Here is a 115,343-nt window from a genome sequence, read left to right on the forward strand (position 1 = left end):
CGCCGCGTCGCCGCCGCCCGGTCGAGGCGACCGGGTGGGCCTTGACCGTCGTGGCGTCGAGCTGCACCTCGTCCAGGTCGGGGTCGCCGGTCGCGCGGGCGATGCGCTCCCACACGCCGGCGGCACACCAGCGGTCGAAGCGTTTGCGGACGGTGTCGTGCTTGCCGAACCGGCCGGGCAGGTCCGCCCAGGGGACGCCGGTCTTGAGCACGTAGACGACGGCGTTGACGAAAAGGCGGTTGTCGCCGGCCGTGCGGCCGGGGTCGGACTTCTTGCCGGGCAACAGCGGCTCGATCTTCGCCCACTGGGCGTCGGTCAACTCGTGGCGGTGGCGATGGGCCATCAGGTCCTCCTTGACGGAGGACATCATCGACGAAACGAGCCGAAAGCGCGAGGATGAATGTCCGTGCTACCTAGAGAGCGCGCCCGGCCGAGCGAATCGCCGACGTAGTACGACGCCGGGCGTGCGAACCACTGCTCCGGGTCGCTCACGATCTCGTGATGCTCCGGGTCGGCTGAGCGGATCGCCAGACCCGGGGGCGGTGCGAACGTGTATAGATAAGCGAACGAGCCGCACTCCAAGGCGACCGCGCCGTTGGACACGGTGACCGCGGCGCAGCGATGGTTCGTTCCGCCAGTGTAACGGGCGTAGGTGACCAAGTCTGTGCGGTGATAGCTACGGGCCCACAGTCCGCCGATACAGATCAGCAGGAGTAGCGACATCCCCATCCGAATGCCCGAATTTCGACGTGTCATACCGTAAACGCGAGCCCGCGGGGACGTCGTGCGACGGACGCGGGAGACCACGCCCGCCATCGTAGCGTCTCGGCCGGGAGGGGACAGGGGGAAATGAGCGCCGCGTTTCGACGCAGTGCTTGGGTAGCCTGCTGCCCGCCTAGTGGCGAGCGGCTGCACTCGCTCGGAGAAGCCGTGCCCCGACGACATGAATCCGGACGGTTCCCGGACGGGGCACCCGTGTAGAACCGCCGACGGTAGGCAAGGCTCTCGTCCCAACGGACGGGCGAGCGGGCCTTGGTCAGCCGCTCGACCAGCGTCCACGTCTCTTAACAGGAGGGCGGGATGAGCTTTGCGATGCAGCTGGAATGGGGACTCGGTGCCGCAGTGCAGGTGGTCCCGGCCCGCGCGAAACCAGTAGCCGCCGCGCGGTGCCAGCGCCTCGGCTCGAAGTTCTCACTTGTGAAAGCCATCGCAAATCTTATCAGTCCCTTCATCCTGCGAAACATTAGCACGCTACATTTCCGTTCGTCGGAAACCGAACGAAGGAATTATCGTGCGCAAAGCATCAAGAGACACTGGGAACGGCTTCACGCTTGTGGAGCTGCTGGTCGTCATCGGAATAATAGCGTTGTTGATCGGAATACTTCTACCTGCGAGACGGGCCCGGGAAGCCGCAAATCAGGTAAAGTGCGCGGCAAACATGCGGTCGGCCTTGCAGGCGCTACACCGGCCTCGCGGATCGTTTATGCATCGCCATCCTTTGCGCCCGATCGGAGGGCGCTATCGTTTTTCCTGGAGTTGTTTCAGCACGAGCCCCCAAGCCGCCAGCATCAACTCGTCGCGCGGCAATCTACCGCACGGCCCAGACGCGGGCAGCGGCGGTCACGGTAGCCTGGCGCAGGCAGGCTGAGCGTCGCAGGATCGGGCACCGCCGTGGCCGTCAGCGTGATGGGCGTGCCGGCCAACGGGCCGCCGTTGCTCGTGCCCGTGCGGACCGTGTTGTCCTCACGATAGAGCGCCCCCGCAGCGGCGTTGCGCGCACGATAGTTGATGTCGGTTGATCCCAAGGCACCTGTCACCTGGAACGTCAGTGTGGCAATTTGGAAGTTGGTTCCCGACTAGGCGCTCAGGCTGGCGAGAACAGCCCCGCGATCGCCAATTTGTATGCGCAGCGGAACCGCAACGCATATGTCGACCGGCCAGAGTACGCGTGGTCAGTCTTCGCCGACCAACAGAACGACACTCGGCTGTCGGTCACGACGCCGGACGCCAACGGCGCGTCGACAGCGAACGTGAACCTAGGTCGCGTGCTGCGCAACGCGCCTGTGCCGGTGGCGCAGAATGTAACGCTGACGAAGGCGGGCGTTGACGGCACTTACTACAGTGTGACGACCAGCGGCGCCGCGACCAGCAGCGTCACTGGACGGAACAACGCGTTCGCGATGGACGCAACTGGTACTCGTAACCTCACCGTTGGCTTGAGCACGTCGACCAGCACGGCTGGGCATAAATCTGGCACAGTAGTCGTCGACAACCTCGACGTCACAAATCAGGGCGGCGTTGGTCGCGGTGCCAATGACGGGAATGATGCGGTCAACATCAGCCTTGCCGTGCTGTCAGCATCCAACTCGAGCTTCTCGACATCCGAAAGCGACTCGCTCTCGCTCGACTTCGGCACGATTCCCCTTGGTGGGTCGGCTGATGCGCAGGGGTTCTCCATTGTCAATCTTGCGTCTTCGCTGGGCGTTGATCTGACAGCCGGACTGGACTTCGACTTGGTCGTGGGCACCGGCGATGTCGATGCGTTCTCGCTGGGCGACCTTGGCACCTTCGCGAATCTGAAGGCCGGCGGATCGAATGCTTATCTCGCACATTTTGATACCACGTCTGCCGGTGTGTTTGATGCCACTTACACGCTGCTGTTTTCCGACGAGAACCTTCCGGGCACGGTAGGTACAACGTCGCTCACCTTGAACCTGACCGGTGAGGTGGCAGCCGTCCCGGAACCTGCTGCGATTGGGATCGCTTCTTTGGCAGCCTTGGGCGCTTTGCGTCGTCGTCTGAACGATCATGTTATGCCGGTAAAGGGAGCAAAGTGAGCGGTCTCAAATGAGGACGGTCGCAAGGCAGACAATATCCATCGCGATCTTCTATACGTACGGCAAATTGGCGTCACAACTGCGCCGATCGAATCCGCCCTTCAACATTGTGGAGCGGACCGGTCCCGTATCTGGTCCACCGAGCGGCGCGGAACTTCACGCCTCGGTGGTGTTGATCGGTACGGACATTGCCTTCGGGTCGACGCTCCGTCTCTGCGAAGCATTCCGCTCGCGCTCCAAGACAACGCGCAGGCGAGTAGTGGTGTTGTTGTCTGACCCGACGACCGAGCATGTCGCTCTTGCGTACTCTGCAGGAGCGTCGGACGTACGCGAGGCGCCGCGAACGGCTCGCGGGCTGATCAACCTCATCGATGCGGTGCGCCAGCGGGCGGTCAACGGAACGGATGAACAACCGCAAGTCGTTCGTATCGGTGCCCTCACGATCGTCGCCGAAAGCTATGTCGTGAAGTTGGAAGGCACCACGGTCAGCCTAACCGCAGGTGAGTATCGGGCGTTGTGGCAGTTGGCGATATACGCCGGCAAAGCAGTACCGGCCGATCGTCTACTCACCGGTGAACTCTCCTCAGAGATCGGTAGTGGCGTTCAGTCCGTGCGGACGTTCATCTTCTCGCTAAGGCGAAAGCTCGGCCGCCACGCACGACAATTGCAAACCGTACGTAACGTCGGATACGCCTTGGTTGAATAAGTTTCAAGAATGACTCGTTGAGATGATGAGAAAGTGGCCTAACAAACTCTTCATCCCAATTGGCTGCAAAACTGATATTCGCACAATCTGCATCACGTAGAACTACGCCTAAGTTGACGGCACCGTTTGTCACAACATCGGCGCGCCGCCCCTCGGCGCACACGAACAAATCACCCCATTACTGGGGAGAAAGCAGAAGCATCATGGTCAAGTTACCTCTCCTACTCGCCGCCGCAGTGGTGATCGTTTCCGTAGGTGCCGCAGGCACCGCGACGGCCGCTTATACGATCAGCGCGACGGGCGTCCCAACAGTGGAGCAGTTCACCAACTTCGCAGGCACCTCGGCTCCAAGCAATTGGACGGTTGCAGGCACGGGGTCGTTTGCCTGGCGCGGCCAGAACGACGGAGCTGCCAACACGAACGGCGGCTACTCATATGGCGCCGCATCGTCCACCGATCGCTCGGTGGGCTTTCTGGCTAGCAGCTCGTCGACCACGAGCGCGACGGCCATCGCCACGTACGCGAACGGTACAGGTAAGACCGCCAACTCGATCGAGCTGAAGTACGATGCAGAATTATGGCGGGTCGGCGGTCGTGCGAGCACCTTTGACGTGGCTCGCGTTCGACAACGTCAGCGTTAAGTTGGATAGCAACGAGGTCGCAGTGCCAGTGCCTTCTGCCGTTGGCATCCTCGGCCTTGGGTGCATCGCTGCACTCCGTCGCTTACGGCGCGCGTAGTACTTGCCGTCTGAACACGGACCAAACCGACGTCGGCGGGATTTCACGTGCATGCGGCACGGAAATCCCGCCGTGTCGTCTTGTCCAAGTTGCATTTCAAGCATAGCAGGCGCCTTGGTGCGGCCCACGAGCATCCGGGCCGCACCGACCTCGGACGCGCGGCGTTGGCCGTCGTGGACTGGTGCTCAAGGTGCCTGCCCGTAGATGACCGGCGAGGCAGATTGCCTGTGACGGTCGTTCAAAATTGTGCGCCGCTCATGGCCTGCATGAATGCAAGCGGATTCCAGTATTCGCGGTATTTGACGATCAGTCCGTCCTTGAAGGTTACGAACGTGGCGTAGCTCATCTCGTATGCATTGCCGTTCGTCAGTACCTCGCCGGAGGCGCTCCATTCAGCGATGGCGACATTCGGGTCATCCGTCGAGTAGAGGCGAAGGTGGGGGATCGAACGAACATTGATGACGCTCGGGTAGTTGCGCAGATAGTTGTAAAGCGCCTCACGGCCTTCCAAGCGGCGTGGCGAGCCTTCGGGCGCAAACGGAAACTCTGCTACGACATCGTCGGCACAGAGCAGCGACCAACCGTTCATGTCCTTGGCAAGAAACGTATCGAGGCTGTGACGCAAGCGTTCGACTGCGAAAGGGAAGTTGCTCACTTGAAGCTCCTTATTTGCGGCCCCTCTTCTACCGGACCCGCACCTGCGCCCGTTCACCGGGCTCCGTGGTAGCCGCCGTAGTGTTTGATGGGTGACCAGGCGGGGAGGATGTCGGGTAAGGTCGGTGCGATGCCGCTGTAGTCGCCCGCTCCGAACACCACCTTTCCATCCATGACGGTCAGGACGGCGGAGATGGACTTGATCTCATCTTCCGGCACGGCGAAGTAGTCCCGGTCGAGCAGAGCGAGATCTGCCAGGTTGCCCGGGGCGATCATCCCCATCTCGGCTTCGGCATTTATGAACCACGCGGCCCCGCGTGTGAACAGCTTCAACGCCTCGACGCGGGTGAGCCGATTGTCGTCGGCGAGCACCTGAGACCCGGAGACGGAGCATCCGGAGACCGCCCAGTACATCGCGACCCAGGGGTTGTAGGTCGAGGCCCGGAAGGCGTCCGTCGTCAGGGCGAGCGGGATGCCGCTGTCGACGAGCTGGCGCAGGCGCGGCGTTACCAGCGCCTTCTCACGGCTGTAGGTCTTGATAAAGCCGTCTCCGTGCAAGGCCATCTTGGGGTCCAGCGCGATCCCGCCGCCGAGCGCCTTCACCCTCGCGATATTCTCCGGCGTGATGGTCTCGGCGTGCTCGATGCTCCACTTCAGGCCGTCGAGCGGCACCGTCCTGTTCATCTCCTCAAGAGCGTCGAGGAACGGCGTGATGTTCTCGTTGTAGCTGATGTGCATGCGGAAGGGGATCCGCCGTTTGACCAGCTTGGCGATGTCCTGCACGACGTGTCGCCGGATCCGTTTCGGATCGAGGATTACTGCGGGTCGGTCGAAGTTCTCGTGATCGTGTACTTCCGCCTCCAGCGCTTTGGCGCCTCGATACACGTGGCCATGGGCAACGGACGGGTGCAGGTTCTGCCCGGGGCTCATGAGCGACTTTCGCGTGATGGCGTCGAGTTCGGCATCCACCATGCTGGCGCTGCCGAACTGCATGTCCACGAAGGCGAGTCGCAGGTTGAAACGATTGTCGCGCATGAGGACCTGGGCGGTGACATGGGCGTCGGGATAGCCCCTGCTGCCACAATCGAAGACGGATGTGACGCCGAAACGGTTCAGGCCGTGGACGGTTTGGATTAACGAGCTTAGTTGCTCGTCGAAGGAGGGCTGTGGGACGAGCGTTTCCAGCGCGAGAAACCCGAACGTGTCGCCATAGACGACGCCCGTGCGATTGCCCTGGCCGTCCTTCTCGAACTCGATGACCTGCAAGTTGGGAAACCGATCCGTGCCCACGCCGAGCGAATCCATCGCCAGGCCATTCAGGAAGACGCGGTTGTAGGCGTATTGAACGTAAAGGGGGCGGTTGGGCACGGCACGGCGGAGATCGTCCATCGTCGGGAATCGATTCTCTTCGAACTGGTACGGCGACCAGCCGCCGATCACTTTGACCCAGTGCCCCTCGGGCGTCCGCTTGGCCTGCTCGCTCAGCATGGCGAGCGCCCGGCTCAGCGAGGGCACGCCGTCCCACCTGACGTTGTAGTTGTAGTTGGCCTCGTTGAGCAGGTGAATGTGTGCGTCGCTGATGCCCGGGATCAGTCGACGCCCCCCCGCGTCGATGATCCGGGTGCTGGCGTTCTTCAGGTCCAGGATCTCGTTGTCAGTACCCACCGCATAGATGCGGCCCTTCGTGACCGCCAAGGCGGACGCTTCGGGCTGCGCGAGATTGCCCGTGTAGATCCTGGCATTAAACACGATCAGGTCCGCGCCGGGCTGCTCCTGCGTGGACGGCTCAAACACCCCCGCGACCTCGTTTTGCACGCTCTTCATCGCGTTCTCCTTTGGAGCGCGGTACTTGGTTCGACACCGCGACCCCGCGTTGTCTGCGCGCAAAAGTAAATGATGAAACCCGACGGGTATCGGCGGTTCCTGCTTATTTTTCGGCGGTTCTTGCCGACTTCAGGCGAATCGGCTGGGGGTGACGCCGACGACCCGCTTGAAGTGCCGGGTGAGTTGGGTCTGATCGCTGAAGCCGACTTCGACCGCGACCTGGGCGAGCGAGAGCTGCCGCGCGGCGATGAGCCGCTTGGCGCGCTCGACGCGCTGGTGGATGACGAACTGGTGCGGCGGCAGACCAGTCGTTTGTTTGAACAGCCGGGCGAAGTGGAACTCGCTCAGTTGGGCGACGGCGGCGAGATCGGCCAGCGCGAAGTTCTGGTCGAGGTGGGCGTCGATGTACTCCTGCACCGCCCGCAGCGCGGGCCGCGCCAGGCGGCCGCCGGGCTTGCGGGCAAACTCCTTAGTGGAGGGCCCGTTCGCCATCTGCCGGATAAGATGCACGACCAGCACGTTCGCCAGCGACTCGGCACACAGCCGCCCGCCCTGCCCGCCGGTGAACAGCTCATTGCGAAGGGCCTTGAGGGTGTCGAGCACCGCGGGGCTGGATCGGTCGTAGTAACGGGCCGGAAAATGAACGCGGGCCGGGTCGAGATCGAACGCCTCTTCGGCCACCTTGGCGACCAAGGCCGGAGACAATTGAAATTGGTTCGATTCGAAGGCGCCCTGCCACCGCCATCGACTCGCGATTCGGGGCGGCATGAGCGTCACCGAATGCGGCAAGCCGTTCCCCTCATAGCGGGCATCGTCGCAACGGTGATCGACGCGTTCCGGCACCTTATCGACCTGCAGGGCGAGGAACAGACTTTCGAGGGGCGGGTGAACGAGCTCGCTTGCGGACACCTGCGGGTCGTGTTCGGCTCGCAGTCCACTCCAGCCGAGCGCCGCGCTCGAGTGCGAGAACCGGAAGGGGATGTGCCCCAGCCGGCCGTCGGGGGTCAGCGAAGGCCGAGGCTTCAGTGGACGGACCGTATGCGTCATAACGCACCATTCCTGGCGAACGCCTTATTCCGCATGATGATCTGACATTCACTGGCCGCGGCCCCGCCGACGGCTCTCGATCTACGATAGAGGCTCCCCGGCTGCGGTCCAGTGCAGCGGCGGGCGGGTTAGCCTGCCCCCGAGATCCGCCAGACTGAAAGCGCCACACAGACTAACGCCGCCAACAGGGCGAGAACAACCCGGACGAAATACAGTCCGCCGCAGACGGGTGACTCTGCGAGGGCAACAAACTGACCGTCCCGACGCGGGAACCGTCGGAGCCGGGTCACCTTCACCAAGTGCCCCGTACTGAAGCAGGTCGTGGCCCGGATCCGACGGGAGGGCCCGCTCATGTCGCGGGACTTCGACGACGACCCGTACGACCGCGAGCGGGGCGGCTGGTGGGACTGGAAGCCGGCCAAGGCCATCTTCGAACACCTGTGGCGCACCGGCACGCTCGCCGTGTCGGACCCGCGAGGGTACCGGAAGGTCTACGATTTGGCCGAGCGATCGATCCGCCTCCACGCGGCGCCGCCAATGGATCGAGACGCCTTCGTTGACTGGGCTTGTTCTACGGCCCTGGAACGGCTGGGGGTGGCGACGCCGGCCGAGCTCGCCGCCTTCTACCGGGTCGTCGACGTCGCGGACGCGCGGGCTTGGGTGCGGTCGCGTTTGCAGGCCGGGGCCGTGTTCCCGGTCGAGGTGGAGGGGCGCATTGCGATCGCACACAGCGACGTGCGACGGCGCCTGGGGCGGCTCGGCGAACCGCTACAGGAACGCGTGCGGTTCCTGGCGCCGTTAGACCCCCTAGTGCGTGACCGGGCGCGGGCGGAGCGGCTGTTTGGGTTCCACTATCGGTTCGAGGCGTTCGTGCCCGAGGCGAAGCGGGTTTACGGCTACTACGTGCTGCCCATCCTCGTTGGCGACCGGCTCGTCGGCCGGACCGACGCAAAGTTCGACCGCGCCGCGGACGTCCTGCGGCTGCGCGTCATGCCGTGGGAGCAGGGGTTCAGCGTCACGCCGGCGTTACGCGCGGCCTTCGAGGCTGCCGCCGACCGGCTGCGGCAGTTCGTCGGTGCGGCGCGAGTGGACGTGACCGGAAAAGCCGGTTCGCGCCACCCCTTCCGCCCGCCAACCCGATAGTTAACAGATGGATAGGGGACCTCGCGCCGTGCGAGCGTCCACTGACAATCTGTTGCCAGGCAACTCACCCGTCAAAAAGGGAAGGTCGTTGCGGGCATCGCCTCCACCCGGAGTACCGATGTCGTACCTCGACCCGACCGACCCGCGGAACATGACCGTGGAGGACCGTCTCGCCGAGATCGCCGCGATCCTCGCCCGCCGCGTGCTGCGCCTGCACCGCCGCCATGCGTTAGGCCGCGATAGCCACTCCGATCCCGGCCCGTCTTTCCGCTCGGGTTCCGACTTGATGTGTCGGCCCACCCATGGACACCACCCCTGAGCGTTTGAGCCGCTCGCAGAACTGGGAGTAGTTCGGAAGGCGATTGGAGCTGAACAGACTGTTGTAGTGCAGGGGGTCGAAGATCCGGGACAGCGGCCGGTCGTGCCAGACGCACCAGAAATAAAGCTTGACGACGACTGCGTCGCTCAAGCGAGTGCGGCGCGCTGCCGCGGGACAGCCCGAGAGGCCGACGCTGTGGCACGTCTGACCTGCGTCCCGATCAGTCGGACCATACTTGCTCCCTTGTGGTTGTCGCTTCAACGAACGCAAGTATGGATGGGTCAGCCAGTTGGCGCAATCGCAGATGGCCGTCGCGCGATATTCTTCGTGGAACGCGTCCTCGACAGAGCCATTGAAGCATCTGGAAGCACACGGATTTCAACATATGAGCGGCTGTGATGACCGCAGGCATTATCCTCCACATTCAACTGGCGGGGCGGCTCAGGCAGACTCATCCACGTTCCCGACTGAGGAGCGGCGTTTACCTTAGAGAAAGATCGAAGAGGGTTAGGCACGGGGGATTCAGAAATTCTTGTTTGAAGATGCGTTAGACTTATTCGCGGCGAACCCCTTTGACCGAGTTAGCGGGGTTCGCTCGTTTCCGGGCTGGTCTTACGCTGTTTTGGAGTTGGACGGGAGCGAGAGCGCCGTGGTTCTGACCACTCCGGGCCGTCTCGGCCTTCCGCACCTGAGAACTCTCGGTCTCTCCGCTTTATTCCCGGTCGCCAGTTGACGACCGTGTCGGGATCGGCATGCCGAATGTAATACTCTTTCAGAAGCGATGGCTGGGTAAACTACTCGGGGGCCCTCGCGGTGCCGCACTCGGTGCAGCGGGCGGGGGTGACGCGGAGGTTGTAGCCGTCATGTCCACGGCGGGAGCCGGTCGGCTTGGTCGGCGAACGGTGCCAACTGGCGATCGATGATCGATCGCATGCCGTCTTCGGTAATGTACCCCTCGTCGAGCGACTCGCCCTCGCACTCGACGACAACGCCCCAATAGCTCAGGTCGTGCCGTTTGAACTCGTCACGGTAAAGCTGCCATCCGATGCCGCGGACCCGGCCGATCGTGAGGTTGCCTTGTCGCCACTCGCGTAACACCAAGCCGTTGAGCAGGCGGAGTGACTGAGCCACATCAGGCTCGCCCGGCACCTCGCGCAGCGCAGCGCGGACCATCAGTGGATCGGTGGATCGGCCAAGGACAGGTCCATCATCCATGGGGGTAGTATCTCTAGGCCGGCGATCAATAGGTCCGCCCATGCGACGACCTTTGCCGGATCGAGCAGGTCGAATAGGACCGCGTTGCTCGCAAAGTCGGCGAGCACTCGAACCATCATCGGCTCCGTGCGCATAGCGCCACGCCGCCAGCCCCGCGCCGACCACACACGCCCGCCATCGTACCGTCTCGGCGGGAGGGGCTAGGGGTGACGGTCCGGCGCAGCGGCGGGTCGGCCGTCATCTGCCGGGCAGTCGCTGGAGCGCGGACAGTTCTGACCGCGTCATCATCACTGTCTCCACATTGCCATTCGCCACCACGACCGCGCCGAAGTGCTCGCCGTGGCTCGAGACGGAGTGATCCGTCAAGCCGAATCCCACCAGTTGCTTGATGTCGGCGGGCAGCGCGTGGAACACGGAGGTGCGGTTGATCAACTTCGGGCTTTGCGTCGAGCCGGCCGCGATCATCACCTTCTGCGCGTAGAAGCTCCGCTGTTCCCCCGTCACCGCGGTGGTCGTCTTCACCTCGTACCAGTCGTGGGGCACACTGTCCACGACTTCGACGAAGCTGTTCAGCTTGACTAACAGCTCGCTGCCGTTGAGGTCGAGTTCGGTGCTGGTCAGCTTGGTCTGGTTGATGAGAAGCTCGGCCGTGTTGAAGACGCCCGCGGGTTCGACGAAGAGCTTGCTCGCCGGCGTGCCGCCCGCCAGCAAAGTAACGCTGGTGCAGCGCTCGGGGCCTCTGGTCGATGTAGAGATCGTTAGCAATCGGGCTATTGCGGAAGTGGGTGACCAACTCGTGAGCCTTGCTGCCCAGCATCAACGACTCGTTCATCCGCTTGCCGGCGAGATCCAGGTACGTGCCTTTCAAGTCCGCCCGGGTCGCGTCGGGGACGAAGTTCAGTTCCCAGTCGGCTAGACCTCGGCCGCCATCCGCGCGCACAAGCTGTTCGCCCGCGACCTGTCGGACACCGGTTACGCCCGCGGTTTCGATCTGTTGGGGAAGGAGGCAAACCCGAAGTTCGTGCCGGCGGGGGCGATCGGCGAGTTCGCCTCGCACGCGCCTGTGGCCATCGGCGATGCGCCACCGGAGTCGTTGCGGCTGCCGATCAAGCGGGCACCCGAGCCGGACCTGTCCGATTCGACGGCCTGGGCCAACGCGGTGCAGTTCGGCGCCACGCCGCACAACACGGTGTCGAAGGTCGATCCGACCACCGACGACACCGACGGCATCCAGTGGGCGATCGACAGTGGGGCGGCGGTCGTCTACCTGCCCAACGGCACGTATCGTGTATCGCGCACGATCGTCGTGCGCGGCAACGTGAGGGCGATCATCGGCATGCAGAGCGCAATCGCCCCCGCCGAGGGCGCAACGGTCGACCCACTCGTCCGCTTCGCTGCCGACGAACCAACCTCCGCCTGCACGCTCGAACAGCTGTGGATCGAGGGCACGATCGAGCACGACTCGCCCGGCACGTTGGCGTCGAAGCGGCTCGACATGACGCGCGGCTACCGCAACACGCCTCGCGGTACCGGCGACGCCTTCTTCGAGGACACGATCGGTCGCCCGATCCGAATCCTGCACCCGCAGAACGCTTGGATGCGCCAGGTAAACTGCGAGTTCGGCAAAGATCCATTGATCGAGAATCATGGCGGCACATTGTGGGTGCTGGGGTACACAACCGAGGGCGAGTCACCGGTCATCCGCGCGGTTGGGGGGCAGACGGAAGTTCTCGGCTCACTCATCTACCCGCTGCATCAGGGCACGCCGGGCGTGCCGATGTTCAGCTTTGAGGATGCCGACTTCTCGTTGAACTACGCACCGAACGGGGGTCGGGTGCGATTTCTCGTCGACCTGATCGTGACGGAAGGCGCACGTCGGCACGAGATTCTGCCGGGCGATGTCCCGCATCGCGGCCCGGCACTTGTTAGCGGCCGCGGCCGAGATCAATGAACTTAGGATCGACCGATGATAAAACGTTCTGGATGTCACTCGTTCACGATCGGGTGCTTGGTGCTCACTGGCCTCTTCGCTGGCCGCACGTCCGCTGAGATCGCGTTGCCCGAAGCGTTCGCGCCGTCGGCGGCGCGGGTTGCCTTTCCAGTGGGGGCTGGAGTGATCGACGTGAAGGCGCAGTTCGGGACCAAAGGGGACGGCGTTTCCGACGACACGGCAGCCATTCAGGCGGCGATCAACTTTGCCCGTCATCGGATGTTCGTCCTCTACTTCCCGCACGGCACCTACCTCGTGCGCGACAAGCTGACGTTCGGCAGCGACGAGCAGAACACCAAAGCCATCCCGCTTCAAGGTGAGAGCCGCGATCGATCATCCGCCTGGCGGACCGATCGCCCGGTTACGGCGAGCGTGGCGCGCGAAAGCCTTTGTTAACCATGTTACGAGGGTCAGACGACGAGCAACGCCTTCCACAATCACCTGTTCAACCTCACCCTCGATGTTGGCGCCGGCAACCCCGGCGCCGTCGGCCTGCAGTGGACGAACAACAATCAGGAGGACGCGGTAGACGTGTTGATCCGATCGTCCGATCCTCAGGGCGCTGGCGCGGTCGGGCTCGACCTGACGCGCAAGTGGCCGGGGCCGGCGTCAATGAAGCGGATCGAGGTGCGCGGGTTCGACCACGGCATCGACGCCGACCACAGCACCTACTCGATCACCATGGAGCACGTCGCGCTCAACGACCAGCGCGTCGCGGGCCTGCGCAACACCAACAACGTACTGTCGATCCGCGGGCTGGTCAGCCGCAACGTGGTGCCGGTGATCCGCACCGAGGGGGACGGCGGGTTCATCACGCTGATCGACTCGCAGTTCACGGGCGGCGCAGCCGGCGCGGTGGCGATCGACAATAGTGGCAAGCTGTTCCTGCGCAACGTGCGGCACGGGGGGTACGACGCGCTAGTGCGCGACCGTGTGGGCCTCACCGGCGACGTGGGGGGCGACCGGATCGACGAGTACCACTCGCACGGTGGCCAGACCCTGTTTGCCACCGAATTGCGCTCGCTTGACCTGCCGATCGAGGATACGCCAGAGGTGCCGTGGGACCCGGTGGATCAATGGGAACCCGTCAAGCTCACGCCCGGTGGCGACACAACCGCCGACATCCAATCCGCCTTCGACCGTGCCGCCACCGCCGGCCGAACGACCGTCTACTTCCCCGGCGCGCAGAAGGAGAAGCCCTACCAGATTGCCCGCACGATCCGCGTCCACGGCAGCGTGCGGCGCGTCCTGGGGCTGCAGCAGAACCTGCTCGTCACCGAACCGCTCTGGTGAGCCGTGACGAGCCCGCCTTCCGCTTCGAAGACCTCACGAACGACGCGATCGTCTTCGAACGCTTCTGGTTTTTGCCGTGGAGCAACGACACGCGCGGGGCCAAATATCGCTGGTTTGAAAATCGCAACGGCCAAGTCGCTGGTCGTCAAGCATCTTCGGACCAACTCCGGCGAGCTGTACCGCACCGCGCCGCACGGGAGCGGAAAGCTCTTCGTTGAGGACGTGGTCGCGCGCAAGATCGCGCTGACCAGCCAGCAACAGCCGGTGTTCATGCGGCAGATCAACCCGGAGAGCCGGCAGTGGATATTGCGCAACCACGGCGCGTCGCTGTGGATCCTGGGGCTCAAGACCGAGGGGTACGGAACGATCGTCGAGACCACCAACGGGGGTCGGACGGAAGTGCTCGGCGGGCTGGTGTACCCGGCCTGGGCGCCACCGCCCGAGCACAACCAACCCGGCCCGCACGAGCCCGCCTTCATCAACGACGAATCCGACTTCTGCGCATTCTTCGCGACCGAAGCCTGGAAACGCCACTGGAACTACATGGAGCCGGTCCGAGAACGGCGCCGGGAGCATACGCGCGTCTTGACGCTCGAAGCGAGCGACGCCGGTGGTCGCGGCAACGGCCACACGTTGCCATTCTACCTGGGGCGGCGCGGCGCTGACGCCAGCGCGCCCAGCATCGCGGCGACCGCCAACCACAACGCAGATCGCGGTGATGGCTCCGCTAGGTCTGCCATTATCACCGTTGCGCGTCGTGGTGGTAGCGTCACCCAACCACTCGAAGTCGCGTACCGCCTGCGCGGCTCGGCGACGCCCGCCGCACATTACGCGAGACTTCCCACGCGGGTTACGATCCCTGCAGGTGCCGAGTCCGCAGACATCAGGATCGAGTTAACGCGAGGTGGTGTTCCCACGGGTGATCGCCAGCTCTTCTTAATGCTCGAACCGACGGCTGATTATGCTCTCGCTAGCACGGTGCTTTCGATCACGGTCGAGAAAGTCACCCAGCCTGACGATGCCGGGCACGTTGACGAAGCAACCAATTAATGGATTGGACGCTTCGGCGCGCCGTCGCGTGGCACAACAACTCCATCATTTTTTCTGCGGCTTGCCAGACGTTTCACGTCGACGATGTGGGAACATCGGGGGACCATGGTCAGGATCACGTTCTAATGGCATCGTGACGGGGGCGCCCACTGTGTGGCCGAGTGCCAACACCAACGTCAGCGGGCCCGCTTTGGCCAACGATCGGTATACCTGCCCAAGTGTTCGGCGGGGATAACGCGGCGCCACCGGCGAGTTCGCCAACGGCGCTCCACGTCGATCATCTCCTCATCCACCGTCTCGTCGGCCCCAATCGCCTAGAGCGACCGGTCCACTACGCGCTTGTACGCCGCGGTCCTCATCATGACGTACCGCCGTCCTGCGGGTCGAGGTAGCCCAGCTTGCAGGCCATCGTGAAGCCAACCTCGACCGCGGCGGAGTGCAACCGCACCTGATCGCCCACGTGCGTGCCGACCGGGTACTCTCTCAGTAGCCGCTCCTTCACGTGATCCTTCTCCGCGGGCACCAGGACCGTCAGGGCCGCAAGTTGGTCCGCTGGCGTCACCGCACGCGGTCGTGGGGCTGCGGGGCTGCGGGGCTGCGGGGGGCCGTGGCATGCGCCTTGCACGTCTCGGTGTCCGAGACCCAGTTCCACTTCTCCACGATTGCGCTCACGGGCCACGTGGCGGGATTGCGGGCCTCTGTGATTGCCCGACCGACCATGTCGTGGACCCAGCGTGCCGACCGCGGGTGTTGCCGCAACGTCCAGCGGGCGAGCCGCGGGGGACCTGAGCGAAAAGCAGGGAGTAACCGTACTCGTGGGTGTTCGCGTCGGCGGCGTGAAGATCGCGGCGAAGTTATCGATTTCACTGGGCGGCGTCTCGGCAACCGACGCCACGCGTGCTACCGTCGCCGAGGAACGCGCAGGTTCTGCTTTGACAGGGGACGTAGGTCTTACATCTTATCCTGTGCTCCGAGTTCTGCGCGCGCCGACGACAGGGGAACGCCGCTCCCTAGCCCGGTCCGACCAGGCCGTAGATCGTCGCCGAGATCAGGTCGCCCGCGCCGACGGGCCCGGGCAGTCCCTCGCCGCTCGGTCCGCGCCGCGCGCATGGGCGAACGTGCAAAGCAGCCCCAACGCCACCACCAACGGACGTACCTCCCACATGTCGCCTCCAGCTCATGAACTTCGGGAGCATTGATCGAGCGGCACGTAACTACCGTTATCTGGTTCGAGAACTAGATTGCAGAAAACGCTCCCCGCCTCGATCCCGTCAGCAAGAGCCTACCTGCCCGCCCGTGCGCCGGCCAATAGTTCCACCTTTCCAACCCCGTCGAACAGGTGCTGGTCCGCGAACTGGCCGCCGGCGACGTGGTGGTGATAGACAGATCTTCAAGTCACGAGCGCGACCACATTCGCGAATTGATCGAGTCGACCGGCGCTCGGCTGCTGCTCCTGCCGCCGTACAACCCGGATCTGAGCCCGATCGTACTGATCTTTCCCGAAGCCAAGCAACGGCTGCGTTCGCTGGTCTGCCGCAGGCGGGAGCCACTATGGGAATTCGTCCAATCGTGCTCGACCGGATCACCGCAGCTGACGCAATCGACTACTGCTTAACACGTTGCGGATATGTGATACGAATAGGTTAAGAACCCGCTAAACCGTTCTGTGCAGAATCGATGGAAGGTGCAGCAGTACCACTCTCAACATGAGTGGAAAGATTAATGGAACGACATGGTGACAATCGGCCACCATATCGCTGTATCCCTTCATAATTGATGGTAAAGATGAAATAAATTATGGAATTTTTCACTTTGACATTTCTGGATCACACAGCAAAATAGCGGTATGTCCTCGCCATTGACCGTTGCCGAGCTAGGTCGCCGAATAGGTTGTTCGCCTGCGACGGTCTCCCGTGCTTTGAGCGGAAGTGGGCCTGTGAGTCCGAAGATCCGTGAGGCCGTACTCCGCGCTTGCCGGGAGGCGGATGCAATGCCGTCGGCGGCGTCGAAGCGGGGGCGACTAACGCGGGTGCGTGAGCGAGCGGTCGACACGGGCCTCATCGAGGTCATATATCACCGACCGTCGGTGTACGAACATGTCGAGTTGGCGGGCGATTCACTAGCGATCGGCGGTTTTACGCATGCTGATGGCATTTCCGCGTTAGGGGACGCATCGCATCGGTTGTCGGATTCGTTCTGGCGGGGCATGGCGGACGCCGCCATCACCGAGGCTAGCCGTTGGCGGCGGCGGTCCGTCCTGCAACTGTGCGACGACCTCGGCAGCGAGGACCTGCTCGCCGAGCTGTCTCACCCGGACTGCAGTGGGGTGCTGGTCGTCGGTGAGCCAAGCGAATCAGTTGGGGAGTTGGTCGCACGGTGCCCGCACCCCCTGGTGCTGATGGACATCGACCACGTCGGCTGGCCCACCGTGGTCACGACCGACAACGCGTACGGAATCGCGCAGGCGTTCGATCACGTGTATCAGCTTGGCCATCGGCGGATTGGGTTCGTGGGGCGGTCCGACGACAACTTCGCTCACCGCGAGCGGTACGTTGCCCTCAAGATGAAGATGGCAGAGGCCGATTTGCCGGTGCGAAGCGATTGGGTGTACGGGGGGCTGAGCCACGTCGTCCATGCTGTCGAAGGGATGCGGAAAATGCTGTCGAGCCCCGATCGCCCGACCGCGGTCATCTGTGGAAACGATTGGCTCGCGATCGGCGCGTTGCGCGCAGCGCAGTCGCTGGGATTGCGCGTGCCGCAGGATCTGAGCATCGTCGGTTTCGATGGCACCGACGCGGCCCTGCTCGCCACGCCGGCGCTCACCACGGTGCACGCGCCCGTTCGCGAGATCGGCCGACAGGCGATTCGCCAATTGATGATTCAAATACTGGCGGGCGTGTCGGAGCGCTCGTCAGGGGTGCGAATTCGGCTGCAGCCAGAGTTGATCGTCCGAGGGTCGACAGCGCCGGTGGCAACGGCGAACGGGAACTGATGTTGCGCGGGTCATATCACCGCGATCATATCTAAACGGAGGAGAGACGATGTTTGATGCAACTAACGTGTCGCGAAAGCTTTATCTGCTGGCTGGGGCCACCTTGGTCGTGTTGGCCATGAACGATGCCAAGGCAGCACCGCTGTACTGGGATGCGAACGGTGATGGCACCGATTCGACCTACGGCGGCAATGGAACGTGGGACACGTCCAACGCATTCTGGAACAACTCGGCCACTATTGGCTCAGGCGTCCTCCAGACGTGGAACACGATCGATAATCCCGCCATCAGCACCTCGGCGGTGTTCCTCCGCAACACGTCCGGCGCCGTGACTGTCGGCGTGGGCGGCGTCATGGCGCAGAATCTCAGCTTCGGAACGTCGACCGGGTCGTTCACCACGGGCAGCGGCACGAACTACACGCTGTCCGGCGACGCGATCACGGTCACGCAGTCTGGCACCGGGACTGGTATTGGCTTGAACAATGGCGGCACGGTTGCGATCGGCAACGCCATCAACTTCTCGGGCACGATGAAGGTCGTTGCAACAGGTGGCACCAACTCGCTCACGCTCGCCGGTGGGTTGAATAATATGTCCGCCTCGAACCAGATCCTCTATTTCGAATTCAGCAGCGGTTCCAACACGACCGACGTCTCCGGGGCGATCACACGGTCAGGCAACGGCACGATCGGCCTCGTTTTCAATGGAACCAGCTCGACCGTCGTCAAGCTGAGCGGCAGCAACACCGGCCTGAACGGGAACGGGACGCTTCGGCTTGAGGGGGGCATTCTGGCGCTGGATAACAGCAACGCGCTGGGTTCCGCGTCGCTTCCGACATTGGCCCTAGGCGTCGCCAGCTCAACGTCCTCACGTGCGCAATCGGTCTTGATCGGCACGAGCGGCGTTTCGATTGGGAACGGGATTTCCCTTGCCTCCTTGGGCACCGGTGGTACCGCAACCCGCACGCTTGGCAGCGCGATCGCCAGCGGCACCGCGACGTTCACCGGCGGCGTAACGCTGGCATCCACAGGCGTCAGCCTTAGGTCCGATGGCGACGCTCTCACCACCTTCAGCGGGTTGATCAACGACGGCGGCCAGATTCAGGCCGTCACCAAGATCGGCACGGGCACCGTTGCCCTGACCCGCCCCGCAGGCAACACCTATGACGGTGGGACCACCGTGTCTGCAGGCACGCTGCTCGTCAACAACACCAGTGGCTCCGGAACGGGGACCGGTGGCGTGCTCGTCGGGGCAAGCGGCACGTTGGGTGGCAGTGGCTTCATTGATCCCGGCGCTGGAAGCACCGTCACCGTCAACGGCAAGATCGCGCCGGGCAACGGCGTCGGAACGTTGACCGTCGGCTTGATCGACAGCAAAAACGACGTCTTGTTCGGTGAGGACGCCTGGCTCGTGGCGCAGGTGGCTGGCGACACGGCCGATACACTGGCGGTGTTCGGCTCGATCGACTTGTCCAACTCAGGCGACGTTCTCGACGTCGCCTTCACTGGCACGCAAACGCTTTCGCGGTACGTGCTCGCCACGTACACCGACGGGCTGGCCGGCACGTTCTCGTCGCTCAACGTCACCGGTTCGAGCGAGCCATGGCAGATCGACTACAGCCAATCCGGCGAGATCGCTGTCGTCGTCGCCGTCCCCGAGCCTGGAATGCTCGGCTCGCTCGCGGCCGCCGGCCTGCTGCTGTGCCGTCGTCGGCGGCATTAATCGGGGGCGCAGACGACAGGAGCCCGAGACTGATGGAACGGCCGCGATTCGGAACGGTCTTACGCTCGTCGCGCATGTCGACGAACGTGATCGATCCGCTTGCAAGGGGGGGGGGCGCGGCCTCGTGCCCTGCGCGGCCGAACGCCACGATGACGGCGGGCGTATGGGTGGACTTGGACAAGTAGACGAACATCGACGGTACCGAAGCGAACGAGAAGCGTGAAGGAGTAAATTATGCTTCTGTGGAAGCGTGTGCTCGTTGTGTTTGTCATCATTGTCAGTTTCAGCAGTGAAACGTTTGCGGCCGTGGCGATGAAGGCGGGAGATAAGGGCATCGAGATCGACGCCGGGACGATCGGCACGATTACCGTCGAGTATCCGGTGCTGCTCGGCGCGGATCAGAAGCCCGCGGCCCAGCTCGTTCAGTCCGACGTCGCCGATTCGACGGTGACGCTGCGGTATGGCGGCGACGTCACCGTCGTCGGCACGATTGACGCGGATGGGTTCTCGTACCGCGTGAGCAATGCGGCGGCGGTGAAGTTCATCCGCACGCAGGCGATCCTCTCGTCCGTGGGGCTGACGGACGGCACCTGGAAGTTTGACGACAAGCCGGCGGAACCGTTCCCGGCCGAAAAGCCGGCCAAGCCTCATTTGTTCCAAGGCCAGGCCGCCAAGCTCACCATCACGGGTGCCGACGACACCAAGCTCGTGCTCGGCAGCCCGCGGGCGTACTCGTTCAATCAACTGACCGACAACCGCGAGTGGGGCTGGAACGTCTTCGCATGGCGGGTGGATACGGCGTTCGACAGCGCCAACCCAGTCTTCGCCTACACCGTCGGTGATGGCTCGGTCGCCGGCGCGTCGGCCGAGCCGAAGAAGCCGTCGGCGTACATCGACCCGTTCGGCCAAAGCATCAAGTCCGACTTTCCCGACAAGGTGCGGTCCGACGAGGAGCTGAAGGCCGACGTCGAATCGGAGAAGGCCTATTACGCCTCGCTGACCTCGCCCGCGCTCGACCGTTTTGGTGGGCTCGACGGCAGCGGCGAGACGCTCGCCCTAAAGGCGACCGGCTTCTTCCACGTCGTCGCGCGCGACGGGCGCTGGATGATGGTCAACCCGCTCGGGAACCTGTTCTACCCTGTCGGCGTATGCGTACACATGCCGGGCGACGACTACACCTACGTGGCCGGGCGCGAGGGTGCCTACGCGTGGCTGCCAGAGCGTGAGGGCGAGTTTGGGTCCACCTACCGCTCGGGCGAGCCGGCGATGTCGTTTCACCTGACCAATCAGATCCGCAAGTATGGCAAGCCGTACGACCATGCCGAATATCAGAGCCGGATGATCGACCGCCTGCGCGCATGGGGGTTCAACTGCGCCGGCCCATTCGCCAGTCTGAGCAAGGCGGTGCAGGAAGCGAACTTTCCGTACGTCGTCTCGCTGCACTATGGCGCCTGGCCCGGCATCCCCGACCTGCCGGGCGCGGCCCGCACGTGGGACCCCTTCGAGCCCGCCAACCGCGAGCGGGTCGAGCGCGAGTTCGCCAGGTCGCTCCCGCTGCGCGTCGATGATCCGTTATTGATCGGCTACTACCTGAACAACGAACCGCTGTTCGAGGACCTGCCGCGCGTCGTGGCGCGGCTGAACGGCTCGAAGCATGCCGCTAAGCGCGAGCTCGTGGCGATGCTGGCAAAGAAGTACGGGACGATCGACGCGTTCAACGCCGCGTGGGGCATGTCCGCCGGGGCGTTCACCGAGCTGGTCGACCCCGGCATTCCCGTCGCCACCGCAACGGCAGCGGCGGACATGCAGGACTTTGCCGACATCTTCTTCGAGTCCTACTACAAGCTGATCTACGACACATTCAAGAAGCACGACAAGAACCACCTGCTGCTCGGCAACCGGTTTCAATCCGGCACGATCAACAACGAGCGGCTTGTCCGCATCATGGCCAAGTACAACGACGTGGTGTCGTTCAACTACTACACCTACGCCATCGACACGTCGTTCCTGAAGCGCATTTACGCGTGGTCGGGCAAACCGATGATGATGACCGAGTGGTTTTACGCCTCCCCCCGCGACTCGGGGCTGGGCGGGGGTGGAAAGGAAGTGTCGAGCCAGGTCGAGCGTGGGCTCGCCTACCGGAACTACGTGGAGCAGACCGCGGCGCTGCCGTTCATGGTCGGCAGCACGTGGTTCACGCTCGTGGACCAATCGGTGACCGGTCGATGGTTCTCGAAGTACAACGGTGAGAACGGCAATTCCGGGCTGATTGCCGTCACCGACCGTCCGTGGAAGCAGATGCTTGCGCACGCGATGGAGACGAACTATTCGATCTACGATGTCGTGCTCGGCAAGCGTGAGCCGTTCGCGTGGGACGACCCGCGCTTCGTGATCGCCGCCGCCGCCGACAAGCGGATTTCGATTGCGCGTGCTACCGGTACGGTCGCGATGGACGGCACCGCCGCCGGATTCCCAGGGACGCCTGCCGAAACGGTCTCGGGTAGCCGTTTGGTTGTCGGTCTGCCCGCCGATGAATTTGAGGCAAGCTTCAAGCTCTGCTATGACGACCAGAACCTATACCTGCTGGCGGAGGTGATTGACGCCACTCCGCTTCAGAACGTCAACGCGATGAACTACCTCTGGTCCGGGGATGGCATCGAATTGTTTATCGGACATGAGAGGCTGGACGTGGGTGGGCAGCTTCTCTTCTCCGATCGCCAGGTCATCGTCGCCGCCAGTCCCGAGCCCAAGGCGGTCATCGCACGTCATCAATCGCAACCCATGATCCGCTCAACCGCGCAGCGTCGCGGTGACGGTAGGGGGTACGTGTTGCAGGCAGCCATTCCGTTCGAGTCGCTCGGTTTCACGCCGAAGGAAGGGGACATGATTCGATTCGACATCGGCGTCAACGACAGTGCCGACGGCAAGGATCGCCAGCGCCAACTAATGTGGAACGGCACCGCTCGCAACTCCGGTGACCGTACGGGTTGGGGCCGCGCGTCGTTCGCAAAGTAAAGTAGCGTGGACCAACGGCGGCAGGGGGCGTGGGGCGGAGCTTGAGGGGCGCACTGTGACGATCGAAGGGAGACGTGGGATGAGTGATGCGATTCGTTTTCTCGCGGGCTGTCCGGTCTGGCCTACCGGACGCGAACGTGCCATGAACGATTTCGTTGGCTTCCGAGCCGTCTTCGCGCGGCCGGAGGGGGGGCATGCACTTCTTCGCTTCACGACGCCGTACATCGCCCGGGTATTCCTTAACGGCAAGTTCCTCGCCTATGGACCCGCGAGAGCAGCGCATGGCTATTATCGGGTGGACGAGATCGACCTGACGCCACGACTGCAACCGGAACAGAACGTCCTGGCGGTCGAGGTTGCCGGGTACAACGTAAACTCTTACTACTTCCTGGACCAACCTTCGTTCTTCATGGCCGAGGTCGTTGCGGGGCCGCTCGTGGTTGCGGCAACCGGGCGCGATTTCGAAGTAATCGATCTTCCAGAGCGGGTCCGCAACGTCCAGCGCTTCAGCTTTCAGCGGCCGTTCTCGGAAGTGTATCACCTGACGCCAAACTGCCACGCGTGGCGCACCGAAATCGCTCCGCCGACGATCAAGTGCGCCTTTAACAGTTTCCCTCAGCCGCGACTGTTACCAAGGCGATGTGCATACCCCAACTTCGATACGCTGCACCAGCCGACGAGGGTTGAGTCGCGGGGCACGTTCACGCGCGGCGAGCTGCCGGCGCAGCCGTGGAAGGACCGATCGCTCACCACGATCGGGCCGCAACTTAAGGGATTCACCGAGAGCGAACTCGCGTGGATCCCCTCGCTGGAGTATCAGCGATTTCGATTTTCGCTGGAGCCGTGTGCACATCCGTATCGGCCGCAGGAGCCCATAACGTTACAGGCGCGGGATGCGATCACGCTTGGCCTTGGTGCCAATCGCACCGGCTTTCTGGGATTCACGATCGAGGTCCGTCGCACCACGCGACTCATCTTGGCGGTCGACGAGGTACTCGCCGACGACGGCAGCATCAACATCGGTCGGATCGACAGCACGTATGTGCCCTCCTGGGATCTGGAACCGGGCGAGTACGCGATCGAAACCTTCGAGCCTTACACGTTGCGGTACTTGCGACTGTGCGTGCCGGAAGGCGACTGCACAATTCGGGGAATTTACCTGCGCGACTATGCTGCCCCCCCGATGAGCTGCGCACGCTATGTCACATCCGATCCGACTATAAACGACGTCTTCCGAGCAGCGGTGGAGACGGCACGTCAGAATGCGGTAGATTTGTTCTTCGACGATCCCAGTCGCGAGCGGGCGGGCTGGCTGTGCGATGCTTTCTTCCAAGCGAGAGCCTTCTTTGACCTCACGGCCAGCACGGCCGTCGAGCACGCGTTTCTCGAGAACGTCCTATTGGCGCCGGAGCCGTTCCCAAATCTTCCCGAGGGCGAGATTCCCGCCGCTTACCCAGCGGACTTTTACGAGGGATTGCACATCCCGCAATGGCCATGTTGGCTGGTCATGCAGTTGGAGGAATACCTGCAGCGCTCGGGCGACGCGGAACTCGTTGCCGCGTTTGGCCCTAAGATCGAGAAGTTCTTGGCATTTCTTGGTCGCCATCGAAACTCCGATGGTCTGCTGGAGCGACTTCCCGGCTGGAACTTCCTCGAGTGGTCCTTCGCGAACGAGTGCACGCAGGACGTCAACTACCCCATCAACATGCTCTATGCCGCTACGCTCGATGCCGCCGCTCGGGTATGGCACCACCCGGAGTGGGCCCAAGGGGCCGAACATGTTCGCACGCAGGTTCGGTCGCAAAGCTGGGACGGGGAGTTCTTTGTCGACAACGCGGTCCGGTCTGATGGTCAATTGTGCCGCACACGCAATCGCACCGAGATGTGCCAGTACTTCGCTTTCTACTTCGGAACGGCTACGCCGGAGAGTCATCCGCGGCTCTGGTCGAACTTGATCGAGCACTTCGGTCCGACACGCGATGCGGGGACGGTTTTCCCGGAGATCCATCCTGCCAACGCGCTGATCGGTTACCTATTGCGCTTTGAATTGCTCGCCAACAGCGGCCGGACCGAGCAACTTCTACGAGAGCTGAAAGCGTACTACGGCCGCATGGCGCAGCGCACCGGCACGCTGTGGGAGCACAATGACCTGCGCGCGTCGGCGTGCCAGGGATTCGCATCGCACGTCGTCCGCTGGATGATAAGTTCAGTACTCGGCGTCGAGGCGATCGATCCCGTGGCTCGCCAGATCAGCCTGCGCTCGCGTCGAATTCCGTTGGATTGGATCGATGCCGAAGTACCGCTCGCCAGTGGATCACTAACGCTCCGCTGGCAGGCAAACATCGCTGAGCCAATTCAAGTGCTATCCGTTCCCGCAGGATGGAACATCGTTATCCAACAAGCCGAACCAGACGGCAGGCCCGAAAAACAACTGAGAGGAAAACCGTGAGCATCGCAACCGCCAACACCCCTTGGACCCCCAATGCCATCGTCGGCCTGTGCGATCACGCGATCTTGCACCCAGCGCTTACCGATGCAGACCTTCGCGACCAGTTGAAGGCCCTGCGAGCGTATCCCGTCGCAACCGTCTGCATCAAGCCCTACGCGGTGGCTACCGCGGTCGAGGTGCTCAGCGGCACCAACATTGGCGTGGGCACCGTGATCGGCTTCCCGCACGGCTCATCGGTGCCTGAGATCAAAGCCGAAGAAGCGGAACGCGCCTTCCGCGATGGCGCCCGAGACGTGGACATGGTCGTCAACGTCGGCAAGGCACTCTCGCACGACTGGGACTATATCCATCAAGACGTTCGGGCCGTTCTCGACGTCACGCGCAAGTACAACGGCGTCATCAAAGTCATCTTTGAAACTGATCTCATTACCGACGACACCGTAAAGATCGATCTCTGCAGGATCTGCAGTGAGTTGGCGGTGGATTTCATCAAGACCTCGACGGGCTTTGGCTTCGTCAAGCGAGCGGATGGAAACTATAACTACCAGGGTGCCACCGAGCATGACATCGCGCTGATGAAGCGACACTCGTCGCCGGGCATGGGCATCAAACCTTCCGGTGGGATTCGGTCGCTGGACGACGTACTGAAGTACGTAGCCTTGGGTGCCACACGTATCGGTACTGCGTCGACGTTTGCCATTCACGCGGAAGCCACCGCTCGCTTCGGCGGGGCCGCCAAATCATCGATTGACGTCAGCATTGCGTACTAGTATTGCCCACGTCCGACGCGCGTTCGGGAAGCCGATTATGAAACCTCGCATCACCGTCATTGGCAGCTCTAACGCGGACATGATTATGAAGCTGCCGCGCCTTCCGGGCCGTGGTGAAACTGTCACAGATGGACAGTTCGTCTCGACGTTTGGCGGCAAGGGGGCGAACCAAGCGGTGGCCGCCGCGCGGGCCGGGGCGGATGTGAAGTTCCTGACCTGCGTCGATACAGATGTGCTCGGGCAGGCGATGGTCGACAACTTTGTTCGTGATGGCATCGATACCCGGCACGTCCTTCGCACGTCCGACGCGCCGTCCGGTGCAGCCTTGGTCATGTTCGACTCCAACGGCGAGAACTACCTTGCCGTGGCACCCGGATCGAACTATTGCATTCGTCCTGCGCACATCGACGACGCGCGTGAGGCAATCGCCGGTTCCGATATGTTGGTCATGCAAATGGAGATTCCCGCCGACACGACGTTGCGCGCCTTAGAGGCTGCGGCCAAGGTGAACGTGCCCGTGCTCTTCAACTTTGCACCCGTGCGTACGCGCGACGTGCCGCTGAGCGCATTAATGACTGGCTTGGTGGTCAACGAAGTAGAGGCCCACGAGTTGTCCGGCATGCCGGTTCGCACGCCCGAAGACGCTCAGCGGGCAGCGCGGCACCTGTTGAACATGGGGCCGAAGTTCGTCGTGGTCACGCTCGGACGCGATGGCGCCTGTGCTGCTTCCGCGGAGGGCGCCTTTCGCGTTCGCTCAATCCCAGTGCAAGCGGTGGATACGACTGGCGCCGGCGACACTTTCTGCGGCGCACTTGCGGTCGCGCTAGCGGAGGGGCAACCCTTGCCTCTCGCGATGCGGTTCGCGACTGCGGCGGCTGCAGTTAGCGTGACCATAATGGGAGCGCAGCCCTCCATTCCACCCCGTAATAGCATCGAGTCAACACTAGCGCGCTTTGACTCAATTCGCAGCACATAGCCGCAGCGCCGGATACGCGTCCGATGATCGCGAGCGCACCTTCTGCGACGAGCAGGAGTATCGCAAGACGCACTGGGATTGTTGTGGCGGTGTGACGGCGGGCACGATCGTGGCGGGGGGCAGCGGGACCGTGCCGATGTACTAAGATTTCGCTATGTACGCGATCGACGACCTCAGGCAACAGCCGACCGCGGACCTTGTGCCAGAGTAGGCGCTCTAGACATTGCAATACCACGCTGTCCCGCCGACGGCCCAGGCGCTGCAGAAGCCGCCGGCGCTAAATGATCGAGACGGCCAGCCTTATTGCGGTGGTAAGGCGTCGACCAGCACGATCACCGGCCGCTCGGAAACGTTCAGCGTCAGGCCCCGGTTCTCCAGGTTCAGCGGCTGCTCCTTGCCGTTGATCTCGCCCTTGACGAACTCGACGAGCGTCGCCGTCGTGGCGGGGCCGAGGTTGGTGAGGGCGAAGTCGTCGACGGTGCGATCATCAGACGTGGGACACCACGCCACGTACGCGCCGCGGCCGTCGTCGGCGCGGAAGCGGTAGATCCAGACGTTCTCGTTGCCCGACGCCACGTCGCCGTCGAAGCGCATGCCGGTGAGGCGGCTCTTGAACGTGTAGGTGTAGTACCACGAGCTCTTCGGAGTCCAGTCGCCCTTGACGCCCGTCAGGCCGCTCGTGCCGTACTTGCCGCCGACATCCTTTTTAACGGCGACCACGTCGCGCAGCATGTATTGCGCCGCCCGGTCGACTCCGCCGGCGGCGATGGCGAGATACGAACGCAGCAGCCAGCGGCCCTGCACCTCTTCCGTGTCGTCGTCACCGATTGCCGGCGCGCCTTGGACCGATCCCTCCGCCGTGTCATAGCCGAATTCGGTCAGCCAGAATTCTTTGCCGGGCAGGTAGCGATTGCGCCAGTCGACCATCTCGGCGAGCTTCTCGCGCAGCTTGTCTTCTTCGGGGCTCACGCCGCGCCGGCTGTTGCCTTGGCCACCGAGATCGTTCGAGTAGGTGTGGACGTTGAGGATGTCGGCCGGAAAGTCGCCCTTGCGGTTCCAGTCGGCCCACATCTTCATGGACTTGATGTAGTCGAGTTGAAGCCCCGCGAGTCCGCCCATCGACAGCTTGGCGTTCCGGTCGGCGTTCTTGACGCCAAACGTGTCGCCCATCGTGCCCATGTGGCCGTCGTAGTCGGCGCTCGTCTGCGCGGCCAGTTCGTAGGGCGTGGAGTAGACTTCGCGATCGCGCCAGTGGGCGTTCGGCTCGTTGGCGTTCTCGAAGTTCTGAATGAGGTTCAGCCCGCTGACGCGTGGCTGGTTCGGCGCCAGCTTCAGCTTCTCGTCGGCCACCTTCGCGCTGCCGTAGCGGGCGGCGAACTGGAACATGTAGTCGGCATGGGCCTCGTACGACTTCGGGTCGGTGGCGTCGGTGTCACCCCTGTCCATCGGCTTGTTTTCGAGGTGATTGTCATCGAGCCAGCGCACGCTGCCCTTCAGCGTCGGGGCCACCATGATGCCGGCGTCCTTCAGCTGCTTATAGTAATCGTCGAAGTTCCACGCGCCGCCGCCCGCGTATGAGGGCGCGAAGGCGTTGAGGTTGTTCGGGTACGGCTCGTTGCCCGCATCCCACGACCAGCTGTGGTACTCGCGGATGTAGCCGACGGCCTTCATCTTGTCGATCGGGTCGTCGATGAAGGCGTTCGTGCCAATCATGGCGTCCATCGTGGGCAGGCGCATCGGCTTGGGCTCGGGGATTGCCGGCTTCTGCACCGGCTCGAGCGCCGAGCCGTACAGCACGATCTCTGGCATGCCGCCGCCCTGCCCCGTTGCGACCACGCGCAGGTAGCGGGTTTTCACGTCTACCTTGTGGCCGTTCCAGCTCTTGAAGTTCCCCAGGCCGTCCTTCACGAGCGGCTGCCAGTCGAACGGCTTGCCGCTCTCGACGACGAAGTCCATCTTGCCGTTCGTGTCGTACAGGTAGACGTCGGTGAGCTGGTGCGCTGCGCCGAGATCGATGATGACGCTTAGCGGGAAGTAGAAGGGGCGCGACGGTAAACCGGTCGGCATCTGGCAGAGCGAAGGGGCCTTCAACGTTCCCAGTCGCACTTGGCTGCGGACGATGCGCAACCCCGAGGCCCTGCCCGAAACGGTCGGCGCGCTCACGGCAGGGTTTGCGGCCCAACTGGCGGTCCTGAAGGCCAGCGGTGTCGAGCGGAACTTTCACTATCCCGCGCCCAACGCCGGCGCCTTCGGGCGGTTGGTCTATCGGAACGATTTCGCCTACGGTGACGACGCGTTCGGCAACCCGTTGCCTCTGTGGGCCGCCCACGCCGCGGCGGTGAAGTTTCTGGACGGCATGCCACCGGTGAACGACGAACCGCTGCGCGAGCTTCGCATTGCCAACGAACAGGTCTGGCTGGCAAGCTTCCAGCGGGAAGACAAACGCGTCTGGGTCGCCTGGACCGCGGGTCAACCGATCCGCGCCTCAGACCTCCCCGTTCCCTCCGATGCCGCCGCCTACGACACCACGGGCAACCCGGTGGCCACTGCAGCCACCGCACAGGTCGACTGGCGCCCCATCTATTTCGTCAAATGACCTTCGACGCATCTCGACAGCCCGCCCAAACGGACGGCCGCCCGAAGTCGGAAACGTGCAGTACAAGGGAGAGATCCATGAGGGGGGAACCCGATGTCATGGTCGGTCCCGAGCGATTCCAGCACGTGATAGCCTGAATCGCCAACCAAATTGTCCAAGCAACGATCTAAAAAAATTTGCATTAGCACATTCTAATTGTATATTAGAACCATCTAATGACGGTCACGCTGGACACGATCGCGAAGCATGTCGGGTTAAGCCGGCAGACCGTGGCGTTCGTGTTAGGTGATCGGCCGCACCTGTTCCGCGAAGAGACCCGACGGCGAGTTTTTGCGGCGGCACAGGAACTCGGATATCGGCGAAACGTGGCGGCGGTTGCGATGAATCAGGGCCGGTACAACGCGATTGGGTTGCTCCAATCAGCGGTGACGGGTCTAGGTGCCGTGCATCCGAATTTCCTCGCGGCGGTGCTTGAGTCGCTCCGAGAGGCAAAAATGCATCTAAGCATCGGCCAGTTGGACGACGCTGCGTTGACCGACCAGCGAGCCATGCCGAACCTGATGAACGACTGGGCGATCGACGGCCTCATCATTTCATACATCGCGAACTATCCGAAGCGCCTCGTCGACATCCTGCATCGTTATCGCCTCCCGGCCATCTGGACGAACGTGAAGCGTGACCACGACTCAGTCTATCCGGACGATTACGCCGGTGCCCGACAAGCGACCGAACTCCTGCTCGCCCAAGGGCACCGCAAGATCGGGTTCGTCCGCCACGGTGACGCGGTGCATTACAGTTCGCAGGATCGATGGTCCGGTTACGGCGATGCGATGCGTTCCGACGGCCTTGAGCCCCGTCGGCTCGGAACTGGCGTCCACAATTCGGACGTGACCACGCCAGCGTGGCACGCCGAACTTCTGACGAGCATTCGCGCGTGGCTGCAGTCCCCCGACCGACCGTCAGCCGTGGTGGTGGATGACGACCAGGCGGCGCCGCTCATCGTCCACGTTTGCGAGTTTCTCGGTATTGCGCTTGGGTCGGAACTGTCGGTCGTCAACCTCACGCGTGACCCGTCACCGGTGCTGGGGCGCGTGCTGACGACCATGCGGATCCCGACTGGCGGCCTCGGACACGTGGCCGTCCCCTTGCTGCTGCAGAAGATCGCCGCCAGTGCGACTGACCTTCCGTCGGTCGCCGTCCCGTACAAGGTGGTCCATCCGGACGTCACGTGCCGTCCGCCCGTCGGTTGAACGTTTGTGAACGGTAGCGACGCCAGTAAGCGCCGCCCATGTCTGAAGCCAGAGTTGCAAAGAGAAAGAGAGGCCAACATGCGTCGCACCCGAGCCTTCACATTGGTTGAATTACTTGTAGTTATAGGAATTATCGCCCTATTAATCTCGATTCTGCTGCCTTCCCTGAACAAGGCCCGCGCCGCGGCGAACGCGGTCGCCTGTGCCAGCAACATGCGGCAAATTGGGCAGGCGTTCTACATGTACGTGAACGACAACAAGGGTTCACTCCCGTTCGGCCATGTGCGGTACTCGGCGTCGGTCAGCCTGACCTGGGAAGATCAAATGATGCCCTACCTTGGCAACAGGCGCATGACCGATGCGATGAAGGAGGGCAGTTCAGGATGGTTCGGCACGGCGGCGGGCGATCCGAACAACATTGAGAAGGCCCGCACGAAGATCCTGGTCTGTCCCACGGATGACATCGAGCGCGGACTGAACTACGTGCCGATCACCTATCACATGGTCAGCCGATGGGGCGCGATTCCCGCGACCAGTTGGGTGAACAACTGGTTGGGCGTGGCCGCCGATGTCGACTTCACGACTACAAACACCGCCGCCAGCAACTATCCCAATCCGAGAGTCGGCACGCAGGCCTTCAAACTGGCGGCCGCTAAGAAGAGCTCTGAGGTCTTCCTGCTGGCCGAGCGCTCCAGCCGCTTTGACCGCCTTGGCTATTACGGTGGTCCCGGCGACGTGCTGGTCGGTCGGATTGAGGGATATCAAGGCATGAATGACACCGGCTACTTCACCCGGTTTCTCCACCAGAAGAAGAACAACTTCCTCTTCGTCGATGGCCACGTGGAGACGTTGAACCCCAACACCACGGTCGGCACGGGCGCCACCTCGTCCCTCATTTACCCGCAGGGCCCGTGGACGCGCTTCGATGGAGACTAATGTGTCGTTGGCTGATCGGTGGCACAGTGCGCGCAAAGGCGGTCACTGCGAATCGTGAATCGGCCACTCCGCTTCACGCGTAGCAAATGTGCCTGCGTCAAATGCACCTCGGTCGAGAACAATTGTTGACTCGGAATGGAATGTCCCGGCGCATGTCAGGTTGACTGCACGTCGGCGAGCTGAATGGGGTCCTCTTTCTATTGACGTCGCCTGCGGGCGACACAAGGAGCAAGTATGCGAGGCGGAGTATTCTCAGTATGTGTGGCCGTGACGACGCTTGGGATGACGGGGGCGATGAGCCAGGCCGCATCGATCATCAGTGAAGGTTTTGATTATACCTTGGGAGCGACCAACCCCGACCCAGATGGTGGTGCAAACGGCGGGAACGGCTTTCCGGCCTCGAACGCCAGCAATCCAGCATCAACGGGCATTGGTCTACGCTCGTCTTGGGGAGCGAACACGACTGTCGTTGAAGGTTTAAGTTACGGCAACCTCGCGACCAGCGGTAATGCGCTTCAGCACGCCGGAACTGGTTTTGTCGACGGAGCCGTCGTCTACCGATCCGTGACCCCTGACCCGTTCATCGGCTACCGGGCTGACGGGACGACGGGTGCGCTGAATAACAACAACGGAGGCCTCCTCGGTGGTGACGGGACAACGCTTTTCTTCAGCTATCTGGCAAAGTTCTCAGACGTGACGAAGACGAATCGTTTCTCATTATCGGGCAACGACGGTGCAGAGAACTTCTTCATCGGCTTGAACGGCACGAACGGAAACATCACGATCGTGGGTCCGAACGGGACCGACTTCGGCGTGACCAGGACCACAACCTCGACTGGTGCTGTCGCCGCGTCGAACGGGCAAACAAATCTGATCGTGGGCCGCATCGATTTCGCCTCGCCCAACGATTCTTTGTCGGTCTGGGTGAACCCCGACCTGGCTACGTTCAATGGTGCACAACCTGCCGACCTTACGGCGACGACCACTGCCCAACTCTCGGTCTGGCAGATGAAGTTCAATGGCACCACGGCCAATAACATGACCCTGGACGAACTGCGTCTGGGCACGGCATTGGCCGACGTCACCCCGACTGCCGTCCCCGAACCCGCCTCCATGGCGGTGCTGGCGATCGGGGCGATGGGCCTGCTGGCCCGTCGTCGTCGGTCGATGTAACAGTCTTCCTCCAAACGCCAGCGCGCCGGTTAACGCCGGCACGCGGGCTTGCCCCGCCTGCCCAATTCCTTGGAGGAGTGAGATGTCACGAGGTTCCCGCTGCTCGTCCGCGAGTGCCCGCCACCGCTGTCGGCTGATTCTCGCGGCCGTGGCGACCGCCGTGACGTGGTGCTTCACCGCGGTTGATCCGGCCGCCGCGCAGTCGACCGATTTCGCGTTTACGCAATACGGTACGTACTACACGATCCCCAACGGGCCGGCGCGGGTCTGGTTGCCGGACACGGGCACGCCACTGCGCGGATTGATGGTGTTCGACAATTTCGCGCCGGACAACTCCTCACAGCCCAGCTTCAGCAAAGATCCGACCGCCATCACCGCCTACCGAAACGCCGCCGCCGCGATGGGGTTTGGGTTGCTGACGACGCCGAAGTCGATCGATGGGCTGTCGGCCGATAAGACGCAGCAGACGATCGACGGGCTGCTCAACGCCGCAGCGACGGCGACCGGGCGGGGGCAGGTGGCGAACCTGCCGATCGTGCCGATCGGGTTTTCGGGTGGGGGACGCGACGCGTTACGCGTCGGCCAGCGATACCCGTCGCGCGTCATCACCTACGTCGCCAACCGCATCACCGGCGAGATGGTCACCGAGATCCAGAACAACCGCCCCGTCAGCGGCGTTCAGCCGGGCTGGCAGTCGGTGCCGGGTTTGTTCCTCGCCGGCGCCGTCGACGACAACGAGCGCCCGAGCTGGATCTCGGCCTCGGTGATGAAGGGTGGGCCGAACAACGGCACCACCCGCACGGCCGTCGGTTCCGCCATCCGCGAGATGGGAGGCCTGGCGGCGCTGGGCGTATTGCCGGAACGGGGCCACAGCGACGATCACGCGAACGCCACGATCAGCGAGGGGTACGAGTTCTCGATGTACTGGATCGCCCGCAACGCGGCCGCACGCCTGCCGGCCGGCGTGGCATCCGCGACGCCAGGTAATCCGGTTGCGCTGACGCCTCTTTCGAAGACGAGCGGCTGGCTCGGTGAAGCCGATCGCTACCAGACTGTGAATGACCCGTACGGCGCCGGCGATCCGTTGCCCGACACCCGCGCCGGCACGAGCGTGTTCAAGCCGATCGCGGCCTACGCCGACTTTGCGGGCGACAAGGAGGCCGCATCGTGGATGGTCGATCAGGACCTGGCCTTCGCCTATCGCGCCGCGCTCTCGAACGACGGCGGACACCACAGCCGCAATTCGCTGCGCAGCGGCACGCCACTGCTGTTCACTTCCATCGCGCCGCTGCAGAACTTCGACCAGGGCGCCGTGGCGAACCTGGCGATCAATCCGCGCGACTTCGACGACGCCATCGCCATCAGCAAGATGGACTTCTACGACGGCGCGACGTTCCTAGGCAGCGACACGCTGGGCAGCGACGGTTGGGGCATCACGGTGCCGCTGACGGAGGCCGGCGTTCGCGGGCTGAACGTGGTGGCAACGCGTGATGACGGGCAGATGCGTGCGGGTTTCCGCGCCATCGCCGTGCAGCCGACGGCCGTGCCCGAGCCGGCGTCCCTTAGCCTGCTCGGCCTGGCCGCCTGTGGGCTGCTTCGCCGACGCGGACGTACGACCCGCTGATCCCAAATTGGTAAGAGGCGCCGATGAATCATTCAGTGCACGCGCGTCGCTGTCGTCGTCGTTCGAACGCTTCACATTGGATCGAGAATCTCGAGGCCCGGTTCCTGCTGACGTCGTACTTCGTATCGACGGCGGGCAGCGACGTGAACCCCGGCACGTCGATCGACGAACCGCTGCGGACCATCCAGCAGGCGGTGAACGCGGCGATGCCGGGGGACACGGTGTTCGTGCGCGGCGGCACGTATCGCGAGACGGTCTCCACGCCACGCTCGGGCACGGCGCTGGCGCGCATCACGATCCAGAACTACGGGGACGAAGTCGTAACCGTCAGCGGCACGGACGTCATCACCGGCAGTTGGGCGTCAGTCAGCAACGAGGTCTACCGCGCGCCGATGCCGTGGAACTACCAGTTTGAAAACCAAGTTGCGACGTACGATTCCAACCAGGTATTCCTTGACGGCCAAATGATGGAACTGGCCCGCTGGCCCAACCAGACCGGCAGCGACCCCAACCGTCCGACGAACGCGTTCGCCGACTCGGTCACGTTCTCCAAGAGCGATCCGAACCTGACCAGCAATGACTTGGCGACGTTCCACGACACCGACTTCACCGATAACCCTGCCCGCTGGGTGGGTGCCAAGATATGGGTCAACCTGTCGCGCACCGGTTGGGACGGTCAGGGCCAGACGGGGACCGTCGTCTCGGCGACGACCGGCAGCATCACGGTGAAGGGGATCGACACGCGCGGTGGCACCGGCCCCTGGAGCATCGGCGCCGGCACCGAGTACTACCTGTTCCAGCCGACGCTGGCAGCTCTGAACAATGCGGGCGGTATCGCCGCCGGCCTCGATCGCGGCGAGTGGTTCGTCGATAGCGCATCGCAGCAGGTTTACCTGCGCACGCCCACGGGTGCGGCACCCGTCGCTGGCGCGGTCGAAGCGAAACGCCGCACGTACGGCCTGAACCTCGACGGCGACAGTCACCTGACCGTCAAGGGAATCAACCTGTTCGGTACGTCGCTGACGACCGACAACCTCGCGGCAAACCGCAACGTGACCGGCGGGGTTGCGACCGCCAGCAACATCCTGATCGACGGGATGAACGCACGCTTCGTCTCCCACTTCACCGACCAGGCCGGCAACTACCAGATGCAATGGCTGCAGAAGTCCGGTCTTATCCTCAGCGGCACGAGCATCACGTTCCAGAATGGCGACGTGCGCAATAGTGCGGGTTCGGGCATCAGCATCTTCGGCCGGCAGAACCGCGTGCTGAACAACGTCTTTCGCGACCTGAACTTTAGCGTCAGCGAGGCTGGAGCCGTCAACTTCGGCAAGACGTACGATCCCGGCAACTTCGTCGTGATCAGCGAAGATCACGAGTTCGCGTACAACACCGTCTCGCACACGCCGCAGCAGGGAATCAACTTCCGTGCGCTGAAGAACAGCACCAACGATCCCAGCGACGTCCGCGCCCGCATTCACCACAACGTTATCCACGACGTGATGCTGCGATCGTTCGACTCGGCCGCGCTCGACTCGTTCGGGACGAACCACCAATACCTGCGCATCGACCACAACGTCATCTACAACGTGACGGGCGGCACGAACTTCGGCATCTACTTCGACTATGCGTCCGGCGGCATCGTCGACCACAACGTGATCTACAACACGCAGCGGCCCATCAACATCAATTGGAACCCGGCAACGGGGAACCAGAACATGTGGGTGCTGAACAACGTGGCGATCGCGGAGCTGCCGTTCCTGTCGGGCATCAGCTCGTCGAGCAGCACGAGCGGCGGGAGCGTGATCCGCAACAACATCGTCAGCGCATCCCTTTACACGCCGAGCGGAGCGGTCGTCAGCAACAACATCCTGTCGAGCGACGCGCTATTCATCGATGCGACGAACGCCAACATGGCCCTGCGCAACTACCAGCTCAAGAGCACGGCCAGCACTGCGGTCGATGCGGGCGCGAGCGTGGCCCCGTACGACGACGCGCTCGCCGACGGCCCCGACGCGGACGCCATAGCGCAGCCTGATATCGGGGCTTACGAGTACGGCGTCGCGCCCTGGGCCGCCGGCGCGGGTCGGGTGACCGTGCCATCGTCGTGGTTCATCGGTGGCGTTGCCTATCGCGACGGAAACCGAAATGCCAGCCGCGATGTGGGCGAGCCGCTGCTGGCGGGGCGAAGCGTTTACCTCGACCTGAATGGCAACGGCCTCTACGACGTCGCCAGTGAACGATCGTTCACGTCGACCGACGTACCTAAGCCCGTACCCGACCATAACGGCAGCGCCAGCGGTGTCGCGACCGCCACGCTTACAGTGCCTGCTGGCTCCGGGACGGTCGCCGGAGTGACAGTAACGATCAGCATCGATCATCCGTGGGTCGGTGATCTCGTCGGCTACCTGATCGCGCCTGACGGCACGCGCGTGCAACTGATGAACCGGACGGGCGGCTCACAGGACAACTTCACAAATACGACGTTCACCGACGCGGCAGGCACGGCCATCGCAAACGGTGTCGCGCCGTACACCGGCTCGTTCCGCTCAACTGAGCCGCTCGCGGCCTTCGATGGCAAGGCAGCGGGCGGAACGTGGACGCTGCGCATCGAAGACCACGCCGGTGGTGACGTCGGGGCGATCAAGGCGTTTTCCATTCGCTACGGCGTCACTGGTGACGTTGCGACGACGACGGCGGCCGACGGGTCGTACGCGTTCTACAACCTCGGCTCCGGCAACTACACCGTGCGGCAGGTCGTGCCTGTGGGCTGGTCGGCCGTTGCGCCAGCGAACGGCTACGTCGTGACGATGATTGCGGGGACTTCCGTCGTGAACCGCGACTTCGGCAGCTACGAGAACTCGACCCCGACCGTCGCCACGGCCGCCGCCGTCTTGCCCAACCCACCGACGGCCGGCACCGCCGCGGCCGCCAGCGTGCTCGGCGCTGACGCCAACGGCGCTGCGCACCTCACGTACGCCTGGTCGGTCGTCGCTAAGCCCGCCGGTGCCACCGACCCGACGTTCAGCGCCAGCGGCACCAACGCCGCCCGCAACAGCGGCGTGACGTTCCCCGTCGTTGGCAGCTACACGCTTCGTGCGACGATCGTCAACGCCGCGGGCACAGCGGTAACGTCCGACGTGGCCGTCATGGTCAACGCGCCGGTCGCGGCACCAGCGGTCCAGAGCATCACCGTCAATGGCGGCGGTGGCACGGCCGCTGCCGCCCAGCGCAGCATGGTGACGAGCGTGACTTACGTGTTCAGCACGGCCGTGGCGCCGGCGGCGGGCGCGTTTAGCCTCACCCGTCGTGCCGATGGCCTGAGCGTCGCGCTTACCGTTGCTAACCCCTCGGGCGACGGCAAGATGTGGGTCCTGACCTTCGCTGGTGGCAGCGGGATCATCGCCGGCAGCCTGGCCGACGGCGTGTACGACGTGTCGGTCAACGCCGCGCAGGTGCGCGACGCCTACGGTCAACTCCTTAGCGGCGGCGGTCGGTCGCTGGCGTTCCACCGACTGTTCGGCGATCAGGACGGTGACCGAGACGTCGACGGCGTCGACTCGCTCCGCTTCCGCCAGAGCCAAGGCTCGACAACGGGCGATGCCACCTACCGTCCCTGGTTCGACTTCGACGCCGACGGCGACATCGATGGCGTCGACTCGCTCCGCTTCCGGCAGCGCCAGGGACTCTTTTACACCTATTGATGACTGCCGTGGCCCGGTTCGCAGCGCACGACCCGTCGGAAATCGCGTTCGACACCTTTGGAGAGACGTTATGCTGAGCAACACTTTTATCGCTGTTTTGGGTTCGACGATGCTGATTGGCGCAACCGCTGGCTGGTCCGACGCGGCGCTGCTGGTCCGCCCCGTGCAGTCCAGCTACACCGCTGCGGCCAACGGGTCGGTGTCGGTCGTGGTGGAACTGGTGGAAACCGGTGGCACCACCGTTGTTCGGGACGGTGGCGGACTCTACAGCATCGGCTTTGGCCTGACGCGAACGGTCGGCGACGCGGTGGTCGCGGCCGCGGCGCGCAACATGGCGTTCGACCGGCAGAACAGCGGTTCGACAACCGTGTTTCCCACGCTGACGTACCAGCTTTGGGCCGAGCAGGACGACAACTTCGGCGACGCCGGGCCAGGCGCAGGCGGGTCGGCCGTCGTTGCGCTGGCCACGCTGACGGTCGACGCCGGGGCCACGGGCGGCACGTTCCAACTCGGCGACTTCGGGCCCAGTGACCAGAACGTCCTCTACAGCGGCGACGGGCTGGACGGCAGCCTCTCCTACGGGTCGTTCACCGTCACCGCCACCACCGCCGTGCCCGAACCGGCGACCTTCATGACAGTAACGCTCGGCGTCGCCACGCTAATGCTACGCCGCCGACGTTGAACACGGCGCGCTGCCCGCAACATATGCTACCGTGCCAGTCCGGATCCGCTTGTCTTACGAGAACCTGTTGCATGCTGAAGAGTCTTAAATTGCAGTTGGCATTTCTGTTCGCCTTCGTGATGGCGGTCGGCCCGGCGCACGCCGAGCCGTTGCCACCGATCCAGAGCGGGTTCGACGCACCGGATTCGGGACAATGGTTTTCAGGTTGGACGGCGGGCGACCCGGCAGTGGTGTCGCGGGTCACTGAGCAGGGCACCTCGTTCGTGCGTCTGCAACTGAAGCACCAGGGCAGCGCCATGATCGAGCGGTCGATCGCGATCGACCCGGCTTGGCAATCTGTCGAGGTGACGTCACGGCTGCGCGGCAAGGACGTTGCGCCCGGCGAGAAGAACTACGAAACGCCGATGGTGCAGGTGATCTTCAAGGACGCCGCCGGTGAACTGGTCGGCGGTTGGCCGACGAAGTTGCAGGTGGCCGCGGATGCCGATTGGCACGAACAACGACACGTGTACGCAGTTCCGGACGGGGCGGCGAACGTCGTGCTTCAATTGTTCATCCTGAACAGCGCCGGCACCTTCGAAGTGGATTGGGTCAGGCTGAAACCTCTACGTAAGGACGAACAGCCGAGCGCCGCAGGACAGACGTTGCGGTGGGACTTCGAGAAGCTTGGCAGCGGTTGGCCCGTTGGGTTCTCGCGAGGTGACCAGAGCCAAGTTTCGATCGTCGAAGAGGCAGGCAATCACTTCCTACGCGTTAACCGCCGGACGAAGGACGAGTCGGCAATTATCTCCAATTCGATCGTCGTCGATCCAAAATGGTCAGCCGTGACCGTCGGCGCGCGCGTGAGGATGGCAGACCTGCAGAAGGGCGAACAAGCCTGGATGACGGGAAATGTCCAGAGTGCCTTCTTCGACAACTCGGGCGAGCAGGTGGGTGGCTGGCCACCCAAGATCGGCGCTCAGGCCGATATGGACTGGTCGCCGCGCACCCAGCGTTACGATGTTCCACCTGGCGCCGCGACGTTGCGGGTAGACATCGGCATGTGGGGCTCATCCGGTCGGTTTGATGTGGACGACCTCACGATCACGCCGCATGGGCCTAGCGACCTGCCTGCCGGTGAACGGCCACGGTGGGGGGAGGAACCGGTCGTCGCGCTCGGCGAACATCGAAGTGAGATCGTCCTGAACGGCCTGTGGCGCTTCGTGCCCGGCACAATCAAAGAGCCACAGGAGCGGCATCTGGGTTGGGTGCGCGTGCCCGCCAGTTGGCATGCTAGTGCGGGGCCCGGAATGGTCGTGCGCGGAGCCGAGTGGGGCCAGATCGACCTGAAGGAACTTCAGGCCGCCACCTACGAGCGGCCGATCGAGGTGCCACGCGATTGGGACGGTCGAGCCGTCGTGCTTCGACTCGATCGCGTCAGCACCGATGCGGTGGTCTACGTGGACGATAAGCGCGTCGGTGAAATCCACTGGCCCTCCGGCGAGGTCGATCTAACCTCGCTCGTGTCGCCGGGGAAGAAGCACTCGCTGCGCATCGACGTCTTCGCGACCCAGCACGACGAGGAGGTGCTGGAGTTCATGGAGACGATGGACCTTCAGGTGACGCGCCGCAAGAGCACGCTTGAGACGCGGGGGCTTACCGGAGACGTCGTGCTGCTTTCGCGTCCGCGGGGCGCCCATCTGACCGATGTCGCCGTCGTTACCTCAGTCCGCAAGAAGCAACTCAGCGTCGACATTGAACTGCGCGACGTCGCGACCGCCGGACGGGCGACCGTGTCGGCCGAGGTGATTGACCGCGCCACGGGCGACATTGTCAAGGCGTTTCGCGATACCGTGCAGGTTGAAGCGGTCGCGACGCAACGGGTGCGCGCGGGTTGGGACTGGGCGGACCCAAAGCTATGGGATGTCGGACAGCCGAACCTGTATGACCTGCGGTTGACCATCACGAACGATGGCGATCTGCGCGACTCGCAGCGGGTCACGTTCGGGTTCCGTGAATTCTGGACAGAGGGCAAGCAGTTCATCCTGAACGGTACGGCGATCCGCCTGCGACCGTTCCTTGCCCCCAACGGCTACTTCGCGTTCGACGGAGTTCCATCAGCGGCCGCAGGACGATTGGCAGGGCTGCAGAAGTCGGGCTTCAACTTCATCGAGGTCTGGCCGAACGACATCACCCGCCGTGGCAGCGACCATACGTTCGACGTGTGGTACCGCGAGGCCGACAAGCTCGGCCTGCTAATCTCGGGCGTCCTGCCAACGGTGAACGGGGCGATCATCGACTCCAACTGGCGTCAGATCTGGAACACCGAGCGCGGCAAGACCGCCTGGCAGCCGCGCGTCGCGGACCACCTGCGCGGTCGAAGGAACAGTCCCAGCGTGGTTATGTGGGCGATCAGCGGCAATTTCTTCGGTCACTCGCACGATCAGAACCCGCGAATGATCGGCCGGCGGGGCGTGTATGACGAAAAGCCTGCACGCGTAGCCGGTCGCGAAGCGGTCGAGATCGCCCGCGCGCTCGACCCGACGCGCGCCATCATCACGCACCAGGGTGGCGACGTGGGCGACGTCCACACGATCAACATGTACCTGAACCTCATCCCGCTGCAGGAGCGCGAGGAGTGGCTCAGCGAATGGGTCGAATCGGGCGAGATGCCGCTAATGCCCGTCGAGTTTGGCGTGCCGCAGTTCAACACCTACCTGCGCGGCCGCAACGGCTTCGGCGGCAGCATCCTCACCGAGCCTTGGCTGACGGAGTTTGCGGCAATCTACTTCGGCCGTGAAGCCTACGCCGCCGAACCCGACGAGTACCGACAGGGGATGCGCACGCGGTTCAAGCAGGAGCAAGAGTACGCGAGCTGGCACGCTGGCAGCGAGCTGCTCGGTCAATCCGAGAACATGCAGCGGTTGACCAGCCTGTTCATCAAGAACACCTGGCGCACCTGGCGGACGTGGGGCATCACGGGTGGCATGATCCCGTGGGACCAAGGCTACATCTGGTCGCACCATGCCGATCAGAACACGACAGAGGACCTCGCCTTCGTTCCGGGCCAGCGCGGCCGATATGCGCCTACGCTGCCTCTGCACGCGAAGGCAACCTTCCAGCCGCCGCACTCCAAGCTAACGCCAAGCGGCAAGGTGTTTGTGGCCAATGGTGGCACGACGCTCGCGTGGATCGCCGGTGGCAATGCCGAGCACTTCACCGACAAGGACCACCTGTTTACCGCGAGCGATCGGGTATCAAAGCAGATCGCGATCATCAATGACGAACGCGTTGAACTTCCATACGCGGGCACGTGGCGGGCCAGCGTAGCTGGCCGAGAAGTTGCCAGTGGCAAGGTCGCGGGGCGAATCCTTCCCGCCACCAACCGGTTCGAGCCGATCGAGTTCACCTTGCCCGCAGACGCCACCGAACCGAAGCAGGCGGGCGAGATCATCATCGAGATGCTAATCGGCCAGACCAGCCACACCGACACGTTTGCGTTTCGCACGTTCAAGCAACCCGTCCCCACCAAGCGCACCGTGGCCGCGGTCGATCCGCGAGGCCTCTCGACGAAGATGCTGCGATCGGTTGGTGCGGAGGTGGCTGGCTTGGATGCGGCTGGTACAGCATCACCTGTTGTCATCGGACGGCAGGCGTTGGACGGAGATCCGAACGCGCTCGGGCAACTCGAAGCGCAAATTCGGGCCGGTCGTACTGTGATCGTCTTCTCGCAGTCGCAGGAAGTCCTGTCTCGCTATTTCGGCTTCCGAACCTCACCACACGTATCGCGGCGCGTGTTCCGAGTCGACGAAGGTCATCCGATCACGGCTGGTCTGGACGACGCCGACTTGCGCGACTGGAACGGCTCGTCGACGCTGATCGAGCCGAAGCCCGATATGACCGGGCCAAACGTAAAGCTTGGCGCGTCGTCACCCTATTACGGATGGCACTGGGGCAACCGTGGCTCCGTCGCCACGGGTGCGATCGAGAAACCGCACCACAGCGGCTGGACGCCAATTCTCGAATGCGAGTTTGACCTGGCGTATTCGCCGTTGATGGAATTGCAGGTGGGCAAGGGGCGGGTGATCTGGTGTCAGTTGGATCTGGAAGATCAGATCCACACGCCGTCGGCTCGAATCCTGCTCGACCAGTTGCTCTCCTATGCTGCCAAACCGAGCGAGCGGTCGTCCGCGCCTGCCGTGTACATCGGCGATGACGCCGGACAGAAGATGCTTGCATCGCTGGCGCTATCGTTCGAGGTTGCTGAAGGGCTGCCGGACGCTGGGCAATTGGTGATCTTAGGGAGTGGTGCATCGGTATCCGATGAGGCGCTACGGTCGTACATCGAGCAAGGTGGGCGCGTGCTGGTGCTGGCTCAGGACGCCGAGAGTGGCCGGCTCGGCGTAAGTTACGAAAGTGGCAGCACGACGGGCGCGCTTGCGCTACCGAGTTGGCCGGAGACAAACGGGCTATCGCCGTCGGATCTGCGCCTGCGGAACACGGCCGACCTGAACCGGATTCGCTCGGGTGGCGAGGTGGCAGCCAACGGATTGCTGTCACGATTGGCGATCGGGCGCGGCGTGGCGGTCTTCACTCAGATTGATCCGACGGCGCTCGACGCCGACAGCAAGACGTACATGCGCTTTAGCCGCTGGCGCCAGACGAGGGCGCTGTCGCAGTTGCTTGCCAACATGGGTGGCCAGTTCATTGCGGACCGTCGCGTCTTCAAGCCTGTCGACGCGGTTGAACCGTCCGTCGATCTCGCCGGAACGTGGCGCGCCAAGTACGTTACGCGCATCGAAGACCCCAACGGCGACCTCCACCCCGATCCCGGCATGTCCGAATCGGCCGAGGCGCTGTTGGCGGTGACGGTGGCTGACGATGAGTGGGACAAAGTGAAGGCCCCGGGTTCGCTCGAGGACCTCGGAGCGCCTTGGGCCGCGGCCAACGGTGAGATCGTGCTGCGGAAGACGATCGACGTAACCGAAGCGATGGCCGCGCGGGACCTTGTCCTGGAACTCGGTCCCATCGACGATTTCGACGTCACCTTCGTCAACGGCCAACGCGTCGGCGGCAGCCCGGATAGCGCCACGAGCCAGTGGAACGTCGATCGCAAGTACGCCTTGCCCGCGGGCCTGATCAAGCCCGGCAAGAACGTGATCGCCATTCGCCTATGGGATCAGTTTGGCGGTGGCGGGTTCAACGGCCCGGCCCCCAAGATGAAGCTCGCGCCAACGCCAACGATCGATGCGGCGCCGCTGTATCATGCTGACTACCGCACGGACTACGAGCTGGGCGATGATCCGTATCGGTACTACCGCTGGTAGGGCGGCCCGCGGTGCATCGTCGCACAGGTCACCTGCTGGGCGGCAAAGGTCCTGCGTCGATTCCAGACGGCCGCGCGAGGTCGAGCAGACTTTCGCGTAAGACCTTTCAGTTGCCGAACACTGTCATCTTTGCCCCTTGGTCCGCGACGAACGTCGCGCTGATCTTGGCTCGCCCATCCGGCAAACGTTCTACGCGGACGCCATCGTGGCACCACGGTTCACCCATCGCGACCGGATGCTCGGTGACGTAGACGTACGTCCCTGGCACGTTGGCGAACGCGCAGACAATGCCGCGACCGGTCGCAGGGTTCAGCTTCTCATGCCATTCAGGCGTCGCGCCCGTAGTCCCGTTTCGCACGGGTGGTGCGGCGGCGACATCATCGCGCACCGCTTTGTACGCGGCCACGCCGTCGCCGATTCGCTTGACGCCCTCGGGCGAGATCGCCAGCAGATCGCCCCAGATGCCGTTCTGCCCGAGCACGAGCGAGGCTACACAGTTGTCCTGACTGCCGGCAGGATCGTCGGGCAGGTAGTGAGTCAGAAACAGGTTCGACGGGATCCACCGGTCGAACGCAAGCGGGTAGCGCATGAACCACGGTCGCGCACGGCCGGGGTAGAACAGCAGGTTCGCGTTGCCGTCGGCAATGTTAGCGCGGGGGATATTGAAGTCCCAGAAGTACGGACCGTTGTTGACGAGAAAGAACTTGCCGACGGCGAGAAAGCTAAGCCCGAAGCAGCGGCCGCGTTCGGTCATGTCGAAGTCAACGATGGCGCCGGGGCATGCCTCGGTCAGCCGCTCGACGATCTTGCTGAGGTAGATCGGGAGTTGGTAGGCGCACGCGTCACGCCGCTCGTCAACTGAGTGTTCGGGCCCACCATGGTTGTGGCCGGAGGCGTCGCAGTCGTACTGGCTGATGGCGTCCCACTTGAAGTACGTGACACCCACCTCACGCGACAGCCGGATCAACTCGTCGGCGAACCGGCGCCAATACCGGCTGACGAGACACAACCGCAAAGAGGCCGGCGTCTCCCAGATCTCGTGCACCTTTGGCTCACCGTCGCCCTGGCGCGTCACGCAATCGCGGTGTTCCTTGTACGCCGCGCTGTCCAGCGCAGCGGCGCTGTCAAACCATAGTCCCAGCTTCATTCCGTGCTGGTCCAGCCGTTGTTTGACGGTCCGCAGGTTATCGGTGAATCGATCCGGATTCACCTGCCAATCCCCCGTGTGCGCGAACCAGCCGGTGTCGATCACGAACACCTCGATCCCCATCCGGTGCGCCACTTCGATCTCGGCCAAGATGCGTTCCTGCCGCATGTCGGCCAGGTATGGCTTTTTGTGCCAGTTGAAGTTGCGCTCCTGGAAGTTCCAGGTGTTGTAGAAGACGTAAGGCTTGCGCGTCTCAAGGTTCTCGCATTGGTGCAGCCGAACGAATTCACGAAACTGCGTCGCGATCTGGTCGCGGTGGCCGGCGACGATCGCAACATCGAACCAGACACTTTCGAAGGGGTCAGACGGTCCCAGCAGTTGGCCGTTCAGGCAGTTTCCTTTCACGCCGTTCAGCGTGACCGTCCGGTCGGCCGTGAGGTCGAAGCGGAGGTAGGCATCGGGGAATGTTGAACCGTGCTCGTAAGCGAACAGCACATGCGCGTGCCCGTCGCCTGCAAGCAGAATCGGGCCCATAATGCCAAGACTGGCGTCGAACTCCTTCTGCCGAACGGGCACTTCGTTCGGTGCAAAACTGTGGACGAGGTCGACGAACTCGCTCAGACGCACCTCGGTAACGTCAGGCCAGGCTGACAGTGAGAACTGCGCATAAGTCGGCACGTCGCCAGCCGTACGATTGGTGAGGCGCCGCGGCCGTTTCGATTCGATCGTGTAACGAAATCGGACGACCGGGCTGTCCGCCGCGACACGGAATGTGATCGTGATCGACAGGCCATCGCCGACATGGCCCACGTCGCCACGCCATTGGTGTTCAACGACACCGTTGCGAAGCGTGCGCGGCTCCACGCTCGGCTTGAGCGATGCCGGGCGCATCGCGACGCGCTCGCCGTCGATCACCAGGGATGGGGCGGCGAACGCCAATGCGTGTTCGCCCGTGCGGGCGACGCATCGCCAGAGCGTGTCGTCGTTCGCGGGAAGAAGGTCGATCGTGAGGTGATCGTTGTTCATGGAGGTTTACCTGCAGGATAAGACGTGGAGCACATGTCAGCGTTGTTCGCCGACGGGAGCGACTATGTAACCCAAGCGGGCAGGAATCGGAAGAGGGGCGTCACGTGGACATCTCGGCCGCTAATGAAGCTGGTAGACGGTGGCGTCACTCCACCCTATTGCCAGGCGCGTTTGAGCATGACGCATCGCGATTGCGCTGGCGGTACTCGTGGGGCGTGGCACCCGTATCGTGCTGGAACAAGCGGTGGAACTGGGCGCGCGTCCCGAATCCGCAAACCTTGGCGACGTCGCTGACGCGCAGGGTCGAGTCGGTCAGCATCTGCCGCGCGCGGTCCAGACGCGTCCGGCGGATGTGTCCTAACAACGTTCGGCCAGTCGCGGCCTTAAAGCGACGTTCCAGCAGGCGCCGGCTGATGGTCGTCGCATCGGCGACCTGGTCAACGGTGATCTGGCGGTGGGCGTTCTGCTGGATGAACGCCGCGGCTGCTGCAGCTTCGGCGTCGGACATGACAAGAATGTCACTCGATCCGCGAACGGCGATGCCCGATGGTGGCAGGATGCTCGATCTGCGCGCCGCCCGCGGATCCGTGAGGTGCTCGGCCAAGAGGTGGACGGCCTCGGTTCCCACCCGTTCCCACGGCACGCGCACGCTCGTCAACTCCGGTTCCGACGCCAACGTGCGCACGCCGTCATCGTTCACTGAGACGACGGCCACTTCCGATGGGACAGCGATGCGGCCCAGCTGGCAGACTTCGGTGACCGCGCCACCGATCGGGTCGTCTGCAGCAAACACGCCGACGGGCTTCGGCAGTGCGGTGAGCCAGCTCAACATAGCGTCGAACTCCTCGGGCGTGTTGTGATACGCCACGGGACAAACCGAAAAGCTGCGCGCCCGCGTGCCGATCGCCTCACGAAACCCGATTCGCCGTTCCGTACCTTGGATCGGGTACCCGACAAAGCCAAAATGCCGAAATCCTCTCTCCAGCAGGTGCTCGCCAGCCAGCCGTCCAATCTGATGGTGATCCAGGATGACTCCGGCAACGCAACCAGGTTGCCCCAACCGCAGCACGCTCACGTACGGGATGCCCGCCCGTTCATAATCTAGCGGCCCCGGCCGATCGATTGCCGATCCGATCATGCCGCGCATACCGCACCGCAGCATAAAGTCCGGCGCGTTCTCCCCTAACCCGACGATCCAGTTGCGCGCGTGCGTCGCCCGCAGCGCACCGAGCAAGATGCGACCCATATATCCGGAATCGGGAAGACGCACTGCGATGCGGATGGGGGAGTCGGCCATTGGTTTACCAACACGCTCGCCCATTAAAGCTAACGTCATTCGCATATTGTTACAACAATGACGCGATTTGCGTCTTTGTTTCTACTGGGCCTGTGGCAGATTAGGTGCGGCTAGCCGCAACGCGCCAGTAGGTGAGTTGCGTGCGGGCGGGATCCCAAGGAGAACGGCGGATGGACGATCAGGATGTATGGGCCCTGCGGCGGGCGAGCGAGGAGATCCGCGAGCATTTTGAGAACGGCATCGTGCGCTTCTGGACCGAACGTTCCATCGATCGGGAGTATGGCGGGTTCAACGTTCGCTTCGACCAGAATGGCAACTTCATTCCCGGCGAATCGGACAAAAGCATCATCTCGCAGACGCGCGCGATCTGGGGGTTTTGTAACTTTTACCGCCACACGCGCAACCCGCTGCACCTACAGGCGGCTCGGCAGGGTTTCGACTTTCTCGTGCGCAACTTCTGGGACGATCGCCATGGTGGCTGGTACTGGATGACCGCCCGTGACGGCACTCTGATCGACCCCGGCAAGGTCGTCTACGGTATCGCGTTCGCGATCTACGCGTTATCCGAGTATCACGACGTCTCCGAAGACCCTGCCGCGCTCGACTACGCTTGCCGTACGTTCGACTGCCTTCAGAAGTACGCGGTGGACGTCGAAAACGGCGGATACCTTGAGAATCTTGAGGAAGACTGGCGGTCGTGTGGTGGCGGCAAAATGGCCGGCGACCGCAAGACGCTCAACACGCACATGCACGTGATGGAAGCGTTCACCACGCTGTACAAGGTCTCGCGCGAAGAAGTGCACCGGCGGCGGCTTAGGGAAACGATCGACCTGATCCTGAAGAAGATGATTCACCCGATCAGCGGATGCTGCATGTCGCAGTTCGACTTCGCCTGGAACAACATTCCCGCGCGCTCGATCTACCGAAGCTGGGACTTCGAGCGTCAAGGTGAGCCGCTGGACACAGACGAAGAGGCGACGTGCTACGGACACAACGTCGAGTTCGCGTGGCTGCTCGTCCGCGCCGGCGACGTGCTCGGGTTGGACCACCGTCATTACGCCGAGACGATCAGGCCCATGCTCGACCACGCCGTTCGATACGGCGTCGACCCCAAGCACGGCGGCGTCTTCTGCAGCGGGCCGCACCAAGGGCCGGCCACCAATCGTGACAAGGAGTTCTGGGAGAACATGGAAGTGCTGCCTGGCTTCCTCGATGCCTACGAGGTGCTTGGCGACCCGATCTACCTGAACGCGTTTCACGCCTGCTGGGAGTTCTCGCGCACCCACATGATCAACCACGAACTGGGCGAGTGGATCTTCCTGGCCAAGGAGGATGGCACGCCCGTGTGGAGCCACCTCGGCAACAACTGGAAGATCAACTATCACTCGGGCCGGTCGATGACCGAAGCGCTGACGCGCATCGACCTGATCCTCAACCCGAACCGCCCCAACACAGCGGCCGACGCTTACGCGACTGGACCCTCGCACCGATGATCGACGACATACACCTGATCCCCCATACGCACGCCGACTTCGGTTACACCGATCTTCCGAGCACGGCATGGCGATTTCTCCCGCGCTACGTGCGCGATGCGCTATCGTTGGCCGAGGCGACCGATTCGTTTCCAGAAGAGGCACGCTTAAACTGGACGATCGAGATCACGTTCCAGTTGGAGGCCTTCCTCGCGCAAGCAAGCGAACGGGAAAAAACGCAGCTCGGAAAGCTGGTCGACGAGGGCCGGTTCGAGATCGGGGCCATGCCGTTCCACACGACGGCTTTGCTGACCCAGCCTGAGTGGCAAGCGATGCTGGACCGGTCGGCGGCGCTCTTCGAAATGTATCGGCCGCGCACCTGCTTTCAGAACGACATCAATGGCCTGCCGTGGGGTCTGATTCCGTCGTTGTCCGACCGTGGGGTGCGGTACGTGATGATGGGCATCAACACCTACAACGGTGGCACGCCACGGCCCGCGCCGTACCCCTTCTGGTGGCAGGGGCCAGATGGTCGAAAGCTGCTCGCGTGGACGGGACTACACTACGCCGCCGGCTTCGCGTTCTTCCATGAGGCTGAATGGCGCCGCGGGCCGGTGCCGGCGTACCACGACGTTTGGTACAACACCCCAGGTATCGGCGAGACGTGGGACGCAAGCCCGGCCGCGTTGCGTGCGGCGCGTGAGGTGCTGTCGCGAAAGATCGAGTCGTCGCTCGGCCATTACCCCCATCGCACGCTCGGCTTGCAAGTGACCAACATGTGGCGAATGGACAACGATCCACCCGCGATTGGCCTGTGCGAGTTCGTGCGCGCCTGGAATGACGCTGGCCATGGCCCGCGGTTGCGGTTGTCCACACCGGCCAAGTTCCTCTCAACCCTCGAGCGCGAGGCGGGTGACCGAATCGACGTCGTCCGCGGTGATTGGGGCGAGTGGTGGGCGGACGGGGTGACCTCCATGCCGACCGAGGTGGCCCTGGCGCAGCGCGCCAAGACGGCACTAGCGGAACTTCCCGCGGCGCTAAAGGCGGTGCAGGCGCAGGACGAGCATCACGCCGGCTTCCGCCAAGGCTGGTTTGACGCCGCGATGTTCACCGAGCACACCTTCGCGTCGTACGAGTCGCTGCCGCAACCGTACTCGCCGTTGTCGATCGGCAACTACGTGCAGAAGGCGGACTACGCCTGCCGCGCCGACGAGGCCGCACGCGTGATATGGGCCGAGGGTGTCCGGCGTTCACCACGGTTCCGGTCCTTCTCGCAGACCAGACGGCTGGCCGTGCTAAATCCGGGCGGCACACTTCGAAGCGGGTGGGTGCAGATCCCGTTCCCACCGCTTCGCGAGCCGGCCAACGCGTTGCGCGACGTGTCGACGGGAAAGATTTACCCCTTCGAAGCGCTGATCGGCCCCACCTGGTCGGCAGCCGACGAGCAGGGGCCACAGCAGTTCGAAGTGCCGAACGACATCTGGACCCTGACGACCACCGGCCTGCGCTTCTACTGCGACTCGGTCCCGCCGGGACAGGAACGGGTATTTGAACTCGTGCAGCAGGCCGACATGCCTACGCCTGTAACGGCCGAAGTGAAGGGACGGAGTGCGCGCGTCTCTTGGGAATGGGAAGCGGCCGCGGGAAAACTCCGGTCGTTGAAGGACGAGGCCGGAAACGAACTGATTGATCCCGACGCGCCGTACGGCTTAGGACAGGTCGTTCTCGAACTGCCGCAAGGTTATGGCGCCCGCGAGCCGCTGCTGTCGCACGATTGGACGCGCATCGCACACCTCATGAAGTACGAGTCGCCGCGACTGCTGTCGTGGCGGCCAGAGCCGTCGCACTACGGCGCGAGGTTCGTGAGCGAATGGGAACACCCGAACCTGTACCGCGCGCGACAAAATTGGGAATTCCGCGATGCCGTTGGCGGGGTTGACCTCACGACGACGTTCTGGTTCCGCGAGCATCACGCGCCGCAAGCGGTGCTCATTGCCTTCCCATTTTTGCTGCCCGACGCAGAGATGACGTACGCATCGTTGGGCTACCCCACGCGCGTCGGACACGATCAGATGCCCGACTCGTGCGGAGAATACCAGATGGTCCACGACGGCGTGAAAGCGACCACCGATCGCCGCTGCATCGTGCTGGCGACACCGGACACGCCCTTGGGCTGTTTTCAGAGCATCTCGCTCCGAACCGGCCGCAAGGCATTCGTGCCGTCGAACGCTCACTTCTATTCGGTGGTAACGGAGAACTATTGGAAGGACAACTTCAGTCACACGCGCGCCGCCAAGATGTCCGTCCAGCACCTGATCGCATCGGGCATCGAACGGGGTGAAGCGATCGGTCGCCTGCTCGCGTACCCGTGCCGGTAAAGCACGCGCCGGCGCGAACATGCGACTGCAATTTAATGTCGGCCAAGCTGTAAGCGAGATCTGGGTAGGGCTGAATCGTGCGCGGCGATGTGCGCTGTTAGCGCTTAACCGCAACGCACGACGAGTCCATGTGAACGAAGTGATAGGGGACGGCCACGGTTGGCAACTGCGTTTCAGGCGTCTTGATCTTCTTGAGCAGAAGCGGGACCGCCATGTGCCCGATGTCCCCGGTCGGCACGCGCGCCGTCGCAAGTCGCGTCCCCAGCGGTGCGAGCAGGTCGCGCGATACTTGGATCACCGACATGTCGCGGCCGATCGCTATGCCTTTCAGCGCGCATTGATGGACGAGAATCGGCACCACCTCGTCGTCGTCTACGATGACAGCGGTCGGCCGGTCGGCCGCGCTGAGCCATTGGTCGACGTCCTGACACTGCACATCGAAGTGTCGCGAATGGTGGGGCAAGCTTACGTCGACGGGTCGTCCGAGCATGCGCGGCTGCAGGCCAGCGGCGGTCATCGCGTCCTGATAACCCTTTGAGCGTGCGGCGCAACTGTAGTGGACAAACTCATGGTATCGCAGGAACCCGATCGAACGGTGTCCCATTTCCAGAAGCCTTCGCGTGGCCTCGCGGACGCCGCCGTAGTCGTCCGGGTGCACAGCGTCGAACGGTCGCACGACGTTCGTCCAGATGGCCGGCAGGCGGTAACGCTCGAGGATTTCGGTGAGCCGCTGCGGGAAGTCGGCGACGTACGAAATGATGAGTCCGTCGACCGCCCAGGCATTCATCAGGTTCGGCAATGCCGCCTCGTCGGTCAGGACCTCGTCGTCCACCTGGCCCAGGCTGAGATGCATGCCGATTACCCGCATCTCCTCCATCAAGGCCGCCAGCATGTTGCCATGAACCAGGCCCAGGCCGACCTTCGACGTCTGCAGCAGACCGAGCGCGTTGTACCGCCCACGCGTCATCGCCACCGCTGCCGCATTGCGGCGGTAACCCAGCCGCTCGGCGGCCTCAAACACCTTGTTCCGCGTCTCCTCGCGAAACAGGTGCGGCCGATCACCCAACACGAACGCCACGGTCTGCCGGCTCAGACCCGTGTGCTTTGCGATAGTGTTAATCGTGACAGCCATAATGCTCAGCCTGACCAATATATATGATCAGAAAAGGTTAACACAAGAACCGCCATTTGTCTGCGAAAGTAAGCGAAAACCCCATTGTCTGGACGTGTCGCTCGAAAGGGAAGAGAGTGAACCTCGAACGCGACGTGGAAACTCCCGGCCACCTCAACATCCCCGAACTCTTTGCCCTATTTACCGCTGCCAGTTTACACCCGCGTCGGGATCGGGGGGCGTGCGGAAGGGGCAGAAAGGGAGGCCCTTACCACGCCGCTACCCGCTCGTCGAGCCACACCGCGGAGCGTTTGGCACTCCAGCCGACGAAGTCTGTAGCCGTCCGTCGCCGACCTCCACGATCCGCAGGACGCTGTCGGTTCGGGCAATGAAGTTGACCGTGAAGGGCGGCGAGATCCAAAGATCGCGAGTTCGGCTATTGCAAACGTGCTAGGTTCGAGCACGGCTGCGGTTGTCACTAAACGGTTCGTGAAGTCTAGGCCGCTCGGGTCACCGCTTTACCGGTTCAAGACCACCAACCGATCTAGCCCGGTGTTCGCCGCCAAGATGCTGAGGGGGGTCACTAGGATTGGATCCACAGACCAGAAGGATTAGCTTGGCAGCCCAGAATTGACCCAGATTGTGCCGTGAATCACGGCCATTTGACTGTCCGATTTGCATGTCACCGGAAATGTGGTAGGTTATTCCATCTGGACGATATGTGGTTGGTTCGACAGGTGGCGTTTCTATGGTGACCGAAGCGAGCGACAACATCAGTCTGGCACTGCTGCCGCCACGGACGAAGGTGGCTCGCCTGCTGCGCTCCTGGATCACCGAGGGGCGCTTCGGACCCGGAGAGCTGTTGCCGTCGGAGCGGGTGCTCGCACGTGAACTAGGCGTGGCGCGTGAGACCGTGCGGGCGGTGGTAGATCAGTTGACGACCGAGGGGATGGTCGGGCCAGCACGGGAGAAGGCCCGGCGGGTGGTGCGCGGGCCGGCGCCCGTCGCCAGTGATGGCGCGCTGCTCGCACATACCGTTGCCATCGTGACCGACACATATATGGACGACGAGCATCCGTGGTGGCGCTCGTCGGGATACGACACCTTCATTGATACCGAAGCCGCCGCCCTCATTGGCCGTGCGGGGCTGAATGCGCTGACCGTTCACCCGGACCGGCTGCGGGCCGGTGGTCCGCAGTACATCGCGCAGCACCGTCCCTTTGGCGTGCTGCTCACGTACAACGTTGCGGACACGGTGCCGGGGCGCCAGATCCTGGTCTCATGCCGGCAGCACGGCATCCCCGTGGTCGCCTACGGCGACGCTCCGGCGTTGGACGAGTTTGATCGGGTGACCTCGGACCATGCGGACGGCGCGGCGCAACTGGCGGATTGGCTCATCGCTCGTGGCCACAGGCGAATCGCGCGATTCATGAGCGACATCGACGAGACGGCCGCGCCGCAAACCTGGGTGCGCCGGCGGCGCGAGGGCTATGAACGGGCGATGGCCGCCGCCGGGCTCGAGGCGTTGCCCGGCATTCGGACCATGCCGTTTCCGCTCGAGATCGAGGAGAGCGTGGACCACGACCCTGCCGCCTACGCCCATCTCACGCGAGCCTACGCCGGTTACCTCCTCGAACACCTCAACGCGCCCGAGCCGGTCACCGCGTTCCTGGCGATCAACGACCGCGTCGCGTATCGGCTGAACGGTGCGCTTCGCCTGCTCGGGAAGACGCCGGGGCGCGACGTGATGGTCGTCGGATACGACGGCAGCTGGCGTGACAATTCCGAGCGGCAGTGGGAGCCGGTCCCGCCCGCGGCGACCGTCGACAAGCAGAATCGGGAGATCGCCCGCGAGCTGGTGCAACTCCTGCTCGACCGTTCGGCGGGTAAGGCCCCTTCGGCCCCCCAGCAGCGGACGTGCCCGCCGAAGCTGGTCGAGATTGATGCAGCTGGCGCGTGAGGCGCACGTTCGGTTCGGCACACGCTGCGGCCGGGCCGCACTTCGATAGCTACGAGATAGGGAGCCTGTCATGTCTATGAGAACACGTACATCCTTCCGCGATGCGTTTACGCTCGTCGAACTGCTGGTCGTAATTGGCATCATCGCCGTACTAATCAGCATCCTTCTTCCGGCACTGTCGAAGGCGCGCGCTTCCGCACGGGCGGTCGTTTGCGCCTCGAACCTTCGGCAGCAATCCCTCGCGTTCTTCAACTATGCGGCCAACTATGGCGGCGGCGACCGACTGCCGCCGTCGTATCGGCAGAAGACCCCCGGCGACTGGCGATACGAGGCGGTAGCCTACCCCGTCCTGCTCGACCTGAAGTATCTGCCGGCATCCCAGGTCGAATCGGTCAGCCACTCGAACGGCACCGTTCTGCCCAACGTCCGCATGTCGGGCGTATTGATGTGCCCGGAAGGTGAACTCTATGCCGGTGGATCCCAATCCCGACTGGTGAGGGTGCCAAGCTATTTCGGCGGGACAACTCAAGGGTTGCTTCCCCGTCACTTGGGTGCTGACGAGAAGCTTGCTGGCGTTGACAGCCAAGCCTTCGTCATTGGCGGCCGCCCACTGTTCTCGCATTATCAGATTAATGGTGTCTGGGGCTGGTTCGTCATTCAACAGAACCTGCACAGCCGATTGGCGTTCAACGTCGTCGAGTCGAGCTGGCATCATGGTGCGACGTGGGGCAAAGAGCGCCCCGGCCGCATCAGTGCCAAACGCGCTAGCGAGTTGATCATGATTGGCGATGGCAGCACCGACTGGGGCATGCTAAAGCCCTCATTCCGGCACGGAAGTAATGCGCGTCCTGCGGCAAACTTCGTGTTCCTCGATGGCCACGCAGAGTTGCTTTACGTCGATCAGATGAAGTTCAAGCTGGACGGTGCCAACCTGTTACTGTGGGACAACCGCATGTGGAAGGCTACGCCAGCTTCCGGACCGCTTTAGTCCAATCGCAACGTAAGGTCGATGCACGTTCTGGCGCTGTCGATCTGCGTCGGCGGTGGGCCGATTGACTAGTCTCGTTCAAAGGCTATCGGGTCAGCTTGTAGTTGCCGCGAAATTCGCTCGCCGACCTCACGCTCCCTGATCCAAGGTACAAGCGACGATGAATATTCACGTATTCCAGCCACGCCGTTTCATGCTCTGCCGTCTCTTCTTGGCCGTCGTCGCGCTTGCTAGCTTCGAGGTTACCGCCGCGGCAACCCAACCACTGCAAACGTCGGTCGTCGCCACGCGCACGCTGCAAGAGCAGGGGATGACAATGGAGGGCGTCGGCGTGCAACCGGTCGAGGTGAAGGGCACGGAGGCGTGGGTCAGCCGCCACAAGTCGGTGCCCGCCGACGAGTGGGCGCGGTCGTTCCTTTTCACGATTACGGACGAGCGGTTCAAGAAGGGCAAGGTGCCGGTGGTCGACGTGGAAGTCGTCTACATGCACGAAGGGAACACGAAGGTAGAACTCGTTGCCGACACCGCGCGCGGCAGCCAGGTGGTGGGGAGCGGTTGGGGAAACAAGAAGGAATGGCAGACGCTCCACTGCACGATCGACGACGCCTACTTCGGCGGCCGTGCGACCGGAAACGACCCGAAGAAGCTGCCGGTCGACGGGTTCGACCTTCGCTTGAACGCTTGGGCCGGCGATCTTCACATCAAGCGCATCACCGTGACCGGGCGCAATCCCGCGAACCCCGCGCCCGACGAATGGGCGCGATACCTGTCGATAAAGGACGTGACCGACGATCGCGGGTTCATTGTCGCGCCAGGCGAGTCCAACCAGATTACGTTCAAAGTCAAAAACGAGGCGCTTCTAGCGGCAAACGCCGTCGCACGGCTTGAGATCGTGGACGCGGGCGGCAGAGTAATCGGAACGACGGTGCAAGACGTAACGCTCGCCGCGCGGGCTACGGAAACAGACCAGCCGGTCATCACGCCGATCACGTTCACGTTCGACGCCGCCGACCGACAGACGGGTGCGTACGGCGCAAGGTTGTCGGTGGACGTCGGTAGCGGCGAAAGCCGCCGTACTGCCATTGCGTATGAGCAGGCGGTTGCGGTCGCCGGGCCGCTGGACCTGTTCATCATCTTCGACCAGCAACCCATTGCGCGGGGACTTGAGTTCGACCGAGCCGATGCAAAGCCGGTGCAGTTGACGGTGGGCGGATCCAAGCAGTGGGCTTGGACAAGCACGGGCTCGCGCGGCGGTGACGGGTGGTGGCACTCGATGGTGATGAAGGTGACCGACGAGCGCTTCCGCGATGGCAAGATGCCCGCCGTCGACGTGCGGGTGACGTACCGCAATGAAGCTAACGCGCCCGTGACGCTGACTGCCGACGCAGGCGCCGGCAGTCGACAGATCGCGAGCGGGTGGGGCAACAATCCCAAGTGGCAGCAGATGCACGCTCAGATCGACGATGCGACGTTCTCGGCGGGCTCGCACGGCAGCGATCCGAAGGCGATGATGTCCGACGGTTGGGACCTGCGCTACAACTCGTGCAATGGGCCGGTGCAACTGCGGAGCATTTTCATTCGTGGATTCGATCGGGACGCCGACCCCGACTACGCGCGGCTGTTGAGGTTCGATGGCCTTGATGCTGGGCGTGACCTGTTCGTGTTCGAGCCGGGCGAGGCGCTCGATTTTACGCTCAAGATGCGAAACCTCGCGCGTGTCGATCTGCCGGCGGAGTACACGGTACGGTTGACCGATGACCTGGGGCGCGAAATGTGGTCGCGCGACGCGCAGGCGAGGATCGCCGGCGACGGGCCGTTCGACCTGCGCGTCCCGTTCGACAGCACCGGTTTGCCGCAGGGCGTTTACACCCTGGTGCTGGACGTCGGCCGCAGGACGGCCACCGGCGAACGGCAGGCGTTGATCTCGCCCAGCATCGACCTGATGGTCGCCGAACGTTCCCAGATCGCCAAGGCGAAGCCAGGTGAGTTCATGTACGGCGTTGACTCCGGTGTTGGCTACGCCGACGAGCGCTGGATGCAGTGGTTGGACTTCATGGGCTGCGACATCACGCGTGGCAATGGTGCCAACCGCATCAACGACGACTGGGCCCCCGCGTTCGCGGCATTCGATAGGTACAACATCCGGAACACCGTTTTCGCGGACGTGCCGTGGGATGAGGACCCATCGCGGCGCGCCCAAGAAGTGCGGGACGTGGCTGCGAAATCGGAAGCCAGAGCCAAGACGTTCGGCGATCGCATTACTTACTGGGAGCTTGGCAACGAACCGGACCTGACGTTCTTCTACCCCGGGCCGATCGACGAGTACGTGAAGGGGTTCGTCGAGATCTCCGCGGCCATTCGGCGGGGCAATCCCAACGCCATTGTCATGAACGGCGGCCTGTGTCATGCGGGAGAGGAAGCGGATCGTCGGGCGCGCAGGTTCATCGAACTCGTACCCTCCGAATCCATTCAATGCTGGGCCTTCCACGCACACGGCCCCGGCGCGCGATCGGAGCGCGTGGCGTACGAGCGCATGTACACGCTCGCCAAGCAACACGGCAAGGCCGACCGGCCGATCATGGACACCGAAAGTGGCGTCAGCGCCCGCACCCCGGGCCAGAAGCGCATCCAGGCCCGAACGGCCGTCGAGAAGATGGTCTACGCCCAGAGCGTCGGCATGCCTACGCTGATGTGGTTTCGACTGAACATCCTGGGCGGCGACGGAGACTACACCAACACGAAGAACGTGCGCGAGCCACGGCCCGTCGTCCTCAGCTATCGAACGATGGCCAGGACGCTGAAAGGCCTGACATTCTCCCGTAAGCTCGAGGTGAGCGCGTCTAGCGACAACGGTGGTGAAGCGTATCTGTTTGCACAGAAGGACGGTGACGGGCGCGCGATCTGCATGTGGGCGACCGGCCGCGGGGGTGGTACGGTCACCCTTCGCCTTTCCGATGGCCCGCAAGGCGTGACGGATGTACGGATAGTCGATCTGTTCGGCAATGTCACGCCGCTCCCTCATGCCGGGCGCGGCGGGGTGGTCACCGTGCCGCTGGAACTGGATCCCGGTTACGTCACGTGGCGCGACGCAAGCGCGCCGGCGACGGTGGCGGTCCTTCCGTCACCGTTGATGGTGAATCCTGTGGTCACCGTGTCGCCAGGCGCGAGCGATGTGCTCACCGTGCAAGTGCGAAATCAATCCGATCAGCCGCTCGCTGCGACGCTCCTTGTTACCACGGGCCAAGCGACGGGCGTGGCCCTGCAGCAGCCGGACGTTGAGTTGATGGTGCCAGCCAACACGACGCAAGCAGTGACGGTTCCCGTGACGGTTGCCGCCGAAAGGCAGACCCTGGCGTGGCCGCAAGGTTGGACCGTGTTTGCACCGGTGCCGACGGGCGCGGTTGACGTAACGCAGTTCAGCACGCGCGTGCCGGAACGAATAGAGGTACAGGGTCAGACGGTTCAGCCCCAGTCGGCTCGCTCAATCGACGGGCAAGTTGACCTCTCGTCCCTTGGCGGCGGCGTTGCCGAGCAGCGCGAGGCAGTTCTGTTCGCCGAACTTGAATCACCCGCAGCACAAACGATCCGCGTCGGCAGCAGCGCCGACTGGTGGCAGCAATGGTTCGTCAACGGCCGGCCCGTCTTCGACACGTTGGCGACAGGAAACGCAGGGCCGCAGTCAATCCTCGAGCATACCTTCGACATGCCGCTGCAGGCGGGGCGCAACGTAATAGCCGTTCGCGTGCTGAGCGGCTCGCAGGGATGGAAGCTGCTGAGCGGCGGCCCGGACGAACTGGCCGCGGCCAAGGGCGCGGCGTCGGGCGATGGCAATGCGATCTCGTTCGAGCTGCGCCAAGGAACAAACGTGCTGGCACGTGAGCGCGCCGTCGTCGCGATTCGTCCGGTCGTGCGTCCGCTCGACGCCGAGCAGACGTGGGATGGGCCGGTCGCGTCATGGGACAGTGTGGTTCCTGATGGCGACCTGACCGAGGAGCACGTCATCAACGAGTGGGCGAAACAGCCCGACTCGTCGAAGTGGTGGCAGGGCGATAGCGATCTGTCTGGTCGGGTGTGGGTACGGCAGGACGCGGCACACCTGTACGTCACCGCTGCGATACGGGACGACGTGTTCCGTGCCGCCAGCGCTTTGGACGCGATCGAGACCGGCGATGCGCTGCGGGTCGCGATTGTCAGCGCCGGCGGCACTCCGTTGCAGCTTGGCCTGCCCGCGGACGGAACCAGGGTCTTCCGCCGCGACGGCGCAAGCGGTGCGTGGTCGCCGATGCCGCCCGAGCAAGCCACGGCCAAGGTTGAGCGTGTAGACGGTGCCGCGACGACGTGGTACCGCCTGCGCATCGCCCGGCCGTCCGTTGTCGAAAGTGGTTCCGTAGCGATCAACGTTTTAGCCAACGACGACGACTTCGGTCGTCACAAGCAGTCGGTCGCGTGGCAGCCCGGAATCGACCAGGAGCCGGCGCCGACGTGGCGTTGGTGGCAGGGGCTAATCAAATAGCGCGCGTGGCGGGCCGACGTGCCGCTTTCGCGTTCTCACAAATTCCAAGCATTGGCCGTGTTGAGTTAACCCGCTGTGCTTTAAGTCGAATGGCTGTTTGCTGACGCGATCGTCAGGCGACATGTCATCAATACCTGTGCGTACCTCGGACCGGTCATCGTGCATGCGACGACCGTGCCTGCCCTCACTTCCCTTCACTCCTATCCGGAGGATATCGCATGTCCGTTCGCTCACGTTCTCCCCGTGTAACCGCGGCGTCCCACGCCGTGATCGAATCCCTCGAGTGTCGTCGGCTCTTTGCGGTCGTTCCCGCCGCCAGTGCTGATGCGTTTGTCGAGTCGGTCGGCGTCAACGGTGGCGGCGGCAACGCCCTCACCGACCTCCATCGCTTCCGCGAGTACGGGTTCCGCTACTCCCGCAGCGCGATCATCCGCCAAGAAGACCCGAACTGGGTCGCGAAACACAACCAGGCGTTCGACCAGTACGGCCTACGCTACCTGATGACGATCAATAAGGAACCGTCGCCCGCGGGTCTGGTCGCCAAGTACAAGGAGTTCCTGCCCGGCAGCATCGCGATGCTTGAGGGGAACAACGAGGTCGACAACACCGCGTTCTATGACCAGGGTTACGAGACGATCGCGCAGAACGCGCAGGCCGGGTACTGGGACGCGCTGAAGGGGGATCCCGCCACGCGCGACACGCCGCTGGCGATCTACTCGACCACCTACGGCGACTGGCACGGCTTCCACACCACAAAGGCCGATCTGGGCAACATGCACTACTACCCCGGCCCGCAGAAGCCGCCGCTGTTCGTCGACGGGATCAACGACTTCTTCGTGAACCGCAACCGCCTGGATTCGGCGCTCGACGGACCCGAGAAGGGCTTCATCGTCGGCGAGGGCGGCTACAGCGTGAGCCGCTTCGGCCCGATGACCCGCGCCGCCCAAGCCAAGGCCGACAGCATCCTGGCGGCCGAATACTTCAAGCACGGCGTGGCGCGCACGTTCATGTTCAGCTTCTACGGCAGCAACGAGGGCTTCGAGCTCTACAACCAGCCTGCCGGTGCTGCCATGAAGTACCTGCTGAACACGCTCGGCGACGCCACGTGGAACGACGCGGCCAACACTTGGAACTACCCAACCTTCAACGCTGGCTCGCTCGACTTCAGCATCAGTGGTGGCGACCCGTCGATCCGATCCCAGCTGCTGCAAAAGGCCAACGGCGACTTCTACCTCATGCTCTGGCAGAGCAAGCCCGTCAGCAACAACACGGGCGGCGATATCAACAACCCCAACGTCAACGTGACGCTGAACTTCAAGACCGCGCTCGGCTCGACCGCGGTCGTCCACCGCATGACGCCCAGCACCGGGGCCTACGCGACCAGCAACGCAACGATCAGCGGCAGCGCCGGCTCACAAAGCCTGACGGTCGGCGTGCCGGACAGCCTGATGCTGATCAAGCTCGACCCAACGTCGACGTCACCCTTCGCGCAGACGGGAACCGTTTACCAGGAAGTCTGGACGGGCGTGAGCGGCACCGCCGTGGCCGGCGTGCCGGTGCAGAACGCGCCGACGCAGGTCAACACGCTGACGCAGCTCGAGGGCACGTTCAGCGGCGACAACTACGGCAGCCGCATTCGGGGGTACATCACGGCACCGAAGGAAGGCCTCTACACGTTCTGGGTCAGCGGCGACGACAACGTGCAGCTGCGCCTCAGCCGCATGCCCGACGCCGCGCGCGACCTGCAGACGATCGCCACGGTTCCCGGCTATTCGAACCTGCGCGAGTGGAACAAGTTCGCCGAGCAGAAGTCGGTGCCCGTCTCGCTGTTAGGCGGTCGCAAGTACTATTTCGAGGTCGTACACAAGGAAGGCACCGGCGGCGACAGCGTGAGCGTTGGCTGGGCAAAGCCCGGCGAGTCGAAGTCGTTACCGAGCCAGGTCATCCCCGGCAGCGTGCTCTCGCCCGTGGCCACGACGCTGCCGAGCGGTTGGATGAACGCCGACGTCGGCAAGACGGACCTGCCCGGCACCGCCAGCGAGAGCGGCAGCACCTTCGCGCTGCAAGGCAACGGCCGCGACATCTGGGGCACGTCTGACCAGTTCCATTACGCCTACAAGGGGATGAACGGCGACGGTACCGTCATTGCCCAGGTCGCATTACAGCAGAACACGGACCCGTGGGCCAAGGGTGGCGTGATGGTGCGCAGCGGCATCGGTGCCGCAGACCCGTACGTCGGTCTCTTCCTCACGCCGACCAATGGCATCGCGCTTCAGTACCGCTCCAGCGTTGGCGGCTCCACGACCAACGCTGGCAGTGTTGCGGGCCTCGCGGCACCCGTTTGGTTGAAGCTGGTCCGCAGCGGCAACACGTTCACCGCGTCGTACTCCACCTCCGGATCCAGTTGGACGCAGGTCGGATCTCCCGTGTCGATCGGCGTGGCCACGAATGCCAAGGCGGGCCTGGCCGCCACCAGCCACAGTACGCTCACCACGGGCTCGACGAACTTCACGAACGTCACGGTCGGCGTCCCCGTGACCACGACGAGCGCGCCGGTCGGCCGCAACATTGGCTTCCGCGCGACGATCAACAACCGGTACGTCATGTCTGACCAGAACGACTCGTTGCGCCGGCTGAAGGCCACCGTGGCCACGACCGTCGGCGCGTGGGAGCAGTTCGACGTCGTCGACGCGGGCGGCGGGTTCATCGCGCTCAAGAGTCGTGTTACCGGCACGTTCGTCACGGCCGACCAACGCGTCGGCGCCAACGGACAGCTCCGTGCAGACACGGCAACCGTTATCGACACGTGGGAACAATTTGAGTGGGTCGATCAGGGCAACGGCCTGTTCGCGTTACGCGCCGTGATCAGCGGCCTGTTCGTCAGTTCCGACCAGAACAACGGCGGCGTCCTGAAGGCGTGGGCCACCGCGGTGCGATCGTGGGAACTGTTCGACTGGGCAGACCTCGGCGCCTCGTAAATGTCGTGTCGCCCGGCCTTCATGGCCCTCATAACCATGAAGGCCGGGCGTTTTTTTCCATCTATTAGGTGCGGGATTGCGAAGGTTGTGGGGCGACGCGTTCCTGGGAAGGCGTCGCTTTCATCCTGCTCCCGCGTTGAGTGAGAGAATGAAACGAATCGACTTGGCCGCACGGCCGTGGCATCTCATCGGTTGGCGGCCGAACTACTGGCTGATGGAGCGGGCCGGGGAGACCGGCGCGTTGTTCGGCCCGGACGTGGGGCCGATCCCCGCATCGTTGCCTGGTTCGGCGTACACTGCGTTGCGTGCCGCGGGCGTGATCCCGGACTGGAACGTTGGTCTGAACTCACGCGCGTGTGAGTGGGTCGAACATCGCGATTGGGAGTTCTACACCGACATCGCCGCCGACGAGATACCGATTGGTGAGCAGGCGGTGCTGCACGCGGATGGACTAGATTACGCCGGCGCAGTGCTGGTCGACGGTGCGGTCGTCGCGCGCTTCAGCGGCGCGCTCGTTCGGCACCGCATCGATCTCTCGGCCGCGCTGAACGACGGTCGCCCGCACCGGCTGCGGATCGTATTTACCCAGCCGCCAGAGGAACAGGGGCAAATCGGACGCACGTCCGCCACGCACGTGTTCAAACCGCGGTTCAACTTCAGTTGGGACTGGTGCCCGCGGCTGGTGCCGGTCGGCGTGTGGGACGATTTGTCCCTCGTCATCGATAACGTTCCGGCAGAGGTAGTCAAGGTGCTGGTGGACGTCGGGCTCGACGGGAGGTCCGGCAGCGTCTTGATTGACATGCAACCGATGTCGGATCGACCGACGCAAGCGCGGGCAGAACTGTCGCGGGAGGGCCGCTCCATCGCGATGGGTTCCATCACGATAGCCGGCGGCGTGCCAGCGTCTCTTCGGCTGAACGCCGACGAAGTCGACCTGTGGTGGCCAAACGGCCATGGTGCGCAGCCGCTTTACGTGCTTCGCGTCTGGGCGGCGAACGGCGATGACGCCGAGTTGCTCATCCATGAAGTGAACGTGGGCTTTCGGCGAATCGACTGGACGCAGTGCGCCGATGCGCCCGCCGGCGCGGCGCCGTTGCTGTGCGAGGTGAATGGCCGGCCGGTGTTCCTGCAGGGGGTGAACTGGACGCCGGTGCGACTCGACTATCATGCCTGGTCGATCGACGACTATCGCCGCCGCATCGATCTGTACCGCGAGATGGGCTGCACGGTGCTGCGGGTGTGGGGCGGAGCGTACCTCGAGCGCGAGGCATTCTTCGATCTGTGCGACCGGGCAGGCATCCTCGTATGGCAGGAATTTCCGCTGTCGTCGTCCGGATACGAGAACGACGCGCCTCGGGGTCCGCACGTGATCGCGGAGCTGTGCGAGATCGCCCGCGACTATGTCAGGCGGCGCGCGCACCACGCGTGCAAGCTGTTGTGGTGCGGCGGGAATGAACTGCAGGCCGGGCCCGACGCGCCGCTCACGCTTGCCCATCCGGCCATCGCTGCCATGGCCGAGGTCGTGGAAACCGAGGATCCCCAGACGCGCTACCTGCCGACGTCACCCCTCGGGCCCACGTTCGCTGCCGACGCTGCGCGATTCGGGCAGGGCCGGCACCACCACGTCCACGGCCCGTGGAACATGACGGGCACGTTCGAGCAGTGGCAGGATTACTGGGAGCGTGACGACGCGCTGTTCCGGTCGGAGAGCGGCATGCCCGGCGCGGCGTCAGCGGAACTGATCGAGCGATATGCCGGCGACCTGCCTGCTTGGCCCCCGACGCGCGACAATCCGCTGTGGAACCACGTTTCCGCATGGTGGGTGCAGCCCGATGCTTTTCGGCTCACCACGGATGGGCTTGCGCCAGCTGAAGCGCTTCGCCGCCACGTGCAACTTAGCCAGCGCCTTCAGGCGGACGCGCTCGGCGTCGCGGCGCGTGCGGTGAAGGGTCGGTTCCCTCGGACCGGGGCGTTCATCGTCTGGATGGGGCACGACTGCTTCCCGTGCCCGAGCAATACGAGCATCATCGACTTTGACGGCAACCCCAAGCCCGCCTACCACGCGCTGCGCGAAGCCTTCAGGGGTGACTTGTAAAGCGGAACCTGAACCGGGTGATCGGCATGCGCGTGACACGGCAAAAGGCGGGGCGGGGCGGGGCGGTCGGCCGTTGCCGCTATCGCTGATCGATGCGCCACTTCGGATAAGGAAACTTCGCCTGCAGGTTGGCCAGCGAGTAGTCGGCCGCGTTCGTCGGGATGTTCTTCCGCGGCACGCTCTCGGCGTGGCCATCGAAGAACAGGACGTTCGTCAGCGTCTGACGTCGTCCGTGGCGGCCGGCGACGCGGAAGGGGGCGGCGGGCGCCAAGCTTGTGTGGTTCATGAAGGTGCCGTCGAACAGGAACACGAGCTCCGACGAGCGGACGCTCGTCAGCTTGTTCAAGCGGTAGTCGTTCGTGGTCCCGTCGCGTGGCAGGCGACGCCCGGGCAACTGGAACCAACCAGCGAACGGCGAGCCGAAGTCACCAGTCGCCGCGTTGATGCCGTACCAGGTGTGGACATACGTGCCGGTGGACAGCGAGAACTGCCGCGCCGCCGTGCCAGAACCGGTCGGACCGGTCGGCCAGTTCGTGAACATCTCGGCCAGCCCGCTCGGGCAGTGCAGCACCGTCCCGGTCGCCGGTGGCGCTGCGGCGTCGGTGATGACCGGCACGGGAATCAGCTTCAGGTTTGCCAGCAGCGTCGCCCACCCCTCGCGCTGTGTCGTCGTGCCGGGCGCGACGTACTCGGCCGGCACGATGTACCCCTTAACCGCGTTGACGTAGAGATGGTTGGCCAGCCCGATCTGGCGCAGGTTTGCCAAGCACCGCACCGTGTTCGCCTGCTCCCGCGCCTTCTGAAGCGCCGGGAGCAACAGCCCGACGAGCACTGCGATGATGCCGATCACCACGAGCAGCTCGACGAGCGTGAAGCCCGCCGAGCTGCCTGGTCGTCGTGCTGTTGAAGTGGAGCACTGTGTACGCATTGCTCGCGTTCCGATCGTTCGTGCCGTCGCGCCACGTTGTCTAAAATCGAGGGGATAGATTCGCAAATTCCCGTCACCGCGTGGCGAAGTGACGACGGCGTCGCATTGCGAGCAGGCCGGAAGCGGCTGCCACCATCGCCAGCCCGGTCGGCTCCGGCACGGCCGACACGTCCGACAGGCGGCGCGACTCCAGTGCGGTCGCCGTCAGGGCGCCACCGGTGTCACCGATCGTCTTCGTCCCGTCAATGCGGAAGTTGTCCAACAAGCCGACGAACGCGCGGTCGAAAGCGCCGGCGTTGTTGCGGTTGCCGATGATCAGCGCCCCCGTTCCGTTGTTTGTGGTGCCGGAGTTTCGGGTGGCAGTTGTAAGCAGCGATACCGCGGCAGAGGAAGCGCCTGCGGCGGTCGCCTCGGCATCGGTGCGGAAGCCCAGGTAATACTTCACGTTGTTCAGCGTGGCAGTACCGTCGTACGTAATCGCGAAGAACGCCCATTGGTTGTTCTGCGGATAAGAGGCCGCGCTGACACCCGCGTTGCTGCTGTTCACCGAAAGCGTGAGGGTGCTCGTCCCGGGAATAATCTCTTGTTCATTCGGATTGTGCATGATGCGCCCGGTGAGCCCGCCGGTTTTGTACCAGCCGGAGATCGTGAACGACACGAGCCCGTCGATGTTGTCGTTGTCGGCGGCGTGCGAGGCCCGCTGGGAACCGCCCGTGCTGCTGTAGGCGCGATCGATCGACGACTCCGGCAGGCCCAAGCCTCCCGTGACCCCCGTGCCGGCGGCGCTCTGGGTCGCCCCGAACAGAACCACAGGCGTCACATCGCCGCCCGTGCTGGCCAGCGTTTCGAACTTGTACTCCAGAATCGGTGCCGCGGTCGCGACCGATCCTGTGGCGATGACGACAACGGCGGCAGCCGAAAACAGCGTGGACAAAGCGTGACGATTGAACATGTACTATTCCTCTCAACCAATGAATGGGACGACCTGTTGGCGACGACAGGCAAATAATGCCTCATGCCGGCAGAGTCGCCAGCGAGTTTTGCGTGAAACATTCTTGATTTTGCGCAAACAATGGTCGATATAGGATTGGAGGTGACATGGCCAAACCTCTCGTCCACATCGCTGTGTTGACCGACCACGTTGGCACCTATGGCCGGCAGGTGCTGGAGGGCATTGCGCGCTACGCCACCGTCGCAGGAAATTGGAAGCTGATCCTCCGTCCCGAATTCGTCCTGTTGCAGCAGTTTCAGGAGAGCGATTGGACGTGGAACGGCATGATCGTTCAGGCGTTCGAACGATCGCTTGCCAAAGAGGTGGCCGCCCGTGGGGTGGCGGCGGTGAACATCTCGACGATCATGCCCGACCCACCGTTGCCCAGCGTGCTGGTCGACCATGCGGCGGTGGCGCAGATGGCGGTGCGGGACTTGGTGGAACGTGGCTTCCGAGAGTTGGCGTACGTCGGCTTCAATGCGCCGTACTCGGCCGCCCGTGAGGCGGCGTTCGTCGAGGCGGCACATCAAGGCGGTCGCACCGCCCACGTCTGGGTTAGCCCAACGCCCGATCCGGACGAGGCGGTGCTGGGCCAGTGGTTGGCACAACTGCCCAAGCCGGTCGGCATCCTCGGCTGCAACGACCAGCACGCCGCCCATGTCGTCACCGCCGCCACGCGCGCCGGCGTCGCCGTGCCCGAGCAGGCAGCGGTGCTAGGGGTGGACAACGACGAACTGGTCAACCGGATGCTGCGCCCGACGTTATCCAGCATTGCCGTCGCGGGCGAGCGGATCGGCTACGAGGCTGCGGCGCTGCTGGACCAGGTGATCCAGGGGAAGGTCGAGCGTTCGCCGGCGCTGCCGCCCGTCATTATTGCGCCCGTCGGTGTGGTCACGCGACAGAGCACGGACGTGCTCGCCATTGCCGATGCCGATGTCGCGGCCGCGGTGCGGTTCATCCGCGAGCATGCCGGCGACCCGATCCGCGTTGACGACGTCCTCCGCGAGGTGCCCGCCAGCCGCCGGTCGCTCGAGTTGCGATTTCGGCGCGTGCTCGGCCGCAGTCCACTGGATGAGATCGTCCGCGTCCACGTTGAGCGCGCCAAGCACCTGTTGGCCGAGACGGAACTGCCAATGCCGCGCGTTGCGGTCGCGTGCGGGTTTCGGGATGCCAGCTACATGGGCGTCGTCTTCCGCAAACTCACCGGCCAAACCCCAACGAGTTACCGTCAGCTCTTTCGATTAGGTGGCGGTAATCGTTAACGCGGAGGGCAACGTTCGCACATGCAGCGCCTTTGGAAGATCTGCCGAATGTTCTCACATGGCGCGCAGCGAACGGTCGTTTGCCTTGGCGACGGCGGCGCCGATGCCACCGGGGCCGCCACCGGTCACCAGCACTTCAGCCTCAGCGCGATCGAGGTTGCGCGGACAGCGTTACGCTTAGCTTCTATTGACGTTCATTTCGTCCGTTGATGAGGGCCGACGGCGACGGTTATGGTAGGCGCGTTCGCCACGCTTCTGATTGCAATGTTCGCGGCAATTAGTGGGGAAGGCATCACATTTTTCGGTTTTCGAATTCTCGTTTTCCGATCTTGGTTTTGACTGGCTCTCTCCCGTTGACGCGCGCTCGTTGGGTCGAGTGAAATGCGCGCATGACTAACCGCTCTCGCTGCTGCGCCGTGATTTTGGCGATGACTTACATCGTGATGTCGATCACCGTCAGCGCGCCCTCGGCGCACGCGCAGACGCTGCCGCAAGCGAAGGCGCCGATCGGCATGAACCTGGGCGGCATTGCCGATTACACATTAGGCTTCCCGTTCAAGAACCTGATGTGGGGCGCGCGCCCGTGGCTCACGCGCAACGCCGAGGGTGGCGGTCCATTCAACACCGAACTGGCAGGCAAGATTGCGTTGGACCCGGACGGCTATCCGCTTGAGCTGCCCGCGACCATCGAGGGCGCAGACCAGCCGCAGGTCGTGTTCACGATCATTCCCAACGTGGCAGAGCCGGGCCGCTACGTCGTGTTGTACGACGGGGAAGGCGAGGTGACGTCCGCCATGTCGAGTAAGGCGACCGAATCAAAACCCGGTCGCCTCGTGCTGGATTACAAGGGTGCCGCCAATGATGGGGCGTACGAGGGGATCGCCATTGTGCGGTCGACCCGTGGCAATCACGTGCGCAACATCCGCATCGTCCCCGAGGCACAGGCCGATGCGGACCTTGCCGCCAATCCGTTCCGCGACGACTTCGTCGAGTACTGCCGTCAGTGGCACGCGCTGCGATTCATGGACTGGCAGGCCACCAACAACTCGCTAGAAAAGGAATGGGCCGGCCGCAAGAAGCCCACGTTCTACACCATGGTGGCCAGTGGCGGCGACGCGATCGGCCGGTGGGGTCCGCCAGCGTCGGAGTTTGATCAGCTCTTCTCCGGCGGCGTGGCGCTCGAGACCATCATCCAACTCGCCAACATGATTCAGGTCGACCCCTGGGTCTGCGTGCCGCACCGTGCCACGCCTGAGTACATGCGCGAGATGGCGCAGCTGTTCAAGGATAAGCTGGATCCGAAGCTGAAGGTGTACGTCGAGTATTCCAACGAAGTCTGGAACTGGCAGTTCCAGCAGGCCGGTTGGATGATTCAAAGCAAGGAGGCCGGCGAACGCGTGGTAGCCGCCGGTGGGCAGGCGTGGCAGGAGGGGTTGGTTCCAGAGTTCACGCTGGATAACGGTGCGGTCGCCAAGGATGGGGGGACGAACCATCCGGAGCGGATGGGCGCCCTAAGCCGTCGATGCTTTGAACCCTGGGAAGCGGTCTTTGCCGGGGCGGATCGCGCGCGCCTGGTGCGAGTCGTTGGTGTGCAACACGCGTGGCTCGATACTGTCGAGCGGACCGTGAAGTGGGTGATGGCCAACGGTGGCGCCGATGCGGTCAGCCCTGCCGGTTACTTCGGGCCGAACGACGAAATCTACTCGCGCTGGGAGACCGCCGGCGCCAGCCTGACCGCCGAGCAGGTGATCGCGGACATGCGCGAGTCGCTGGAGAAAGATTCAGCCGTCTGGACACGCGCCATCGGGAAGGTCGCCAAGGACGCCGGGCTGGCGTACTTGGTCTATGAGGGCGGCCAGCACATTCAACCGAAGGGGCAGGAGGAGAAGCCGTACATGCCTGCTCTGCGCGACGCGCAGTTCCACCAAGGCATGTACGACATTTACATGGCGAACTTCGCCGTCCACAAGGAGGCCGGCTGCTCGCTCTTCATGGCCTTCAGCAGCATCAGCCGCCAAGGCACGCGATACGGCTCGTGGGGCCATCAAGAGTATTACGGCCAACCCCGCAGCGAGATCCCGAAGTTCGGCGCGTTGATTGATGCAAACTCAGCCAAATAGCGATCGGCCGCTTGCCTTTGAGCAGTCGTATGAGACGCCTAGTCTGAAATGCGCTTGCGTGAGCGTGATGCAGGCAGGGGGCGCAACCTATCAAGAGCAACACCAATGCTACGCATTGACGATCGGATCCCTCACGTCGTCATCCTGAGGTACTCCAAAGGATCCCTTGTTCTTCGACCTGGGGAAAGAAGAGATCCGTGGCAGTATGCCAGAAAAGCTTAAGGGAGTCGGATACGTTCGATGACGGTTGGTCAACGATCCCCCGATTATGATCCAGCACGAAGCCCAGCGGCTTGCGGACGAAACCCTTTCGCCACGTCCAACTGTGTCAACCCGAGCGGAGCAGTAGCGACTCGAGGGATCTCGAACGCCGCGCATTGCTGACGTTGGTGATCCCTCAGGTCGCCTTAGGCTCCCTTCGGGATGGCAATTGCGCGCGAGGCGACAGATTTTTGTCCGCCAGCTTTTCGGTTCCGGCTCCCATCGGGATGATGTTGGCCCAACAGGGGCAGCGCTTTACGTCGCAGATACCCTGTTAGGATGACGAGGCCCTGAGAAGTCGACAGGTCCGGAGATATCAATGAGCTTCTGACGTAGCTGCCGCTATCACGGCACACGGCCCGACGTGCAAGGATGATAGAAGGCCGCTCGATCGCATCAGCGGCGAGCCTATGCCCGTTTAGGCGCAAAAAGAACGCCGGTAGATCTCTCGCCACCACCCGCGGGGCAAGGGATCTATCGGCGTAAGTTGAACGGCATTCGCAACGGGCGGTCGAACAGCACCAGTCGGACGCCGCCGGTCAGTTCCAGAAGCTCCACTGGGTACACGGGTACTTGACGTCAAACCCCTTGATGCCGTTGTACGTCTCGACGTGACCGTCCATGAACGCGACGTTGCCAGCGTTCCGCTTGTTATGGCGGAACATCCATCCCCACTTCACGTAGGTCAAGCCGGTTCCCCAGTTCTCCGTATCGGGCGCGCCGCCCGGGACGCCGCCGACCGTCGTGAACCACTCGCTGTACAGCCCGCCGTCGTACCGCTCGGTGAACAGGATGATCTCGGACGGCGATACCTTACGGTTCCTCGGCCGCATGCGGATTTTATTTACGGCGGCGAACTCGTCTTTTGCCCCGGCGTACAGCGGCTCGGCGGCGGTCCACGCCGGCCGCAGCCACGAGTAGCTCGTCCACCGCGGGTCCCATGACTCGAGTGAGTTGTTGGGGTTAGCGTCCGACGGGCACAGCATGAATGCTTGTTTCTTCCGCTCGGTGGGGTCTTGGTCGACCGCCCTGTTCGCGTACGCCTGCAACTGCGTGATGGCCGTGCGGAAGTTCTGCCGTAGAGCGTTGTGGCCCCACGTACCGTCGGTACGCTGGCCGCAAAACTGCGCGGGAAGATAGCCCTTGTAATCGGCAGCGTAGGTCTCGGCCATCAGGAGCAACTGCCGCATGTTGCTCGCGCACTGAACGGTTCTAGCCGCCTCTCGGGCCTTGTTCAGGCTCGGCAGCAGGATGCTGATCAGCAACGCGATGATGCCGATGACCACAAGCAGTTCCACCAGCGTGAAGCCGGTGATGCGAGACCGTTTTGATTTGAGAGGCGACGCCATGTGATGCTCCCTTTTGACGGGTGAAGTGGTTCTCTAAGCAGTGCGAGATGACGAGGTGCAGCGACGCCGGCCAAAGGCGAAAAGGCCGGGGCCGATGAGGATCATCGCCCCCGGTTCCGGCACTGCTGCCACGCCGGCATCGGGATGGGTCGAAACGACGTCCCAGATCGTCTGCTGAAGCAGGTTGATCGTTTCGGCAGAGATGTTCGAGCGCGCCGGGTCGTCGGCCATGCCCGGCAGGTCGAAGTTGCCGCTGCCTGTGTAGGCGGTATAGGGCTGCGTCCAGGTGGTGGGGATCGTCATGCCCGCAGGGTTCTGCTTGTAAAGCGTGGCGAAGAAGGTGCTGCCGGTGATGAACGAACCCAGATTGCCGAAGTGGATGCCGTCGCCGTACAGCGCCGACACGTCGCTAAGGCCGGGGATCGATCCCGCCTTGGCGCGCTTGTCGATCTCGTACAGCACGTCGCCCACGGGCACCATGAGCACGCGCTTCGTCAGTTGCTGGCCATGGTCTTCACGGGCGCCGTCGAGCAGTTGCTTGAAGTAGTCGCGGGTCTCGTTCGTGTTGTCCCACCCGCCGGTGTACTTGCGGTCCCACTGTTCCTGGTAGTTGAACGGCTTGTAGCCGGTCACCTTGTCGTTCGCATCCTTGAACTCGGCGCGGCGCGGCCAGCGGGAGTAGATGTAGACCTGCGCGTCCTTGTTGTCCGGGTTCTGCAGGGCAAGGTCAACGTAGCGGCTGACCGTGGCGCGGTCGCCAAACCCATCGTCCTGCGTCATCAGCCGATCGAACGGCTGAAGCGTGATGACGTCCCACTTGTGGTTGACGAACGCATTGTTCGGCGCGCCGTAGGCCGCCTCGGTGAAGCCGGAATCCTGGTTCTTCCATAACCATTCCAGTGGCGCGCCGGGAATCATGTGGCGGCCCATCGTGTATTGACCGCCCGCCTGGGCGGCCAGACTTCCGAGCCCACTATAATTGATCGTGTCGGTAACAGAATTACCGACGTGGTACACCTTCAGTGAAGGTGCCGCGGCCTCGGCCGTGGTGGCCGCCGACAAGGCGGCGGCCACCACGCCGCTTGCGATCATCGAAAGGGATTTGCTGGACAACATCATCGGTGCCAACTCCTAAGTGTGCCTGACCAATCGACCGCGATGCACGCTAGCGCGACCGACGACGCAGCGCCAGCAGGCCGGCGAGTCCGAGCCCGGCGATCGAGGTCGGCTCTGGCACCGGGGCGGCATCGCCGACGGCGGTCCAGGTGTCGGCGGTGAAGAAACTCGACAGTGAGCCAGAGCTTGGGGCCGTTGCCCAATCCTCAGCGGTGAACGTGACGGACGCATCCCGTATGAAGCTCGCTGAATTCGCGTTGACAAGATTGAGGAATGCGTCTGGCGTGCCTTCGGTATCCGATTTCGCATTGGCACCGTAGAACAGGTCAACACGAGTCTGGTTCCAATTCAGATCGACGATTTTTACAACGAAGTCGAACGTCTCTGAGCCGGCAACGGTGGTAGTGTGGTCACTCGCCGTGCCGTCAAATCGCCAGTTTGTACCGCCACTCGTCTTGTGGATTCGGATGCCGTTTAAACTTCCACCCTCCGGTCCGGACCGAAGGAGGTTCAACGTCAACGAGCCGCCCCATTGCGGATTGTCGTTGGGCGAGTAATTGAGCGTCCCACCGATATACCGGGTTCGTGTAGCGTCCGGACTGCCACTGTCCGGGTCGGTGAACTGTCCCGTAGCCGGGTCCAAAGGCGTTGTGGCAGACTGGGTGACGCTCTCACCGCCCGTGGTAGAAAAGCTGGGCGCAAAACCCGGGTAATACGTTACAGCGGCGTCAGCTGCGCCGGTCGACAACAACAACGTGCAAGCAATTGTCCCAAAAGCAATTCGCGACATCTATTCTCCCTCGAAGTGGAAGGCCAGCATTCCGATGCTGTAGCCCTTAGGCCGTACTATCCATCACGTTCCCCAAAGTTCCAATTCACTTTCCCAACTGTGTTTTTCCACTTTTCGACAGAGCATGGTATATTTGCATGTCCAGTGAGGCTCGTACGATGACGAATCAGCGACCCATCTCCGTTATGGCGGCCGTGAGTCTCGGCGTACAGGCACCCCACGTGGCCGGTGTGCTCGCGGGGATCAACGCCGTTGCCGTGGCTCGCGGTTGGGTCCTGCACATGTACGATCCGGGCCAGTTTTTGCGGCCCGCAATGATCGACCACAAGCCGGACCTCATGGTGGCAGTGATGACCGGTGATCTGCCGGAAGAGCTGCTCAATGGCAGTTCGGGCGTGCCATTGGTAGCGGCAGGACTGGACCTGTCAGACAGGGGGGTGGTGTCCGTGGACGTCGACGACGAGGCGGCCGGAGAGTTGGCAGGCCAGCACTTGGCCTCGCGCGGGTTGCGAACGCTTGCCGCGTTCGGTTTCTGGCAGCATGGGTGGGCACTTCGTCGCGTGGTCGGCTTCCGCAGGGCCGCGATGAACGCCGGCATCCCTTGCGTGGTCAGTGGATGGCCAGATGTCACCACTGACCCCCCGATCGGCGACGCGGGCCTTAGCAAGCCGATCGAGATCCGGGCGTGGCTGCTTTCGCTGCCGAAACCGACGGGCATGATGATTTGCTGCGACGCGTGGGCTCAATTGATCACCAATCAGGCGCGCTTGGCTGGCATTCGGGTGCCGGAAGACCTCGCGCTCGTTGGGATCGACAATAACCCCCAGGTCTGCGAGCTGATGCACCCACCCCTGTCGAGCGTGGACATCCCATGGCGGCGCATCGGTTACGACGCTGCGCAGCTTGGCGAGCGGTTGCTGAGGCGGGAGTCGATCGACGTGCGCCGCATCGCGCTGCCACCGGCGGGCGTTGTCGCGCGACGCAGCAGTGATGTGCTGGCCGTGGACGACCCGGACGTGGCCGCGGCACTGGCGTTCATTCACGCCCGCGCCGACCGCCCCGTCACCGTCGCCCAGATCCTTCGCCACGTGCCGGTGTATCAGCACCGGCTCGAACGGAAGTTCAAGCAGTTGGTCGGCCGACGCATGCAACAGGAGATCCGGCGCGTCCACGTCGAACTAGCCAAGCGCCTGCTGACCGCCACCGACCTGCCGATGCCCGACGTCGCCGTGAAGAGCGGTTTCGCCAACGCCAGCAAGCTGTCGGTGGCCTTCCGCACCGAGACCGGACAGACGCCGAGCGACTTTCGCCGTCGCTTTCGTCTCGCGCCACTGTAACAGGGCCGGAGTCGCGCTCATTCTCGGTACGCAGTTGTGATGCAGCGTAATCATGCAGAAATGCAGATGTTCGAATCAGACTTAGCATCGTTGGCGCGTGCGGCGGAACTTCTATCCAATTCTAGGGCCGGGCGCAAGCGGACATACTGATTCTCCAGGGTACACAAGACCAATCTGCCGGCGGATCTCATCCATAACCTCCATGCGCTCTATAACTTCAGAACTGGGGAGGAGCGGGCTCTCGGTGAGGCCCAGGCGAAGGCAGCGCATCGTTTCGTTCGCTTGATAACAGCTCGCAGGCAGTGGGAGCTTTGGCTCGACGGTCAGTGGCTCCTGTCCATTCCGAAGCAGTGTGGCCCCGTGCGCCCAGGTGAACTGTTCAACATGAATTTGACCTTCGGTGCCGATGATGCACCCGCGGTGGGGCGTGCGGGTTCGGTTGGCGCAAGACAAGACTGCTAACCCGCCTCTGGGATACTTCAACACCATGGCGGCCTGCTCGTCGACGCCGGTGGCGCAAAGAGTGCCTTGGGCGGAGATACCGATCGGCCCGAGCCCCAAGGCCATCGTAGCGAATGCCAGGGAATAGCATCCCACGTCGAGCAGACAACCGCCGCGTCGCTCCATAGAGAAGTGCCGCTTCTCGGGATCCCACTCCGTGCAAAACCCGAAATCGGCGATCACCTGCCGCACGTCACCGATCTGTCCTTCAGCCAGCCAGCCTGCCATCACGCGGGCGGCGGGCAGGAAGCGAGACCACAGCCCCTCCATGCAGAACACGCCCTTCTCCTTCGCCAGTGCGATGACCGCCTTGGCCTCGTCCGCGTTGATGGTGAACGGCTTCTCGACGAGCACTGCTTTGCCCTGACCGATGAGTTCCAACGCATGCTCCGCGTGGAATTGAGGGGCAGACGCGATGTAGACGGCGTCGACGTCCGGATCCCTCGCCAGCGCCGCCACGCTGTCATAGCAGTGAGGCACACCGAACTGGTGGCCAAAGGCATCGGCGCTGGCCTGAAAGCGCGACGCGACCGCGATGACTTTCGCGTCGGGTAGCGCAGCCATCGCCTTCGCAAATTCCTTGGCATAGCCGGTACCAACAATGCCCCAGCGAGTGATCGGTTGAATCATATGGTTGAAGGTGCGTTGGACAGATGGCGGTGCCAACAAGTTATGCCGATATCCGGGCTACAGGTCTTGCGAACTGGACGTTCCGGACGATATAGCTTTAGCCTGCCGGCCGTAAAACGGCCACGACTCTGTCGAGCCACCTGCTCATTGTGCCCCGGGTTTCACGCCAGCCAATGTCACTGAGCGCAGGAATCTCTCTCGTTTGGCGCACCCAATGAACGGTGTGGAACGTGCTGGGGGCGCGGCGGCAGGGTTGCGTTCGCAGGGCATTCAAACATCCAGGGATATTGGCCAGTTCGCCAGCCCGGGCGTTGAACAGACCGATCAATCTTTTACTGCGTAGAAGAGGTTACATCATGAATCCGTTACAGGGCGCGTTGCGTGTGGGTGGCCCGGTGTTCGTGAAGACCGACGATCCTGTTGAACTCGCACGCGCGCACCGCGACGCCGGGTGGTCGGCGGCCCTCGGTCCACCGATTGACCCCGGCGACTCGAGCCAAGCCCGCCGGGTGCGAGACGCTTTTGCAGCCGTGGACGTGATGTTGGCGGAGGTTGGGGCCTGGGGCAACATGATCTCACCCGACACCGCGCGGCGAACGGCGAGCCTCGCGAAGGTGACGCGCAAACTCGCCGAGGCCGACGCGCTGGCTGCGCGGTGCTGCATCAATTACCTGGGGACGCTCGATCCCGACACCGACTTCGGTCCGCACCCCGCTAATCTGACCCCCGATGCGTTCGACCTTGCCGTGGAAACGATTCGCGCGGTCATCGATGCCGTGCGTCCGACCCGAACGAAGTTCTGTCTGGAGATGATGCAGTGGATCATTCCCGATAGCGTCGAGATCTACGCAGATTTGATTCGCGCCGTCGACCGCAATGCGTTTGCCGCGCACGTGGATCCAGTGAACCTCGTGCTCACGCCGCGTCAGTACTTTGATACCGGAAAACTCATACGCCATGCCTTTGCCGTACTTGGTCCGCACGTGGTCAGCTGCCATGCGAAGGACGTCGTGTTGCGATACTCCCTTGGGCTGCACATGGACGAGGTGCCGCCCGGCAAGGGCGCGATGGATTACGTGACGTACCTTCGCGAGATCCGCGAACTGGGGCGAGACGTCCCGTTGCTCATCGAGCACCTGGGCTCGGCCGAGGAGTATGAACAAGCCCGCCTGCACTTGGCGGCATGTGATCGGCCGCACTGACACGACGCGCCGTAGGCTCGTTCCGTCATCGGAAGCGGTAATGCTTGCGATACTCGCCAGGCGTCGTGTTCAGCCGCCGCTGAAACGCGCGGTACATTTGCAGGGCGGTCGCAAATCCCGACGACCTGGCGATGTCAGGCGCGCGCAGGTCAGTCTGAGCGAGCATGCGCTTCGCACGCTCGATCCGCGCGTGCTCAATCTCGTACATCACCGTTCGCCCCATGACGCGCTTGAATCGGATCTGCAGCGTCCGGCGGCTGAGGCGGGCGGCGTCGGCGACGTCGTCGTAGTCGATCTGGTGTTCGGCGTTCTCGTGGATGAAACGCATTGCGGCAATGATGTCCGGATCGCTGACTGCCTGCAGGTCGGACGACGCGCGGGTCACCACGCCGGTAGGGGGCAATAGGATCGGGCCCGAGGGTGGCGCCTTCCCCCGCATCAACTGGTCGAGCAGCCGCGTCGCCTCGAAACCGATCTGCTCGGCCGGCACGTCGATGCTCGAGATCGGCACGAACGACTGCGTGCAGGCCAGCTCGTCGTTGTTCACGCCAAGCAACGCCGCCTCCTGCGGCACGTTGATGTCGGCCTGAACGCACATGTCGCTCAAGTGTCGCACCATCCGGTCATCGGCGCCAAAGCCGGCGAAGGGTTTGGGCACTTCGCGCAACCAGCCGATGACGTACTCGTCGTAGTCGGCTGAATGCATGCCGACGAAGTTCATGCGATGCACACGGTGCCCGGCCGCCTCCACCGCTTCCGTGAACGCTGCTTCTCGAAGTTCGGAGTAGACCGCCTCACGCCTCACGATGTAGACGAAGTGTTCGTACTGCCGCTCGAGAAAGTACGCCGCCGCCATCGCGCCGATCGCGTGGTCATCCGGCGCCACCCGTGGCAAATCTGCCGCCTCCGGAAGGACGCGGGTTGTATCCACCACCGGAAAATCCTTGGTCCGCAGGTATTCCAATTCGCGCGGCGCAGTCAGATGTGTCAGCGCACCTCGGATCTGAAAGTTCTCGAAGAGCCATGGCGAAAACGACTCGACGAACAGCCACCGTTTCAGGGGAAACGTGTATCGGATAATTCCCCGGATTACGCCGCGCTCATAGTGGTAGTCGGGCGGAACCAACATCGAGATTCGGTCGACTTTCATCCAATGCACCTCTGGCCTTTGATCCTACGACCTCTTTGCGCCAAACGATAGACATTTCTGCGCAGGACGACATTGGCTGCTGAAATTTATGAGTAATATTATGAGGGTTGAAGGGCCGGTCCCCACGGGGCCGTCGCGCGGTGTACGCAGTCGCTGAGACCGCCCTCGGTACACCGCCGCGTCCAGATGCTGGAGTCTTCGATTCGCAGAGAACGCACCGTTGTGACGGTGTTCACTTGTTCGATGGCGAAGGTGGCCGTCAACCGTCCTGTCCGTTTGATGACGCTGCTGATGTCACGTGTGTGGCAGGCGGAGTCGGTCTACCTGTTTTCCCTTGGAGGAAGAATGAATCGCTTCTTGTTGTGTGCCGCGGCCGTTTCCGTTCTGTCCGCAAGCACCGTTTCGATGGCGGCTTTTACTTACGACTTTAACGCTGGTCAGACAGACTTTACTAACAACTTTAGCGCGACTGGCAACAACTCAGTTCTCCCAACAAACGGGCTGTCGGGAGGCGGTGGCCTCGATCGTACAACCGGCGGCGGCGCGTACGTCTACTATAAGACGTCGCTTGGACAGTTCACTACAGCCGGTCAAACGGCTTCGCTCTCCTACTACTTCCTTGGTTCGGCAAACAACACTGCTGGCGTGAATGACTTCCTGGGGTTCTCGACCAACATTGCGAACGGGAACCCGACGTCGACGAACAACACGAACAATATTGTGGCTGGTGTGAAGGCGCAGCTCGTCAATAACGCACTCGTGAACAGCGCGTATTCCAACACGTCGTCGCGGATCGAAACCAGCAACAACAGCGGAAGTGGGCTTGTTGCCACGGCCGGTCCCACGACGTTCACCCTTCCGGTTAATGGCACCAGTCCTGCTCAGTGGTTCTATCAGACGCTCTCCCTGACGTACAACGGTAGCGGGAGCTTCGATGTCGCCACCTCGCTGCACAACTCGTCCAACACCGGTGCGATTGGTACGCTATTGGACAGCTACTCCGTCACGCGCACGGGTCTGACTTCGCTCGAAAACGCCCCGATCTACGGTGGCTTTCAAGTCTTCAGCGGCAGCAATTCGAACATTCGCGCTGGCGCCGCAGACAACTTCACCGCCAACGAGATTGCTGCGGTCCCCGAACCAACTTCCCTGGCCGCCCTCGGCTTGGCCGGGCTGCTGGGTCTGCGCCGTCGCGCTCGGTCGATGTAACCGATCTTACTCTTCAACTAACGGACGCGATGGTCAACGCTGTCGCGTCCGTTTTCGTATCCCGCCTGCCTGCTGGAGGAGTGACCATGCGCCCAGGTTCTCGCACCCCATTTTCTTGGGTTCGCCGGCTGGTCGACCGCCGGGTTGCGGTCTGCGCGGCGGTGGCGTCCGCCGTGTCGGCGGCGTCGCTGGTACAGGCTCAGTCCACCAAATTCACGTTCACCCAGATGGACTTCTACGACGGCGCCCCGTTCCTGGGCACCGATGCGCTGGCCAGCGACGGTGAGGTCCGCACGAGCTTCCGCGCCGTCGCCGTCCAGGCGGTGGCCGTGCCCGAGCCGTCGTCGCTCGGGTTGCTGTGTGTCACCGCTGGCGCGCTCTTGCGTCGCGGTCGCCGCGCGACGCGTTGAACCCCTCGCAGAAGGACACCCATGATGCGATCCCCACGCCGCCGTACGACCGCCGCCACCCCCGCTGGGCGTTTGATCGAGGAACTGGAGAACCGGCTACTGCTGACGACGTACTACGTCTCGACCGCTGGCGTGACGGGCAACGCCGGCACGTCGATCGACGCGCCGATGCGCACGATCCAGGCCGCCGTAGACGCCGCGATGGCCGGCGACACGATCCTCGTACGCGGCGGCACCTACCGCGAGACCGTCACCACGCCGCGTTCGGGCACGGCGCTGGCACGCATCACCATTCAGAACTACGAGAACGAGGTCGTGACCGTCAACGGCACGGACGTCATCACCGGCAGTTGGACCTCGATAGGCAACGAGGTCTACCGAGCGCCGATGGCGTGGAACTATCAGTTCGAGAACCACAGCACGGCTTACAACTCGAATCAGGTGTTCCACAACGGCCAGATGATTGAGCTGGCCCGCTGGCCCAACCAGACCAGCAGTGACGTCGTGATGCCGACGCTGGCGAACGCCGACAGCGTCACGATCGCCAATGGGCAGGTCACGTTTCACGAGGCCAGCTTCACCGACAACCCCGCCCGCTGGGTGGGCGCCAAGATCTGGGTCAACCTGGCCCGCAACGACATGGACGGTCAGGGCCAGACGGGCACGGTCGTCGCGGCGGCCAACGGCAGCATCACGGTCAGCGGCATCGACACGCGCGGCGGCAACCAGCCGTGGGGCGTGGGGACCGGGACCGAGTTCTACCTGTTCCAGCCGACGCTTGCCGCGCTGAACAACACCGGCGGCATCATGCAGGGGCTTGACCGCGGCGAGTGGTTCCTCGACACCGCTGCACAGCAGCTCTACGTGCGCACGCCCACCGGCGCTGCCCCGGCGGCCGATTCGATCGAGGCGAAGCGCCGCACCTATGGCTTCAACCTGGACGGCGACAGTCACCTGAGCGTCAAGGGCATCAACCTGTTCGGCACCTCGCTGACGACCGACAACCTCGCCGCCAACCGCAATGGCTCGCCCGGTGGCGTAGCGGCGGCCAGTAACATCCTGATTGACTCGATGAACGCGCGGTACGTGTCGCACCTCACCGATCAGACCGGCAACTACCAGATGCAGTGGCAGCAGAAGTCCGGCCTGATCCTCAGTGGAACCGCAATCACGTTTCAGAACGGCGACGTCCGCTACAGCGCCGGGGCGGGCATGAGCGTGATCGGCCGCCAGCACAAGGTGCTGAACAACGTCTTCAAGGATCTGAACCTGAGCGCCAGCGAAGCAGGCATGGTCAACTTTGGAAAGACCTACGACGGTGGCGGCCCCATCATCAGCGAGGACCACGAGTTCGGTTACAACACGCTCTCGCACTCGCCGCAACAGGGCATCAACTTCCGGGCGCTCAAGAACAGCACCAACAGCCCGAACGACGTGCGGGCCCGCATCCACCACAACGTGATTCACGACGTGATGCTCCGCAGCGCAGATTCGGCGGCGATCGACTCGTTCGGCGTGAACCACCAGTACGTGCGCATCGATCACAACGTCATCTACAACGTGACGGGCGGGCGTCGGTACGGGATCTACTTCGACTACTCCAGTGGCGGGATCGTCGACCACAACGTGGTCTACAACGTGACCCGCCCGGTCAACATCAACTGGAACACGACCGGCGCGCAGAACATGCGGATCTTCAACAACGTCGGCATCTCCGATCTGCCACAGGGAGCGGGGCTGGACACCGGCAGCACCTCCAGTGAAGGCAGCATCATCCGCAACAACATCTGGTCGAACGGCATCTGGGCCGGCGGATGGAATGGTGGGGTGGACACGCCACTGGCCGGCGCGACGGTCAGCCATAACCTGGTGGCCAGCAACTCGCTGTTCGTCGATTCGACGAACGCAAACATGGCACTGCGGAACTACCAGCTGAAGAGCACCGCGGGCGCCGCGATCGACCAAGGCATCAGTGTGGCGCCATACGACGACGACCCGCTCGTCGGTCCGCCTGACATCGGCGCGTACGAGTACGGCGTTGCCCCCTGGGGCGCCGGTGCCGGGCAAGTGACGGTCCCCTCGTCGTGGATCATCGGCGGTGTCGCCTACCGCGACGGGAATCGTAATGGCACGCGCGACGCGGGCGATCCACTGCTGGCCGGGCGCAGCGTCTACCTCGACCTCAACGGCAACGGCCTGCTTGACCCTGCCACCAACCGATCGTTCGCCTACACCGGCTCCGCGGTCGCGATCCGAGACAACAGCGTGTCGACGGCGACGATCACGGTGCCGGCCAACTCCGGTACCATCTCGAGCCTGCGCGTGACGCTCAACATTGCCCACACTTGGGACAGCGACCTGCGCGGGTTCCTGGTCGCGCCCGACGGCACCACCGTCGCCCTGATGGCCGCCAATGGGGGGAATGGCGACAACTTCAACAACACGGTCTTCGATGATGCGGCCGCCACGCCGATCGCCAATGGCGTCGCGCCGTTCACCGGTACCTTTCGCCCGACCGGCTCGCTGGGGACGCTCGACGGGAAGGTCGCAGCCGGCACGTGGACGCTGCGCATCGAGGACTCGGCCAGCGGCGACATCGGAACGATCAACGCGTTTTCGATCGCCTACGGCACGGCCGCCGAACCGGCGACGACGACTGCGGCCGACGGTTCGTACGCGTTCTACAACCTCGGCACCGGCTCGTACACGGTGCGCCAAGTTGTGCCGTCGGGGTGGTCAACCGTCACGCCGTCAAGCGGTGGTTACGTCGTGGCGATGACGGCTGGCACGTCGGTCCTCGACCGCGACTTCGGCAGCTATGAAAACAGCACGCCCACCGTCGCGACCGCGGCGGCGGTCGCGCCCAACCCACCGACCGCCGCCGCGGCCGCGGCGTTGAGCGTGCTGGGCGCCGACGCCAACGGCGCGGGCAACCTGACCTACGCGTGGTCGGTCACCGCAAGGCCGACAGGCGCAAGCGACCCCGCGTTCGGCGCTAGCGGCACCAACGCCGCCCGGTCGACCAGCGTCACGTTCGCCGCCGCCGGCAGCTATACGCTGAGGGCGACGATCACCAACGCCGCCGGCGCGTCGGTCACGTCAGACGTAACGGTGACCGTCAACGCCCCCACCCCGCCCGCGCCCACGGTACAGAGCCTGAGCGTCAACGACGGCGTGGCCCAGCGCAGCATGGTGACGCGGATCACCTACGTCTTCAGCACCGCCGTCACCCCGGCCGCTGGCGCGTTCACGCTCACCCGCCGCGGCGACGGCCAATCGGTGTCCCCCGTCGTCACGAACCCCGCCGGCGACGGACGAACCTACGTCCTGAGCTTCGGCGGCACGGGCATCGTCGGCGGCAGCCTCGCCGACGGCGTCTACGACTTGGCGGTGGTCGCCGCCAAGATCACCGATGTCCACGGGCAGGCGCTGGCCGGCGGCGGGGGCAGCTTAGCGTTCCACCGGTTGTTCGGCGACCAGGACGGCGACCGCGACGTCGATACGGTCGACACCGCCCGGTTTAAACAGGCCTCGGGATCGCGCGTCGGTGACGCCGCGTACCGCTCCCACTTCGACAGCGACGGCGACGGCGACATCGATACCGTCGACACCGCCCGCTTCAAGCAACGCATCGGCATCCGTTACACCTATTGAACCGACGACCCCAAAGGACCAGAACTATGAAGACCTTCCTCACCGCGTTCACTACGGCCTCGCTGGCCACCGCCGTTGCCGCGCAAGCGGGCCTGCTCTTCTCCGCCGGCGTGCCGGTCGCCGACGTGGACATCTCGGGCGGCCCGGTCACGATCACCGTGCCGCTCTACATCGAGCAGACGAGCCCGACGACCAGCATCTCCGGCGTGGGCCTCTACTCGGTCGGCTCGGCCGTCACACGCACCGGCGGGTCGGCGACCCTCACCGGGGCCGCGCGCTTCGACGCGAACTTCGACGACGCGGGCTTCAGCTCCGTGAGCTTCACGCCCACCAGTGCGCTGCTGAAGGTGCAGCGCGACGAGGTCGGCGGCCTGAGCAATGCGTCGGGCAAACTGCAGTTCGGGACGCTCAGCCTCCTCCTGAGCAATGTGGGCACGTCCACCTTCACGCTCTCGGACAACGACCTCGACGCCGACGACACGCTCGACGGTAACATCGACCCGTTAGACGTTTTGATCAGCAACTCGGCGTTCAGCGTCACCGCGGTCGTGCCGGAACCGGCGGTGCTTTCGTTCACGCTGCTTGCGGTACCCGCGCTACTACGGCGCCGCCGTGGACAGTGAGGCCCCCATGCACCGGCCATCGCCGCGCGCCTACCTTGACGCCGGTAATGAGCGTCACGAGGCTTGACTGTTGGCTTCTGCTTTACCTTAAAATCGCCTTCAATCGGCTCCAGAACGACGTGACGTCCATCACGCCGCTCTGGCGCTGCGCTTGATCGCCTGACGTGCGGTCGGAATGACGACATGCCTACCACGATTGAAATGAACAGCAAGTTGACGGCCGGGGCTCACCTCGAGTGGTGGTTAGAGGCACGGTTCGGCATGAGCCTTCACTGGGGGCTGTACTCCATTCCCGGCCGCGGTGAGTGGATCCGTTCCGGCGAGCGACTGTCGGTGGAACAGTACCAACCCTACTTCGACGCATTCGCGCCCGACCCCGGCTGCTGTCGGGAGTGGGCTCGCCTCGCGCGCGAGGCTGGGGCGAAGTACGTCGTACTGACGGCCAAGCACCACGACGGCTTCTGCTTGTGGGACAGCAAGCTGACGTCCTACACCTCCATGAACACGCCAGCCGGCCGGGATCTTATTCGCGAGTACGTCGATGCGCTTCGAGCCGTGGGGCTGCGCGTCGGCTTGTACTACTCGTTGGTCGACTGGCATCATCCGGACTACGGCCTCGTCTATGGCGACCGACAACACCCATTGCGGCACGATTCCCAGCAGCGCGAGCTGGACGCGAAGCGCGACTGGTCACACTACGTTCGCTACCTGCACGGGCAGGTCGAAGAGCTGATGACCCACTACGGCACGATCGACGTGCTGTTCTTCGACTTCAGCTACTGGGACTTCGCCGGCGAGCAGTGGGGGGCAGGCGACCTGATGCGCACGGTGCGCCGGCTACAGCCCAACATTGTCGTGAACGATCGGCTGGGTGGTGAAGAGATCAAGGCCGCGACGCCGGCGGCATGGGTGGGGGATTTCGACCACGCCGAGCAGAACATCCCACGCGAGCCCGTCGTGGATGCCCGTGGCTGTAGGGTTCCGTGGGAGGCATGGCTCACGCTGACCAACAGCTGGTGTCACAGCGAAGGTCCTTCCGACTACAAGTCGGCTGCGACCGTGGTGCGGTCGCTCGTGAACTCCGTGAGCAAGGGTGGGAATATGTGTCTGAACGTCGCGCCGGACGCGAAGGGACACTTGGCGAAGGAAACCGTGGCGATCCTGCAGCAGGTCGGCAAGTGGATGCGAAGCAACGGCGAGAGCATCTACGGTTGCGGACCAACCGCGCTGTCGAAGCCGGACTGGGGACGGTTCACGCTGTCGAACGACGGGCGGCACCTTTATGCCCACCTGCTCGAACAACAGATTGGGCACGTTTCGCTGGCGGGGCTGCGTGGCTGGGTTGAACGGCCGCTCGTGCTGGCGACGGGGAAGCCGGCATTGCTGGGTAACTATTGGAATCCCGGCGTGCAGACGTTCGACTCGCCCGATGACGTGTTCCTGAATACCGCTGCCCCCATGCAGGCCACTTGGCCGCTGCCGGACGAGACCGACACGGTCATCCGTTTTGACGTGGTGCGCGATCCGGAGCGCCGTCAGCAGATCGTTCAGGAGATGCAGGCCGAATTCGACCGTGCAATGCGGCGCGTGCCGTTCGAATGAACGGGACAACGAGCGGCTACGTCGTCGCTCGAACGGCACGCGGTTGGATCATTGTGCGCAGTCGATCACGATCGTCTGTCCGGCGGAAGTCGGGATGCGCGCCACACTTTGCTCGCTGCGCAACGGCTCGTCGCCGATTCGGCACTGGCCGAGACCGGCCGTCGCCAACACTAATTCTTGGCCTTGGACGCTCCTGATCCGTACCTGCGTGATGGCAGCCTCGCGCACGGTGACGCCGCAGAGGAACGCGCCTTCGGTCAGCAAGCCGTCAAACTCCAGTTCGCGCCAGCCCTTCGGCAACCCGGCCGGCAGGAGGTGGATGACTGGCTCGCCGGTGGACCAGCGGCATTGAACCAGCAGTTCGCAGACGGCGGTCACCAACGACATCGCCGCTTCCATCTGCATGATCTCGTAGTTCGTCGACGGATCGCGGCGGAAATTGCGCTGCCCGAACCCACCATCGCTGAACGCGCTGGTGCCGGCGAAGTCGCCGTTGTGCAACGTGCCGTAACCCTCGTTGCAGAACGCGTACGCCCACCACTTCAGCCACAGGATCGCCGGGGTCGCCAGCCCCATTCGGGCATAAATAATGCTCGCCCATGGCACGCACCATCCGGTCCACTCACCAGCGCCAATCCACGTCCAGTGACCGATCGTATTTGCAACCGCGCGGTTGTGACGCTCGTCGAATGGGTCGATAGTGCAGAACGGCCACAGGCCCGCGAGGTGCGCGTGGTGTCGATGGCTCTTGGTCAGGTCGTGCCCGTCCCACAGCGTGATGCGGCGTTGGTCGGCCCGGTGCGGGTCAGGCATGCTGGCGTAAGGCGGCAACCGATCGAGGACCGCTTGCCACCGCGGATCCAGGTCGCGTCCGAGCACGCGCGCTGCACGTTGCAGCAGCTGTGCGGTCATGTGCGCCGCGGCCATCTGGAAGCTCGAGTCACGACCCCACTGGCCGGCCATCGTGTGGTCGCGGTGATATTCGGGACTGACGCTGACCGGCAACGTCAGCGAGCCGTCCGGCTTCTGTTCAAACATCACCCAAAAGCCTTCGAACGCGCCCACCATCAGCGGCCAGGCGATATCGCGCAGCACCTTCTCGTCCATCGTATGGCGATAGTGCAGCCACGCCATCTGCGCAATCCACGCCGTGCAGGCGTGGTCGATCGTGCCTGCCCAGAACGTCCCGATGACGTTGCAACGGTCGTCAACGGCGTGCGGCAGCAGCATCGCGCCATCGCGCTCAAAGAAGCGCTCGCCATATTCGCGCAGTTTGGGAAACCACGATGTCACCATCGACCAGAGTGGCCCCATGTGCTCGGGTCGGTTGCTCGGCAGGCACGCGCTGTACACGAGCTGCACATTGATGTTGAAGTGGTAGTCGTTGCTCCACGGCGGGATCTGGTAATCCTCCATGAAGCAACCCTGCAGCGTCGCCGCCTCTGCGTGGGGCGGATTCAGACCAGCCTGTTTGTACAGCCCGAGGTCGAGGTAGCGCTGCAGTTCCACATCGGGAATCTGGATCTGCGGCACGGCCTTCCAATAACTTGACCACCACGCCTCGGCGTCGCGTCGCACGGCGGCGACGTCCGCTTCCTGCACGCGGGCCTGAACGATCGCCCGCGCATCGGCGCCGAGCGCGCTGCCCAGCAGTAACGACCCCTTCGTTCGCTTCCAAGCGACAGCCAGCGGTTCATCGTCCGGCAGGCATTGGATGAACCCGCCACTGTACTTCTCGTTCCATTTTTCAGGACGTGGCATGCCTCGATCCTCCAGCCGTTCTCGGGTGGTTTCGAAGGCTGGAGTGAGGGTGACGACCGCTCCATCGAGCAGCCCGGCCGTGTCGGACTTGAGCCACGCGATTTCGTCGGTCGGGTGCAGGCCGATGCGAAGGCGCTGAGTCTCATGCCCGCTTCGCAGTTCGAGCGATACCTCGGCCGTCGTCACGTCAAGGGACGCGCGCAGGGGTTTGAAGCCATTTGCAAACGTGATCTCCAGTCGGCCACCGCCGTACTGGCATGGGCGGTCGGGCGACGCTTTTGGCTGATCACGACCGAACAGGCGATCGAGCCCTGCGGCGTCGTCCGTCTGCAGCAGCGACTTCACCTCTGCGAACGTCGCGCGGTCCAGTACCGGATTGGCTCCGCGATGGTCCCAGAACCCCGCGCGGGCGATCGTGATGCAGAGCGTGTCGGTCCCCCAGATCAGGAGACCCATTGTGCCGTTGCCAAGCGGAACTCCCGCATGTTGCTTCTGGATCGGGTAGTACCACTCGACTGATGATCGTGATTGCATTGTGCCTACACCTGGAAATGTTCGATGAAGTATGAGCGGTTAATCAGGAAAGAGAATCCCTAAAAGACCGAGGCTTGTCCACCATGGTGGGGGCAAGCCTCGGTCAAAGGGCCAGCATGCGTTTAGAACAGGCCGCGCAGCCCCGGTTACCAGTTGTAGAACCGGTGCGGCTCATCGCCCAATTCGAAATCCTCGCGGTAGTCGGCGTGGTAGAGGCCGGGCGACTTCGGCTTCGGCGCTTCCTTGGGCAGGCTGAGCCGCATGTCAGCCTCGACGCCCGTAAAGCCACCGCCACCGAACCGGTCCCACACGCGCACCGCCAACACGTTCTGGCCTTGGCGAAGCAGGCTTGCGGGAACGGCGTACTCGCGCTTCACACTCCAGTTTGCTTCATCGGAGTCGCCGCGCCCACCGATGCGCGTACCGTTGAGGTAGACGTCGTCGTTGTCGTCGATCGCGCCCAGCGACATTCGCAGGTCACGACCCCGCAGCGATTCGGGCACCTCGAACGTGCGGCGGAACACGGCCTCGCCATCACGATTGGCCCATGTCTGGCCGAGCGTCTCCATGTCGCGCGGCATCTGGGCCTTCTGCCAATCGGCATCGTTCACGTCGACACCCACAAGGGCTTTAGCCTCTGCGGAGATCGACGGGTCCACATGCCCCTTTTCGGGTGACGTGGCTGCGGGAAGCGACTGCACCTGACGGGCGCGCCATTCGCCGGCGAGCGACAGCTCGGGCGACGATTCAGGTGGCAGCTCCGGACGCAGCGGGCGTGCGTCGGCCGTGAATGACGCGCCGAGGTTCGCCAGCAGCTGAGAGAGGGCCCCCGTCTGCCGCCAACGCGTCTTACGGAAGTACGTCTTCGTATCGGCATCGAAGCGATCGGGATCGACCTGGCTGAAGACCGCGACGCCTTCGCCCACTTCCAGGCGTGCAATCTGCCCACCCGCGGTGGACTCGGCGCCAGGGCCAACCAGCCACGCGTCGGTGGCGGCACGCCAGCGGAGGTCCGCCGTCGTCAGACCGGCTGTTTCCGCCCAATCGGCCACTTCCGGGGCCTTCAGGTCGGCGGCGGTCTCCTGCACGAAGTTGAGTCCGAGCACCGGTTCTGCCGACACGCGCGGAAGGAACAGAGCCCGTCCACCGGCCGACAGGAACTTGCGCAGCGTGTCATTATCCGGCTTGGTGCTGCGCCCAACGATCAGAAGGTGGTCAGGGTTGGGCACGGCGTCAACGCGCGTCGCCTCGACGCCAACGGTGTTCAGGAACGCAGCATCTTCGTCGCTGCCCATCAACACCGTCGGCCGACGCGGCGACAGCGGCGCGGTCGCTGCGTGGTTGATCAGCTGGCGTGCCAACTTCATGGCGGCGGGGTCGGAGGTGTAGTCTTCCAAGTCAAGCTGGTTCCACGTGATCCGTCCACTGCCCAGGTTCAATTCCAGCAGCGGCGAGTAAGCCAGATCGAAGTCGGACACGAGCAGCGGACGCCAGCCTGCGCGGTGCGGCGTCTCGATCGGCGCCGTCGAGATGGCGCCACGGTTGCCCCAACGCCAGCCAGCGTACGGATAGATTGACTTGGACTTCAGCTGGTCCGGGCCCGTCAACTCGGCCGTGGACGGGTAGGGCTTAACCAGCGTGCTGGAACCACGCCAGTCGCGCAGGTCTTCGGTGTCCAGCCCCGCGAGTACGGGATGGTCGCCGTCCACCGGGAACGCGCTGCGCTGTGACCGCCAGCTGACGCGCATCCCCAGTTGCTTGCGCATGAACTCCGGCGGTTGTGACATGATGATGACGCGCCCGCCCGCCTTGGCGAACTGCTCGACGTCCGCAGTGAGGGCCGGTTCATCGGCCAACGCGCCGCGGCCAACGATCAGCAACTCACCCGATGCCTTGCGGTCCCACTCGGTAGCGGACACGCCCAGCTGTTCCAGCATTGCCTTCGATCGACCTTGAGGATCGACGACGAACGCCTTGACCTGTTCGGCCTGATTGCCCTCGCCGCGCTTCGCCATCGGCGCGAAGACGCGGAACGCGAACGTATCGCGCTGCTCCGCTTCGCCGATCGTCGCGGTCATCTCGATCGACCCGTCGGCCTTGTCCTGCTGCAACTGCGGGGTTGTGAACTCGAACGGAACGAACAGCGTCTGTCCCGGCGTAAGCGTGCCGGACGCGTCTGAGCCACCGACCTTGCTGCCGTTCACCGTAGCGATCCAGCTCACGCGGTACGGTTGCTCGCTGCGCGTGTCGTTCAGCAGTGCGACCTGCTTTTCAACCTTGTCGCCGGCCACGTAGTTGTGCGAGCGATCTGTGAAGGCATCGGCCGGACCGGCGATCCAGGCCAGCGTGGGTTGGTTGTTCTCCGCCAGCGCGTCGCCCGCGACCGTGCGTTTGCCGTCGATGACGGCATAGCCATCGTCCCATGGGATCATGCCACCAGTGATGCCCCACGTGCGCCACGTGCGCCACGTGTCGCGCAGGAACACCGCCTGCATGGCTTGGAAGGGGGGTGACGTCCGAATGAATTTATTGAAGTGCCAGCCGGCGTACGTTTGACCTTCCTTGAACTGGCGGACGAGTTCCTGCCGGTACTCGGGCGCTTCCAGTCGATAGGCATCGGGCCCGATGAACCCGGCGCTGTACTCGGTAATGAACGGTTCGCTTGCCGTCGTGTTGCCGTAGTTGTTACGGCCGCGCATCAGCGACGAGTAGAGGGGCGTGCCGAACTCGACGTACATCACCGGCATGTCGCCCTTGGCGGCGTAGACGCTCAGCCACTCGCTGCGTTCCTGGAGCGGCATGAGGTTCAGGTACAGGTTAGCGGTGAAGACGTCGCCGACCGCGCCACCGTTGTGGAAGAAGATGGGCCGGGTCGGGTCGATGGCCTTCAGCAGGGCGATCGCTTCTGCGCCCAGTGCGTCCGGTTGTTCCCGCTTCATCGTGGCCGCCCGCGCCTTGGCGGCGGCCTCGCGATTACCCACTGCTTCCGGCCCGATGAACGCGCCCAGCGCGTTACCACTGCTGCCCCACATGAGGATCGACGGGTGGTTGCGGTACTTTCGCATCTCCCGCTCGGCCGCCGCCTGGAAGGCCGCCATCTTCGCCGGCGAGTTCACGTTGCCGCCCATCCATCCGATGTTGGCCGTGATCGCGCTCACCGCGACACCCTGCTCATCGGCCACGTCGTACCACTTTGCCCAGGGCGCTGTCTTGCCGCGCTCGTAAGGATCCTCGGGCCACTGCTCGAAGAAGTTGAAGCCCATCGCCTTGTCGCGTTCCATAATGCTTGCGACGGCGTTGTTCGGGTTCGCGTCGGGGGCGGCGATCGACTGCCCCATGCTGGCCAGCGTCGGCCGCAGGCGCAGCGGCGTCCCGTTCAGCATGAAGTTCTTTCCCTCGATCCAGAATTCGCGGAATCCGAACCGCTGGCGCACCGCATCACTCACCGGCTCACCGGTGGACGTAAGGCGCAGCGTGTACAGGTTCGGCTGCTCCAGGTCCCACTTGCGCGCGTCGGCCCACGGCCAGGTCATCTTCACGCGCTGCACCGGCGTGGCTTGCAGGGGCGTCTCGGTCTTGAAGGTCTTCTCGACCTGTCCCTTCTCATCGACCAACTCGGCAGTCCAGTTGGCGGTGCCGGCGGTGGTGATACCGGTCAGCTCCACATCCACCGTCATCTCGTTGCGCCGCACGGAGGGCTGCACGAAGACGTCCGTCACGTGCGCGCCCTTCGGTCGGGCCACCAACCGCACGGGCCCGATTAGGCCACCCGAAGACAGCGTGGCCTTCACGGTGTAGTTCTGCCCCGGCGCGTTGCCCATCATTACCAGCACTTCGTCCTTGTCGGTCGTGGCGACAATGAACAACTGCAGGGTCACGCTTTTGCCGGGCGTAAGGGCGGGCGTCAGATCGACAGCGCCGGTGGGCCAGGTGATCTGACCGACCGACTTGCCGTCGACGAAGACGGTGGCATCGGTGCTGACGCGGTCCAGTTCCAGCACGATCGCGCGGCCGTCCCAGTCGGCCGGCACGTCGATCGTGCGCTCGTACCAGGCGCCGCCTAGGGTTTTCCCGTTATAGCCTTCCCAAGCTGGGCCGGTTCCACGGGCGACGATGTCCTCATTGCGCATCCACGAGCCGGGGACGGAGATCCAACCCCAGCCGGATTCCGGCGCGGCGCCACCCGTCGGCGCCGGCACGAATCGCCACAGGCCCGTCAGATCCATCTGTGACCGCAGCGAGGTGATTTCTTTAGCGCTCGGCTTAGCGGCCAGGCCCTGCTTCGCCTCAGGCAGCTTCGCGTCTGCCGTAGGCGCGGCCGCCTTCTGTTCGACTGGCTTGGCGGCCGATCCGGTGCCGGCGGCGATCGTCAGGTCGTCGAAGTCGACCGTGCCGGCGGCGCCGAGCATCGACGGGGACAGTCGAACGGCCACGGCGCCTTCCGGCACGTCGTTGGTCGTCTCCAACGTCACCCAATCAGAGTCCGCCTTCAGGTGCGGCACCTGCGGCCAGGTGCCGATCATCTCGTCCTGTTTGTCGACGAACGTGAATGCGACCCGCGCGTCGTTCCACCCCTGGTCGCCCATCTCCAGCTTATTCGCGCGCATCTTCACGCGCACTGCGAGGCGCTTCCACGCCGGATCAAGCGGAACGGTCTGGAGCAACTGAGTGGCGGTCTTCTCATTGCCGTGGTCGATGCGCAGGAAGGTATTGCCCCCTTCGGTCACGGTCTTGACGTGTTCGTTGCCGCCAGACCAGTCGGCCGGTCGACCGTCCTCGATGCGCTCGAAATTGGCGTTCTTCACGCGGGCCTCGGATGTCGCTGCGTACGTTGGCTGGGCCACAAGCAGAAGCGTGAAAGCGGCGGCGAGCGCGCGACCGATGCTCGGGTGTTTTGAATTCATCATGTGTGTGTTGTTACCTGGCTCGTGAGACACGAGGGGGAAGGCGGGTTGATCTGATCCCTCAACCAACGCTCGGAACCTGATCGCGACACGATCAGGTTCCGAGGAAGGCCGTACTTCGTGTGGACGGGCAGTGGGTGCAGACCAAACGCGGATCTGCGGCCATCCCCACGATCGATAAGGTCACTTTCCCCCATCAATTAGGTCGGTCAGTTTAGTCCTTAACGTACGTCCAGCGACCCGAGGTAGGGCCCTTCATCCTGTTGATGTAGTCAGGGCTGCCCTTGATGACGCCAGCAGACTCGTAGGGCGTCATCGCCTCCACGTGCCCATCGGCAATCAGGTAGTTGAAACGTCCGCCGGGGTGAAGCGCGTACGAGATGGCGCCGACCGGGGAATTGCTCGGAAGGTTTGTATTCTCCCAAGGCCCCTTAACCTGTTGGGCCGGCGCATCTTTCGCAGAGCCACCCGTCGTGCCCATTGGGCTGTTGGGAAGCGAATCGTTGATCACTGAACCATCCGACCACTCCATCAGCATGATGGTGTCGTTCGCAATGGACGAATATTGCTTTCTCGAGGCGGGCTTGCCGTAAAAATCTACCGTTGTAGGACCGGCAGATATCGTCGATATGCCCAGAGAACCCAGCCCGAACGAGTTCCAATTACGGTTGCGGATCGGCTTGTACGTGATGTTCCGCATGGGCGTGCTATTGTCCGACGGGCACTGAAGAATTGGCGGGCAGTACGTTTGGGCGGTATTGGAATAGTCGCCGTCCTTGACGGCGTCAGGCATGCGACCACCGGTCAAGTACTTGTCCATCCAGTCGGTCCAAGTCCAGTTTCGACCCGGCGCAAGCTGATAGCCGCCCGGTGGCAGAATCCCGCTGTTCTCGTTCGCGTACATCCGGAACATCAGGCCGATCTGCCGCATGTTGCTGGCGCACGCGACCGTGTTGGCAGCCTGCCTCGCCTTATTCAGCGACGGAAGCAGGATGCTGATCAGCAGGGCGATGATGCCGATGACAACGAGTAACTCGACCAGCGTGAAGCCCAAGGGACAGGACCGACGGGACGATTTGCGGTTGCGCGACATGCGAACTCCTTAAGCAAGAACTGACGTGAATGTTGATTCGGCCAACGAAGCTTGCATGGCGGGGTAGCACGGAATGCCCAAGCCGCTATTCAAGCCAATTTCGTCAGAGTAAATATGCACCCAATTCTGCGCAGGCCAATGTCGCTCGGCGCAGAAATCTCTATCAACGGGCGCAGCCTCCTTGCAATCTGAATTAGTTGAGGCAGATTGTGCGTAACTCTCGGTAGAACAGATGCACTCGGCCTTTCGTTCTCGATCGATTAGCGGGATTGGGATGCTCTGCGGGTAACCCCTTAGCCAAAAAGACGACGTCGGACGAGAGACGGAGGATCTACGAGTCGAGCGTGTCCCATCCGATCTGTCTTCTCGTCGTTCATTGAGTGTCTCTGGCGCAGCGGGAGCATTCCGGTGCGGGTCGCGCTCCGCTTCGGTCGCAAAAATTTTGGGCGGATCGCCGTACATGGATACACCCTGCTGGGGACATTGTGAGGTTGAGTGCAGATGACAACTGATACGAACACGCCCGACGCCACCTACGCCGCGCTACAGGCACGGCTGTGCCAGGGGTGGAACACGTGGGACGTGCGCAGCCTGCTCAGTCACGTGCTGTTGCCGCACGCGCTGGCGGTGCGGATCGGCATCAAGGAGTACGCGTCCGGCCGTTACCTGGGTGAGGCGCTTGTGGGGCGGCACGGCGAGCAGGTGGAAGCGGTACGGCCTGGCGTGCGCAGCTACGACGGCGCGTACACCGAACTCGAGATCACCTGGGCGAACGTGCGGCTTCGCGTCGAGTCGACCGCTGACGACAGCGGGCTTCTCCTGCTCGTGACGCCCCTGGACCGCCAGTCGGTCGACCGTTCGCTACGCCTGCCCGTGCTGGTCGTTGGTGGCGCCTTCCTGTGGAACAGCGACGGTGTCGTGCGCCACGATGGACTGGATCTGCTCGCGACGCCGCCGGGCGAATCAGCCGTGCGCATAGCGTGCAGCGGCCAACGGAGCGACGACCGCAACGTGCCGGCGACGGGGCCGTACGTCGCGGTGACGATCGAGGATCAACCGATCGTCATCACCGCCGGCAAACCATATGACGCGCCAGCCGCGCGAAAGTTGCTGGATGCGCGGCGCGAATCGCTGCATGCGAGCTTTGCCGCTCAAGGCGAACGGGACGGGGAAATTGCCGGGGCGGTACAGTCGGCTTTGGCGTGGAACACGATTCACGATCCGGATGGTCGCCGCGCGATCAGCCCGGTAAGCCGCGTGTGGAGCAGCCAGCAGGGTGGGTGGGTGCTGTTCTGCTGGGACACTTATTTTGCTGCCATCTTGGCCAGTGCGACGGGAAACGTGGACCTCGCGTACGCCAACGTCGTCGAGATCACGCGCCACGCGACAGAAGCGGGGTTCGTTCCGAATACTACGAACGCGCATGGCTTTGCGACGCGCGACCGCAGCCAACCGCCCGTCGGTGGAACGGTGCTGCTGGAACTGTTCCGCCGTCACGGCGACGCGTGGGTTGTGCGGTTGCTGCTCGATCGCTTGCTGAAATGGAACCGCTGGTGGCACGAGGCGCGGGCCGCTGGCGAGGGCTGTCTGGCGTGGGGCAGCAACACGTATGCGCCCGTCGTCGGCAACGAGTGGGAGACGGCCAAGAACGGTGTCGGCGGGCGGTTTGGTGGCGCGCTGGAGAGCGGGATGGATAACAGCCCGACCTACGACGACGTGCCGTTCGATGCCGCCACCGGCACGCTCGCGCTGCAGGACGTTGGCCTGACCAGCCTGTACGTATCCGATTGCGACGCGCTGGCGGAACTGGCCACGGCCGTCGACCGCCACGAGGTGGCCGCGGAACTGCGCGGGCGGGCGCAGGTGTATCGTGCGGGTCTGGCTTCGCTGTGGTGCGAGGAATTGGGTCTGTTCGCGAACCGACGGTTGGACACGGGCGAGTTCAGCCATCGTTCGGCGCCGCCGAGCTTTTTCCCACTTTTAGTGCCGGGCGTGGCGACTGCCAGCCAGATGCAGCGGATGTTGAAAGAGCACCTGCATGCGCCGACGCGATTCGGTGGTGAGTGGGTGATTCCCAGCTGCCCGCGCGACGATGCCGCCTACCCCGAGCAGCACTACTGGCGCGGACGCATCTGGGGGCCGCACAACTACCTGGTTTGGCTCGGTTTACGCCGAAGCGGCCTGGATGATGCCGCTGCCGACCTGGCGCATCGGTCGGCGGCGCTGTTGCTGCGCGAGTGGCGGTCACATCGGCATGTACACGAAAACTACCATGGGGACAGTGGCGACGGCTGCGGTTATCGCTGGAGCGATTCGTTCTATCACTGGGGTGGGTTGCTCGGTATTCCGTCCATTTTGACGCCGAAATAGGCGCGCAATTATCAGGCAAATCTCGGCTGATTTAGGCAGTTTCAGGCTATTTAGGTGTATACGCAGCGAACGAAAATTCCTTATCGCGGTCGCTCATCCGTAGACGCGCTGGCTCGCCCGATATCGCTCCGGCGCGGTGCCGATCGTGCGTCGGAACGCGCGGCTGAACGAGAAGGGATCCGGAACGCCGACCCGTCTCGCGATCTCCTTGACCGGCAGCGTCGTCGTAGCCAGCAGCACGCTCGCCGCCTCGCACCGAAGGCGCGCCAGGTACTTAGCCGGCGCCAGCCCGGTGCGGGCGCGGATCTGCTGACGCACCGACGAGTAGCTGATGTCGTGCCGGCGCGCCAGCGCCTGGAAGTCCAGCGGCTCCTGCAGGCGCTGCCGGCACGTCGCGAGGATGGCCTCGATCGGGTCGCTCGGCGAGGGCGCGCCCGCGGCGGCGGCGTGGAGGTCGACCAGCAGCTGCTGGCCCACCAGGCAGGCGCGGTCGACGTCACCCATCGCGTCGCGCTGGTAGAGGCGGGCGGCCTCCTGGAACAGCGCGACCGCGAACGTCACCTCTGGCAGCCGGAGCGGAATGCCACCGGTGGGGATCAGCCCGGACTCCACGAGCCGAGCTGCATTGGGGCCATCGAAGCCGATGTAGTGCTCCTCCCAATCGTCGTCCGGGCCGTAGTCGAACACCGGTCCCGGGTACACGCCGATCACCATGCCCGGCGACACCACGGTACAGGGCCCGTTGCCGGCGCGGTACGTGCCCTTGCCGCGCACGATCAGCGCGATGGCCGGGAAGTTGAATCGGGCCTTCACGTGCGTGCGCTTCCGTCGGAAGTACCCGATGCTCGCCAGGTACAGGTCGCGGCGGATCACGCCGGGTGGGCAGGGTTGACCGGTGAACGCGGGGGGCAAGTCGGGGGTCGTTGTCATTTCTGTTGGTTGTATGGCAAGCCTGCTATTCACCCGCAGTCGGCCGAGGTCATAAGGTATTCCCCGGATGACGATTGTCCATCGTCACGACTTCACCCCCACCGGAGAGTAATACCATGAACGCGACCGCCCCTGACATCACCGAGACGCTCAGCCCCGACCAGACTGAACGGTTCGATCGCGACGGCTACATCGCGATCCCGAAACTGCTCGACCCGACAACGCTTGAAACGTTGCGGGACTACTACGACCGCATCATCCGTTCTGAGATTAAGCTTCCCGGCGATCGGCAACTCGGCAGCGTGACGCGGCAGGTCATGCATCCGCGTAAGGACATTCCGTACTTTAACGACAACCCCGCCGTCAGCCGTGGATTGCGGCTTGCAAAGCAGCTGCTTCGCGCCGATCGGGTCGAGGTCTCCTTTGACATGCTGATCTACAAGCCGCCGATGCACCCGAAGGCGACGCCCTGGCACCAGGACTTCGCGTACAACAACATGCCCTTCGCGCCCGAGGGGATGCCAATGGATGGCGGCGGCGTCCAGTTCTGGGTCGCGCTCGACGATGTCGACTTCGAAAATGGCTGCATGCATTTCCTGCCCGGGCACCACAAGCAGGCATTGCGGCTGCATTACGTTTACGCGGGCAAACCCACGGACGAAGGCCGCCTTCTCGCGACCGCGGCGTTCGGCGATCCGGACCTGCCCAACGAGGGCATCGCGTGCCCACTGGCCGCCGGCGGCTGCACGATTCACGCGTATGGAACGCCGCACTATACGCCGCCAAACACGAGCCAAAGCCGCGGACGGCGCGCGTACATCTTCAACGTCCGTGCAATGTGAAATTGCCGGATCGAACAGGGACCAGATGCTTTACAACGATGTGGAACTGCACAACGTCACCGCCATTGAGGCCATTCCCGGAAAACCGGGCATGCGCCTGCAGCGGGTTCCCGATTCGGTCCGCGCCGATTTGAACGAGGGCGCGAGCGGCGCCTCGCTCGCGCCCACCTCGTGCGAGGTGCGTTTCGTCACCAAGTCGCCGACCCCACGCGTCAAGCTTTACTCAGACGTGCACCACGAGTACGTGCACGTGTCGCAGGGCGACTTCCTTCAGTCGGAGGTCATGATCGAGCCCGGCGCCACGCGCACGATCGAGCTGCAGGCCGCCGTCGATCTGCCGGGGCTGGTGCAAGCCAACGGGCTGCGATCCGCGTTTGCGCCAACCGTGTGGCGCCTTCGGCTGAGCGGGACCGGCCGCGTCCACCTTGTCTCGGTGGACGCGGGCGGCCTCCCCGTGCGGCCGCCGATGGACAGCGAAAAGCCGGCGAAGCGGTGGCTCGCCTACGGGTCGTCCATCACGCAGGGGTTCAGCGCCCCGCGGCTTGCCAACCCCTACGTCGTGCAGGCCGCGCGGCAGTTGGGCGTAGACGTGTACAACGTCGGCTTCGGCGGCAGCTGTCACGCCGAGCGGGAACTCACCGACTATTTCGCCGCGCGCGACGATTGGGATCTGATCACCTGCGAGCTCGGCATCAACCTGCACAACCACACGATGCCGATCGCCGAGGCGGCTGACCGCTTCGCCTACCTGGCCCGCACGTTAGGTGCTGCCCAACCTGACAAACCGGTCGTCCTGATCACCGCGTTCTTCTCGTCCCACGACCTTCGGCCACCGTCGGAAAACGTCCGAATGCGTGCCGACTCGCTTCGCGCCGCCGTGCGCGACGCTGCGGCCAACTGCGGTTGCGACAACGTTACGTTGATCGAGGGAACGGATCTGTTGCCCAGCCTGAGGGGGCTGTCGCCCGACCTGGTTCACCCCAGCGATCACGGGATGACGATCATCGCTGACAATCTTGCCGCCCGCCTTGCACCGCTGATTGGGTAGCACTACCTCGGACGAGCCGAAACAATGAATGAGTTCTCGATCACAACCGACGGCGACGATACCGCGCCCGAAGGGCCCTGGGCCTCGTTAGTCGGCGCCCGCGACGGGTTGCGACGATTGCGCGAGTGCGGCCAGTTGAAGGGGCCGGCACGCGTCACCGTGGGCGGTGGCCGCTATGCCATGCGCGAAGCGATCCGCTTCAAGGTGGCCGATGGCGACACCACGTACGTCGCCGACCCCAATGCGCCCGCCATCTTCGACGGCGCCGAGCGCATCGACGGGTGGACCGAGACCACGCACGCCGGGTGCCGCGCCTGGGTGACGACCGTACCCGACGTGGCTGCCAACCGTTGGTATTTCCGATCGCTCTTCGTTCGCGGTTCGCGTCGGCCGCGCGCCCGTCTGCCGAAGTTCACCGCAGATGCCAAAGGCGTCGCGAACGTGCGGCGCATTGCCGAGCTGCGCTACCCGGAGAACCGGAAGCTGTTCGCCGGCGACAACGTCTTCAAGCCCGCCGCCGGCGATGTGCAGGACTGGCCGAGCCTGATTGACGCGGAGATCGTATTGCTGCACTACTGGCTCGAGACGCGGTTGCCCTCGCCACGGTTCGACGCGCGAACGGGTTGGGTGCGGTGCGGCCGGCGGTCGGTCTTCAACCTCTACGAATCGTTCAACCCGAAGCTGGCACGCTATTACGTCGACAACCTGTACGAGGCGCTATCGGAACCCGGCGAGTGGTACCTCAACCGCGACACGGGGCAGCTGACCTACCTGCCGCTGCCCGACGAAACGCTGGAGGACACGGAGGTGCTGGCGCCCCGGCTGACGGAGTTCGTGCAGGTGCGCGGCCAGGCGTACAACCGCGGCGCCCTCCTGTCGGAACCGACCGACGTGCGGCCGGTGAAGGGGCTTCGTTTCGAGGGACTGACGTTCCGGCACGCCGACTGGTACCAGCCGCAGGCCGAAATGCTGCCGCACACGCTCGGCGACTTCGATATTCAGGAAGTGCCGATCGGCAGCGCCCCCCAGGCGGCCGCCCACGTGCCGTCCGTGATCAACCTGAAGTTCGCTACGCATTGCGCGATCGACGGATGCACGATCGAGCACGTCGGCTTCAGCGCGGTGGAGATGGGGCCGGGATGCTTGGACTGCTCGGTCCTTCACAACCAGTTTCGCCAGTTGGGCGGCGGGGGAATCAAGATCGGCGGAAGTGAACTGGACGGCGCGCTCACCGAGCGCACGGGCCGCATCACGACCAGCGACAACACGATCAGCTACATCGGGAAGGTCTTCCATCAGAGCGTCGGCATTCTGCTCACGAATGCTCACGACTGCACGATCGCGCACAACGAGGTCGCCCACAGCTGCTACACGGGCATTTCGTGCGGGTGGTCGTGGGGATACCGCCGGACGGTCACGCAGGACATCCGCATTGAAAAGAACCTCATCCGCGATATCGGCGAGGGCGTGCTGTCCGACAACGGCGGCATCTACCTGCTGGGCGTGCAGCCCGGCACAGTGGTGCGCGGCAACCACGTCTGCCGCGTGACGGCAGCCGATTACGGTGGGTGGGGCATTTACCCGGACGAGGGAAGCGCGCACCTGCTGATCGAGGGCAACTGGGTCCACGACACGCAGGGACCTATGTTGAACATCCATTACGGGCGCGAGATCGTCATCCGTAACAACGTCTTCGCGCGTTCGACCGAGGGTGGCACGCTCTGCGTCGGCCGTGGCGAGCCGCACATCTCGGCCAACGTGTTCCAGAACCTCTTCCTTGGTCCGGCCAAGGCCAGCTACCAGGGCGCCTACGCCGGCGACATCCGCCAATCGGTGCGGGCGACGTCCAACCTGTTCCATTTCCCCGACGGGGTTCCCGACGCCACCCACATGGACTTCCGCGATGACGTGCAACACGAAATCAGCTGGCAGGAATGGCTGGCGGCCGGTCAGGATGCGGCGTCGATCAACGCCGACCCGATGGTGACCGAAACGGAGCGCAACTTGACGTTTGCGCCCGACAGCCCCATCTCGCGCATCGGTTTTCGTCCCTACGACTGGTCGGACTGCGGGCCGCGACCGCGACCGCAGCCCACGAAGTAGCGGCTGACGGCTGCAGTATGGCGTGACCTGAACAAATTGCTGCGCGATGCATTGCCGTTCTTGTGATATGGGCCCCAAGGCTGGTGGACAAAACCTCGACGCCATGCGCGGACGGGTCATCCCGATGGGAGGCTTGCCGACTTGAGGGATCTCCCAAGGCCCAGAACCGTCCGTGGCTTGAGATCCCTCAGGTCGGCGAGCCTCCCATCGGGATGACAAGTGCGCGCGAGGCGGTGGGGTTTTGTCCGCTATACATCAGGCCCCTGCTGTCGTCGTGCGAGCTTGCGATCTTGCGCCGAGCGATAAACATTTCTGCGCTCGACGACATTGGCGACGTGTGGATCCACGGCATATTACAGGTAGCACTGCTAGAGATCGGCGGGCGCGCCGCCGACGAACTTTCTAATTCCCCGAACGTCGCAAGAATCGCCGCACTTAGCGCAATGGCCTTCCACCCTGATCGCCGCTCGCGCCGACGCAATTCTCCTTTGGAAGACACAGACGATGCATCAACCAATCTCATTCGACCGGCCCGTTTACCAAACCGTCAACGGCTATCGCAAGTTGATCGACCTGCTCGACGGGCGTGTGATGCTTTCGGTGTTGTTCGTTTCGGTGGCGGGGAACGACGCGAACCCCGGTACGTCGATCGACGCGCCGGTGCGGACCATTCAGCAGGCGGTGAGCCTTGCAAAGCCCGGCGATTCGGTGGTCGTCCGTGAGGGCACTTATCGCGAAACCGTGACGACCTCCCATTCCGGCACCGCGGCTGCGCCCATCACGATCCGCAGTCATGAGGACGAACGCGTGGTTGTCAGTGGCACCGACGTGATCAGCGGCGAGTGGACGAAGGTGGGAGAAGAGGTCTACCGCGCGCCGATGCCGTGGAACTACCACTTCGAAAACGAGGACGCGGCTTACGATTCCAACCAGGTCTTTCACGCCGGCGAGATGATGGAACTGGCCCGCTGGCCCGACCAGACCAGCGCCGACCCCGTCCGCCCGACGATCGCGATCGCCGATTCGGTCACGTTCTCCAAGAGCGATCCGGGTCTGGAGAAGAACGATTTGGCGACGTTCCACAACGCTGACTTCAGCGAGGACCCCGCGCGCTGGGTGGGGGCCAAGATCTGGGTGAACCTGGCCCGCAACGACACCGACGGTCAGGGCCAGACCGGGGTGGTGGTCGAGACGGGCGCGGGCACGATCACCGTCAAGGGGATCGACACGCGCGGCGGCGACGGCGCCTGGAGCATCGGTGAGGGGACCGAGTTCTACCTGTTTCAACCGACCACCGAAGGGCTCACCAGTACCGGTGGCATCGAGGCGGCGCTCGGCCGCGGCGAGTGGTTCATCGACGCCGCCGCCCAGCAGATCTACCTCCGCACGCCCACCGGGGAAGCGCCGGCGGCCGACTCGGTGGAGGCCAAGCGGCGCACGTACGGGTTCAACCTCGATGGCGACAGCTACATCAACATCAAGGGCATCAACCTGTTCGCCACCTCGCTGACGACCGACGACCTGGCCGCTAACCGCAACGTCGATCCCGGTGGGGTCGCCGCGGCAAGCAACATCCTGATCGACGGGATGAACGCGCGGTACGTGTCGCACTTCACCGACCAGACCGGCAACTACCAGATGCAGTGGCAGCAGAAGTCGGGCCTGATCCTCAGCGGCACCAGGATCACGTTCCAGAACGGCGACGTGCGCTACAGCGCGGGGTCGGGCCTGAGCATGTTCGGGCGGCAGGGGAAGGTGCTCAACAGCGTCTTCAGGGACCTGAACCTGCAGGGCAGCGAAACCGGCATGGTGAACTTCGGCAAGACGTACGACCCGGGCAACGGCGTCGTCATCAGCGAGGACCACGAGTTCGGGTACAACACGCTGTCGAACTCGCCGCAACAGGGCATCAACTTCCGCGCCCTCAAGAACAGCACGAAGAAGCCGACCGACTCGAAGGCGCGGATCCACCACAACCTGATCCACGACGTAATGCTGCGCTCGGCCGACTCGGCGGCGATCGACTCGCTGGGATCGGATCACCAGTACGTGCGCATCGACCACAACGTGATCTACAACGTGACCGGCAAGGGCCGGAAGTACGGGATCTACTTCGACTTCGCCGCCGGCGGTGTAGTCGACCACAACGTGGTCTACAACGTGACGGATCCGTTCAACATCAATTGGGACGAGAAGCGAGGCGCGCAGAACATGTGGATCTTCAACAACGTGGGCATCTCGGACAAGCCGAAGGGGGGAGGGTTGGAAACCGGTGCCCGCGAGAGCGCAGGCAGCATTATCCGCAACAACATCTGGTCCAACGGCATCTGGGCCGGTGGATGGAACGGCGGGTTCACCACGCCGCTGGGGAAGGCCAAGATCAGCAACAACCTCGTTAGCAGCGACAGCCTGTTCGTCGACTCGACAAACTCGGACATGGCCCAGCGCAACTACCAGCTGAAGGAGACCGCGACCGAGGCGATCAACAAGGGCGTGAAGGTGCCGCCGTACGACGATAAGCTCGTCGGCCCGCCCGACATCGGCGCTTACGAACTCGGCGTCGATCCCTGGACCGTCGGGGCTGGAAAGATGCCGACGACGCCCACCAGACGGTAAGCCCGCGACAGCAGCCGCGCATCGGCTGCGCCGGAGGGGCTGGAAGCGGCGACGAAAACACGCTCCGCGGTTCAGAACCGCCTCCGCCTCGCGGTACACGTCGGCGGCCAGGATGTCAGCGATCCGCAGGTTCGTCCAAGAGGATCGTCGCCCGGTCGTCACCGGATGTCGCGGTTGCCTCCCCGGAACGTTGCGGCTTTTCCGAACTCACATGCGCGTATAGGCGGATCGTCTCGCCGGCGATGGTCGGGAAGCGGAATTGACCAGCGGCGTCGGTGCGGGCTGAGGCCATGCCAGACTCCGGCCCCATCGCGGTCACGTCCACATCGGCTGCCGGTCCGCCGTCGGCGTCGAAGACGGTGCCCGCGACGAAGCTGTCGAGCCGCTTGATGACCAGCGGCGGCAGCACCAGCGTTTTGCTGCCGCCCAGCTTTAGCTGCATCTGCCGCTTGCCGAACCCCTTGGCGGTCGCGTTGACCGTGTAGCGGCCGTCCGGCCATAGATCGGCAATAGAGAACGCCCCGTCGGCATCGGTCATCCCGACGTCGCGGCCGAACCCGTACTGCCCGGTCATCTGCGTCAAGCTGAGGATGGCCCCTGCGACCGGCTTGCCGTCGGCGTCGACGACCTTGCCTGCCGCGCTGTGAAGCGCGTCAGCGCGCAGCCGGAGGGTGACCGACCCGTCGGCCGCCGGCGCGACGGCCGCGGGCGTGGCAAGCTTGTCCTTACGGGCCCGCATCCGGAACGACGTGTCACCCCGCTCGCGGGACAGCTCGAATCGCCCGTCGGCATCGCTCACGGCACTGGCGGCGAATTGCTGCCGGTCCGACTCGACCATGACCGATGCCCCCGACACCGGCCGGCCGTCCTCAAAGACGACAAGGCCCTTCACCACCGAATCGGCCGTCGCGCGCTCGAAGGTGAAGTCGATCGTCATCGTTTGACCGTCGGTCGTGGTCACCGTTCGATTGCGCTCCGCCTCCGGTGGCATCTGGTATCCCTTGGGCGGCGCGGAGGTTTGCACGTAAACGTACTGTTCACCGGCCGGCGTCCGGATCGAGTACGCCCCATCGGCCTCCGAGACTGCCCGGTTGATGGCGGCCGCGCTGCGCGGCCTCGCTGGGCCGTAGAGGCCGATCGGCACATCGGCGATTCCCTTGCCTGTGTCGTCGCGAACGTGCCCGGTGATCAGGGAGCCGGTCACGAGCTTAAGATCGGTGTCGGCGGCGTCCTCACCAGCAGCCAGCTCAAGCCCGTCGATGGCTCGAGCGGTCCAATCCTTCGCCAGGGCAGGATCCAGGTACAGCGATACCACGAACTGGCCGGCCGGCATTCGCGCGACCCGGTAGTGCCCGTCCGGGTCGGTGACGGCGGTCCCACCGCCCTGTTGCCGGCCGACGCCCTGCAGCGACACGCGCACGCCGAGCGCCGGCTTGCTGGTGCCGTCGTACGTCACGCGCCCGCGCACGACTGCCGCTGGCCGCAACGTGGTTGGCGGCGCGGTGAAGGTCGCCTCGTTCGGCAGGAGGACCGCGTCGTCGTAGGTCAGCCGGGCGAAGCGGTCGTCGTCAACGTCGATCAACGCGCGGGCGGCTCGCGGCAGACCGTGAATGACCGCGACGCCGTCCTGATCCGTACGAGCAGAGAAGAAGGACGTATCGGCCGGCGCTTCGATGAACTCGAACGACATGTCCGTCATTCCGGAGATGACCACACCTCGCACCTTTACGGCGACGCCAGCCACGGGCGCATTGCCCGCGGCGGCATCGAGCAGTTTCACGGTCAGCACGCACTCTGCCCGTAGCGGCACGTCCAGCGGCTCGGTCGGCGACGTCACCGGCCGCGCCCCGGCCCCCAGCCCCTCGGCGACGGCACCGATCGTCACGCGACCCCCGTCCGCGGTGGGCGGCTCGTACGAGAGCGCGTATCGGCCGTCGGCGTCGGTCTTCGCCGTCGTCGCGGATGGTGGTTCGAATGCTGCGGACTCCCAGATCCACACGGTGGCGCCGGCGACCGGCTGGCCGTCTGGTGACAGAACCCGACCGGTCACTGTGGCTGCGTCAGCACGCGAAACGCACAACGCCAATACAGCGGCCACGAAAAACATCGGGAAACGCATGGGCTGTCCCCTGGTAAGGCGAATCGATCGTGTGAGGGCGGGAAGTCGCACCCCCGTTCACATAGCTTAACTGCGCGACGATCCAGTTCCGCAAGGAATTCTTTTGCCTGCTGAACGCCGCCTGTGCCGCGTCAAGATTCACGTCGGCCATCGCGGGCACGCCGAGCGGGTTGCTAAAGGCTGGCGGACAAAACCCTTTCGCCTCGAGTGCCCTTGTCATTCCGATGGGAGACTAAAGACTAGAGCGTGTTAGGCACTTTCGGGGTCAGTAACGCAGGCGTGACGACGCTGGGTGCCACGGTTTGGTACGCCAAGCCGTGTCTGCGTGTACCGGCACGGCTTGGCGTACCAAACCGTGGCACCCAAGCCAGTTTCTGAGCTGGAAAGTGCATAACACGCTCTAGCGGATAAATCCCGGGCAATGCTCAACCTGTCATCCCGGGGGATCTCCCACGGCCCGCACCGTCAGCCAGGCGAGATCCCTCAAGTCGGCAAGCCTCCCATCGGGATGACACGTTCATGATCAAATGCAGGGGTTTTGTCCGCTGGCCGTAAGAGTCGACTACGTGACCATCGAGGTTCCAAAACACCCGTCGCCGATCAGGCCAACATCGATCGGTCCCCGATCGGTACGCCAGTCGAACATCTAGTGGTAGATCATCGCGCTGGGCCTGCTGACCGTTGGCTCATCGCTGCACAATGCATCTGGAATTACCGAAAACCTTCGAATACCGAACAGTTGTAACGCTTTGATCCATGATGTACATTGTCTGAATCCGGAGCAGCATGTCGGTGACGATCAAACAAGTGGCCGCTCGGTCCGGCATGTCGCTGATGACCGTCAGCTACATCTTGAATGGCACGCGTGGCCGTACGTTCCGCGCGGAGACGCGCGATCGCGTTCTCGCCGCTGCGGCTGAGCTGGGGTACCGGCGCAACAGCGCGGCAAAGGCGATCTCCACCGGGCGCTTCGGGAGCGTGGCGCTGGTTCAGAGCAATAAGCCGTTCCACGGTTACCTGCCCGACAGCCTGCTCGGGGGCATTCACGATGCGCTGGCACTGCGCGACCTTAGCCTCACCCTGGCGCGCCTGCCGGACGAAAAGCTGACCGATGAGGCATTCGTCCCGAAGGTGCTCCGCGAGTGGACGAGCGACGGTCTGCTGATCGACTACATCACCGACATCCCGCAGCGATTGGCCGACCTGATCGACCGGCACCAGATCCCGGCGATCTGGATCAACGCCAGGCGCGCCGCCGACTGTGTTTTCCCGGATGACCTGCGCGCCGGCTACGACGCCACCCGGCGGTTGATCGAGATGGGCCACCGGCGGATCGCCTACCTGAATTACACGCGCGGGTACGTCACGCGGTCGCGCCACTACAGCGAGGCCGACCGGGCGGCCGGGTATGAGAAGGCCATGCTCGAGTCGGGACTAGCGGCCGAGTCGATCTGTCTCGATGGCGTCAGCCTCGGTCGGGACGACATCGAGATCAGTGAGCAATGGCTCCGGCGCCCCGATCGACCGACGGCAGTGCTGACCTACTCCATGCGCGAGCCGGCGGCCGTCCTCGTCGCAGCGCGCAGCTGTGGGCTGCGCGTCCCGCACGACCTGTCGCTCATCGCGTTCAGCGCCGAGCCGACGGCCAACGCGTGGGGCGTGGCGTGCTCGGCCATGCTGGTGCCGCAGGCGACCGTCGCCGACCGCGCGGTCGAGCAACTGGCGCAGCGCATCCAGGTGCCGGCGAAGTCGATCGAACCGGTCGCCGTTCCGCTCTGCTGGGTAGAGGGCACCACGGTTGCGCCACCCCCGATCGAAGCAGCTTGACCGAGGTTTGCAATAATCAGTCGTCACGAGCCATCTGAGAGAATCGGAATTGAACTATGAGTAAGACCAAAGCAACCGCCGTCGTTTTTCCACGTGCGAACGCCTGCGAGATGGTGCAATACGAGCCACCCGCGTTGGACGCTGGCGAACTGCTGGTGCGAACCGAGTACTCCGGCGTCAGCCAGGGTACCGAAATCTGGGCCTACACCGGGCACCGGCCTGAGCTGCAGTTTCCAACGGTGCCCGGCTACCAGACCGTGGGTGTCGTCGAACAGGTGGGCGAAGGCGTCGAAGGGTTCGCGGTGGGGCAGCGCGTGTTGTGGCACGCCAGCCGTCTGCCGGCGCAATGGCCGGCGACCTGGATGGCCGGGCACGTCTCGCTGGCGGTGGTCCCGGTGAAGCACGATCCACCGCCGCGCGTGATCCCCAACGAGGTGGACCCGGTTGCCGCCTCACTGGCTGCGTTGGCGGCGGTAAGCCTGCGCGGCATCGACATGCTCGACATTCGCCCGGGCGACCTTGCGGTCGTCACCGGGCAAGGGTTGATCGGCCAGGCGTCGGCGCAACTGGCGCGCCTGCGCGGCGCCACGGTCATCGCGACCGACCTGTCGGCCAAGCGCCTGCAGCTCAGCAAGGCCCACAGCGCCGACCTCGTCGCCAACCCGCGGGATGGCGACCTCAAGCAACTCGTGACCTCACTGCGCCCCAACGGCGCCGACCTTGTGATCGACACCACCGGCCGCTCCGAAGCGTTCGCCGAGTGCGTGGCGCTGTTGCGGTGGGAAGGGCAGTTCCTCATGCAGGGGTGGTACCCCAAGCCGATCACGTTCGACTTCCACGCTACCCACATGAAGAAGCCCAAAATCGCCATCACCTGCGGCATCGGTGACACCGACCGCACGCTGGAACTCATGCGCTACGGCAAGCTGGACTGGCGGCCGCTCGTGACCGACCTCGTGCCGGTCGGTGACGCGCCGGCGATCTACCAGAAACTGGCGGCCAACGATCCGGACACGCTCGGCGTGGTCTTTGACTGGAAGGGCATCTGATGCGCGCGCTAATCGTCCCGGAAAAGGGCAAGATCACGCTCGGCGAGTCGCCGGAACCGGCGATCGGCCCGTATCAGGCGCTGGTGAAGGTCGAGGTTTGCGGCATCTGCAGCAGCACCGACTGGAAGATCATCAACGGCCAAATGACCTGGGCGGGCCCGTTCCCGCTCGTGCTGGGGCACGAATCGGTCGGAACCGTGGTGGCGGTCGGTAAGCGGGCGCGCAGGTTCCGCGTCGGTGATCGCGTGACTCGCGTGGTGCTGCCGAAAACGGATCAGCTAAACTCGGCAATGGGTGGGTTTGCGCAGTTTGGCGTCGTCACCGATGCCGGCGCGATGGCGGCCGACGGCGATCCTTCGTTGCTGGAGGACTACAACGCGCAACGGCAGATCGTCGTGCCGCCGGCGCTCGACCCGATCGATGCCGCGTTGGCCATCAGCCTCGCCGAGACCGCCAGCGTGATCAGCGGGCTGCCGAACTTGCGCCAGCGGCGGATCGTCGTCGCGGGCACCGGCATTGCCGGGCTTGCGCTCACGCTATGGGCGAAGCTGGCCGGCGCGTACGTGGTGACGCTCGGCCGTCGCCAGGAACGCCTGCAACGGGCCCGCGAAGTAGGTGCCGACGCAGTGGTCGACACGACTGCAGGCGATTGGGTCGATCAGGTTCAGCGCGCCTTGGGGGCTGATGGCCGCGCGGACGGACTGATCGAAGCGATCGGCGACGTCGCCTTTGCCGAACAACTCATCGGCTTACTGAAACCCGACGGCTTTGCCACAGCCTACGGGGCGCCCCCTGACGGCGCATCGTTTGGCGCCCGCTGGACCCAGGCCGACGTACGCGAGCAAGCGACATACGCATGGGTTGCCGACTTGATGCTCCGCCGGTGGATCAAGCGAGAATGGTTCGTCACCCACACCTGGCCACTGGATGAGGCCGTTGGCGCGTTCGAACAGGTTCGGCGTGGGGAAGTGCTGAAAGGTTTTGTACGCGTTGATCCAAGTTAGTGGGCGACTGCTACAGTCCGCCCAAGCCAACTGCCCGTTCCTCTTCTAGAGCAACTTTTTATCTTTTACGTACAAAGTGGGAATGTTTTTGCATCAAGGGAAATCAGGATGTAGATTCCTCTTGTTACGTAAAAACACTTCGGCGGACTGGGGTCTGGGCCTATTTTAGGAATGGTTATGATAATGCAGCGTGGGATCGTTTCAGCGTGCGTGTTCTCTGCTTCGACACTGGTGGCTGCGACCGATGCGGGGGCGGCCGTTCACTTGGATTTCGGCTTGAACGGGCAGCGGGTACAGGCGGATTACATCGGGGTGTCGGGTCTTCAAACACCGAACGTGAGCACAGTTAGTGTTCCTGCCGCCGGCTCTGCGGGCGAGTCTCTGGTGATCTCGACGATCGTCTCGCCCACCGATTCGACCCCGACCACGGGACTCCTGTCCTACCGTGATCGCGGCACCTATGTAGATCACGGCGGCCTCGAGCACGCGATCGAGGATTTCCTTCGTGGTGGCACCGGTACTTCCGGGTACGCGACGATGCGCCTGGCCGTGGGCGGGCTCGTGGCGCACACGACGTACGAGGCGCGGTTCCGCATCTTCGACGGCTGGAACGCGCTTTCCGGCACGTACTCGTTCACGATCTCGGGAACGGGTGATCAGGACTTCTACGCGGCCAGCGACAACTACGACTCGGTCTACCAGAACGGTGGCGGTGAAAGTGATGGCGACGTCAACAACACCACCGCGCAACGGGCCGGGCATTTGGAACGCTTCGTCAGCGACGCCAGCGGCAACCTGGTGCTGACGATCCAGCAGACCGGTGGTACAGAGCGAAACATCGCGTTGAACAGCTTCGATCTGGTGGCTGTCGAAACGATGGTTCCAGAGCCCGCGGCGCTTTCACTGATGGGCCTGGCGAGCATCGCGATGCTGCGCCGCCGGAACGACCGATCCTGCAAGTAAGAGATCGGGCAGTGGAGCGGCGGCGGAGAAGGTATATTGGTATGTGATTCCATTTACCTGAGAGGTTTACACGTGATCGTCACCCAGAAGAAGGTCGCCGAGATAGCGGGCGTCAGCCAGATGACCGTCTCGTACGCATTGCGCGGTTCGGAGCTGATCGCGCAGGAGACGCGCAACCGCGTGCTGCAGGTGGCCGACCAATTGGGGTACCGGCCGAACACATCGGCCGTCGCGATTCGCCAAGGGCGCTTCGGGTGCGTCGCGATTGTCGAGAGCACGGTGTCGTACCGCAGCAGCCTGTTCGGCGGGGCGTTGTTCGACGGTGTGGAATCGGTGCTGGCCGCCCGCGACTACCACATCAGCGTCGTGCGGATGCCGGACGAGAAGCTGACGGACGTCGCCGTTATGCCCAAGATCCTGCGGCAGTACATGGCCGACGGCCTCCTGCTGAACTACTTCGCCGCCGTGCCACCGCAATTGGTGGAGTTGATCGACCGGCACAACATCCCGGCGGTGTGGATCAACTCGAAGCAGCCGCACGACTGCGTCTACCTGGACGACTACGGCGGCGGCCGCGACGCCGCCGAGCATCTACTGAAGCTTGGGCACCGCGACATCGCCTACGTCGACTACTGCTGCCTGCGCGAGTCGGACACGCTGCCGCAGAGCGCGATTCATTACAGCATTCAGAGCCGCCTGAAGGGCTGTGCCGACGCGGCCAGCGAGGCCGGGGTGTCGTTGAGAGTGCTTCACGACGGGCGCAACTTCATGTCGCCGGCAACCGGACTGGAGGCGGCCCGCCGCGTGTTCGCGGCGCCCGACCGTCCCCGCGCGTTCATCGCCTACAGCGGTGCGACGGCACTGCAGATCGTGCAGGCGGCGACCGAGCGGGGCCTGAGCCCGGTACGCGATTACTCGCTGATCATGTTTGAAGACTGGACCGTAGCGCCCAGCGGCCTGTGCATCACCACGATGCGGCACCAATGGAAGTCCGTGGGCGCCGCGGCGTCCAACATGCTCCTGAAGCGACTCGAGGACCGCGATGAGCTTCAGTCACCCCAGGCATTACGGTTCACGCTGGTGGAGGGCAATACGTGTGGAGCCCCACCAGAACCGCACCACGCGTGAGCACCTGATCATTTCTAATTTAGGAGTTTCCCCATGTCTATCAACCGCAAATCAACTGATGCCCGCCGCCGCGTCGCTGGGTTTACGCTCGTCGAACTGCTGGTCGTTATCGGCATTATCGCACTGTTAATCTCGATCTTGCTACCGTCGCTCAACAAGGCACGCCGCGCGGCGGCGAACGTGAAGTGCCAGAGCAACCTGCGGCAGATCGGGATGAGCATGCAGTTTTACGCCAACGATAACGCAGGCTATCTGGTGCCGTTCGACAGGGGGTCGGAAATGTATCCCAATGCTGCTCCCGACACCCGCTGGTGGATGGAGTATCTAGTAGCCGGCAAGTACATTCCGGGTCCTCAAATCAGTCCTCCAGTCCCGGTCGATCAATATGTCGAATCTGTTCGCAGATCCGCTTTCATGTGTCCGGAATTCGATGCGAGCTACCCGCCCAGCCCCACTTTGCAGCACCAGATCGGCTACGGGATGAGCGTGTTTGCCGGCCCTGATGGTGCTGCGTCAAAGTCGAACAATATGCCCGGAACGGCTTGGCACTGGTGGGATATCCCCTCGAACCCATACTGGCAGAAAAAGTACGTGTTCAAGCGGACCCAAATACGCAATGCCGTTCAGAAGGTCATCATTGGGGACTCGGGCCATTATCAATTGCATAGCCAGCAATCGCACTGGAATCAACCGACCGGTGCGAACGTCAGAATGGGCCGTCACACGAAGGATGCTGGAAACTACCTGTTCTTGGACGGTCACGCCGACAGCGCGCGTCGCTCCGAGACGTATCATCCGACGGCCGCACACCAGTGGGCCTCGCCGATTGTGAACTTCTACCGCTAATCGCACGCGTTGCTCACCTTTCGACGAGCCGGTGGTTCTCCGTCGGTGGACCACCGGCTCGTTCGTCAATGTGACTCTCGTTAAATCAACCGTGCCGTGTGCCCCATGCTGGCGCGCAGCGATGTCACCAATGATGTAGGGTCCAGATGATCTTGAAGGTGCTCAGCACGTGCATTGCGGTTTCCCTCGCAACGGCCTCGCTCACCTTGGCGGAGCCGGCGGCATCGCTGGTTGGCGATCAGCTCGATTGGGACCGCGCGCCAATAGAGGTGCTGTCGCCCGTGCGTGACCAGATCGTCCTGAACGGCGTGTGGCAGTTCCAGCCCGCCGTTGGTGCGGCTGAGCGCGGCGCGGTGCCGACGGCGTGGGGGCAACTGCGGGTGCCGGGCAGCTGGAAGCCGGCCGGTGGGCTGCCGAAAGTCGAATCTCCCGGCGGCGGGGAAACGTGGGACAATCTGGACCTGCTGAAGCTGGCCAAGGGGTGGTACCGACGTGAGATCGACATTCCGGCGACTTGGGATGGACGGGCGATCGAGCTCCTCCTCGACCGGGTCAGCACCGACGCCGACGTGTTTGTGAACGGCCAGCGCTGCGGGCAGATCAACTGGCCCCGCGGGTCCGTCCGGATCGACAACGCCGTGAAGGCGGGCGAGCGGGCGACGATCGAGGTGCTCGTGGCTGCGGCTTCGACCGTGAAGGAGGTCGAGGTCTTCATGGGCTTCGGACAGAGCCACATGGCCAAGTCGCAGTTGGCCACCTGTGGCCTGACCGGCGATGTGCTGCTCGTGTCGCGCCCGGCTGGGGCGCATATCGCTGACGTCGGCATCCGCACGTCCACCCGGCAACAACGCATCGATCTGGACGTCGACATCGCCGACGTGCAGGCAGACGGCCCGGTGACCGTGACGGTCGACATGCTCAACGGTCGCGGCGAAGTCGAGAAGCAGTTCACGCAAACCGTTGATGCCAAGGCTGGCGCGAACAGCACGATCACCATCGGCTGGCCGTGGGCCGACCCGCGCCTCTGGGACGTGGGCAAGCCCGAGCTGTACACCGCCATGGTAAAGGTGAACGGCACCGGGCTGAACGACCAGCGGCCGCAGCGGTTCGGCTTCCGCGAGTTCTGGATCGATGGCCGAAAGTTCATGCTGAACGGCAGCGAGATCCGCCTGCGGCCTATCAACGCGCTGGCGCCCGACTGGACGGGCATCGGCGACTCGCGCGAGGTCATCTCTCAGGTGTTGCGTTCGTACCGCGATGCCGGCTTCAACTTCGTCGAGATCTGGCCGGTCGACATTGCGGCCCGCGGGTCGCGCGACGTCTGCCAAACCTGGTGTGAACTGGCCGACGAGATCGGCATTACGATTGGCTCGATCGCGCTCCCGATGAACCCGCTCTTCAGCCAGTGGGGCGAGCCTGGGGTAAAGGATGATTACATCGCCCGGATGGCCGCGTCGATGCGCCGGGTGCGCAACAGCCCGTCGCACGTGATGTGGTCGTTCACGCCGAACTCGTTCGGGCACGCCCAGGATCAGAACCCGGTCTTGATGGGCAAATCGCTGGCGCAGCCCATCTGGCACTCCGACTACTTCGACGCTGGCTGGCATCGCCGGATGGCGCTGGGCAAAGAGGGTGTGGAGATCGTTAAGTCGCTCGACCCCACACGGCCGGTACTGGTGCATCAGGGTGGGCCGGTGGGGGACGTGTACGCGCTGAACAACTATCTCTGTTGGGTTCCGCTTCAGGAGCGGATGGAGTGGCTGACGGAGTGGTCGCAGAACGGCGACATGCCGTACATGGCCGTCGAGTTCGGCGCGCCGCTTCACACGTCGTACATGCGCGGTCGGTGGGGCGGTGGATGGGGTCGCGGCGAAGGGGCCAGCCACAGCGAACCGCTCGTCAGCGAGTTCGCGGCGGCGTACCTGGGCCCACAGGCATACGCGCTGGAGACCCAGAGCTACCGAGATTCCATTCGTAGCAAGTTCGCGCCCGCAGACGCGAAGGAGGAAAAGGATTCGTCGCAGATGTACCGCTCGTTCTGGGGCGATCCCAACATCAACCATGGCCCCGTGACCAACCGCATCCAGTCGCTGTTCA

General features: G+C 63.7%; 79 protein-coding genes (1 of these 79 running past the window's edge). 53 read left to right on the top strand and 26 right to left on the bottom strand.

The genetic code is table 11. The annotated features are described in order from the left end of the window. The 3 genes from VGN72_03455 to VGN72_03465 all read right to left on the bottom strand — a co-directional run. A partial coding sequence (locus VGN72_03455) for an IS5 family transposase (GenBank protein ID HEV7298395.1) occupies positions 1 to 343 on the bottom strand: 343 nt, incomplete at its 3' end. A 23-nt stretch (positions 344 to 366) separates the two neighbouring features. After that, entirely contained in the window at positions 367 to 723 is a 357-nt protein-coding gene (locus tag VGN72_03460) for a hypothetical protein (GenBank protein ID HEV7298396.1), read from the bottom strand. Between the two features lie 845 nt (positions 724 to 1,568). After that, entirely contained in the window at positions 1,569 to 1,805 is a 237-nt protein-coding gene (locus VGN72_03465) for a hypothetical protein (GenBank protein ID HEV7298397.1), read from the bottom strand. Between the two features lie 240 nt (positions 1,806 to 2,045). On the opposite strand from VGN72_03465, the gene VGN72_03470 reads away from it, so the two are divergent. The 3 genes from VGN72_03470 (at position 2,046) to VGN72_03480 (ending at position 4,184) form a co-directional block, all read left to right on the top strand. Next, entirely contained in the window at positions 2,046 to 2,837 is a 792-nt protein-coding gene (locus tag VGN72_03470) for a hypothetical protein (GenBank protein ID HEV7298398.1), read from the top strand. 10 nt (positions 2,838 to 2,847) lie between these two features. Further along, a complete protein-coding gene (locus VGN72_03475) occupies positions 2,848 to 3,543 on the top strand; it encodes a winged helix-turn-helix domain-containing protein (GenBank protein HEV7298399.1) in 696 nt (231 codons plus the stop codon). A 203-nt stretch (positions 3,544 to 3,746) separates the two neighbouring features. Then, complete coding sequence (locus VGN72_03480) at positions 3,747 to 4,184, top strand: hypothetical protein (GenBank protein HEV7298400.1); 438 nt, start codon at positions 3,747 to 3,749, stop codon at positions 4,182 to 4,184. A gap of 335 nt (positions 4,185 to 4,519) precedes the next feature. Here the strand turns inward: VGN72_03480 and VGN72_03485 are convergent, their stop codons facing one another. From VGN72_03485 to VGN72_03495, 3 genes are all read right to left on the bottom strand, one after another. Beyond that, positions 4,520 to 4,936 (bottom strand): nuclear transport factor 2 family protein, encoded by a 417-nt coding sequence (locus VGN72_03485; protein ID HEV7298401.1) that lies wholly within the window; start codon positions 4,934 to 4,936, stop codon positions 4,520 to 4,522. Between the two features lie 53 nt (positions 4,937 to 4,989). Next, positions 4,990 to 6,759: an amidohydrolase gene (locus VGN72_03490; GenBank protein ID HEV7298402.1), complete on the bottom strand. Its 1,770-nt coding sequence runs from the start codon at positions 6,757 to 6,759 to the stop codon at positions 4,990 to 4,992. Between the two features lie 129 nt (positions 6,760 to 6,888). After that, on the bottom strand, positions 6,889 to 7,806 hold the full coding sequence (locus VGN72_03495) for an AraC family transcriptional regulator (GenBank protein HEV7298403.1): 918 nt from the start codon (positions 7,804 to 7,806) through the stop codon (positions 6,889 to 6,891). 309 nt (positions 7,807 to 8,115) lie between these two features. On the opposite strand from VGN72_03495, the gene VGN72_03500 reads away from it, so the two are divergent. Further along, positions 8,116 to 8,949, top strand: coding sequence for a crosslink repair DNA glycosylase YcaQ family protein (locus VGN72_03500; GenBank protein HEV7298404.1), 834 nt, complete (start codon positions 8,116 to 8,118; stop codon positions 8,947 to 8,949). A 118-nt stretch (positions 8,950 to 9,067) separates the two neighbouring features. Next, entirely contained in the window at positions 9,068 to 9,268 is a 201-nt protein-coding gene (locus VGN72_03505; GenBank protein ID HEV7298405.1) for a hypothetical protein, read from the top strand. Positions 9,269 to 10,129: 861 nt separating this feature from the next. Here the strand turns inward: VGN72_03505 and VGN72_03510 are convergent. The 3 genes from VGN72_03510 to VGN72_03520 form a co-directional block, all read right to left on the bottom strand. After that, complete coding sequence (locus VGN72_03510) at positions 10,130 to 10,483, bottom strand: hypothetical protein (protein HEV7298406.1); 354 nt, start codon at positions 10,481 to 10,483, stop codon at positions 10,130 to 10,132. Next, entirely contained in the window at positions 10,441 to 10,599 is a 159-nt protein-coding gene (locus VGN72_03515) for a hypothetical protein (protein HEV7298407.1), read from the bottom strand. Before VGN72_03515 ends, VGN72_03510 begins: the two co-directional genes overlap by 43 nt. Positions 10,600 to 10,720: 121 nt before the next feature. After that, positions 10,721 to 11,194 (bottom strand): hypothetical protein, encoded by a 474-nt coding sequence (locus VGN72_03520; GenBank protein HEV7298408.1) that lies wholly within the window; start codon positions 11,192 to 11,194, stop codon positions 10,721 to 10,723. Between the two features lie 283 nt (positions 11,195 to 11,477). Between VGN72_03520 and VGN72_03525 the strand changes: the two genes are divergently transcribed. The 4 genes from VGN72_03525 (at position 11,478) to VGN72_03540 (ending at position 14,816) form a co-directional block, all read left to right on the top strand. Next, entirely contained in the window at positions 11,478 to 12,434 is a 957-nt protein-coding gene (locus tag VGN72_03525) for a glycosyl hydrolase family 28-related protein (protein ID HEV7298409.1), read from the top strand. A 15-nt stretch (positions 12,435 to 12,449) separates the two neighbouring features. After that, positions 12,450 to 12,869 carry a glycosyl hydrolase family 28-related protein gene (locus VGN72_03530; GenBank protein HEV7298410.1) on the top strand — a complete coding sequence of 140 codons (420 nt, stop codon included), beginning with the start codon at positions 12,450 to 12,452 and terminating at the stop codon, positions 12,867 to 12,869. A 135-nt stretch (positions 12,870 to 13,004) separates the two neighbouring features. Further along, positions 13,005 to 13,766, top strand: a complete 762-nt coding sequence (locus VGN72_03535; protein ID HEV7298411.1) for a hypothetical protein — start codon at positions 13,005 to 13,007, stop codon at positions 13,764 to 13,766. Positions 13,767 to 13,769: 3 nt separating this feature from the next. Then, positions 13,770 to 14,816: a hypothetical protein gene (locus VGN72_03540; GenBank protein ID HEV7298412.1), complete on the top strand. Its 1,047-nt coding sequence runs from the start codon at positions 13,770 to 13,772 to the stop codon at positions 14,814 to 14,816. Between the two features lie 358 nt (positions 14,817 to 15,174). Here the strand turns inward: VGN72_03540 and VGN72_03545 are convergent, their stop codons facing one another. Continuing rightward, on the bottom strand, positions 15,175 to 15,378 hold the full coding sequence (locus VGN72_03545; protein HEV7298413.1) for a hypothetical protein: 204 nt from the start codon (positions 15,376 to 15,378) through the stop codon (positions 15,175 to 15,177). A gap of 777 nt (positions 15,379 to 16,155) precedes the next feature. On the opposite strand from VGN72_03545, the gene VGN72_03550 reads away from it, so the two are divergent. The 8 genes from VGN72_03550 (at position 16,156) to VGN72_03585 (ending at position 26,883) form a co-directional block, all read left to right on the top strand. Further along, the gene (locus tag VGN72_03550; GenBank protein HEV7298414.1) at positions 16,156 to 16,431 is read left to right on the top strand and encodes a transposase; all 276 of its coding nucleotides are present in this window, start codon (positions 16,156 to 16,158) and stop codon (positions 16,429 to 16,431) included. A gap of 591 nt (positions 16,432 to 17,022) precedes the next feature. Next, complete coding sequence (locus VGN72_03555) at positions 17,023 to 17,808, top strand: substrate-binding domain-containing protein (GenBank protein ID HEV7298415.1); 786 nt, start codon at positions 17,023 to 17,025, stop codon at positions 17,806 to 17,808. A gap of 49 nt (positions 17,809 to 17,857) precedes the next feature. Beyond that, entirely contained in the window at positions 17,858 to 19,528 is a 1,671-nt protein-coding gene (locus VGN72_03560) for an autotransporter-associated beta strand repeat-containing protein (GenBank protein HEV7298416.1), read from the top strand. 234 nt (positions 19,529 to 19,762) lie between these two features. After that, positions 19,763 to 22,543: a sugar-binding protein gene (locus VGN72_03565; protein ID HEV7298417.1), complete on the top strand. Its 2,781-nt coding sequence runs from the start codon at positions 19,763 to 19,765 to the stop codon at positions 22,541 to 22,543. Positions 22,544 to 22,622: 79 nt separating this feature from the next. Continuing rightward, positions 22,623 to 24,992, top strand: a complete 2,370-nt coding sequence (locus VGN72_03570; GenBank protein HEV7298418.1) for a hypothetical protein — start codon at positions 22,623 to 22,625, stop codon at positions 24,990 to 24,992. Then, on the top strand, positions 24,989 to 25,762 hold the full coding sequence (gene deoC / locus VGN72_03575) for a deoxyribose-phosphate aldolase (GenBank protein ID HEV7298419.1): 774 nt from the start codon (positions 24,989 to 24,991) through the stop codon (positions 25,760 to 25,762). The genes VGN72_03570 and deoC overlap by 4 nt, the downstream gene beginning before the upstream one ends. Positions 25,763 to 25,799: 37 nt before the next feature. Beyond that, positions 25,800 to 26,738 carry a ribokinase gene (rbsK, locus tag VGN72_03580; GenBank protein HEV7298420.1) on the top strand — a complete coding sequence of 313 codons (939 nt, stop codon included), beginning with the start codon at positions 25,800 to 25,802 and terminating at the stop codon, positions 26,736 to 26,738. After that, positions 26,716 to 26,883 (top strand): hypothetical protein, encoded by a 168-nt coding sequence (locus VGN72_03585; protein ID HEV7298421.1) that lies wholly within the window; start codon positions 26,716 to 26,718, stop codon positions 26,881 to 26,883. Before rbsK ends, VGN72_03585 begins: the two co-directional genes overlap by 23 nt. Before the next feature lie 155 nt (positions 26,884 to 27,038). Here the strand turns inward: VGN72_03585 and VGN72_03590 are convergent, their stop codons facing one another. Beyond that, on the bottom strand, positions 27,039 to 28,805 hold the full coding sequence (locus VGN72_03590; protein ID HEV7298422.1) for a hypothetical protein: 1,767 nt from the start codon (positions 28,803 to 28,805) through the stop codon (positions 27,039 to 27,041). Between the two features lie 52 nt (positions 28,806 to 28,857). Between VGN72_03590 and VGN72_03595 the strand changes: the two genes are divergently transcribed. The 8 genes from VGN72_03595 (at position 28,858) to VGN72_03630 (ending at position 44,009) form a co-directional block, all read left to right on the top strand. Continuing rightward, positions 28,858 to 29,334 (top strand): hypothetical protein, encoded by a 477-nt coding sequence (locus VGN72_03595; GenBank protein ID HEV7298423.1) that lies wholly within the window; start codon positions 28,858 to 28,860, stop codon positions 29,332 to 29,334. Positions 29,335 to 29,549: 215 nt separating this feature from the next. After that, positions 29,550 to 30,584, top strand: a complete 1,035-nt coding sequence (locus tag VGN72_03600) for a LacI family DNA-binding transcriptional regulator (protein ID HEV7298424.1) — start codon at positions 29,550 to 29,552, stop codon at positions 30,582 to 30,584. 78 nt (positions 30,585 to 30,662) lie between these two features. Beyond that, entirely contained in the window at positions 30,663 to 31,520 is an 858-nt protein-coding gene (locus tag VGN72_03605) for a DUF1559 domain-containing protein (protein HEV7298425.1), read from the top strand. 294 nt (positions 31,521 to 31,814) lie between these two features. Then, positions 31,815 to 32,693, top strand: a complete 879-nt coding sequence (locus VGN72_03610; GenBank protein ID HEV7298426.1) for a PEP-CTERM sorting domain-containing protein — start codon at positions 31,815 to 31,817, stop codon at positions 32,691 to 32,693. A gap of 82 nt (positions 32,694 to 32,775) precedes the next feature. Continuing rightward, positions 32,776 to 34,317, top strand: a complete 1,542-nt coding sequence (locus VGN72_03615; GenBank protein HEV7298427.1) for a PEP-CTERM sorting domain-containing protein — start codon at positions 32,776 to 32,778, stop codon at positions 34,315 to 34,317. Between the two features lie 23 nt (positions 34,318 to 34,340). Beyond that, complete coding sequence (locus VGN72_03620) at positions 34,341 to 38,021, top strand: proprotein convertase P-domain-containing protein (GenBank protein HEV7298428.1); 3,681 nt, start codon at positions 34,341 to 34,343, stop codon at positions 38,019 to 38,021. Positions 38,022 to 38,091: 70 nt separating this feature from the next. Further along, complete coding sequence (locus VGN72_03625) at positions 38,092 to 38,703, top strand: PEP-CTERM sorting domain-containing protein (protein HEV7298429.1); 612 nt, start codon at positions 38,092 to 38,094, stop codon at positions 38,701 to 38,703. 71 nt (positions 38,704 to 38,774) lie between these two features. Beyond that, positions 38,775 to 44,009, top strand: coding sequence for a hypothetical protein (locus VGN72_03630; GenBank protein ID HEV7298430.1), 5,235 nt, complete (start codon positions 38,775 to 38,777; stop codon positions 44,007 to 44,009). A gap of 106 nt (positions 44,010 to 44,115) precedes the next feature. Here the strand turns inward: VGN72_03630 and VGN72_03635 are convergent, their stop codons facing one another. Together VGN72_03635 and VGN72_03640 are read right to left on the bottom strand one after the other, a co-directional pair. Further along, positions 44,116 to 46,182, bottom strand: coding sequence for an alpha-galactosidase (locus VGN72_03635; protein ID HEV7298431.1), 2,067 nt, complete (start codon positions 46,180 to 46,182; stop codon positions 44,116 to 44,118). 145 nt (positions 46,183 to 46,327) lie between these two features. Next, positions 46,328 to 47,479, bottom strand: a complete 1,152-nt coding sequence (locus tag VGN72_03640; GenBank protein ID HEV7298432.1) for a substrate-binding domain-containing protein — start codon at positions 47,477 to 47,479, stop codon at positions 46,328 to 46,330. 170 nt (positions 47,480 to 47,649) lie between these two features. On the opposite strand from VGN72_03640, the gene VGN72_03645 reads away from it, so the two are divergent. Together VGN72_03645 and VGN72_03650 are read left to right on the top strand one after the other, a co-directional pair. Further along, positions 47,650 to 48,972 carry an AGE family epimerase/isomerase gene (locus VGN72_03645; protein ID HEV7298433.1) on the top strand — a complete coding sequence of 441 codons (1,323 nt, stop codon included), beginning with the start codon at positions 47,650 to 47,652 and terminating at the stop codon, positions 48,970 to 48,972. Beyond that, positions 48,969 to 51,329 (top strand): hypothetical protein, encoded by a 2,361-nt coding sequence (locus tag VGN72_03650; GenBank protein ID HEV7298434.1) that lies wholly within the window; start codon positions 48,969 to 48,971, stop codon positions 51,327 to 51,329. Before VGN72_03645 ends, VGN72_03650 begins: the two co-directional genes overlap by 4 nt. A 97-nt stretch (positions 51,330 to 51,426) precedes the next feature. Here VGN72_03650 and VGN72_03655 read toward each other — a convergent pair whose 3' ends face one another. Beyond that, positions 51,427 to 52,461: a LacI family DNA-binding transcriptional regulator gene (locus tag VGN72_03655; protein ID HEV7298435.1), complete on the bottom strand. Its 1,035-nt coding sequence runs from the start codon at positions 52,459 to 52,461 to the stop codon at positions 51,427 to 51,429. A 727-nt stretch (positions 52,462 to 53,188) separates the two neighbouring features. On the opposite strand from VGN72_03655, the gene VGN72_03660 reads away from it, so the two are divergent. The 5 genes from VGN72_03660 (at position 53,189) to VGN72_03680 (ending at position 64,974) form a co-directional block, all read left to right on the top strand. Beyond that, complete coding sequence (locus VGN72_03660) at positions 53,189 to 54,400, top strand: GntR family transcriptional regulator (protein HEV7298436.1); 1,212 nt, start codon at positions 53,189 to 53,191, stop codon at positions 54,398 to 54,400. A gap of 70 nt (positions 54,401 to 54,470) precedes the next feature. Next, complete coding sequence (locus tag VGN72_03665) at positions 54,471 to 55,388, top strand: type II secretion system protein (protein HEV7298437.1); 918 nt, start codon at positions 54,471 to 54,473, stop codon at positions 55,386 to 55,388. A gap of 160 nt (positions 55,389 to 55,548) precedes the next feature. Next, positions 55,549 to 59,901 carry a hypothetical protein gene (locus VGN72_03670; GenBank protein ID HEV7298438.1) on the top strand — a complete coding sequence of 1,451 codons (4,353 nt, stop codon included), beginning with the start codon at positions 55,549 to 55,551 and terminating at the stop codon, positions 59,899 to 59,901. A gap of 218 nt (positions 59,902 to 60,119) precedes the next feature. Continuing rightward, a complete protein-coding gene (locus VGN72_03675; GenBank protein HEV7298439.1) occupies positions 60,120 to 62,879 on the top strand; it encodes a PA14 domain-containing protein in 2,760 nt (919 codons plus the stop codon). A gap of 148 nt (positions 62,880 to 63,027) precedes the next feature. Further along, entirely contained in the window at positions 63,028 to 64,974 is a 1,947-nt protein-coding gene (locus tag VGN72_03680) for a glycoside hydrolase family 2 TIM barrel-domain containing protein (protein ID HEV7298440.1), read from the top strand. Between the two features lie 79 nt (positions 64,975 to 65,053). On the opposite strand, the gene VGN72_03685 is transcribed toward VGN72_03680, so the two are convergent. Then, entirely contained in the window at positions 65,054 to 65,902 is an 849-nt protein-coding gene (locus tag VGN72_03685) for a DUF1559 domain-containing protein (protein HEV7298441.1), read from the bottom strand. 73 nt (positions 65,903 to 65,975) lie between these two features. After that, positions 65,976 to 66,854 (bottom strand): PEP-CTERM sorting domain-containing protein, encoded by an 879-nt coding sequence (locus VGN72_03690; protein HEV7298442.1) that lies wholly within the window; start codon positions 66,852 to 66,854, stop codon positions 65,976 to 65,978. Between the two features lie 146 nt (positions 66,855 to 67,000). On the opposite strand from VGN72_03690, the gene VGN72_03695 reads away from it, so the two are divergent. Then, complete coding sequence (locus VGN72_03695; GenBank protein ID HEV7298443.1) at positions 67,001 to 68,155, top strand: DNA-binding transcriptional regulator; 1,155 nt, start codon at positions 67,001 to 67,003, stop codon at positions 68,153 to 68,155. Between the two features lie 389 nt (positions 68,156 to 68,544). Further along, positions 68,545 to 70,275, top strand: coding sequence for a hypothetical protein (locus tag VGN72_03700; protein ID HEV7298444.1), 1,731 nt, complete (start codon positions 68,545 to 68,547; stop codon positions 70,273 to 70,275). An 800-nt stretch (positions 70,276 to 71,075) separates the two neighbouring features. On the opposite strand, the gene VGN72_03705 is transcribed toward VGN72_03700, so the two are convergent. From VGN72_03705 to VGN72_03715, 3 genes are read right to left on the bottom strand one after another with little or no spacing between them, the layout of a single operon-like run. Further along, complete coding sequence (locus VGN72_03705; protein HEV7298445.1) at positions 71,076 to 71,885, bottom strand: DUF1559 domain-containing protein; 810 nt, start codon at positions 71,883 to 71,885, stop codon at positions 71,076 to 71,078. A 33-nt stretch (positions 71,886 to 71,918) separates the two neighbouring features. Beyond that, a complete protein-coding gene (locus VGN72_03710; protein ID HEV7298446.1) occupies positions 71,919 to 73,004 on the bottom strand; it encodes a hypothetical protein in 1,086 nt (361 codons plus the stop codon). Positions 73,005 to 73,050: 46 nt separating this feature from the next. Next, positions 73,051 to 73,791, bottom strand: coding sequence for a PEP-CTERM sorting domain-containing protein (locus VGN72_03715; protein HEV7298447.1), 741 nt, complete (start codon positions 73,789 to 73,791; stop codon positions 73,051 to 73,053). Between the two features lie 158 nt (positions 73,792 to 73,949). On the opposite strand from VGN72_03715, the gene VGN72_03720 reads away from it, so the two are divergent. Next, positions 73,950 to 75,128: a substrate-binding domain-containing protein gene (locus VGN72_03720; GenBank protein ID HEV7298448.1), complete on the top strand. Its 1,179-nt coding sequence runs from the start codon at positions 73,950 to 73,952 to the stop codon at positions 75,126 to 75,128. 111 nt (positions 75,129 to 75,239) lie between these two features. Here VGN72_03720 and VGN72_03725 read toward each other — a convergent pair whose 3' ends face one another. After that, positions 75,240 to 76,259 carry a Gfo/Idh/MocA family oxidoreductase gene (locus VGN72_03725; GenBank protein ID HEV7298449.1) on the bottom strand — a complete coding sequence of 340 codons (1,020 nt, stop codon included), beginning with the start codon at positions 76,257 to 76,259 and terminating at the stop codon, positions 75,240 to 75,242. A 356-nt stretch (positions 76,260 to 76,615) separates the two neighbouring features. Between VGN72_03725 and VGN72_03730 the strand changes: the two genes are divergently transcribed. Further along, complete coding sequence (locus VGN72_03730; GenBank protein HEV7298450.1) at positions 76,616 to 77,461, top strand: TIM barrel protein; 846 nt, start codon at positions 76,616 to 76,618, stop codon at positions 77,459 to 77,461. Between the two features lie 25 nt (positions 77,462 to 77,486). Here the strand turns inward: VGN72_03730 and VGN72_03735 are convergent, their stop codons facing one another. Then, on the bottom strand, positions 77,487 to 78,611 hold the full coding sequence (locus VGN72_03735) for a substrate-binding domain-containing protein (protein HEV7298451.1): 1,125 nt from the start codon (positions 78,609 to 78,611) through the stop codon (positions 77,487 to 77,489). A 222-nt stretch (positions 78,612 to 78,833) separates the two neighbouring features. Between VGN72_03735 and VGN72_03740 the strand changes: the two genes are divergently transcribed. From VGN72_03740 to VGN72_03760, 5 genes are all read left to right on the top strand, one after another. Next, positions 78,834 to 79,820 carry a PEP-CTERM sorting domain-containing protein gene (locus VGN72_03740; protein ID HEV7298452.1) on the top strand — a complete coding sequence of 329 codons (987 nt, stop codon included), beginning with the start codon at positions 78,834 to 78,836 and terminating at the stop codon, positions 79,818 to 79,820. Positions 79,821 to 79,906: 86 nt separating this feature from the next. Next, on the top strand, positions 79,907 to 80,230 hold the full coding sequence (locus tag VGN72_03745) for a PEP-CTERM sorting domain-containing protein (GenBank protein ID HEV7298453.1): 324 nt from the start codon (positions 79,907 to 79,909) through the stop codon (positions 80,228 to 80,230). 21 nt (positions 80,231 to 80,251) lie between these two features. Further along, positions 80,252 to 83,884, top strand: coding sequence for a proprotein convertase P-domain-containing protein (locus VGN72_03750; GenBank protein ID HEV7298454.1), 3,633 nt, complete (start codon positions 80,252 to 80,254; stop codon positions 83,882 to 83,884). Positions 83,885 to 83,910: 26 nt separating this feature from the next. Beyond that, positions 83,911 to 84,507 carry a hypothetical protein gene (locus VGN72_03755; GenBank protein ID HEV7298455.1) on the top strand — a complete coding sequence of 199 codons (597 nt, stop codon included), beginning with the start codon at positions 83,911 to 83,913 and terminating at the stop codon, positions 84,505 to 84,507. Between the two features lie 183 nt (positions 84,508 to 84,690). Further along, the gene (locus tag VGN72_03760) at positions 84,691 to 86,109 is read left to right on the top strand and encodes an alpha-L-fucosidase (GenBank protein HEV7298456.1); all 1,419 of its coding nucleotides are present in this window, start codon (positions 84,691 to 84,693) and stop codon (positions 86,107 to 86,109) included. A gap of 48 nt (positions 86,110 to 86,157) precedes the next feature. Here the strand turns inward: VGN72_03760 and VGN72_03765 are convergent, their stop codons facing one another. The 3 genes from VGN72_03765 to VGN72_03775 all read right to left on the bottom strand — a co-directional run bounded on the left by VGN72_03765 (position 86,158) and on the right by VGN72_03775 (position 94,401). Beyond that, on the bottom strand, positions 86,158 to 88,404 hold the full coding sequence (locus VGN72_03765; protein HEV7298457.1) for a hypothetical protein: 2,247 nt from the start codon (positions 88,402 to 88,404) through the stop codon (positions 86,158 to 86,160). A gap of 146 nt (positions 88,405 to 88,550) precedes the next feature. Then, on the bottom strand, positions 88,551 to 93,311 hold the full coding sequence (locus VGN72_03770; GenBank protein HEV7298458.1) for a hypothetical protein: 4,761 nt from the start codon (positions 93,309 to 93,311) through the stop codon (positions 88,551 to 88,553). A 211-nt stretch (positions 93,312 to 93,522) separates the two neighbouring features. After that, entirely contained in the window at positions 93,523 to 94,401 is an 879-nt protein-coding gene (locus VGN72_03775) for a prepilin-type N-terminal cleavage/methylation domain-containing protein (protein HEV7298459.1), read from the bottom strand. Positions 94,402 to 94,902: 501 nt separating this feature from the next. Here VGN72_03775 and VGN72_03780 point away from each other — a divergent pair. Next, the gene (locus VGN72_03780; GenBank protein HEV7298460.1) at positions 94,903 to 96,771 is read left to right on the top strand and encodes a trehalase family glycosidase; all 1,869 of its coding nucleotides are present in this window, start codon (positions 94,903 to 94,905) and stop codon (positions 96,769 to 96,771) included. Between the two features lie 93 nt (positions 96,772 to 96,864). Here VGN72_03780 and VGN72_03785 read toward each other — a convergent pair whose 3' ends face one another. After that, entirely contained in the window at positions 96,865 to 97,701 is an 837-nt protein-coding gene (locus tag VGN72_03785; protein HEV7298461.1) for an AraC family transcriptional regulator, read from the bottom strand. A gap of 116 nt (positions 97,702 to 97,817) precedes the next feature. Between VGN72_03785 and VGN72_03790 the strand changes: the two genes are divergently transcribed. The 4 genes from VGN72_03790 to VGN72_03805 all read left to right on the top strand — a co-directional run bounded on the left by VGN72_03790 (position 97,818) and on the right by VGN72_03805 (position 104,310). Further along, the gene (locus VGN72_03790) at positions 97,818 to 98,543 is read left to right on the top strand and encodes a phytanoyl-CoA dioxygenase family protein (GenBank protein HEV7298462.1); all 726 of its coding nucleotides are present in this window, start codon (positions 97,818 to 97,820) and stop codon (positions 98,541 to 98,543) included. A 25-nt stretch (positions 98,544 to 98,568) separates the two neighbouring features. Next, positions 98,569 to 99,591 (top strand): GDSL-type esterase/lipase family protein, encoded by a 1,023-nt coding sequence (locus tag VGN72_03795; protein HEV7298463.1) that lies wholly within the window; start codon positions 98,569 to 98,571, stop codon positions 99,589 to 99,591. Between the two features lie 24 nt (positions 99,592 to 99,615). Continuing rightward, a complete protein-coding gene (locus tag VGN72_03800) occupies positions 99,616 to 101,694 on the top strand; it encodes a right-handed parallel beta-helix repeat-containing protein (protein HEV7298464.1) in 2,079 nt (692 codons plus the stop codon). 504 nt (positions 101,695 to 102,198) lie between these two features. Then, the gene (locus tag VGN72_03805; GenBank protein HEV7298465.1) at positions 102,199 to 104,310 is read left to right on the top strand and encodes a DUF1565 domain-containing protein; all 2,112 of its coding nucleotides are present in this window, start codon (positions 102,199 to 102,201) and stop codon (positions 104,308 to 104,310) included. Between the two features lie 115 nt (positions 104,311 to 104,425). On the opposite strand, the gene VGN72_03810 is transcribed toward VGN72_03805, so the two are convergent. Further along, positions 104,426 to 106,360, bottom strand: coding sequence for a carboxypeptidase-like regulatory domain-containing protein (locus VGN72_03810; protein ID HEV7298466.1), 1,935 nt, complete (start codon positions 106,358 to 106,360; stop codon positions 104,426 to 104,428). 855 nt (positions 106,361 to 107,215) lie between these two features. Here VGN72_03810 and VGN72_03815 point away from each other — a divergent pair. From VGN72_03815 to VGN72_03845, 7 genes are all read left to right on the top strand, one after another. Further along, on the top strand, positions 107,216 to 108,256 hold the full coding sequence (locus VGN72_03815) for a LacI family DNA-binding transcriptional regulator (GenBank protein ID HEV7298467.1): 1,041 nt from the start codon (positions 107,216 to 107,218) through the stop codon (positions 108,254 to 108,256). A 56-nt stretch (positions 108,257 to 108,312) separates the two neighbouring features. Further along, positions 108,313 to 109,305, top strand: coding sequence for a zinc-binding alcohol dehydrogenase (locus VGN72_03820; protein HEV7298468.1), 993 nt, complete (start codon positions 108,313 to 108,315; stop codon positions 109,303 to 109,305). After that, positions 109,305 to 110,309, top strand: a complete 1,005-nt coding sequence (locus VGN72_03825; protein ID HEV7298469.1) for a zinc-binding dehydrogenase — start codon at positions 109,305 to 109,307, stop codon at positions 110,307 to 110,309. Before VGN72_03820 ends, VGN72_03825 begins: the two co-directional genes overlap by 1 nt. A 336-nt stretch (positions 110,310 to 110,645) precedes the next feature. Beyond that, positions 110,646 to 111,272 (top strand): PEP-CTERM sorting domain-containing protein, encoded by a 627-nt coding sequence (locus tag VGN72_03830; GenBank protein ID HEV7298470.1) that lies wholly within the window; start codon positions 110,646 to 110,648, stop codon positions 111,270 to 111,272. 72 nt (positions 111,273 to 111,344) lie between these two features. Continuing rightward, positions 111,345 to 112,400 (top strand): LacI family DNA-binding transcriptional regulator, encoded by a 1,056-nt coding sequence (locus VGN72_03835; GenBank protein HEV7298471.1) that lies wholly within the window; start codon positions 111,345 to 111,347, stop codon positions 112,398 to 112,400. 33 nt (positions 112,401 to 112,433) lie between these two features. Next, complete coding sequence (locus tag VGN72_03840) at positions 112,434 to 113,246, top strand: prepilin-type N-terminal cleavage/methylation domain-containing protein (GenBank protein ID HEV7298472.1); 813 nt, start codon at positions 112,434 to 112,436, stop codon at positions 113,244 to 113,246. A gap of 146 nt (positions 113,247 to 113,392) precedes the next feature. Then, a protein-coding gene (locus VGN72_03845; GenBank protein HEV7298473.1) for a hypothetical protein crosses the window boundary here: on the top strand, positions 113,393 to 115,343 show its start. It continues 2,402 nt past the right edge of the window; only the first 1,951 of its 4,353 coding nucleotides appear in the window; the start codon lies at positions 113,393 to 113,395; the stop codon falls past the right edge of the window.

It is taken from the genome of Tepidisphaeraceae bacterium (assembly GCA_035998445.1).
Taxonomy (GTDB): Bacteria; Planctomycetota; Phycisphaerae; order Tepidisphaerales; family Tepidisphaeraceae; genus DASYHQ01.

Coding starts and splice junctions, on each gene's coding strand:
- VGN72_03460 (HEV7298396.1), bottom strand. CDS start 723: ATGTCGCTACTCCTGCTGATCTGTATCGGCGGACTGTGGGCCCGTAGC.
- VGN72_03475 (HEV7298399.1), top strand. CDS start 2,848: ATGAGGACGGTCGCAAGGCAGACAATATCCATCGCGATCTTCTATACG.
- VGN72_03480 (HEV7298400.1), top strand. CDS start 3,747: ATGGTCAAGTTACCTCTCCTACTCGCCGCCGCAGTGGTGATCGTTTCC.
- VGN72_03490 (HEV7298402.1), bottom strand. CDS start 6,759: ATGAAGAGCGTGCAAAACGAGGTCGCGGGGGTGTTTGAGCCGTCCACG.
- VGN72_03495 (HEV7298403.1), bottom strand. CDS start 7,806: ATGACGCATACGGTCCGTCCACTGAAGCCTCGGCCTTCGCTGACCCCC.
- VGN72_03505 (HEV7298405.1), top strand. CDS start 9,068: ATGTCGTACCTCGACCCGACCGACCCGCGGAACATGACCGTGGAGGAC.
- VGN72_03510 (HEV7298406.1), bottom strand. CDS start 10,483: ATGGATGATGGACCTGTCCTTGGCCGATCCACCGATCCACTGATGGTC.
- VGN72_03515 (HEV7298407.1), bottom strand. CDS start 10,599: ATGGTTCGAGTGCTCGCCGACTTTGCGAGCAACGCGGTCCTATTCGAC.
- VGN72_03530 (HEV7298410.1), top strand. CDS start 12,450: ATGATAAAACGTTCTGGATGTCACTCGTTCACGATCGGGTGCTTGGTG.
- VGN72_03555 (HEV7298415.1), top strand. CDS start 17,023: ATGGCGGACGCCGCCATCACCGAGGCTAGCCGTTGGCGGCGGCGGTCC.
- VGN72_03560 (HEV7298416.1), top strand. CDS start 17,858: ATGTTTGATGCAACTAACGTGTCGCGAAAGCTTTATCTGCTGGCTGGG.
- VGN72_03565 (HEV7298417.1), top strand. CDS start 19,763: ATGCTTCTGTGGAAGCGTGTGCTCGTTGTGTTTGTCATCATTGTCAGT.
- VGN72_03570 (HEV7298418.1), top strand. CDS start 22,623: ATGAGTGATGCGATTCGTTTTCTCGCGGGCTGTCCGGTCTGGCCTACC.
- rbsK (HEV7298420.1), top strand. CDS start 25,800: ATGAAACCTCGCATCACCGTCATTGGCAGCTCTAACGCGGACATGATT.
- VGN72_03590 (HEV7298422.1), bottom strand. CDS start 28,805: ATGCCGACCGGTTTACCGTCGCGCCCCTTCTACTTCCCGCTAAGCGTC.
- VGN72_03595 (HEV7298423.1), top strand. CDS start 28,858: ATGCGCAACCCCGAGGCCCTGCCCGAAACGGTCGGCGCGCTCACGGCA.
- VGN72_03600 (HEV7298424.1), top strand. CDS start 29,550: ATGACGGTCACGCTGGACACGATCGCGAAGCATGTCGGGTTAAGCCGG.
- VGN72_03605 (HEV7298425.1), top strand. CDS start 30,663: ATGCGTCGCACCCGAGCCTTCACATTGGTTGAATTACTTGTAGTTATA.
- VGN72_03610 (HEV7298426.1), top strand. CDS start 31,815: ATGAGCCAGGCCGCATCGATCATCAGTGAAGGTTTTGATTATACCTTG.
- VGN72_03615 (HEV7298427.1), top strand. CDS start 32,776: ATGTCACGAGGTTCCCGCTGCTCGTCCGCGAGTGCCCGCCACCGCTGT.
- VGN72_03620 (HEV7298428.1), top strand. CDS start 34,341: ATGAATCATTCAGTGCACGCGCGTCGCTGTCGTCGTCGTTCGAACGCT.
- VGN72_03625 (HEV7298429.1), top strand. CDS start 38,092: ATGCTGAGCAACACTTTTATCGCTGTTTTGGGTTCGACGATGCTGATT.
- VGN72_03630 (HEV7298430.1), top strand. CDS start 38,775: ATGCTGAAGAGTCTTAAATTGCAGTTGGCATTTCTGTTCGCCTTCGTG.
- VGN72_03635 (HEV7298431.1), bottom strand. CDS start 46,182: ATGAACAACGATCACCTCACGATCGACCTTCTTCCCGCGAACGACGAC.
- VGN72_03640 (HEV7298432.1), bottom strand. CDS start 47,479: ATGGCCGACTCCCCCATCCGCATCGCAGTGCGTCTTCCCGATTCCGGA.
- VGN72_03645 (HEV7298433.1), top strand. CDS start 47,650: ATGGACGATCAGGATGTATGGGCCCTGCGGCGGGCGAGCGAGGAGATC.
- VGN72_03650 (HEV7298434.1), top strand. CDS start 48,969: ATGATCGACGACATACACCTGATCCCCCATACGCACGCCGACTTCGGT.
- VGN72_03655 (HEV7298435.1), bottom strand. CDS start 52,461: ATGGCTGTCACGATTAACACTATCGCAAAGCACACGGGTCTGAGCCGG.
- VGN72_03660 (HEV7298436.1), top strand. CDS start 53,189: ATGGTGACCGAAGCGAGCGACAACATCAGTCTGGCACTGCTGCCGCCA.
- VGN72_03665 (HEV7298437.1), top strand. CDS start 54,471: ATGTCTATGAGAACACGTACATCCTTCCGCGATGCGTTTACGCTCGTC.
- VGN72_03670 (HEV7298438.1), top strand. CDS start 55,549: ATGAATATTCACGTATTCCAGCCACGCCGTTTCATGCTCTGCCGTCTC.
- VGN72_03675 (HEV7298439.1), top strand. CDS start 60,120: ATGTCCGTTCGCTCACGTTCTCCCCGTGTAACCGCGGCGTCCCACGCC.
- VGN72_03680 (HEV7298440.1), top strand. CDS start 63,028: ATGAAACGAATCGACTTGGCCGCACGGCCGTGGCATCTCATCGGTTGG.
- VGN72_03685 (HEV7298441.1), bottom strand. CDS start 65,902: ATGCGTACACAGTGCTCCACTTCAACAGCACGACGACCAGGCAGCTCG.
- VGN72_03690 (HEV7298442.1), bottom strand. CDS start 66,854: ATGTTCAATCGTCACGCTTTGTCCACGCTGTTTTCGGCTGCCGCCGTT.
- VGN72_03695 (HEV7298443.1), top strand. CDS start 67,001: ATGGCCAAACCTCTCGTCCACATCGCTGTGTTGACCGACCACGTTGGC.
- VGN72_03700 (HEV7298444.1), top strand. CDS start 68,545: ATGACTAACCGCTCTCGCTGCTGCGCCGTGATTTTGGCGATGACTTAC.
- VGN72_03705 (HEV7298445.1), bottom strand. CDS start 71,885: ATGGCGTCGCCTCTCAAATCAAAACGGTCTCGCATCACCGGCTTCACG.
- VGN72_03710 (HEV7298446.1), bottom strand. CDS start 73,004: ATGATGTTGTCCAGCAAATCCCTTTCGATGATCGCAAGCGGCGTGGTG.
- VGN72_03715 (HEV7298447.1), bottom strand. CDS start 73,791: ATGTCGCGAATTGCTTTTGGGACAATTGCTTGCACGTTGTTGTTGTCG.
- VGN72_03720 (HEV7298448.1), top strand. CDS start 73,950: ATGACGAATCAGCGACCCATCTCCGTTATGGCGGCCGTGAGTCTCGGC.
- VGN72_03725 (HEV7298449.1), bottom strand. CDS start 76,259: ATGATTCAACCGATCACTCGCTGGGGCATTGTTGGTACCGGCTATGCC.
- VGN72_03730 (HEV7298450.1), top strand. CDS start 76,616: ATGAATCCGTTACAGGGCGCGTTGCGTGTGGGTGGCCCGGTGTTCGTG.
- VGN72_03735 (HEV7298451.1), bottom strand. CDS start 78,611: ATGAAAGTCGACCGAATCTCGATGTTGGTTCCGCCCGACTACCACTAT.
- VGN72_03745 (HEV7298453.1), top strand. CDS start 79,907: ATGCGCCCAGGTTCTCGCACCCCATTTTCTTGGGTTCGCCGGCTGGTC.
- VGN72_03750 (HEV7298454.1), top strand. CDS start 80,252: ATGATGCGATCCCCACGCCGCCGTACGACCGCCGCCACCCCCGCTGGG.
- VGN72_03755 (HEV7298455.1), top strand. CDS start 83,911: ATGAAGACCTTCCTCACCGCGTTCACTACGGCCTCGCTGGCCACCGCC.
- VGN72_03760 (HEV7298456.1), top strand. CDS start 84,691: ATGCCTACCACGATTGAAATGAACAGCAAGTTGACGGCCGGGGCTCAC.
- VGN72_03765 (HEV7298457.1), bottom strand. CDS start 88,404: ATGCAATCACGATCATCAGTCGAGTGGTACTACCCGATCCAGAAGCAA.
- VGN72_03770 (HEV7298458.1), bottom strand. CDS start 93,311: ATGATGAATTCAAAACACCCGAGCATCGGTCGCGCGCTCGCCGCCGCT.
- VGN72_03775 (HEV7298459.1), bottom strand. CDS start 94,401: ATGTCGCGCAACCGCAAATCGTCCCGTCGGTCCTGTCCCTTGGGCTTC.
- VGN72_03780 (HEV7298460.1), top strand. CDS start 94,903: ATGACAACTGATACGAACACGCCCGACGCCACCTACGCCGCGCTACAG.
- VGN72_03785 (HEV7298461.1), bottom strand. CDS start 97,701: ATGACAACGACCCCCGACTTGCCCCCCGCGTTCACCGGTCAACCCTGC.
- VGN72_03790 (HEV7298462.1), top strand. CDS start 97,818: ATGAACGCGACCGCCCCTGACATCACCGAGACGCTCAGCCCCGACCAG.
- VGN72_03795 (HEV7298463.1), top strand. CDS start 98,569: ATGCTTTACAACGATGTGGAACTGCACAACGTCACCGCCATTGAGGCC.
- VGN72_03800 (HEV7298464.1), top strand. CDS start 99,616: ATGAATGAGTTCTCGATCACAACCGACGGCGACGATACCGCGCCCGAA.
- VGN72_03805 (HEV7298465.1), top strand. CDS start 102,199: ATGCATCAACCAATCTCATTCGACCGGCCCGTTTACCAAACCGTCAAC.
- VGN72_03815 (HEV7298467.1), top strand. CDS start 107,216: ATGTCGGTGACGATCAAACAAGTGGCCGCTCGGTCCGGCATGTCGCTG.
- VGN72_03820 (HEV7298468.1), top strand. CDS start 108,313: ATGAGTAAGACCAAAGCAACCGCCGTCGTTTTTCCACGTGCGAACGCC.
- VGN72_03825 (HEV7298469.1), top strand. CDS start 109,305: ATGCGCGCGCTAATCGTCCCGGAAAAGGGCAAGATCACGCTCGGCGAG.
- VGN72_03840 (HEV7298472.1), top strand. CDS start 112,434: ATGTCTATCAACCGCAAATCAACTGATGCCCGCCGCCGCGTCGCTGGG.